The organism is Providencia alcalifaciens DSM 30120 (genome assembly GCF_000173415.1).
GTDB classification, from domain to species: Bacteria; Pseudomonadota; Gammaproteobacteria; order Enterobacterales; family Enterobacteriaceae; genus Providencia; species Providencia alcalifaciens.
In genome coordinates, this window is record NZ_ABXW01000014.1 from 172,647 (window position 1) to 264,404 (window position 91,758).

Consider the following 91,758-nt stretch of genomic DNA (forward strand, 5'->3'; position numbering starts at 1 on the left):
GACAGCTTTGTGCGTAAGTTGGACCAACGCCCTGATGTGGCTCGCCAAGAAGCCGATATTCGCATTAACGTTTATCTGAACAAAGAACGCGCGAGTGTTGCACTCGACTTGAGTGGCGATTCACTGCATATTCGTGGCTATCGTGATTTAGCCGGACAAGCCCCATTAAAAGAGACGTTAGCCGCCGCTATTATTAGTCGTTCCGGTTGGCAGAAAAATACCCCAATGGTCGACCCAATGTGTGGTTCGGGTACATTATTAATTGAAGCGGCAATGATTGCTGCAGATAGAGCGCCAGGTTTATACCGTCAGCATTGGGGATTTAATGCATGGTTGAAGCACAATCCTGAATTATGGCGTGAAGTGGTCACTGAAGCGCAAGTTCGTTTTCGTCAAGGTTTAAAAGACACGACTTCACGTTTTTATGGTTTTGATATCGATAAACGTGTGCTGGATATGGCGCGAGCGAATGCCCGTCGAGCAGGGTTACAAGATTTGATCACCTTTAATCATGGTGATGCCGCTGCATTGGAAAACCCAGTCAAAACCGATATCAAGGGCACTATTATTAGCAACCCGCCATACGGCGAACGTTTGGAAAGTGAGCCAGCATTAATCGCATTACATAGCCAATTCGGGCGGGTGGTTAAAGCACGTTTCCCTGGTTGGCGTTTATCTATTTTCAGCGCATCTCCTGAATTATTAAGCTGCTTACAATTACGTTCTGAACGTGAATTTAAAGCCAAAAATGGCCCATTGGACTGTGTACAGAAAAACTACCAATTAGCAGAAACTCCGTCAGAAACGGTGGCTGAGATTTCTCCTGATTTTGCTAACCGCTTGCGTAAGAATCAGAAAAAACTGGCAAAATGGGCGAAACAGCAGGGCGTGGATTGCTACCGTTTGTATGATGCAGATTTACCGGAATACAATGTGGCAGTGGATATCTACGGTGAGAAAGTTGTCGTCCAAGAATATGCACCACCAAAAACTGTTGATGAGCGCAAAGCGCGTCAGCGCTTATTTGATGTGATCACCGCGACGATGAACGTTCTTGGGTTGACCTCAAATCAATTAGTATTGAAAACCCGTCAGCGTCAAAAAGGTAAACAGCAGTACGAAAAATTAGCGCAAAAAGATGATTTCTTCTTAGTGCAGGAATATAACGCTAAATTGTTAGTGAATTTAACTGACTACCTAGATACAGGGTTATTCCTCGACCACCGTATTGCCCGCCGCATGTTAGGTGAAATGAGCCGTGGTAAGGATTTCTTAAATCTATTTTGTTATACCGGCACTGCGACTGTTCATGCGGGTCTGGGTGGCGCTAAGAGCACCACGTCTGTTGACATGTCTCGTACCTATTTAGAATGGGCAGAGAAAAACTTACAAGCAAACCAACTTACCGGTCGTCAACACCGCTTAATGCAAGCAGATTGCTTAAACTGGTTAGCTAATGCCGATGAGCAATTTGACTTAATTTTCATCGACCCACCGACGTTCTCAAACTCAAAACGTATGGATGGGACATTTGATGTTCAACGTGACCATGTGCAGCTGATTACACATCTGAAACGCATGCTGCGTCGTGGTGGAACAGTGATGTTCTCGAACAATAAGCGTGGATTCAAAATGGATCTTGAAGCACTGACTGAGCTTGGCTTAAAAGCACAAGAAATTACTGCTAAGACACTGTCAGAAGATTTCGCACGTAACCGTCAAATTCACAACTGCTGGTTGATTAGCCACGCAGAGTAAGGAATAGAATTAATGGCTTTAATTAATTTATCGGGCGCATATCTCGCGTTTAGTGATGCGCCGCTGTTAGACAACACTGAAATTCATATCGAAGACAATGAACGCGTCTGCCTTGTTGGACGAAACGGGGCAGGAAAATCGACCCTGATGCGTGTATTGACGAAAGAGCAACCGCTTGATGATGGCTCACTCACTTATGAACAAGATTTAATTGTTGCACGCTTACAGCAAGATCCTCCGCGTAACGTAGAGGGCACAATTTTTGACTTTGTGGCTGAAGGCGTAGCCGAACAAGCGCAATATTTAAAAGATTATCACCATGTTGCTAAGCTGGTGGAGTCTGACCCAAGCGAGAAAAATTTAAATAAACTCGCGGAGTTACAAGAGGTTCTGGATAACTTAAACCTCTGGTTACTAGACTCGCGCATTAATGATGTTCTGAAAAAACTGGGATTACCAGCTGATGCAGAGTTATCTTCACTATCCGGTGGTTGGTTACGTAAAGCAGCATTAGGGCGCGCACTAGTAAGTAACCCGCGCGTACTGTTTTTAGATGAGCCGACAAACCACTTGGATATTGAAACTATTTTGTGGTTAGAAACCTTTTTGAAAGATTTCCAAGGCAGCATTGTCTTTATTTCCCATGACCGTTCTTTCATTCGTAATATGGCAACCCGTATTATCGATTTAGACCGTGGTCAGCTCGCTTCTTGGCCAGGTAATTATGATGATTATCTAATCAATAAAGAAGAAGCGCTACGTGTTGAAGAGATGCAAAACGCGGAATTCGATCGCAAATTAGCGCAGGAAGAAGCGTGGATCCGCCAAGGGATCAAAGCGCGCCGTACTCGTAACGAAGGGCGTGTTCGCGCGCTGAAAGCATTGCGCGTGGAACGTTCAGAGCGTCGTGAAGTGATGGGCACTGCTCGTATGCAAGTGGGCGAAGCTGCGCGTTCCGGTAAAATTGTATTTGAGTTAGAAAACGTTAATTATCAAGTTGATAATAAAGTTTTAGTGAAGGATTTTTCTGCGCAAGTGATGCGTGGCGATAAAATTGCATTGGTGGGACCTAACGGTTGTGGTAAAACCACACTGTTACGTTTAATGCTGGGTGATTTGCAAGCAGATAGTGGACGCGTTCACTGTGGGACTAAACTTGAAGTTGCCTATTTTGACCAGCACCGTGCAGCACTTGACCCAGATAAAACCGTGATGGATAACCTTGCGGAAGGTAAGCAAGAGGTCATGGTTAATGGTAAACCTCGTCATGTATTAGGTTACCTGCAAGACTTTATGTTCCCGCCAAAACGTGCGATGACGCCTGTAAGAGCGTTATCCGGTGGTGAGCGTAACCGCTTATTATTAGCACGTTTATTCTTAAAGCCAAGTAACTTGCTGATCCTTGATGAACCAACCAACGACCTTGATGTTGAAACATTGGAGTTACTGGAAGAGCTGGTGGATGGGTATCAAGGTACCGTTTTATTAGTTAGCCATGATAGAGAATTCGTGGATAACAGCGTAACAGAGTGCTGGATTTTCGAAGGTAATGGCGAAATTAACCGCTTTGTAGGTGGCTATAAAGATGCTCAGCAGCAAAGAGCACAAACGGTACGTCTGAAATCGGAGCAAACCAGTAAAGTAGCTGCGCCAGAAAAAGAGGCTAAACCAAAAGAAGCCCCTAAACGTGTGAATAAACTTAGCTATAATTTATTACGTGAGTTAGAGCAATTACCAGCAAAATTAGAGCAACTTGAAGGGGAAATTGAAGTTCTTCAAGCAAAAATTGGCGATGCAGATTTCTTTAATCAGCCACATGATGTGACTGAAAGCACACTAACTGCACTTGCCGCTAAAGAACAAGAGTTAGAACAAGCGTTTGATCGTTGGCAGGAGCTAGAGCTGTTGAAAAACGGTTGATATGACGGTTTAAATCAAAAGGAGAGAAAACACTTTGTGTTCTCATGAGCCCCATGAACATGTGCTCTGTCCACAGTGCGACATGATGGTTGCTGTTCCTGAATTGGAACAAGGTAGTAAAGCCACATGTCCGCGTTGTGAAACAACACTCATATCCAAATGGCGTTATCCTTACAGGCAACCCGCAGCATATGCATTTAGTGCATTGATTATGCTGACTATTGCCTGTCTTTTCCCATTTGTAAAAATGAGTGCGGCAGGCATTGAAAATGAAATCTCCATGTTTCAAATCATCGAGATTATTATGGGGACGCGTTACAGCGGCTTAGCGCTGTTTTTTCTCCTCTTTTCTCTGATCATTCCTGCATTTTGTATGGTAACAATCATCCTACTTGGGCTGCGGGTTCACCTTCATAAATCAATTAAAATACTGATTACTCGAATTCTTTTTCAGATGAAATCGTGGTGTATGGCGGAAATTTTTCTCGCTGGAGTGCTAGTGAGTTTCGTGAAATTGATTGCGTATGGTGAAATTGGCATTGGGATGAGTTTTCTTCCTTATTGTGCGTTCTGTATGATGCAAGTGCGTGCATTCCAATGTTTGGATCGTCATTGGTTATGGAACAAAATTGAAGACGCTCCTAAGATAAATAAGCCTTTGATTGTTGGGCAAACAGGAATTAGCCAAAATGTACGCTTGTGTTTAGTTTGTACGGCGATTTTGCCAGCAGAACAACATGAATGCCCACGTTGCCACTCTTATGGCAGTGTACGTAAAAAGCAGAGTTTACAGTGGACGCTAGCGTTACTGTTAACATCAATTATGCTTTATATTCCTGCAAACGTTTTGCCAGTGATGACCACTAATGCGTTAGGTAGTGGGCTACCGTCTACGATCATGGATGGTGTCATTCTTCTTTGGGAAGATGGTTCGTTCCCCGTTGCTATGATTATTTTTATTGCCAGTATTATGGTTCCTACTCTGAAAATGATTGGCATAGCATGGCTATGTCTTGACTCTCAAGGTTTTGGAAACCGTGATCCACATAGAATGCATTTTATTTATGAGCTGGTGGAGTACGTTGGCCGCTGGTCAATGATTGACGTGTTTGTGATTACCATTTTGACTGCATTGGTTCAAATGGGGCAATTAATGAACATCGTCCCCGCACAGGGAGTTATTTTCTTTGGCGTGGTAGTGATTTTAACGATGTTTGCCGCAATGACATTTGATCCTCGTTTAACATGGGATCGTTGTAACAAGAGAGATGCAGTTAAGGCTGTTGAACAAGAAGGAGCCGCAGGGTGACAGAGCAAGAAACACCACAGGCCAACGCTAAAGTGAGTAAGTTAAAAAGCTGGTCACCGGTTTGGGTGATCCCGATTGTAACTTTACTCATCGGTGCTTGGATCATGTTTTACCATTTTAGTCATCAAGGCCCAGAAGTGACGTTAATCACTTACAGCGCTGAAGGGGTTGAAGCGGGTAAAACTAAAATTAAAAGTCGTAGTGTAGATATTGGGGTCGTTGAAAGCGTCACTTTGGATTCTAATTTTAGTCGAGTGATCATCAAAGCGCGTTTAAACCCAGATATGGAAGATTTACTACGCTCAGATTCTGCCTTTTGGATTGTTAAGCCAACCATTGGTCGTGATGGTGTGACTGGGTTAGGCACTCTGCTGTCAGGGGCTTATATCGAACTGCAACCTGGTCTAGCGGCAAAAGAGCATTTCGAATTTACACTATTAGATACGCCACCTTTGGCGTCCCCTGATGCTAAAGGTAAGCGAATTATTTTAACCAGTGATAAAGCGGGACAGCTTAATGCAGGGGATCCCGTTTTATTCCGCGGGTATCGCGTCGGATCTGTCGAAACGAGTAATTTCGATATGGACCAACGTGATATGCGTTACCAACTGTTTATCAATGCACCTTATGACAAGCTAGTCAGCAGTAATGTGCGTTTCTGGAAAGACAGCGGTATTGCGTTTGATATGTCTTCCCAAGGGGTACATGTATCAATGGGCTCAGTCGCGACATTGTTGACTGGCGGTGTGAGTTTTGATGTGCCAGAAGGGTGGGTTCCTGGGGAAGCTGTGAAAGAGAATGCACAGTTCAAACTATTTGATACTCAATCAAGTATCCAGGACTCGTTATATACCACATACCAAGACTTTGTACTGTTTTTCTCAGACTCTGTCCGTGGATTACAGCCTGGAGCCCCAGTAGAATTCCGTGGGATTCGTTTAGGGACTGTGGCGCAGGTGCCATTTTATACAGCGGGACTAGACCAGTCTTTGGATAATAATTTCCGTATTCCAGTGCTGATCCATATCGAACCAGAGCGTTTTTCTAAAGATGTCGGTAAAGACTTTAACCTGAAAAATGAATTGAATCTGGCGATGAAAAATGGGCTAAGAGCTTCATTAAAATCCGGTAATTTATTAACGGGGGCTTTATATATTGACCTCGACTTTATTCCGGATGTGCCTGAATATAAAGGTCCTTATGTGATTGCAGGTTATAAAATTATTCCAACGCACAGTGGTGGCTTAGCGCAGATCCAACAAAAAGTGATTGCGGTACTTGATAAAATCAACAATATGCCAATTGAGCCTATGTTGAAACAAACCACTCAGACCTTAGCTGAAGGTCAAAAATTGGTTCAAGAAGCGAATGTGATGTTCACGCAACTGAATAAGCTGATGTCGAGTAAAGAATTCCAAAGCCTGCCGACAGATATGCAAAAATCACTGAAAGAGATTAACAAAACAATGCAGGGTTTCCAGCCGGGCTCCCCAGCCTATAACAAGATGGTTGATGATATGCAGCGTTTAGATCAGGTACTTCGTGAAGTCCAACCGCTATTGCGTACGCTGAATAATAAGAGCAATGCATTAGTGTTTGAAGCTGAGCCGACTAAGGACGTAGTGCCTAAAGGAGTGAAAAAATAATGAAATATCTATTAGCAATAGGTGTTTTTCTACTGGCGGCTTGTAGCAGTAGCCCAGATAAAGTGTACTATCAATTACCGATGAAAGCGCCAGAAGTGCAATCAGCAACAGTGATGGGTAAAGGTCAGGTCTGGCTCCAACGCATTACGTTGGCAGATGTACTGACATCGAATGGGATCACTTATCAAACATCAGATGTGGCTTACTCAAATGCCAGCGCGCATTTATGGGCAAGTCCGCTAGAACAGCAATTAGGGCAATCGATGGTGCGTGAGCTCTCTTCAACGTTGCCTGATAGGTTTATCTCATTACAGCCATTGCAAAGCTCACCTGAGACGCTAGATATTACGTTGACAGCGTTCAATGGTCGTTATGATGGAAAAGTCTTAGTTCAGGGTTTTTGGACGCTGATGCGAGGTGACAACGTCATTCGCCGTAACTTTGACATTCAATTAGAGCAGCAAGAAGATGGTTATCCTGAATTAGTCAGAACACTGGCGAATGGTTGGCAGAAAGTGGCAGTGGATATAGCTCAAGAGATCAATAAGCCATAATTTGAATACTATTTTACCGTGAAATGAATGCACTACAGTAAAACGTAGTGCATTTTTTTGTTACTTTACAAATAAAAATAACCGACATTGAATCTCGTATTCCATTGATAAATAACAATTTGATTTTTAATTGTTTGAATATCAGTAGCTTGTGATTATCTCTAAATGTAGGTCACATTTATCATAATTATGACAATAATATGAAATTCTTTACTTGCATTTCTTATGGGTGGGCGCTATTTGTATAGTGTATCTATTAACAAAAATAGATGCTGTTTTCTTTTCCATTTAAATGATGAGGGAAGTAAGGCATGAAAAGACAGAAGAGAGACCGTTTAGAAAGAGCGTTATCAAGAGGTTATCAAGCAGGTTTAACCGGGCGTTCCAAAGAGTTATGTCCTTATCAGGCAGTAGATGCCCGTTCGCATTGGCTAGGTGGTTGGCGTCAAGCGATGGAGGACAGGGCGGCAGTTGCCGTTTAATGGGTCATTCACGAGGATAATTAGATTAATTTGCGAAAATTTATTTCACGCATAATTTAATACAATTCCTTAAAAATTATAAACCTCCGCATTTGCGGAGGTTTGCGTTTAAGGGCAAGGTTTGATTAGAACGCGCTTGTATCCTTAAATAAGCCGACTTTTAGGTCTGTAGCGGCATAAATGAGTTTGCCATCTACCAGCACTTCACCATCAGCTAATCCCATAATCAATTTACGGTTGATCACTCGTTTAAAATTGATACGGTAAGTGACTTTTTTTGCTGTCGGTAGTACTTGTCCAGTAAATTTCACTTCACCAACACCTAAAGCACGACCTTTGCCTTCACCGCCTAACCAGCCAAGGTAAAAACCAACCAGTTGCCACATGGCATCAAGACCTAAACAACCCGGCATAACTGGGTCATTCGTAAAGTGACAACCAAAGAACCATAAGTCTGGATTGATATCCAGCTCAGCTTCAACGTAGCCTTTATTGAATGTACCGCCATCTTCGGTCATTTTGATGATTCGATCCATCATCAACATATTACCTGATGGTAGTGGAGGACCATTTTCCCCAAATAATTCGCCTCTTCCAGAAGCCTCTAAATCTTCTTTCGTATAGGATTCGCGTTTATCAACCATGATCTTCAGATTGCCTTTATTATGTATAGGTTTACAGAATAGCTTACACTTGTACGCTGAACAACTCCGATCAGCTAATATTTACGCAATCTTTACTTAGCTCATCCACTTCAAAAACCAAGGTAATCTTGACTTATCTGGTGAATTGGCTTGATTTATGCGTTCTTGAATTAAAGCTAACAGGTGTACATTTTCACCTTCCACTTGCTGTTCAAAGTAGGGTTGCTTGGTCAAAAGACTAATGGCTTGAGCAACGTGTTCGACAGGCCAAATGTGGAATTTTTCTTCTTTAACCGCTTGGACGACTTCATCTTTTAAGCACAGATGACGCACATTAGACATTGGGATAATGACACCTTGATTACCTGTTAATTCTCGCTTATCACAGATATCAAAAAATCCTTCAATCTTTTGGTTAACACCGCCAATAGGTTGCACATAGCCAAATTGGTCAACGGCGCCCGTGACGGCAATTTGCTGATCGATAGGCTGTAATGACAATGCGCTAATCAAGGCGCAAAGCTCTGCCAAGGATGCACTATCGCCATCAACTTCGCCATATGACTGCTCAAATACAATAGAAGCAGAAAATGGCTGAGGTTGCTCTAATTTTAATTCATAGTTTAGGTAGGCTTGCATGATCATCATGCCTTTTGCATGGATATTGCCACCTAGCTCTGCTTTACGCTCGACATCCGTAAATTCCCCATCGCCAAGATGTGCTACACAAGTAATTCTGGACGGTTCACCAATAGCATCTGGATAACCAGGGTATTGTAAAACAGAGAGTCCATTAATTTGACCTACAACTTCACCTTCCGTTTTGATTAAAACTTGTTCTTGCAAAATGTCATCTTGGTTACGTTCTACAAGGAAGGCATGACGCCATACACGGTTTTCTTCTGCTTGGGAAAATGACTCTGCGGTTAAATGACCTTCGTTGGCGTAATTAGCTGCATTGGTTAATTGACGTGTTAACCAATTAATATCGAGAGGTAAGTTATACTTATCTTCGCAACAACGAGTGGCTTGTAAAATAAATTCGGACCAGCCGTCCACAGCAATTTCAGGAAGTTGATTGCTATTGATAATAAACTTAATGAAATTCATCCATAAGCTTAATTGTTCTTCATCCTCAAAGAACATCAGCGGCTCATACTCTGCGTATATTGCGCAATCAAATAGCTCAGGTGCGGCAAATTCAAACTCTTCTAGTATCAGTCTATCACCAACGACGATGACTTTGAGCTCAAGAGGATGAGGCTCAATTTCTATGGGTAGAGTTTGATTTTCACTGTGTGGTAGCCATTCTAATTGGCGACGGGTAACCATATTTTTTAAGCGAGTCCACATTAATGGCTGAGTCACCAGTGCGGTTGCTGAAATGATTAATACGCCACCATTAATTTGGTGCAGCAAACCCGGTACCAAATTTTGGTTTGGAGTGACATAACCGAACAGTTGTTCTGGCTCAATCCAGTGACGGTAGGCAATGTTCTCTTGTGTTGAAAAACGTCCCGTTGAGTCAGTTTTCCATTGATATCGTTGTTTATCTTCAGATAGCTGATAATCCCCATTAATAAATTGAGTTTCATTCAATAATGGCGTGATCGAATCAGTAAATAGTTTTAGATACTCTTCACTTTCGTCAGATTTAATGAACATAAACCGTGTTTGAGCATATTCGCGAATGAAATGCTGCATCCCATCGAATAATCTTGGTTGAATATCAGACAGTGTTGATGGGGTCAACGTCGCTGAAGAGACAAATTTTGTCTGAAAAGACGATAAGTTAGGAGTTAGGCCTTGCCATGTTAATTCTTGACTGATCACTATAATTATCTGCTATTAGTATGGTTATCAATAAATGCCTGCCAATAAGCAGGACGCATGTGCCTGAGTTTATTTCTGTGCTGTCTGTTTTATATACAATTTCAGGCTAATTCATTACCTTAAGCTATTTTTGACTCAAGATTGTTATATTAGCCTCTGAGCGCTAATCTTGCAGCAATATTTGTCGAAATATCGATTTAGAATAAAGAAAACATGAGAGCAACAGGTAAACTCAGCGGCCATGTTAAGCCAATTAAGAGTGCGCTCAAGAGTCTCATACAAAAACTAGGATCTTTGGTTACTAGCAGGGCGAATAACGCTGAACATACTCCTCCAATCCCATAGATAAGAAGTATGTGTTCAAAAGTGGACATGCGATTTTAGTGGTTTGTTAACGTGTGGATGCGAATTGTACACTATTTTTTTATTTACTGTTATTTTCTTTGTGTTAATCAAGGGATAATCGATTAAATGGAATCCAGCTTGAGCATTTTTCTTATAATATTGCTAATATAATGATAGGTACGATTTTCTTCGGGAAAAAATATGAAATATCAGCAGCTTGAAAATCTTGAATGTGGCTGGAAATGGGAATATCTGGTCAATAAAGCGAGAAGTGGGGAGCCGATTACCCGCTATATAGAGAGAAGTGCGGAACAAGAAGCCATTGAGTTGCTGCTAAAGCTAGAAAATACACCTGTTGATGTATTGAAATGGATTGCTGACCATATGTCTCCGCAATTAGATAACCGAATGAAGCAGAGTATTCGTGCTCGCCGTAAACGTCATTTTAATGCTGAGCATCCACATACTCGAAAGAAATCCATTGATTTAAATTATTCGGTTTGGCAACGGTTATCAAATTTAGCCGTTAATCGAAATAAAACGTTGTCAGAAACGATTATCCAGTTAATTGAAGATGCAGAGCATAAAGATAAGTATGAAAATCAGATGAGCTTATTGAAGCATGATCTTCAAGCGATCTTAGGTAAGTCAGAGAAAGAATAGTGATCTTATCGATGTGTGTCGTTGATCGAATATAGAATAGGCTAGCTTAGAATAGGATATCTATCTACAAATTGAATTTTTCATGACTTCCTCATTTAGACGATAAAAAAAACCCCAATAAATTGGGGTTTTTTATATTCATTTCGAAATTTAAACTAGGGCTATAAATTAAGCGCCTGGTTGAGTTACAACTTCAGTTGTACCTTGGATTTCGATTTCAACACGACGGTCTGGCGCTAAACACTCGATCAGAGCTGCACGGCCTTTAACTGCGTCACATTTGTTACCAGTTACTGGATCTTCTTTACCACGACCTTCTGCAGCGATTGCGCTTGCAGGAACGCCTTTAGCAACTAAGTAATCTACTACTGACTGAGCACGTTTTTGTGACAGTGGCAGGTTGTAGTTTTGTGAACCGATACGGTCTGTGAAACCAACTACCAGCACGCGACCTTGAGTTGGGTCGATGTTGCTCAGTTCGTTGTACAGTTCGTTCAGAGCTTGCTGACCTTCTGGTTTCAGAGTCGCTTTGTTGAAGTTAAACAGAACGTCTGAACGCAGAGTGAAGCGTTTGTTTTCAACAACTGGAGCTGCTGGCTCAGCAACTACTGCTGGAGCAACAACTGGAGCTGCTTCTTGACCGAAACGGTATGCAAGACCAACGCTCAGCATGCCGTTGTCTGGGCTAACACCGATGTTGTCTTTGTCACCCATGCGGCTAACCCACTGGTAGTCTAAACGAGTAGCTAATTCTGGAGTGATAGCATACTCAAGACCCAGTGCGTAAACTGGAGAAACGCCAGTGTCAGTTTCTTTACCAACGCCGTTAACTTTAGCTTCTGTACGGTAAACCATACCACCCAGACGAGTATAAACGTCTAAGTCTTCCATTACTGGATAGCTCAGTTTGGTAGTCAGAGAAACGCCCATAGAAGAAACGCTACCTGCGTTGTCACCTTTGTACTTCATTTTACCAAACCAGTCATAGCCCATTTCGAAGCCCATGTACTGGTTGTATTGGTAACCTGCGTACAGACCCGCACCTAATTGGTCACGAGTTTTTTTACCGGTACCAACAGAAGTTTCATCTCCTGCAGCATCTTCAAAAGTAAATTTAGCGTGCTCGTAGTGAGACCAACCTAATTTACCACCAGTATACCAAGTGTTATCTTTTGGAGCTGCTTGTGCAACAGTTGCGAATGCTGCTACTGCCACTGCTACCGCGATAGCTGTCTTTTTCATTTTTACGCCTCGTTATCATCCAATATTGGCTTGGCTTCGTGAGCCTTATTATTTGCCATTGGTTCAATTTACTTGCTAGGTTCAGCTGACATTATCCACAAAAATTTACGAAAAGTAAAAAAATAATGTCATACGCTTAACAGGCTAAAGTCTACAACGAACTCCAAAAGATACAAGTATGGTAAGCAATAAAGGTTAAAAAAAGTCTTTTTTTATCCCTGAAATCAGAGAGATAAATATATTGTACATTTTATCGCTAATTAATCTATCCTATTGTTTTTAATGTATTTTAGTGTTTTATTTAATAACGATATTACTCAACTTAAAATTTAGTAAGAAAAATCTTATTATTGATCAATGAATCTTATTGGAGTGAATCTTTAAAAGGTTTTGATGTCTAGTGGTCATCTGAATTGTATTATATGTTTTTTCTGGTCTCATAATGAATCCCATAGAATGACCTACTTCAGCGGCATTTTGTAAAAGAATAAAATCTTGCTCACTTATTTCTGGTAACCATCCTAATACGACACTGTAATTACCGCTTCTCAATGCTTTTTCCATTGCATCAATAGTTGTAATTGAGTCAACTTGGTTGAGTTGCATAATTTTATTTGCAGGAAGTCCCGCTTGTTCCACCCAATGTTTACTCAGTTTTTTCTCAGGACTCAACCATAATAACCAGCGTGATTGAATACCAAACTGGCGTAGCATTGGTAGCAATATGTAATCCATGACTGGGTGCTGTTCATTATAAACTAGCTCACTCACCATACCTTGTTGCATAGCGCCATTTACACTATTCATCGTTGAACTAGCACTAGTCACGTTACTATCTGTAAGGTGATCACGTGTGAAGTTATCATTAGTAAAACGATTAAGAGAATGTTCTGCTGTGTTGTTCCAAGAATAGATGCTCATAATTCACCTCGCTACAATGCTGTATAGGCATACAGTAACTGTATATTTATACAATATCAAGGCTATTTTTACAAAGCGCTTCGCAACTTTTCGGTTTTTATGTGAGTTCTACTTGGCATTTTTAACTGAAACTTTAAAATCGATTAAACATAATTATATGTAAAAACAATTGTTTTTAATTGTTTAGGCTTCAAGGACGATAGTACTTTTTTTATTCATAAGGAGATGAAAAAGTGTCATTACAAAACGAAAGAAGTTCCCTTTTGCAACAAATTTTGAGCAAATTTGGGGTACTAAAAAAGAAGAACCATTTTGGTGGATATTGTTTGTGTATTGATAGTGCACTTGTTGGATTGGTATTGGATGACCAGTTTTATGTACGAGGGTGTCTGTTTTCTCGCAGTTACTTTGAATCTGTGGGATTCGAACGGTTGGTCTACAGTAAAAGGGGTATACCTTTAGAGATGCGATATTATCGACTCCCTGAAGATGTTTGGTGTGATTCATCAATATTGAGTCATATTATCGAGCTTGCTTACCGTTCGGCGATAGAGGAAAACCAACAAAAAGAATCGGCGGCTGTTCGTATTAAAGATTTGCCTAATATGAATATGGCAATGGAAAGAGCATTAGGTAAAATTGGCATTTTCCATGCCGAGGAGCTGGCATTGATTGGCGCTAAAGCGTGTTTTTTGAAGTTAAAACAGCACGGTAAGCAAAGACCAAGTGTCAAGCAATTGATTGGATTGGCTGCGGCAATCGAAGGTTGTCACAGTGAAGTATTACCTTCTCAAACCCGGCAAGAGTTGATTAACTGGTTTAACAGCGTGAACTGATTTTCAGTTTACCTATGAAGATAATTGCGGGCATTGACTACTGGTTAGTTTTAATGCCCGCTCATCAGTTTATTTTATGACAAACTGATTTGTTTAATCATTGATTTTATCTCAGGAATTAATTCGATCAGTAACTTAGTTTGCTCCATGATTAAAACTGTTTTTTCATCGTCATCACTGGAGGCGTGGTCAATGCGTTGGAGTAAACTGACTCTTAATCGCTCTGATTTTTCATCAATAATTGCTGGATCTAACGATGTGACTTGAATGGATGATTCGATGTAGCAAATCGCATCGTTTAATAATGTTAAGTTTGCATCGTTTTGCATTTTTTCTCGGTGGGCACCGAGCGCTGAAATATAACCCAGTAATGTATGGTTCAGACACAATAAACGGAATGCCTGTTCTTGTGTAATTTGGTATGACTTAGGATCAGAAGCCATATTTGAGACAACGGAGGCAAACTCTGCATCAGAGTTGTGAGCATCTCGCCTCGCAATACGGTACTCCAAACTATTATCTTTGCCTTGATAATACTGTTGTAAAATAGCGTCTAAGTAACGGCAGTTACTATCCATCGTTTTTTGAATCACTTGGGGTAATTGTCGAAACTTCCAGTCAGGCCAAATGAAACTAACGGCAAGCAGTGCAATGAAGCAACCAATTAAGGTATCGATGATTCGAGGCAAGGCGACCTCAAACCCTTCACCCAGTAAATTGAAGCAAAAAAGCACAAGTAATGTAATAAATAGTGTGGCTTGAGCGTATTGGCTGCTACGGAACATGAAAAATAGCAATCCAGTGACCACGACTAAGGCGAGCTGCCCTTCAATAGATGGCACGATATTAAGTAGTGGTAAGCCAATCGCAATCCCTAATAGGGTACCAATAATTCGCAGTGCAAGGCGGCGCTTAGTGGCATTATAGTTGGGTTGGCAAACAAATAAGCTGGTCAGTAGGATCCAATAGCCTCTTTCTAAATCAAATAGTTGAATAATCAGGTAGCCAGTGCAGAGCAAAACAGACATTCTGACCGCATGACGAAAGAGGGCAGATTTAGGCGTCAAATGGTGTTTGAAGCGCGTAAATATATCGCGAAGACCTGAAATTGACTCATCTGCTAACTGTTCAATTTGCTTATTATTTTGTTGCCCTGTAGCTTGATTCAAACTCAAGCTTTTCAATTGAACATCAATACCTTTCAGGTTTTTCAGTAAATTTCGTAATGCTTTAATCTCGTGTAATTCAGGCGACTGTTGTTGTAACAGATGCAAGGAGCTTTCAATATAGGCGAATGTTCGTTCAAAATGAGGGTTGTGCTGATATTGTTTACGCCATATCACAGATTGAGCCACTTGTTGGCAAGCTCGCGCTTGCATGGTTAACAGGCGCTGAAAGCGAAATAAAATATCGCAGTGGCGTAAGCGGCGGCTAAGATGTTGATATTGAATGTGAGACGAACTTGCTCGTTCATGAATATCTTGGGCAACGAAGTAATACTGCAATGTATTGCGCGTACCTCGCTGTCCTCGGTCACCTTTCAATCTGCTGAGCAAGGCTATCTTTGCTTGATTCATCGTGCTGACTAACGTGCTGTTAACGAGTGCTAAGTCATAGATTGATTGCTGATAATCATCTTCGAGATCAGGGTCAAACAAGTTGGCTTTTGCGTCGAGATAGGCGGCAAGTTGCTGATAACATTGTGAAATGGCATCTTGCAGTGGGCGTACAGGGAAAAGGATATGCCCGATTAGCGTGAGAATGTTGTACCAAATTGCCCCCGTTAATAAAAGTGCAGGCTGTATGTACCAAGTATCAAAAATAGGGACACCAAGCATGGTGTAAATTGCGATAAGTAGGGCGCCAAAAGCGATGGTAGCATAACGTTGTCCTAAGGCCCCAAGCAAAATAAACCCGCAGGTTGAGATAGCTAACCCAAAAAAGAATAATACTGGGTAGGGAAAAAGTAGCTCAATAGAGACGGAGGCAATTAAAAAACAGAGTAAAGTAATAATTAAATTTTTTATTCTGCCCACCAATCTGTCATCTAAGTCGGTCAGTGCGGCAGCAACAACACCCAATGTTAAGGGGATTGTCACTTTTGGCTCTAAGCCTAAAATCCATGGGACCAAGGTTGTGCCTGTCAGCGCAATTAAGATTCGGATATAATATAAAATATGGCTGTTATATAGCACACGGCGATAACTGGTTAGCAGCGTTAGCACAAAATACCTCAGTGGTAAGACAAATCCTTATCTACATAGAATAACGTGTTTACGTAGAATAAAAAACTATTAGCAATTATGCTTTGATTATCTTCACGAATGATTTACACAGGTGCAGAACGTATGGAACTGAAATCGACACAGATTGGACAGCGCCTGGCTCAGCATCCCTATAATCGGGTTCGCTTACTTAATGCAGGCATTGAAGTTAGTGGTGAAAACCATCAATATCTTATTCCATTCAATGAATTAATTGATATTCGCTGCAAACGAGGGATCGTTTGGGGAGAGTTAGAGTTTGAGATTTTAGAGGAGCAAGTTGTTCGCTTACATGGCACGGAGTGGAAACAAACTCAGCGTTTCTACCATTTTTTAAATGAAAAATGGCAGCAATGGAGCGTAGAAATGAGTGAGGTTAGCGCTCAAGTCTTGACGTCATTAGCTCAGTCAATTTTACAACAAACTCAACAAGATGCTTGGTTAAGCTTACGTAGCCTTCACGCCATTAAGGAAAAAATCACTCAGCAATTTTCATCGCTTCCTTTACCATTAGCGCGAATCCCCTTATTTGAAAATTGTGCGACACAATATCAATTGTGCTGCCAATGGCTACATGATAGTGAGCAGTGCCGAAATCTAAATAATCAAAATTGGTGCCAGTCAGTTTTAAGTCGTTATCACGATTTTTTCCAAAATATAGAATCTTCTCCATTAAATTATTCTCAATCTTTATCTGTCATTAATGGTGAGGATAATGTTTTAGTGTTAGCTGGAGCGGGAAGCGGAAAAACATCTGTATTAGTCGCAAGGGCGGGATGGCTGTTATTAAGAGAGCTCGCGAAGCCTGAGCAGATATTGCTATTGGCGTTTGGACGTAAAGCCGCTGCAGAAATGAATGAGCGTATTCAATCTCGGTTACAGCAGCAAGAGATTGAGGCGAAGACATTCCATGCTCTTGCATTGCAGATTATCCGAGAGGGTAGCAATAAGTCACCAGTGATTAGTGAATTAGAATCCAACGCTGAAAAACGTCAGTCACTTTTATTAACGGAGTGGCGTGAACAATGCTCGAGTAAAAAGGCGCAGGCAAAAGGGTGGCGAGAGTGGCTTTCTGACGAGCTCCTTTGGGATATTCCAGATGGTGAATATTGGAATGATGAAAAAATTAGTCGTAAAGTCGTGATTCGATTAGAGCGATGGTTAAGTTTAATTCGCTCGCATGGCGGCAGCCAAAAAGAGATGGTTGAAAATACACCAGAAGAAATTCGAGATCGATTCCAAAAGCGCATTCGATTGATGGCACCACTATTAAAAGTATGGAAAAACGCATTAAAAGATGAGGGCGCGATTGATTTCTCAGGGTTGATTCATCAAGCTGTCAATATCATTGAAAAAGGGCGCTTTATAAGTCCTTGGAAGCATATTTTGGTGGATGAATTTCAAGACATTTCGCCACTGCGTGCTAGGTTATTGCAGGCATTACGTCAGCAGAATAAACAGACATGTTTATTTGCGGTTGGGGATGATTGGCAGGCTATTTATCGCTTTAGTGGTGCTGAATTGGGTCTAACAACTGCATTTAAAACGCATTTTGGTGACGGAGATTTATGCGCATTAGATACAACATATCGATTTAATGAGCGTATAGGCGATATAGCTAATCGTTTTGTTTTACAGAATCCTAGTCAGCTAGATAAACCTCTGAATAGCTTAATTAAAGGTAATAAAAAATCAGTTGTTCTATTGTATGAAGATGCATTGGAACGCTTGCTGGATAAAATGAGCGGCTATGTTTTAGAGGATGAAAACATCCTAATTTTAGCGCGTTATCATTATTTAAAGCCTGAGATTTTGAATAAAGCCGCCACTCGTTGGCCGAAGCTTAATATTCAATTTATGACGATGCATGCGTCAAAAGGTCAGCAAGCAGACCATGTTATTATTTGTGGTCTAAATGGGGGAAAAGAAGGGTTTCCCGCGCCGGCAAGAGAGTCAATCATTGAGGATGCGCTACTTCCTCAGCCTGAACAATTCGAGCATGCTGAAGAGCGTCGATTATTTTATGTTGCACTCACGCGTGCGAAACAGCAGGTATGGCTGCTCTATAATCCAGATAACCCTTCAGAATTTGTTGGGGAGTTGCGGCAGATGGGCGTTCCTCGCCAGAAAAAACCATAAGCGTGATGCTAAAAAACCTGCGTTATGAGATGAATAGCGCAGGTTTTTTTTATGTTCTTTGCAGATTAACTGGTGCGTTTATTTAAATAACTTTGATAGTCAGGGATCACAATATCAATTTCCTCGTCAAAGTAAGGAGACGTGATCAGAAAATCAGCGGTCGCTGGATTCGTTGCAACTGGAATATTCCACACAGTAGCGAGACGCAAAAGCGCTTTTACATCAGGATCATGAGGTACCGCATTGAGTGGGTCCCAAAAGAAAATGAGTAGGTCGATTTTCTGCTCTGCAATCATTGAACCAATCTGTTGGTCCCCGCCCATTGGACCACTCAACATGCCAGTAACAGGTAAGCCCGTTTCTTTACTCACTAAACTTCCGGTAGTGCCAGTCGCAAATAATTTATGTGAACTTAATTTTACTTTATTTTTGCTTACCCAACCGAGCAGCGATGATTTGCAGTGGTCATGGGCAACTAAAGCAATGTTCTTTGAAGCTGAGATTTTACGAGTGGTGGATTCCATGAGTTTCCCTTAAACAAGATAAGTGTCACGCATCTTAAAAATTGAGTGAACAAACAGGTACAACATATATCATAATGTATATGAATAGTTTACTGGTTTAGGAGATATTTTGATGAGAGATCAAGAAATTGCTGAAATTTTAAAGGGTGTAAAGACAATCGCTCTTGTTGGTGCAAGTGATCGTACAGACCGTCCAAGTTATGAGGTCATGGAGTATCTTCTTCACCAAGGGTATCAGGTTATTCCTGTTAGCCCTAAGTTAGCTGGGCAAATATTATTGGGACAACAAGTTTATGCTCAGCTGAAAGATATCCCCCTGTCTGTTGATATGGTTGATGTTTTTAGAAACTCAGAAGCTGCTGTCGGTGTTGCTCATGAAGCAGTAGCCATTAAAGCCAAAGTTTTATGGCTACAAAAAGGGGTGATTAGCGAAGAAGCGAAAAAAATCGCGACGGATGCTGGGCTGCAATTTGTCATGGATAGATGCCCAAAACAAGATATTCCTGCGCTAGGTTTAGAAAAATAAGTGTTGGCGTTGTAGAAAAAGGGACGTAAAAAAATAAAGCAGCTGGTGGGCTGCTTTACTGGATTGCGTTCATGATCAGTTACGTAGACGCGGAGCTTGCAATTGGGATCTTATAGATTCTGCTAACTCATCCATAGATGGTTGTTCCGGATGGTCATCAGTCATCTCATAAGTAATTTGTGCTTCTGCTAGATAAGTATGAACCGCTTCCCCATTGTCATCTTCCATGACAACATGATACCAAGGCAGATCGCGTAATGTACTGTTGGATGCAATGTCATCATCATGTGGTTGTTCGAGTGAGTATTCAGGATCAACATCAACAACTACCCCGAGGTAGCCGAGAAGTTTATGTCTGACTTGTTGCCCGATGCCATATTTACTGGTGATCATCATAGCGACCTCCTTAAAAGCCTTGCTTGTACTGTAAACTACATGTGGGCAGTGCTGTGCGTTTTCAAGCCAATGTTTGGACAATTACTTATAACGCAATACACTGTCTTTGAAGTCATAACGAAAAGCAGTGCCTCAATAATCAGATTATCTGCTGAATGAATAAAAAACAACTGTGCCAGAGGGTTTTAATTAATTAAGTCATGACATCGGAGGCTTATATGGCAGCAACAGGTCGTTATTTCTATATTTATGGACGAGTTCAAGGTGTTGGGTTTCGTTACCAAACGTATCATTGGGCGAATCAGAATGGGATAAAAGGATTCGTTTATAATCGGGATGATGGTAGCGTGAAACTGGCTATTTATGGTTCCGAGCAGGACATTCAATTTGTAGACGAATGGTTAAAAGCCGGCGGTCCGCCAGGTGCGAAAATTGATCATTATTTTAGTGAAAACTGGCATACAGATCCAATAGCGGATTTTTCGGTCCGCTATTAGTGATTAAATACATTTTACTGGTTTAGGAAGACCTGCAAGTTTTGTTGCTTGCTTGGCAGGTCCTTTTGGAAACAGTCGATATAAGTAGCGGCTGTTACCTTTTTCTTCGCCAAACTGCTGAGAAACGGCTTTAACCAGCATTCGGATCGCGGGTGAGGTATTAAATTCTAAATAGAATGCGCGAACGAAACGGATAATTTCGAGATGCTCATCAGTGATTTCAATCTCTTCTTGCTCAGCTAGCAAAGGAATAAGATCTTCACTCCATTGTTGGCTATCAAGTAGGTAGCCTTGTGCATCTGTTTCAATTTCTTGATTATTAAAAACCAACATACTTAATTTCTATCCAAACAAAAGTAGACCGCAAATTTAGCAAAAAAACAGCAATAACCCAAGTAAACCCTGCGAGGTTAGGAAAAAATGTTGATAATTTCATCCATTGAACTCATGTGCGCTTATTTTTAAAGCGAACGAACAAATTAGGGGTTTACATTGAAAGCGCAGATGATTATAGTGCTCGTCATTGCGGAGGGGTGGCCGAGCGGCTGAAGGCAGCGGTCTTGAAAACCGCCGATGGGAAACCATCCGAGAGTTCGAATCTCTCCTCCTCCGCCATCTTCACTTCTAGTAACGTCCTCCAAAATATTCCAATCCCAAGTAAATTCAAATTCGTCAATAAAATCCTATTATCTCAACGTCTACTGATATTTTTCTACACGTCTAAAACCTATTGCACCGTTTTTGTATATAAATTAAGTATTGGTGAGTACCTCATTAGGAGAATTATTGTTTAAATATGTGATTTCTCTAAGAATAAGAGTCATTCCGATAAAGTATACTTAAAAAAAAATTGGAGAAATACATGAAAAAAATATTAATAGCTGGGGTAATCTTGGGGTTTTCAACAGCGTCATGGGCAGTGCCTAATATATGGTCAAGTAGCTTTGCCCAAGGCTATTCCGAATACAGCCTCACCAACGAATCTAATGATGCCGTCATCATTGCATGCAATGTTGGCGCGGGAGAGGGATTTGATAACGGAGTGTCAGTTTATCATGATGGTCAACAGTTAACTGGGGATATATCATTTCTAATTGATGATGAAGCATACTACATACCTGAAAACACAACGACGAGGAATGGTGCCAATGCATGGGTGAGTTTTACTGATGCGATAAAAAAAACATCAACATTTGAAGTATACGTAAATAACAAACCAGTAGGCAAATTCACATCTTCACCTAAAAACCACAAGAAAACGTTTAGTGATTTTGAATGCGATCCAATGTGGTGATTAACCGTTATTATTTATAATCTATTTCAGGTTTAATGTGGGCGAGTTAATCAGTTAAGATCGCCCATGAGTACATTCATAATGTGCTAAATTTTTTTTGTTTAATCCAGCTTATCTGGAAGATCCTCGCCATGTTTCTATGCCGAATGTGTCTCGTTATAACCGCTTTATTCTGATGACTAGCCTGGTTAAATAGAGCTTGAGTTTCAAGTAGGTAGATGAAAGATAAACTTGAATGTATCCAGAGTTATACGCTTATTGGCTAAGTGAATGCGTATTGTATCAGTGCGTCAAAATACATTTTTAGGGGGATGTAATGCCAGATCTGATTGTGTTACGTGAGCTGTTAATCTCAAGTGTTAATTATTTACAGCTTTTTCTTGAGGCAATATCAGCAACGTGCGTTGCTATAGGGCTGGTGAAAACACTGTATATTCTAATTACAGTTAAGAATGGCAGAGTTGCTCGTTTTTATTTCGGTAACTGGCTGGCAATGGCTTTAGAATTTCAACTTGCAGCGGATATTTTACTCACGACCGTTGATCCTGATTTAGATAGTCTCATTAAGCTGGCAATTATCGCTGTGATTAGAACGTTCTTAAATTACTTTCTTGCCAAAGAGCTAGAGCACAACCCTTTAGTTGAAGAATCGAAGGGAAAAACAAGTAAGCATCAATAGCCTGATATGATGGATGTTAATGTGGCGAGTTTATTTGTTATGCAGTAGCGAAAATATAAATTTAAGTGATTGTACAAGGCTCAAAGAGTGAACTTTCACCTTGTACGATGGCTTACTTTAAATAGTCAATACTGAATGCCAGCCCTTTCATGATTTTGGTATTAATCATGCTTAATTATTCTTATGAGTAAAGTCGTCACTCACAATTTTTTGAGTATGGATTATCAATACCCTATTTAGCAATCATCACTTTAATTTAACCTGTTAATAAATAAATAGTTTTTAATTGAAGAAAATCCTATAAATATACAATTTTTTCCAAATCATTACCTTAATGCACTACTTTTTGACAGTTGAATAGGTTAAAACTAGATTCTAATTTAAGGAGAATATGATGAAAAAACGGTTATTTTCAAAACTATTTATCGTGATAGCATTGCTTACTAGCGCCTCAGTACTCGCTCAAACACTCGATATGAGTGGCGGATATCAGAGCACGAAAATCGAGTATTTACTGAAAAAAAATAAAATACAAGATAATGGTGATATTGAATCAATGAGAGAAGATACCGAAAATAATAGTATTTCGTTAATTGAAAAAAACTTAGATCGTCGGTTTAATAATCGCCAATTTAGAATTAATCATAAATAGCTAAAAATATGAATACTATATTCTTTATGATTATCAAACAGTATTTTTGATTCCAATTTCATAGTATTGATATTTTACAGCACTGCGGTTGTTCTTGATAAAATGACCCTCTAGCACTGTTTTTGTTTTATCACTGAATCAAGCATCGTGTCATATTGCACGGCTTAAGCCATATTATGGAAATTGAGCACTTATCTAATGCCGAGTGTTAATGCTATCCCATGAGCATTATCGCTTGATAAATAGCCGATTCCAGCTTGTACTTTTACTTTGCTGCCATAAATATTCATGGGAGTTTCTAATGCTAGCGAAGTATTATTAATAAAGCCGAATGATAGCTCTCTATAGTTATTTCCATAGAACCCACCGATGTCATTCGATAAGACTAGACTGAAATTCCTGCCATTTAAGTGGATTAGGTCAGTCATGACGTATTCACCACCAATAGACCATGTACCTGTACTGCTATTGACGTTAAGTTGTTTTTCATTTTTAAAACCGTTCGCAAACATATATGCCAAATGTCCGTATATATTTATTTCATCATTATTGTCCAGTTTATTGGTGTTTTTTAGTCCAACTTTAGGTGTTACGTGAAATGAGTTGAGATCCCAATCTAATAGACCTTCATCACGTAATATTTCTCTCATTTGCTGACTACCATGAAATGAGGATTTATTACTCATATTTGCATAACCGAATTCAAGCTCGTTTTCTACGCTAAATCTTTCATTTATTTGGTAGGTAACTTTGGGTGCTGCCGAGATACTAAAAATATCCCACCGAGCACGTAGGCTACCGACAGAATCCACATTGACGAGAGAAGATTTAACTTTGAGGTAATTACCTTTTAATTGCATAGAAAAGGAATAATCATCTTTTACATAAAGGTTTTTGAATTCATAGGGTAAAGAATATTTTTCATAGTTAAATCCGTCAGAATTCAGTTGGGAAGCACTAATGTCATCGGTTAACGAAAGCGCGAGCAGTTTTGCGTAACCTGAATTTAAGTTTTCATCACTATAAGCACTACTTGTAAAAATGATACAAAGCAAAAGTAATTGTCTAGAAGATAATAAATTCATTAGTCATGCCCCTTAAGTGAACAGTAAAATAACAAGTTTTTTATTTTTCATTTGATTTTCAAGTTGTTATTGTAACTCTTCATTGAAAAAACAAAATAATAACGGCGAATAAATTGAGATAGTCAAGAAACGCGCTAGTGCTATATTACATTAACTTGCAGTAAAACAAATTAAACTCAACATAGCTATGATAATTATTTATTATCAATGTTATAGATTGCCGGCATGATTTCCTGTTCCTCGAGATTAATTTGCAGGGTGTTTTTCTGTTTACGGTTATGTTGATATATAAATCAACTGGTTAGCTTCATTATTGACTTTTAAGCAAAAGATTATTGAGCGAATGACTATTTTTAAAATAGTCCTAATGTCCTATTCTTTTTAACATCAAGTTATCAAGAACATGATTAGTTCTGATAGTTAATATGAATAAACTTAAGAGAGATAACACAATGACTGTTCCTATGATGGGTGTTGGTACGTTTCGTTTAAAAGATGATGTTGTGATTGCGTCAGTAAAAAATGCATTAGATGTTGGGTATCGTGCGGTTGATACGGCTCAAATCTATGAAAACGAAGCTGCTGTTGGGCAGGCAATTGCTGAAAGTGGTATTGCACGCGATAAACTCTATATTACAACCAAAATTTGGATTGAGAATTTAAGCAAAGATAATCTGATTCCAAGCCTGAAAAAAAGCCTGAGCGACTTACAGACAGATTATGTCGATTTAACATTGGTCCACTGGCCATCTCCAAATGATGCGGTTTCTGTTGAAGAGTTTATGCTTGCGTTATTAGAAGCGAAAAAACAAGGTTTAACTCGTGAAATTGGTGTATCAAACTTTACCATTCCATTGATGGAAGAAGCGGTCGCAGTTGTTGGTGCGGAAAATATTGCCACCAACCAAATCGAATTATCACCTTATCTGCAAAACCGCAAAGTGGTTGAGCGAGCAAAAGAATTAGGTATCCATATTACATCTTATATGACACTGGCTTACGGCAAGGCATTAAAAGATGACGTTATCCAGTCTATTGCTCAAAAACATAACGCAACTCCCGCTCAGGTCATTCTGTCATGGGCGATGGGTGAAGGTTACTCTGTGATCCCATCATCAACCAAGCGTGAAAATTTAATCAGTAACCTAAAAGCCATAGAATTACAGCTTGACCAAGAAGATCGTGATGCAATTGCAAAACTGGATTGCAATGATCGTCTCGTGAGCCCTGAAGGCTTAGCGCCTAAGTGGGATTAACGATTATTCCCGTTGGAAAGCCATAATCATGGCTTTCCAATCTGGTCTAAATAGGTCGTCAGGCAGTCAATAAAAGCGCGAGTTCGTTGGCTGACAACCTTATCGCTGTAATAGACAGCATGAAATGGCAATGGAATAGGCAGAATCTCATCAGGCAATAATTCAATCAATTCTCCACGTTTAATCCCTTCGTTCACCATAAAGTCAGACAAACAGGCAATTCCTTCGCCATTAACACACAATTGCAATAATGTTTCGCCACTGTTTGATGATATTCCATCAGCAACATCAATTAATAGCCCATTTTCGGTGTTAACTGGCCAAGTATTGAGTGACGTTGGCTCTGTAAATGTTAGGCAAGTATGGTGGCGTAAATCGGCTACAGACGTGATTTTTTCGGCTGTTTCAATATATCGGGGTGAGGCCACTATTTTACGGTAACTATTAAATAAGGGGCGGGCACGCAAACTTGAGTCTGCTAACTGTCCAGCCCTGATTGCAATATCCACTTTACGTTCAATCAAATTAACAAATGTCTCAGAAGAGACGAGTGATAATTCAATGTTGGGATATTGCTGCCGAAAAATAGCAACAAACGGAATAAGGAGATGCAAAGTGACTGGCGTTGCTGCATCAATACGCAATAATCCTTTTGGCGAGCTTTGTGTATCAAGGAGTTCATCCTCAATGGTTTGCATTTCCTGCAACACATTTTTCATTCGTTGAAAATACAGTTCACCTTCCGCAGTAAGATCAATTTGTCGAGTTGTTCGTTTGAGTAAATTGACGCCCAATTTCTCTTCCAGCTTTTTGACCGTTCGGCTGACCGCAGAGTTGGCGATATTTAGCTTATCCGCGGCTTTTGTGAAACTTTTTTGTTCAACGACTTCAATAAATACATGTGCTTCGTCAGATGTAGCCTTCATTCAAAGTTCCTTTCAGATCTGAGGTGCTTAACGCGTGCCAGCTCATATGATCAATAAAAAATGCGTATTTCGAGAGGGATGATAATACAGTGAGGGTGTGCTTGTCGAAAAAACCAACGTATACGTTTGATGGTGTACGTTGGATGCGTTGTTTTATCGAATCTAACAACAAGTAAAACAATAGAAAGTAAAACGACAAGGTATTAAAAGGTCACTACCGTTTTAATGTGAGCGTTTTCACTGTGTAATAGCGCTTGAGGAAGTTGCTCTGATGAAAACGTATCGGGAATAGGACATATTAAGTCGCCCGTCATTATTTGTTTGATTAATGCTTCTCCTGCCAGCATTAATTGTGTTATTGCAAGTGGTTCGCCAAACTGATGAATGGCTGCCAGGGCAACTTCGTGATAAGAAATGGCGGTTGTAAATGCAGGATCAACAGGCGATTCAATTCGACCTAATATAGACACAATATGTCCATTCGCTTTGAGGTGCGGAACTAATAAAGAAGCATATTCGGGACCCGTGGCATCAAAGATAGCAAAATAGGTTTTATCAACCTTCGAATGTTGCTTAAATATTTGGTTAATTCCGAGTTTTGCCGCGGTGTCTTGTGTGGCACTCGCAGAGATAACATCGACAAGGAAACCTCGTTGTCGCAGGATCTGCACCAGAAATTGATTAACCGCACCAAGCCCTGAAACTAATACGCTTTCTCCGCTATTCACGGGAACTTTTTCAGCGGATTGCCAGGCCGTGAGTAATGGGCATGGCACCGCTGCCGCTAATGAAAATGACATTTCTTCCGGTATCATCATCACACTATTGGAATTGAGGATGGTATATTGGGCAAAACTACCGGGTTTTAACAAAGGGGCATGGTAGCAAACTCGGCAGCTAATCAGCTCAGGCGCTACATTATGTCCAACAGACACAATAATACCGGCTCCATCAACGCCTGGGATATGCCCCGAAGCCCAGTTGAGAGGGTTACTCTGGATAAATTTGTAGTCAACGGGGTTTATGCCTGCTGCAGCATTTTGTATTAAGATCTCATTATCCGCTAATTCTCTTGTTATCGAGGTACGTTGGATAACGGAATGCTGAGAGGCATCATATTGCCAGCTATCGTATTCTATGCTTTTTATCATAATATTCTGATTTATATTGGAAATAATAAAAAGCCCCTGTTTGATGAACAGAGGCTATTGTGAGTCACTTATTTGGCTGTCGGGTAATCGATATAACCCGCAGCACCACCACCAAAGAACAATTCTCTTATTGGTTCATTCAGCGGAAGGTTATGTTCTAATCGATAAGGTAAATCTGGATTGGCAATAAATGGACGCCCAAACCCTATCAAATCAGCTGAACCTGATGCTAATGCTTGCTCTGCACGCTCTACAGTATATTGCCCTGAGTAAATCATTGTGCCGTGGAAAACAATACGCAATGCTTCTTTAAAGGCCATTGGCATCACTGGCGCATCTTCCCAATCGGCTTCGGCGATATGAATGTAGGCAACACCTATCTCATTTAAGACGGCGGCAGCGGCAAGATAAGTTGCTTCTGGTGTCGCATCTTCAGAGCCCATCAGCGTGGTCAATGGTGCTAAACGAACGCCCACTTTTTCACTACCAATAGCATCGGAGACGCCTTGTGCCACTTCACGCAGAAAACGCAATCTGTTTTGCAATGAACCACCGTATTCGTCATCGCGTTGATTTTCTCGTGAATCAATAAACTGATTGATTAAATAACCATTCGCAGCGTGTAATTCGATACCATCAAAACCGGCTTCGATTGCATTACGAGCAGCTTGAACATAGTCTTGAACAATGCCTGCAATTTCTGCTGTTTCAAGGGCGCGAGGCATGGAGTGTTGAACCATCTCTCCAACGCCATCTTCAGGTCCACGACCTTCAGTATCCACAAAGACTTTAACCCCTTTAGCTTGAATAGCGGATGAGGAAACAGGGGCGGCATTATCAGGTTGTAAAATGGTGTGGGAAACGCGCCCAACGTGCCAAAGCTGTGCGAAGATTTTACCGTCCGCTTGATGAACGGCATCGGTGACTTTTTTCCAACCAGCAATCTGTGCTTGCGTGTAGATACCTGGCGTCCAAGCATAGCCTTGCCCTTGGCGACTAATTTGAGTACCTTCGCTAATGATTAGCCCAGCACTGGCACGCTGAGCATAATATTCAGCCATCATTTCAGTGGCGATATCGTCTTTACCGGCTCGTGAACGAGTCATTGGTGGCATAACAATGCGGTTTTTTAATGGTAAGCCACGTAAGTTATAATGCTCAAATAACATGATTCTGCTCCCGTATTTATCTCTTGTTAATCTGTCTTAAAACGTGATTAATTCATCACTACATGACAAAAATATAATCAATTGCAGATGTAAGATAAACATCACTCACTACAATACACTTTTGCGAAAAGTCGAATAATCACGATTCATCACTGCATTTTGAGGCGAAGGGCATCTGGGGTGGGATTCGCGTTCTAGCGTGCGCCCAAGTCTTTGTAGATACCCAGTATGTTCAAGTTGGAATATTAGAAAATTAGCCCCTCATTACGGAAGGGCTAATTGTGATAGGCGAATTAGTTCGTTTGTGTTTTTTGCTGATGTGCATTTATCAAAACGATAATTAATGCTAAGGCTGCAATAATTGCCCCCATGACCGGAACATAGGCATAAGATAATCCGCCCGAAATCACAGCGCCTCCCGCAACGGCACCAATGGCATTTCCAAGGTTGAATGCACCAATATTCACGGAAGAGGCTAACCCTGGAGCTTCACTTGCCACACGCATCACTCGCATTTGTAATGGCGGGACAACACCAAAGGTAGCGGCTCCCCATATGACCATAGCGAACGCAGCACCTATTGAGTTTTGTGCTATAAATGGCATTAGTAACATGATGGCGGCAAGTAATAGTAAAAATCCTTTTAACGTCCCATCGACAGAACGATCTGAGAATTTCCCACCTAAATAGTTCCCAATTGAGAAACCGACACCAATCAGAACTAACATGACCGTCATCACGCCTGTACTCGCATCTGCAAGATACTCAAGTACTGGGGCTATGTAGGTGTACAATGTGAACATGGCACCAGCGCCTAATGCGGTTGTTAAGAGTGCAAGTAACACTTGTGGACGCATCAACACAGATAGCTCTTGTTTAACATTAGGACGCACGCCAGCATTGCCTTTAGGAAGTGATATCCATAGGAAAATCATCGTGATGACCCCTAAACCGGCGGTGATTAAAAATGACGAACGCCAACCTATCGTATTCCCTATCCATGTCGCAGCGGGAACTCCCCCAATATTCGCGATAGTTAATCCCATAAACATCGTGGCAATTGCACTTGATTGTTTTTCTACAGGAACAACGCTTGCAGCAACGACGGCCCCTAACCCGAAAAATGCACCATGATTTAAACTGGTTAAAATTCGTGACAGCAATAAAAATTCATAATTGGGTGCAAGCGCAGATAAGACGTTTCCAAGCGTAAATATAGACATTAAAATAATTAGCGCTTTTCTTCTTGCCTGATGAGATAACAGTAATGTCATGACTGGGGCGCCCACCATCACACCAACGGCATAAGCGGTAATGAGCATCCCTGCTACAGGGATAGAAACTCCAGTGCTATTTGCGATAACAGGCAGTAGTCCCATTGGGGAAAACTCTGTCGTGCCGATACCGAATGCACCGAGCGCAAGGGCAAATAGAGGAAGATTAATTTTCATTATTGTCTCGATAATAAGTTAGAAATATATGACTAAATTTCGTTAAGTATGTCACAAAAAATTAAGGGGTTAATTATCCAAATCAGCAAATGATTTCTATTAAAATCGCAATAATCAATGGAAGGATTGTTAGCGGTGTTTAAATGTGACTCATTGAAAGAGGGAGATAAAATGGCGTATCGTCCCTCATTTTATGGTGACTATTGGTGAAATTCTGGCAAGACAGACAGACTAATGTCTTCTAATGTTTCTTCTATTGGGCGCTCATTACGGCGAAATTGTAAACCAATGTGGTTAACACCTGCGGCTTTCATGGCGGTTAACTCTTTGATCAATCCATTTCGACCTGTTTTTACACCAAAACGGTGGCGTTGGATTGGCGCGTTTATATCATCAATAAAATCAAGATGAATAAAGCTGACATACGGCTTACTCCCCGCAACATTGCGCCATAGTTTAACCCTTTCGGTGTGATCAATTGGGGTTCCTGGGTAGGCAAGCCAACCTTGCATATGTTGTCCAATCCATTCCGGCGATTGCTGAGCAAGTCCCGCGACAAATAATGGGATAGGCTGATGTTCCGGTAAAATTTGTACGCCAGTGGGTAACTGTGCGTCTTTTTTGCCAGTTAGAATATCAACATGTTGGCGGAATAATTTACCTCTATCAGGGTAGTTGACATCAAAAAGGGGATACTCAATCGGTCTATCTCCACTCGCGACACCCAGTAATAAGCGCTCATGACTTAATGTTTGTAGTGTTGCTGCTGATTTTCTAACTAGCCAAGGTTGGCGTAAAGGCAGAACAATCGCGGCGGTGCCAAGTAAGATGTTTTCAGTGATCCCTGCGAGGTAACCCAGATAGGAAAATGGCTCAAATACCTGAGCAGCATCACCAAAGTTAGGGTCATAGAAAGGGACATCTCGTACCCAAGCTGCACGATAACCTAACTTATCCGCCAACTTGATCCTAGATGCATGTTCTTTCATATCCGGTACGCCAAAAGGTCGATTTTCTTGTTGACGTTTTATTTGTCCTGTTGAAGACCAATCATTATCAAGGGGTAATTCGATACCAATAGAAAATGATTCATTTATAAATTGATGAGTATTCATAATTAACCTTAAATAAGAAATAGAGTTTAGATGTGATTATTTTCTGGATATGACATCTGAAGTAAATATGAATAATGACAATAATATTTTGCGATAAAAGCAAAGGTAGCGGCGTGGTACATGTTTGGGAGTTTTTTATTATAATTGATATGTCATTGTCTATTGTTTCTTTATAAAGAAAAGACTATTGCAAATAAAAGAACAATCATACATTAGTAACATACTATATTAAAAATAACAGCTGTTTTATTTTTAATGAGGTTAGTGATGACAGAAAAATATTATTTCTTGGGTAAGTCATTTGAAATTGAAATGGATAACGGATTGCAAGTGAAAAACACCTATACGACTGACGGTAAAACCGTGACTATTGAGTTTTTAAATGGTGATTTAAAAGGTTCTATAATGCATGTCCCATATACTGCCAAAGCAGTAGATGGAGATAATTTTTTGATTTCTTGGCAAGAAAGCGACAATTCAACTGTTGTGCATTGTGATAATTTTTTACTCGGTAAGTCATACGCTTATTATACGATGATGAATGGTCAGTTCTTTGTAATGGAAGGTGTTATTACAGAGTTGAAATAAGTTTTTATTTAATAAAAAGCCCTTTACAGGGCTTTTATTGTAATCGTATTTTTATTTAATTAATACTGCGCTGACTGTTGCATAATTTCCCATTCTTGCGCTTGTGATTTTATAACCCGAAGCACCTGCTTCTTGCGCTTTTTGCGCAATAATAGCTTCAGCAGAGGAAAGTGTATCACTCGTTGCGGTGACTGATTGAGCAAAAGCGCCGAATGAAAAAATAGACAAAGTCATAGCGGCTGCTAACATTTTTAATGTTTTCATTGAATAATATCCTTTAATTTAATTGACCTAATGATTTAGGCGATGAGTACAGTGTATTCTTTTTGTTGTTATTTAATAGCGTTAACTTCGCAATACTCTTTTCTTAAAAAGAGAATAATCGTTATTATTATTAAATATAGACAGATTAAATAAATTAAAAATTTGATTTTAATGCTTCTAAACCATCTTGATAAATACCCGTAAATAATTTTACTGCTTCTTCATCACTGACATTCACGGGTGTAAAACGTCCAGTCCATTCAACATGAGATACATGTTTATTTTCAGTTTCATGCACACTGATATTCGATAAATAATTAATGACAGGGAAGGGCGCTTGAATAATCGAATAACTATAATTTTTACCTGTGTGGTCAAACGCTTCTAACCGCTCAATGACAGTACCACCGTCTGAAGTGGTTAAGCTTCTCACGCGAGCGCCTTCACTCATCACACTTTTAGGTATAAACGGAAGCCAATCAGGAAGCGAATCAAAGCCTCCCATTAATTGCCAAACTTGTTCAGGCGAAGCAGGAATTTCGATAGAAACCGTTGTATTAGCCATAATAATTTCCTTTGATTTTAAAATTCGTTACATTGCAAGTGTATCTACAACACCACCATCGACACGCAATGCGGCGCCGGTTGTTGCAGATGAAAGGGGGGATGCTAAATACACAGCAAGATTAGCCACTTCATCAACATCTGCGGCTCTTTGGATTATGGAGCTTGGACGTGCGCTTCTGACAAACTCATCCGCTTGTTCTCGAGCCGATAATCCAGATTTCGCCATAGCATCCGTTAGCATCTCTTTTAATCCATCGGTAAAGGTTGGTCCTGGTAGGATTGCATTCACCGTCACACCTGTTCCAGCAAGGCGCTTAGCGAGACCATGCGATACTGCGAGGTTAGCGCTTTTCGTCACACCGTAATTGATCATGTCACTCGGTATTGCAACACCCGATTCAGAGGAAACAAAAATGATACGCCCCCAACCTTGTGAAGCCATGTGTTGTGCGTAGTGACGTGACAAGCGCACACCAGAAAGTACATTAATATTGTAAAAATCTAACCATTCAGTATCTGGAACAGTAAAAAAGTCATTGCTGTTAAAAATACCCAAATTATTAATTAAGATATCGGCAGTCGGCTCTTGGTTAAATAACACCTTAGCGCCTTCTTCTGTCCCTAAGTCAGCGATCACCGAACGTAATTTTGCTTCAGGTACGCCATCTTTAATAGAGTTCATGGCATTAGTGACACTGCTCTGGCTACGCCCGATGATCACGACCGTTGCACCTGTTTTTGCTAAGCCACGCGCAATACCAAGACCAATACCCGATGTTGAGCCGCTAACAATAGCGACGCGATTATTCAAATCTAATTTCATATCAATCCTTAAAGATGAGTAGGTTATGCGTACTTACTCATTGTTGCGCAATTAACGAATGGGTAACGGTGCGTTCGCGGCAATCAAACCTTGGCGCTGCATTTCCAACCAGAATTCAGCTGGGATTTTAGTGGCTAATGCGGCTAAATCATCCGCCATACGACCTGGACGGCTTGAGCCTGGAATCACAGCAGCAACGGCTGGGTTAGCTAATGAAAATTGCAATGCGGCAGCTTTAACATCAACATTAAATTGCTGAGCAATTTGATAAATTTTCGCCACTTGCTGATGAATAGCAGGAGAGGCTTTTTGATATTCAAAATGCTCGCCGCCGACCAATACACCGGAGCTGTATGGACCACCAACAACGATATCAACGTTGTGTTCTAATGCTTCGGGCATCAGTCGTTGAAGTGCACGACTGTGATCTAATAAGCTATAACGACCCGCTAATAAGAATGCATCTGGTTTTGGCTCATCTAGACCCAGCGTTAACTCACAAGGCTCGACGCGGTTAACCCCTAAGCCCCAAGCTTTAATCACACCTTCTTCGCGCAAACGAGTCAACGCTCGGAAAGCGCCTGTACGTGCTGTATTAAAATGTTCTAACCAGCTATCTCCGTAGAAATCTTGTGAAGGGTCATGGATCCAGACGATGTCAATACGGTCTGTTTTTAAACGTTTCAGACTATCTTCTATAGAGCGCAACGTTGCATCTTCAGAGTAGTCATTCAGAATTTTGTTTTTCAAACCATGTTCGAAAATACCGTCTTTTTCCCCGAAATCACGTTTTGCTGGATCTTCCATCTCATCTAGCATGATGCGACCCACTTTGGTGCTCAACACATAATCATCTCGTGAATATTGAGATAGTGCTTCCCCCATGCGGATCTCAGATAAACCGGAACCATACAGTGGTGCAGTATCGAAATAACGAATACCTAAATTCCATGCTTCATGTACCGCTGCCAGTGCTTCATCATCAGGGATAGCTCTGAACATGTTACCGAGTGGTGCACCACCGAAACCAATTTGGCTAGGCAGTAGTTTTTTAATACTCATATTGTTATTCCTTAATAAATTAGATTGTTATCAGCAACATAATATTTCAGGACAGCGTGCCATCCTGTCGTGGTAGAAATATTAGGTTGATTTGTTCTGACATGATAGGACATAATTTATCTAACTTGAGACATTAAAGGAATCAACTATGATTGACCTGCGCCAACTCAACTACTTCGTTGTTGTAGCAGAAGAGGAACATGTTGGGCGTGCAGCGGAGCGTCTGCATATCTCCCAATCCCCATTAAGCCGCCAAATTTCTCAATTAGAAGAAAGACTTGGCTTAATGCTTTTTGAAAGAAGTCAGCAACGGATCCGTTTAACGTCTGATGGACAAACGTTTTTAACGGAAGCTCGTTCACTTCTCACTCACGCCAATCGCCTAGAATCTTTAGGTCGTCGCTTAGGTCGAGGAGAAGATGGTGGGCTATGTGTGGGTTACATTGAAAATGCCATGCATTCAGGCGTTCTACCTAGTTCTCTGAGTGTGTTGAGGGATTCGCGCCCTGATGTGCATATTGCGCTTTATAGTCAAACTCCAGAACGCCAATTAGAAGGGCTACGTCAACGCAGCCTTGATTTTGCAATGGTTGATACACCGCCTGAAGGTAAAGAGAGTGAGTTAGAATATTTTCAAGTACTCAATGATCATATGCTCGTTGCGATACCTCATCATCATCCTCTTGCTGAAAAAGCGGAGATCACCCCTGAAGACCTCACCTCCCAGCAGTGGATTTCCGTCTTACACAACAACGATAATTCACATTCGAGGGATGATTTTGTTGCTGCTTGTGTGAAAGCTGGGTTTCGACCGGATATTCGGTTAGAGGCAGAAGAACCGTTAACTGCATTAGGTCTCGTCGCTGCGGGTCTTGGCGTCACATTGATACAAAATGGTTTGCGGTATAATTTACCGAAAGGGGCTATTGTACGAGAGGTGCCTTGGATGAATATGACGACTCAGATTTGGGCTGTGTGGCATAAGGCAAATTTACGCCCGTTGGTTATTCATTTTAGGGAGATCTTAAGTCAAATCCAACATGACTAAATTGATATGTTAAATCGAGAATATCAATAGCCACTTGGTATTGTGTGAAATGTGTTTTTCTATATACAAAATATGACGTCATCTATAGCCGCAGGTACCAATATGATTATTCAATGCTATAACGATAAAATAAATGAAAGCAAAATAGATGAATTGACTCGCTTATTATATGAATGTGTTCTTGGTGGTGCGAGCGTGGGGTATACCCATGCAGAGACACAGATTGATGACATGAAAAATTATTGGATTGGCGTTAATGGTGCATTAACAACACATGCTTTTAAGCTCGTGACGGTGGAAGTGAATAATCAAGTTGTCGCTACTGTAGGATTAGATTTATGCTCTAAATTAAATGGTAAGCACCGAGGTGAAATTTGCAAATTACTCGTGTTACCTCGCTATAGAGGCAACGGTTTTGCAAAACAATTGATGAGTAGAGTTGAACAAATTGCGTGGGAATCAGGGTTAACACTTCTCACACTGGATACGGTGACTAAGGGCATGACGGTCAATTTATATCGCTCTTTAGGATGGCAGGTCAGTGGTGAGATACCTCAGTTTGCATTATCAGTTAACGGCAATTTGGAATCGACGACACTGATGTTCAAGCTTAGGCCATAAAACTTAAATTCAATCTTATCCATTATTATTGATATGAAAATAGATATAAAACCCTACAAACCCAGCGATGCAGCAGAACTGCATAAAATATTTTATACCTCCATTCATTCTATAGCCGCTTCTTACTATACGAAGGAACAACTTGATGCTTGGGCACCAAAAATGTTCAAGGCTGAGGAATGGCAAAATAAAATGGATTTATTAATGCCATTTGTTGCTTATAGGGGGAATGAGATTGTTGGCTATGCGGACCTTCAAGATGATGGGTATATTGACCATTTTTTTGTTGCTCAGCCTTGTTGTGGCATTGGCACTGCACTGATTCATCAGATTATCAACGTAGCCCAATTTAAGAGGATTAATAAATTATGGGCTCATGTGAGCTTATCCGCTGAAATGTTTTTTAAAATCAACCAATTTGAAGTCATTAAGCGGCAGAAAGTGACTGTCAGGGGAATGGTGCTTCATAATGCGGTAATGGTGAGAATGTTATAACGATGGTGGTCTCTTTATGGTGATAAACAATATATGGCGATCAACAATGGCTAATAATAAATCCTAATAAAAGCGTATTTTTTCATTACATAACATTCTAAATAATGTGGCTTATTTTCAGCAACCATTAAGCCTTGGTAAATGTGAAAGGAAACATTGCTATATTGATAGCTACCTTTTTGTGAATACTCCACCTCTAACGTTTTTGTTTCGTGATCATCATGCACGGAATTCAATTCTGATTCTGCAGTATATAGCCTACCCATATGTCATTTCTCACGCCTAATAGAGGTATTTAATGCCAAGATTTAGAGGTTTCTAGGCACTAACCAATAATATTGATCTCTAAATTAGACTAATTCATAACAATAAGCATTAATTGCTAATGAATAATAATCTAAAAAAGATGATTTTTTATGTATTATTATTTTAAATCAAAAGGTTAAATATATCACAGTACTGCTGGATTAATTGCATGATTAAATTGGATTATTTTTAAAAGGTCAAAATTAACAAATAATATTTATAATTGTTTTTATGCAGTTTTAAAGATAAAAAAATGGAGTTGTGAATATAATAAACACTATTTACTATCAGTTTACGAATGATTAACAAATAATATAAAATAGAATAGTTTTTTATTAGTAATATTGGTCGTGTATAAGGAATCATGTCGAAATGGCAATAACTAGAAGAAAATTTATTATCGGTGGTTCTGTAGTCGCTGTGGCTGCAGGTGCTGGAATTTTAACACCGATGTTGACTCGCGAAGGGAGATTTGTTCCAGGAAAACCACGTTTTGGCTTTGTAGAAGGTACAGAAGGTGCGTTGCCACAACAATCTGATGTGGTTGTTATTGGTGCAGGTATTTTAGGTGTAATGACAGCAATCAACCTTGCTGAGCGTGGCTTATCTGTTGTTATCGTCGAAAAAGGTAATATTGCGGGAGAGCAATCTTCACGCTTCTATGGTCAGGCTATCACCTATAAAATGCCAGATGAAACCTTCTTATTGCACCATTTAGGTAAACATCGCTGGCGCGAAATGAATGCAAAAGTGGGGGTTGATACCACTTACCGTACTCAAGGTCGTGTAGAAGTTCCTCTGGATGAAGAAGATCTGGTTCACGTAAGAAGCTGGATTGACGAAAGAAGTAAAAATGTGGGTTCAGATATTCCATTCAAAACTAGAATCATTGAAGGTAGCGAGCTAAATCAGCGTCTTCGTGGGGCGAAGTCTGACTGGAAAATTGCTGGTTTCGAAGAAGATTCCGGTAGTTTCGATGCTGAAGTCACTGCATTCGTGATGGCTGAGTACGCGAAGAAAATTGGTATTAAAATTTATACCAACTGTGCAGCGCGCGGTTTAGAAACTCATGCTGGCGTTATCTCTGATGTTGTGACTGAAAAAGGTGCGATCAAAACGTCTCAGGTTGTTGTTGCTGGCGGTGTTTGGTCTCGTCTGTTCATGCAAAATCTTGGCGTAGATGTTCCAACATTACCGGCTTATCAATCACAGCAATTGATCAGCGCAGCACCAAATGCACCGGGTGGGAACGTCGCTCTTCCAGGGAATATTTTCTTCCGTGAGCAAGCAGATGGTACTTATGCAACGTCTCCTCGTGTGATCGTGGCGCCTGTGGTTAAAGAATCCTTCACTTATGGCTATAAGTATCTGCCACTGTTAGCGATGCCTGACTTCCCAGTACACATTTCATTAAATGAACAACTGATTAACTCGTTTACACAAGATACGAGCTGGAAGTTAGATGAAGTGTCTCCGTTTGAGAAAAACCGAGACATGACCGCTTTACCGGATCTGCCAGAATTGAATGCTTCTCTGGAAAAACTGAAAACTGAGTTCCCTGCATTTAAAGACTCTAAATTAGTTGACCAATGGAGTGGAGCAATGGCTATCGCACCTGATGAAAACCCAATTATTTCTGAAGTTAAGGAATATCCAGGTCTGGTTATCAATACAGCAACTGGCTGGGGGATGACTGAAAGCCCAGTTTCAGCAGAAATCACTGCGGACTTACTGTTAGGTAAAGAACCGGTTATCAATGCTAAACCTTTCAGCTTATATCGCTTCTAATCAGAGCATCGTATATTGCTGATGTGAAGATGAAAAAGCCCTCATTTATGAGGGCTTTTTGTATAAATAGCAGATGAAAACTAAATAAACACAGTGCAGCCTTGGTCCTGTAATTGGTCAATAATACGAGGCTTAACCAAAAAATTATTCCATCGCAAATCCAGCTTTTCGAGCTGAGGTAAGTTAAGTAGGCAATCTGGCAGGCTGCTGAGGCAGTTAGCACGCAAATCTAAATACTGTAAAGAGGCTAATTCACCAATCGCGTCAGGGAGCTGAGTGAGTGAATTAAACCGTAGATTGAGCGTGGTGATATTCTTCAGTTGGGCTATATTGGGAGAGATATGACGAATTTGGTTGTTATTCAGATCAAGTATTCTGATCTTTTTTAAATAAAAGATATCATCAGGAATTTCCTGAATTGCATTATTCATTAAATGAACTTCACTCACTTGAGTTAACCCACTTAATTTACCTGAAATATCTGTAATTTGATTATTGTATAGGCGTAGTTCCTGCAAATTAATGAGGTGCGATAAGCAATCAGGAAGTTGGTTGAGCTTATTATCAGTCGCATTGAAGTAGCGTAAATTTTTCAATTTTTTCAATGAATCGGGCAATTCTTCGAAGCCATTATCACTCAGATACAGAAACTGTAAATGAGTCAACTCACCAATAACATCCGGTATTTGCGTTATTTGATTGTGCCCAAGATCGAGCATTTTCAGCTGAGTCAGTTTTTGCAATGAAGTCGGAATATGGGTTAATTGATTACAAGATAAGTTGAGAACTTGTAAATCAACACATTCAGATAAAATGCAAGGATACTCAGTTAAAGCATTGTTATAAGCACTAATGACGTGGTAAGAGAATGGCGGAGTGACAAACGAATCGATGTTTTTATGATTGCTTGAATCCAGATTCAGATTCAAGCATGAGTTGGAATGTTGGTGTAACATCGAGAATCTCTCTGTTGAGGGGAGTATTGCAAGAACATTACCTATGAATTTACACACAGGCAATATTTTTGCAAAAAGAAATTCTTGAAAGGCAATCTTAGTCTAAGTCACCGAAATGCTTGGTAAATTGTGTTTCATATTGGCTAATAAAACGCTCGAGTTTTTCTGGGGCATCTCTAATGTTGGCTTCTGTAATCCCTGCTTTTGCCATTGCTGCTTTTAATTTGGCTTCAGTTCCTTCATTAATATCAATATTCGCAATAACAAGGAAAATGGTTTTTAAATCGTCACAGCCGCTCTTTGTTTCACAAATCTTCGCAATTTTCTGCTCATTAGACATATAAATAGAATAACTGAAGGCATCTTTGGTGCACACAACGTCATTTCTCTCTTCTGAGGTCATATCTTTAGCTATGGCACTGAAAACGCTATTAGTGACCTCGGTATAATTTGCAAAAGAGGTACTATTTTTAGGGGTTGGCAAACCGCTTTTCGTTAAACTTTGATTAGTTATAGGCAAACAGGTTGCGTTAGCCATAGCGCCAGAAACAACCGTACCGCTTAAAATAAGGGATAAAAGTAATTTTTTAAACATAACAAACCTTTCATTTTTGAACTGATAAAGCAACGTACAATTTAAGCGCAATAGAGGATATAGGATTAACGGTATTCTTTAGATTTTATTTAGACTTTGTAATTGATATCTAATTATTTTGCATGCTTTGGAATGTTGGGTGTTTATACTTGTTTTTTTAGGTATAAAAAAGCCATTAGAATTTTATGAGCAATAGTAAACTATGCTAGCGAAGTACATATTAAACACCCTAGAGAAACCGGCTACTTGCGAAGTTATTTTTGAGCAACTCCAGCAAGATGTTCAATCAGAAGTTATGCAAGTTATTCGGCGGTGGCGTTTTCATGATGCTGTTATTCTTCAATGCACTGAAGAAATCGAGCTTTCTATTCCAAATAATGATAGCCAATGTCCTGAACGCTGGATTATCTGGCAGGTGATTGATTCTGCTGGTCGTTCCGTTTTTCCTCAAAGAAAAGAGTTTTTTAGTTTATGCCAACAAGCATTTTGGTTAAAAATGCAAATGGAGAAAACGTTGAAAGATTGATATCTACCATCCGTACCTTCTTGAGAATATTCTGAGATACGCACGCTTTTATTAGATAAAACTGCGTAATTTTTCTTATATTTTAAATAAAATTTATAATTTATTAAATTAGTTTAACAAGACGATAGGCAATCGGTTTTTTATATCCCGAAAATGGATTTTAAAACAGTGACTTCCATTGGGTTGCATTCTAACTAATTGAAAATAAACTTTAAATTCAGTTTCTCCAAATTCCGCATTTAAGTTTCCTTTTTTCTGATTCCTTTAACAAAAAATGTGAATTTAGCTTATTGCCATTTGTAAGGATTAATATAAAGTTTTGTCGTTTTTTAATAAACTCGACATGGATGTAAAAAAATTAATGATTAAGACGCGCTCAATATTTGTTGGATTAGTGTTTTTTCCATTCTGTTTTCCTACACAAGCTACAGCTTCATTGTTAAAACCAGACAATACAGACAACTTATTTAACCATCAGAATCAACAGCAGCAGGCTCAGCAGCAACAGTTTGAGGCTAAAGCCCCTGATGTGAGCCTGTCGGCTCCAATAACCCAAACGCAACTGCAATTTCCACCGGAAGCTCCGTGTTTCGTCATTCAGCAGGTATCCATCACTGGACAAGAGGGATTGCCTCACTGGGTACCTGTTCAGCGCTTAGCCGATCAAGGTGTGGGTCATTGCCTTGGTGTTGAAGGGATCAACCTGTTGGTCACTGATATACAGAATCGCCTGATTGGTCATGGGTGGATCACCAGCCGTGTTCTTGTTCCTGAACAAGACTTATCAACGGGTACCCTTAAGTTGGTGGTGATGCCGGGACATGTTCAAAAAATGGTGTTTAAGGATGGCTCATCCAAATACAGTACCTTGTACACCGCCATGCCTGCACGTGAAGGAAACTTAGTGGATTTGCGGGATATCGAACAAGGACTTGAAAATCTGCAACGATTACCGACGGTGCAAGCCTCTATGGAAATGGTACCGGGGGATGGCCCGGGTGAGACCCAAATCGTGATTAATCGCCAACAATCCCGCTTTTGGCATGCAGGCGCATGGGTGGATAACACGGGGACTAAAAGTACCGGAAAATACCAATCGGGTGTGATGTTGGCACTGGATAACCCAACGTCACTCAGTGACTTGTTGTATGTGACAGCCACCCGTGATTTGAGCTTCACAGACAGCAAAAACACCACTAACTACAGTGCCCATTATTCGGTTCCGTTTGGTTATTGGCAATTTGCGGCGACGGGAAGTGATTATGAATACACCCAATCTATCGCTGGGTTGAATGGGGACATTAAATACCGCGGTAAGAGCAAGAGCCTTAATTTCCAGCTGAGTAATGTGCTGTATCGCGATGCCACAGCAAAAACCACGGCATCCTATGACCTGTTTATGCGAGAGACTCGCAACTTTGTCCGCGATACCGAAATAGAAGGGCAAAAGCGCCGTACAACCGCATGGAAAGTGGGACTAAATCACCGTCAGTATGTGGGGCAATCAACCTTAACGGCGGGGGCAAGTTATCAAAAAGGAACCCGTTGGTTTGGTGCGATGCCGGCATTTGAAGAAACTAACGATCCCAATTCATCCGATTATACGACTGCACTTGCTGAAATTATCCAATTCTCAGCCTCTGCTAGCGTGCCATTTAAAATCGCAGAGCAATCCCTGCGCTTTGACACACAATATCTACGCCAAATCAGTGACACGCCACTGACTCCACAAGACCAATTCAGCATTGGTAACCGCTGGACGGTACGTGGTTTTGATGGTGAACGAACACTCAGTGCCAACCGCGGATGGACGCTGAGAAACACGTTGTCATGGGTAACCCCAGTGCCTGAACAAGAACTCTATTTAGGCGCGGATTATGGGCAAATTGGTGGTCACGGTGCGCGTGACAGCTTAGGCACCATATTAGCAGGCGGTGTACTGGGGTTACGCGGCGCAATTTCGCCTGCCAACCTGAGTTATGACTTATCCGTGGGTACCCCGTTCTCAAAACCTGACGGGTTCAAAACGGATCCGGCGACATTGGCTTTTTCTGTTAATTGGAATTATTGAGGTCTATTACGATGAACAAATTATTTTATCGTTTAATTTTTAATGCGGCGCGCCAGATGGTGATGGTAGTTGCAGACATTACGCGTAGCCATCATGCGGGACCAGTATGCCAAACAGTTCATTCAGTCGCCGATGAAAGCCATTGTCGTATTCGTTGGGCTGTAAAACCTGTCGCTGTGACCTTATGGCTATCTCTGGGGATGGTGAATTTCCACGCACAAGCTTCGGAGATTAAAGCTGATGGCAGTGCGCCAGGAAATCAACAGCCGACGATTCTAAATACCCAAAACGGCTTGCCGCAGGTCAATATCCAAGCACCCAATCGTGATGGGGTATCGCGTAACCAATATAGCCAATTTGATGTGGACCAAAAAGGGGCGATCCTCAATAACAGCCGCAGTACCACCAATACACAATTAGGCGGGTTGGTTCAAGGTAACGAATGGCTGGCAAAAGGCGAGGCGTCCATCATTCTGAATGAAGTAAACAGCCGTAATCCAAGCCAACTTAATGGTTTCATTGAAGTGGCAGGAAAGCGTGCGGACGTCATCATTGCTAACCCTGCGGGGATCACTTGTAATGGCTGCGGGTTTATCAACGCGGATAAAGCTTTATTGTCAGCGGGTAAAACCCTGATTGAAAACGGTAAAGTGAAAGGCTTTGACGTTGATAAGGGCAACATCAATGTTGTTGGTAAAGGCTATAACAGCAACGGAACCAACTATACCGCGCTGATTGGGCGCTCGGTGAACATTAACGCCAAATTGCATGCAAAAGATTTAGCCATCACGACGGGGAAAAACACTGTCGGTGCAGACGGTCAAACCATCATCAAAACCGATAATAGCCAAACGGATGATGACCCGGCATTTGCGTTGGATGTCTCTGCACTTGGCGGTATGTACGCTAACACCATCAAAATGCGCGGAACTGAGCACGGCGTCGGTGTTTGTAACGCCGGGCATATTGGGGCTGAAGCGGGCAATATCACCTTATCGGTAGACGGTAAAATTGGAAATATAGGCGTGGTCACGGCGAGCCAAAACGTTGATATCCAAAGCCAACAAACAATTAATAACCAAGGTACCGTTCTAGCTAACCAACATGTCCAGCTAACCGCCAAACAGGCAATCACCAATACCGATAAAGGGCAAATTGTTGCTGGGCGTGATACTTCACTCAACGCGAAAGCGGTGACGAGCGATAACAGTGCACTACTGGCGGCTGGGGTGGATAGCAAAGGTAAACTCACATCATCCGGTCACTTAACGGTGACAGCGAATGAAAATGCCGCACTCAACGGCGAAATTGTGGCGAAAGATACGTTTACGGCTACCGCGGAACGTGTCGACCTCTCGAATTCCAATACCCAAGCGCACGATATTGTTGTGACGGCAACCCAATCGGATATTGCCACCAAAGCTGCGCATATTTTGGCGACGGACAATGCAACATTAACGGCCCAAAAAGGCCTGAATAATCAGTCCGGGGAAATTGTCGCGAATAATCTGACCATTACGGCACCCGATTTTATCAATAACCAGCAAGGTAAATTGGTTCAAAAAGGTCACTCCGCGAATCAGTTACACACGCAAACATTGAATAACCAGCAGGGTGAAATCAACCTTGCGGGTGACACCTCCATCAAAACCCAACAGCTTGATAATCAGTCGGGCAATGTGATTAGCCGTGATGGGAAGCTCACAGTACAGGGCCAAACGGTGAATAACCAACAAGGCACCGTGTTGGCATCGGGCAAGCAAGGGATTGAGATAGCGGCTCAAAAACTGGATGGGCAGAAAGGGGAAATTTTAACTAACGGCGGACTGAATATTACGTCGTCGTCATTAAACTTAGACAATGCCACGACGCAAGCAGCCCAAGTGACGATGAAAGCCGATGATTTTTCTCATCGTGGTGGAGATTTACTGCAAACAGGAAGCCAGAACACGCGAATCGATGTGGTAAATCATATTGATAACGCACAAGGTAAGATAGCGACGAAAGGAGATTTAACTCTTCAAGCGCAACAAATTGATAATTCAAAAGGTAAAATTTTTACCCATGATAATCATCAAATAAAAATCACCGCCAATAACAAGCTCGATAATACCCAAGGGACAATCCAAACGGATAAAAACCTTGCGATAAACACGCTCAACCTTATTAATAAACAAGGGACGTTAAATGTTTTATCGGGTAATAGCCAATTAACGGCGAACAATATTGTCGGGGATGAAGGGGTTATTGCTGCAAAAGGCAATTTACGTATTGAGAGTCACCAACTTGACCTAAGTCGTGGTTTAACCCAAGCCAGTCATATTACCGTGATGGCAGGGCAGCTTATTCATAACGGTGGTGTACTACTTCAAAGTGGTGAAGATAAAACAATCTTAAACGTTAAAGGTGCTCTGGAAAACAATAGCGGTGAAATTTCCACTCATGGTGAACTCGCGATTAACGCCAACAGCGTCAGCAACCAAGATGGCAAAATCATCGCCGCAAAATTAGGGAAACTGACTCTCAATATCCTACAAAAATTCGATAATACCCAAGGCACCTTATTGGGGAATCACGGTATTCAACTCACCACTCAGCAGCTCAATAATCAATCTGGGAAAATCATTGGTAGCGAAGGCGATAACGTCATCACAACGCAGCAACTTAACGGGCAAAAAGGTGAAATTTTATCTAACGGTAAGCTGGTACTCCGTGGTGAACAGCTTAACCTTGATAATGCAATAACACAGGCAAGCCAGATAAATATTGAAGGTAAAAGTTTATCTCATCAGCATGGTGAAATGCTGCAAACTGGCTCATCGCAAGGCGAAATTAGCTTGATGGAACCCCTTGATAACCAATTAGGAAATATTAGCAGTCAAGGTACGTTGGAGATTAATGCCGAGCAGATTAATAACCAAAAAGGAATACTGGTCGCCTCAAAAGTAGGGGAACTGATTCTTGCAGCAAAACGAGGGGTCGATAACCAACAAGGCACACTGTTTGGTGAAAAAGGGCTGGCTATTACATCGGCAACCCTAAATAACCTTGATGGTAAAGTGATTAGTAAGCAAGGTGATACGGCAATTACAACCCAATCGCTGGCAGGCAAGACAGGAGAAATTTTATCTCAAGGTCGCCTGACATTAACTGCAAGTGATGCCGATTTATCTCATGCCACCACTCAAGCGGATAATATCCAAATTACTGCAGAGACATTAAACCACCAAGATGGCACGCTGGTTCAATTGGGCGAGCAACAAGGCAACATTAATGTTAAACAAGGCTTGAATAACCAAGCAGGCGATATTAGCAGCAATGGAGCATTATCTATTTTTGCTCAGCAACTCGATAACCAAAGCGGTAAAATTTTTAGTGCCAAACAAGGGCGTCTAAACCTCGAAATTAAACAAGCGCTCAATAATACCGATGGCAGTTTGATTGGACGCCATGGCGTGTTTATCGAAACACAATCACTGATTAACCGTGCAGGTAAAATCATCAGTAATGTGGGAGATATAACCCTAAACAGTGAAACACTGGAAGGCGAAGATGGTGAGTTGCTGGCCGGGAAATCGCTGAATATTCAAGGTAATCAGCTGATTTTAAACCAAGGCATAACCCAAGCTGAGCGTATTCAAATCACAGCAAACTCGCTTGATCACCAAGGCGGAAAACTGTTACAGACAGGCAACCAATCTGGTGTGATTTCCTTGACTGGTAATCTAAATAACCAAGAGGGTGAAATCGGAAGCAATGGTGACTTGCACTTGAAAGGCGCTGTATTGGATAACCAACGTGGCCAAATTATAACAGCGCAGCAAGGTCAATTATCGATTGATGCCAAAAAGGAATTAAAAAACCAGCAGGGCGCAATTGTTGCAGAAAAGGAGATCAATCTCACGGCAAAACAGGTTGATAACCAACAAGGGAAAATTGTTTCTCGCCAAGGACTGGTTGATATCACGAGCGCACAAGCCGTGAATAACCAAGCTGGGTTAATTGCAGCGGCGCAGCTTTTACAGTTGAGTAATCAACAGATAAATAACCAAAAAGGTTATCTGCAAGGTGGACAGATTGATATCGACACCCACCAAGCGCATTTTGATAATACAGATGGATATGTGTTAGCGACTCAAAATCTCACACTGAATTCAGGTAAAATCGACAACCACCAAGGCACCATTCAATCTGGCGGAAATTCCGTCATAGATACACACGGTACTGCGCTGATAAATACACAAAGTGGTGAAGATAAAGGTATTTATGCCCAAGGTAGCCTGTCACTGAAAACCGCCAATCTTGATAACCAATCTGGTCGAGTAGTGGCGAAACAGCAATTAACGCTCAAGAGCCAGCAACTGAATAACCAAAATGGCTTAGTGGGCAGTCAGGCTGACCTGCGTTTAGACGTCACTCAATTAGATAACACTGAGGGCGTTATCAAAGGTAAAACCGTCTCCATTGATACTCAAGGTCATCGCTTAACCAACCAAGCTAAAAATGCGGGTCACGGTATTTTTGCGGGACAGCATTTGGCGCTGATGGTCGGAGATATCATTAACCGCCAAGGGCAAATTCACGCCAATACGATAAGTCTAGATACTCAGAAAAAACAGGTAGATAACACACAAGGGGAAATTCTTGCGGCAAATAGTTTATCTGTACAGTCGGGGGAGATAGATAACCAGCAAGGGCGCTTACAAGCGGGCAATCAACTCAGTTTAAATACCCATGGGCAGCAAATCCGTAACCAAAATACGCAAAAAAGTGGTGGTATTTTAAGTGCTGGAAGCCTGATGGTAAATTCGGGTGACTTACATAATCAGCACGGTCAAATCCAAAGTGCGGAGGCATCGCATCTCACGACGCTGCAATTTGATAACCAAAATGGGCAAGTTTCGGCTGGCAATATGGTTATCAATACACAGAACCAAAACTTACTCAATCAGCAGGGTGTGATTGCGGGAAATGATCGCGCTGAGTTAAAAACGGCGGGTCTCGAAAATACCCAAGGCGCGATTCAAGGGAAATCAGACCTCGCGATTACGGCAAAACAGGTGACTAACCAACAAGGCACCGTATTAAGCCAAGGAACATTAAGTCTTACAAGTCAATCACTGGATAACCAAAAAGGCGTTATTCAGTCGCAAGGTACTCATCAACTTAATCTTTCCCAGAGCCTGGACAACCAGAATGGACAGGTGTTATCAGGTGGCAAGCTGGCGATTAATGCGAATGAAATAGAAAACACGAGCGGTGTTTTGCAGAGCCTAAATGATGCAACGCTGGTGGCGAAACGCAATATTCTCAATCAACAAGGTTGGATCAAGGCGAACGAGTCTCTCGACATCACAGCAAACCTGGTTGATAACCAAAATACCCATCAATCAGCTAAGGGGATTGATGGGAAAAATGTTGATATACAAGCGAACTCACTGAATAGCCAAGCTGGTGCTATCCGTGCTGGACTTGCCATTCGCGCTATTGTCACTCAGCAGATAAACAACAACCAAGGTATGTTATCTGCGGGATCATTATTGGCGCTAAATGATAATGCTAAAGGCAAGCTGCTGGATTTAACCAATCAGCAAGGTGTGATTGTTAGTAATGGTTCTGCCGCGATTAATGCCAATCAATTGACAGGCGAAGGCAAAATCATTGCTCAGAAATCACTGGTATTAGATATCAATCAACAGGTTGAAAATACAGGTCGCATTCAAGCAGGTGAAAGCCTCACTGCTAATTTTAGACAAGGTTTTACGAACAAAGGGCTATTTTCCAGCTTAGGCGACCTCGCCTTAACCACCACAAATATCATCAATGCATTATCCGGTGAAATTAGTGGGCAAAAAACACACATTACCGCCAGCAGCAATACCCTCAACACTGGGCTAATTGACGGTGTTCAGACCTATATTCAATCACAATCGCTAAGTAACTTAGGGACTGGGCGCATTTACGGTGATGAATTGACGATTGCCACCAAGCAGTTAATCAATGACAAACAAGATGATAGAGCTGCGGTGATTGCGGGGCGTCAAAGTGTTAACTTGGCGGTTGATGACTTACTTAACCGAGACCATGCACTGATTTACAGTGATGGTGATTTAGTCATTGGTTATGCGCTTAACAACCAGCTACAAGCCTATGGTCACGCAAAAAGCGTGAAAAACCACAGTGCCAATATTGAAGCGGATGGCAATCTCACTCTACGTACCGATTTGTTGGAAAATAAAGATCTTTACTTGAAGCTGACAGAAAAGCCCGTTGAAGTGAGCCGTGAAAAATTTGATTGGTATGATTGGGGAAATGGGCGCCGTTATAAATTACAGCCACGTAACGGTAACCGCACTCGTTATGCTATTAATGAAGACGGTACAATCAATAAAAATGTGGGTATTCACTATGAGAAGTCAAACCGTTGGCGGATGTTTGAAAATGGTAATTGGACAAAAAATTTCTATGAGTACCAATATGACCGAATTATCTCTGAAACGCAGGTATTAGAGCGTGATGCTGCATTAATTACCAGCGGCAAGAATTTAAAGCTGGAAGGTCAACAGTTAAATAATGAAAACTCCCGGATTGTGGCTGGGCAAGATCTCATATTAACAGGGTATAAGCTGACTAATGATGAGGCTAAAGGGATCCGCCATACGCTTGATAAAGGCAATACAATCGAGCGTTATAAAGGGGGTAAAAAATGGAAGACGAAAACGCATACGTCTAAATACCAAGGACTTAACATAACTGAAGATCTGCCTTTATTTTTGTTAGAAGTCACCAAAAATGCAGGCAAGATTGCTAAAACTGAGATTGGTAAAATTAATCTTCAGCAATTGGGGGGCACTGCTTCCTCTGTTTCTGATTCCAATATTCAGAACAACCAAGGTGCTTCAGTCACACAACAAGGCCTCAAAAAGGGGACAAATGTTCCTTTAGAATTACAGGCTGGGCAACAAGCTGAAGTGGCGCAATTACCGAATATCAGCACAAAAGTGGATGTTAAAGACAATCAACATGTCGATAAATTAACCGATATTCAAGGTGCTAACGTTAGTGATGGTCAATCTATTGGAGCAAAAAACGATGCGGGGCAAATACAAACCATAACGCCAGAAACGGCGTCTGAAACCAAAGATAATCTCAATACGGTGATCAGAACGGTAGGCCCAAACATCAAGCTACCGGACAACAGTCTGTTTAACATCACACCTTCAAGTGATAGCAAGTATTTGATTGAAACCGATGCCCGTTTCACCAACTACAAAAAATGGTTATCCAGCATCGATATCGTCACTCATGAGCAGCTCCATAAGCGCCTAGGTGATGGCTTCTATGAGCAGCGTTTAGTGCGTGACCAACTCATTGCCACCACTGGACAGCGCTTGCTAGGAAACTACCAAAGCGATGAAGAACAATATCGCCACCTATTAACCAACGGCGTTGCGTATGGCGAGAAGTTTAACCTCACGCCGGGGGTTGCACTGACACCGGAACAGATGGCAAATCTGACAAGCGATATTGTCTGGATGGTGAACAAAGAAGTCACGCTTTCTGATGGGCGAGTCGAAAAAGTGAGTGTCCCACAAGTATACGTCAGAGCGCGCCAAGGGGACTTAAACGGTAATGGTGCTCTGTTGGCTGGACGCAATGTTAGCGTTGATATGGCAGGGGATATTCTCAACAGCGGAGAGCTCAGCAGCCGAGAATTCACTGATTTACGTGCAGAAAACATTCAAAATAGCGGTAGCATTCAAGGCAAAAATGTTCAATTGAATGCATTAAAAGATATCCACAATGTTGGCGGAGCCATTCGTGGGTTAGATAACGTTTCGCTTTCTGCGGGACGCGATATCATCAGTGAAACTGCGCAGCGTACAGAGGGGGATGCCAAATGGCTCGACCGCCCAGCCAGTATTTATGTAACGGGCGATAATGGTCAACTAACCCTAACAGCCATTCAAGATATTAACTTGATTGCCAGTGATTTGGGCAATTTAGGGGTAAATGGTAAAACTCAGCTTATTGCAGGGAAAGATATTAGCTTAACTACCCGTGAGGTCGCATCCTCTTTTGATTACACTCGAAATTCCAGTAATTATTATCGCGGAAAAACATCCGCGGAAGTCGGAAGTCATATCCAAACTCAAGGTGACTTGACGCTGAGCGCAGGCCAAGACTTATCTGCGAGAGCGGCTGATATTTCCAGCCAGCAGAATTTATCTGTCAATGTTGGGCGTGATATCAATATTACCGCTGGGGAGCAAACTGGGGATTTCGTCAAACACACGAAGAGTACTGAAAAAGGATTCTTATCGAGCAAAACGCAAGAAACTCATGATGCCGTGACGGATAACACCGCTATCAGCAGTACGTTGAGTGGGGATAAAGTCAATATCACAGCAGGGCATGATGTGATTGTGAGCGGCAGTAATGTACTGGGCACTCAAGATGTGGCCATCAATGCGGGTAATCAGCTGAATGTCACGACAGTGGACGAAACCCAAGATGAAACTCATATCTCGAAAACGACAAAATCGGGGATAATGGGCACCGGTGGTATTGGCTTCACGGTGGGGAAAACGTCAGAAAAAGTGACCCAAGAAAGTGAGAGTAACCAGCAAAAAGGCAGTGTGATAGGCAGCACTGCGGGGGATGTGATATTAACGGCGGGTAACACGGCGAATATTCACGGCAGTGATGTGATTGCGGCGAAAGATATCAAGGTGACCGCCAGTGATATTCATATCACAGCGGCGGAAAATAGCCGAACCGACCTGACCAAAGTGGAAACAAAGTCCAGCGGACTGACTGTTTCATTGGGCGGTACCGCAGGCGCGGCTCTCGATAGCATGGTGCAGACGGCACAGTCAGCCAAAAGTGAAGATGATAGCCAGTTAGCCGCACTCAAAGGCATGAAAGCTGGCTTACAAGGCGCACAAGCCGTACAAGGCGTTCGACTCTCTGAGGCTCAAAATAAGGCCCCCTCCATCGGCGTAAATGTTTCTTACGGCAGCAGTTCGTCTTCTTCAACCACCAAAACCGAGCAGCATACCGCTTCGGGTAGCAGCTTAAGTGCGGGGGACAATATCACCCTCACGGCCACAGGTAATCAATCCGGCAGCCAAGGTAATCTTGCCGTGCAAGGCAGCCAATTGGATGCAGGAAAAGATATCACGCTGATGGCAAAAAATGATATCGATTTAAACAGTGCGAAAAACACTCAAACCGTGGATGGCAAGAACAAAAGTTCTGGGATGTCTGTGGGGGTGGGTTATGGCACGGATGGATTTAGTGTTAACGCCAGTGTGAACCAAGGTAAAGGCTTTGAGAAAGGCAACAGCCAGTTCTATACCGACACCGAGGTGACGGCGGGTAAACAACTGACGTTAGAAAGTGGTAAAGACACCACACTGACAGGGGCGCACCTCAAAGGCGAAACCGTCAAAGCCACGGTCGGCGGCGACTTAACCCTGTCGAGCCAGCAAACCATCGACCAATACGATTCCAAACAGACCAGCATGAGTGCCGGCGGCAGCGTTAGCCAAGCGGGTGGTGTAAATGGCAGCATCAATGCCAGTAAAACCGAGATGCACAGCGATTATCAGTCCGTGGACAAACAAACGGGTATCCAGGCAGGCAAAGGCGGCTTTGATATCACCGTCGATAAACACACCCAACTGGATGGGGCGGTTATTGCCTCGACCGCAGACAAAGACAAAAACAAGCTCGACACGGGTACGCTGGGCTTTGGGGATATCAAGAACCAAGCCGACTACAAGGTTGACAGCCAAAGTGGTGGATTCAGCACGGGCAAAGTGCCTATCGGCGAGCAGTTTGTCACGAACGCAGCGGGCTCTTTATTGACCAATGTGAACGGCAGTGGCTCGGCGAGCAATACCACGCACTCGGCGGTGTCTGAGGGTGAAATTGTTATCCGCGACAAGGATAATCAGCAGCAAAATGTGGCGGATTTAAGCCGCGATACGGACAATGCCCATGAGAAACTCAATACGATTTTTGACAAGGAAAAAGAGCAAAAACGGATTGAGAAAGTGCAGCTTATCGGGGAGATAGGTCAGCAAATTACCGATATTGCGGTAACGCAAGCGACAATCGATGCGACAAATGATGTGAACAAAAAGCACCCTGAACTGACTGGACAAGCGCGTGAAGAGGCAATCCAAGCTGCGATTCAAGGTTCAGGCTGGGGTGTCGGAGGCGATAATCGTCGAATGGTGGAAGCGGGCACGGCACTGGTTCAAGGGCTTGCTAGCGGCGATGTTAACAAAGCCATTGCCAACGCTAGCGCGCCGTATATCGCCAATGAAATCGCCAAAAATATTGGGGAAGACAATAAAGCCGGTCGCCTTGCCGCCCATGCGATAGCGAACGTTGCATTAGCGCTAGCAAAAGGGGAGAATGCGGGAGCCCAATCGTTAGGTGCTTTTACGGGTGAAGCGGTTGGGATGTTATCCGAGAAGCTTTACGGTAAAGAGCCAAGCCAGCTGAGTGAAAGTGAAAAAGCGACCGTCAGCGCGTTCGCGAGTTTGGCTGCGGGCATTGCCGGTGGGTTAGTTGGTGGTGATACGTCGACGGCTGCCAATGCTGCGCAGGCTGGGAAAACGACGGTTGAGAATAACTTATTATCCAATAAATTTGGTGTTGATAAGTTAGATGAAAAAGGTAAAGCGCTTCATAAAAAATTAGAAGATGTAGGCATTGGTAATAGTGATGATTTACAAGCTCAATATGTTGGCTGTAAAGGTAATTCCGATTGTGAACGCAATGTTCGTAACGAATACCGAGCTCAAGAAAAAGCTGCAGGCGAAAAATTAGTTGCGTTATACCAGTCAGGCCAGTTAAGCAAAGAAGAATTTAACTACCTAGTCACAGAATATGCAACGGCGATGCTATCTGGGATTGAAAAAGGTGAAAAGCTAAGTGATACCGGCTTTGATTGGATTGGCGATATTTATCGTTTATCCGGTAGTGATTGGACAGTCGCAGGACAAATAAATAATCCTTATCTTAATGCAATAAGAAGTAGTGAGCTTATTGCGGAATGGAAAGCTCAAGGACTGAGCGATGAAAAGATCCAAGAAAAATTATTGAAAGACAGTACATTTGGTGGATTGATAGCTCCTGTTGATGTCAAAAATATTCTTAATCTAGTAGATAATGGGGCGAGTAGCGAGGATCTGGCGAAGGCTGCAACGGGAATTGCTCTTGCTAAAGTATTGCAAGGAAAGAAAAATAACACGAGTAAGCCTGATGTAGGCGAACACAAAGTTGTTGAAATCAAATCAGGTGGTAAAGGTGATTGGAATAAACAACTCAATAAACCAGAGCCAAATACGACTTATAAAGTTGATGGCAACAACACCTATAAGACGGATTCTCAAGGGCGAGTGCAGAGTGTAGAAGCAAAACTTTCATTAAATACCAATGATAGAAATAGTTATCAGCAATGTAAAGCTGGAAAATGTGGCGTTGCGGGTGATGAAGGTGGGCATTTAATTGGCACTCGATTCAATGGACCAGGAGAGAAACTTAACATTGTTCCAATGAACTCTAATTTAAACAGAGGTGAATGGAAAAAAATGGAAAACTTGTGGGCAGATGCATTGAAAAATAATAAGCAAGTGAATGTTAAGATTGAACCAGTATATTCAGGGACAAGTGGTCGACCAGATAAATTCAACGTAAGGTATACAATTGAAGGAGAAAGACCAGTGATCAAAAGCTTTACGAATACTCAAGGTGGAAAATAGACATGAACGTTCAAGTTATATACCAAAAAATTGGACAGTTACTTGTTGATTCCGGTCCATCTGATGCTAAAAAAATCATCGTTAGAGCTGAACTTTTTTGTGAACGAGATGGTTGTACTTATGAGTTTGATTATATAGATAAAAATAATGAGTTAAATTGGTACGATCCTGATGGTAAAGCTATAAGTGATTTGACTGATACATTAGAAGATTTGAGAAGTTTTTATATTGATAATATAAAATCGGAAGAAAGTTCATTTTGGCATGGATGTGAAATCACTTTAGACTTAGAAACAATGACAATCAATATAGATTTTAAGTACGAAGACTAAAGTAAAAGATCCCAGTCCCAAACTGGGATCATCCTTAGTCTACTTCGCTCACTCCTCAGTCAGCCGGATAATCAACTGTCCGGCTTGGCGGGTGAGGGTAAAGTGACTACCCACCTCAAATCTAATTTCCTTCAACCACTTACCGCTAATGGTCAGTTGGGGTTGGGGTTTGGGGGTAATCCACTGAATATCGTCTGGTTTTAATCGCTTCTTCTTTAGCTGCCTCAGTTTTTACACTACAATCGCGCGTAGCCATGGTGACTACTCCTTTAGTTGCACTGGTTAGCCATGTTGGGATGCCCGCACTCGAACATGGCGCTATCTAAATTTATTTAATCAAATTCTTAGTCTGATATTTTAAAATCAGTGCATCCAAAATCAACGTCACCGATTTTAACTCTTCTTCGTCCATCTGTTTGATGTCTTCAAACTTTAACTTTAACTTCAACTCGTCTTGTAGCTGACACTCTTCAAATATCAGCCAATCGGCGGACACGCTATTCAAATAGGCAAAGGCGGTTTCGATATCACCGTCGATAAACACACCCAACTGGATGGGGCGGTTATCGCCTCGACCGCAGACAAAGACAAAAACAAGCTCGACACCGGTACGCTGGGCTTTGGGGATATCAAAAACCAAGCCGACTACAACATTGACAGCCAAAGTGGCGGATTCAGTACGGGCAAAGTGCCTATCGGCGAGCAGTTTGTCACGAACGCAGCGGGCTCTTTATTGACCAATGTGAACGGCAGTGGCTCGGCGAGCAACACCACACACTCGGCGGTGTCTGAGGGTGAAATTGTTATTCGTGATAAGGGTAATCAGCAGCAAAATGTGGCGGATTTAAGCCGTGATACGGACAATGCCCATGAGAAAGTGCAGCTAATTGGATGGAAGTCAAAAAAACACCTATATTCAGAAAATAAGCTATCTACAGATTACTTTTTGCATATTTACCGATTGAGAATAATCTTCTGGTAAATTGAGGCGTGTTAATTAAATTAACTGCGTTTTTATAAGAAACTTAAAATACGATAGACAGTAAGATTGGTAAGTGAGAGTGCCACATGGCGATGGATAAAGTTAAAGAATTATTTGTAAATAATAGAGAATGGGCGACGTCCATTAAAGAGCAGGACCCTGATTTTTTTCGTCAGCTTTCAAAAGATCAACAACCTAAATTTTTATGGATTGGTTGCTCTGATAGCCGAGTTCCTTCTGAGAAACTCATAAAAGTGGGGCCTGGCGATCTCTTCGTTCATCGAAATATTGCGAATCTGGTTGTGCATACTGATCTTAATTGTTTATCAGCAATTCAATACGCCATCGATGTTCTTAAAGTCGAGCATATCATTGTGTGTGGGCATTATGGTTGTGGTGGGGTTGAAGCTGCTATTAATAATAAAGAATTGGGCTTAATTGATAATTGGTTACTGCATATTCGTGATATTTGGTTTAAACATAGCCGAATGTTAGGAGAGCTCAAACCCACTGAGCGAATTAATCGCTTATGTGAATTGAACGTGATTGAGCAAGTCTATAATTTAGGTCATTCCACAGTATTACAATCTGCTTGGAAACGAGGGCAGGATATTATGGTACACGGTTGGATATACGGTATTACCGACGGCTATTTAATCGATCTCGATATTACTGCGGATAGCCGAGCAAAACTTGAACTTTGTTACCGAGAAGCCATTGCAGCATTAACAACAAAAGCCCCGTTCACGACGGGCTGTTCTGCTAATTAATGGAATAAAAAAGCGCCGTTGAACAATACCGTTCCGCGGCGCTTTTTATGATGAATGATGTAGCAATCAAACGCGGGAAATTAAACGTTAACCACAACTCCAGCTCGGTATCTCACACTGTTTTATTTGTGTGTTTTCCGTTGAATTGATGGGCTTATGGTCAATGTGATTTGAAACTCATTTAGACAGTTTAAACATTTTGATTGTTTGTAAACAAATTTTAAAGAGACTAATATCCCTTTAAGTATATATTTATTTTCCTTTGAATGGAGCTTTCTATGTCAATTTCAGCGCGTAACCAACTTGTCGGAACCGTCCAGTCAGTTGTTGCTGGAGCGGTTAATGATGAAGTGGTACTAAGTTTAGGTAATGGTGAAACAATTTCCGCAGTGATCACAAAAAACAGTACTCAATTATTGGGGCTCGAGAAAGGTAAACAGGCTGTCGCAATTATTAAAGCGCCATGGGTTGTTTTAGTCTCTGATGAGCATGAATATGTGTTTTCAGCACGTAATCAGTTCAGCGGCCGTATTGATGAAATTGAAACTGGTAGTGTGAACGCCGTTGTTCATTTGACAACGAATGCCGGAACCAAGTTATCTGCTGTTGTGACGAATAATAGCGTCGAAGAGATGAAATTAGCGGCAGGAAGTAAAGTTACTGCTATTGTTAAAGCATCGAGTGTAATTTTAGCGACGAAAAAATAGATTAGACCGTCCTATATTATCAAGGTCGTAGTTCTTCTACGACCTATCTATTTTCCTATAACCTATCAATCAGAAAGTTGTTGCTTATAAAAAACAATTCGTTCAGTTTCAATAAATCCAAGAGATTGATGAAGTTTCTGTGAAATTTCGTTATCTAGATTGGTATCAGAAGCTAATTCTTTGCATGTATTCTTAATCGCCAATTGTTTGACATGGTTGATCAAGTCTTTAGCGTATCCTCGTTTTCTTGCATGAGGAGCGGTATAAATACCTTCTAAATAAGCGACTGGAGATGATGAGCAATCATTAACGTAATCCACTCGTATTGAGGTTTCTGCAAATGCGACGATCTGCTGATTATCATCAAAAGCAAAGAAGGCAGATAAATTCGGATTATTTAAAATATCTTTGATCTCAGATAAATGAGAACTTTCATCTGAAGTGGACCATAACGCTAAGCGTAATGCTAACCATTCAGTGATTAATTCAGACGTGCAAACTTTGGTCATAGTTTCTCATTCTAGATTCTAGTGCTAAAAATAAAAGTAAATTAAACAACGGTTAGATGCATAAATCCACCAGAAAAACGACCGCTTTCAGGAACAAAGCATAAGATTTTTTCGCCTTTATTTAAACGTCCTGAATGTAATAATTCATGGATCATGATATAGATTGAGGCAGAACCGGTATTTCCTCTTTCTGAGAGATTGGTAAACCAGCGTTCTTGAGGTATTGCAAAGTTGAGGTCAGTTAAACATTCAGATACTGGCTGACGAAAATATTCGGATGAAATATGAGGAAGGAACCAGTCTATATTATTCGCTGAAATTCCATATTTCTCGATGACTTTTTGTAGTGGTTTTTTTAATGCTAAAGCAATGATATTTTCATTAAGTAAACGCACATCTTGTTTAATGGAAAAAATTGAACGTGCAATCCATTCTTCTTGTTTCAGTTGTTTCCAACCAATTAATTTTCCATCACTGTCTTTTTCTGCCCCAGCATACATACATGTAGGAATTTCATTCGCGTACGAGGAGATATCAATCCAGTCGATGCGTAATGACAAGCTATGTAGATTGGGTTTATTTTTTAGCAAGAATGCACCTGCGCCGTCAGAAAGCATCCAACGTAGAAAATCTTTTTCAAATGCAATCTCTGGGCGCTGAACTAATTGTTCGACCAATGCCATATTTTCAGCTTGGAAATTACGGGCATGTAAAACGGGGGAGATAACTTCTGATGCGGCTGCAACTGCATTAGTAGTTGTCCCTGAACTGACTGACAAATAAGCATATTTCAACGAAGTTAAGCCAGCTAAGCAAATACCTGATGTTGAAACAACTTCACAAGGTGTATTTCCTAGTTCGCCATGAACCATAACGCCGTGACCTGGCATGAGTTGATCGGGCAGAGTTGTACCTGTGGCTAGGCATTCAATATCATTGAGGGAAAAATCATTATCAACTAATCCATGGATGGATTTTGCAGTAACTTGTGCATTGTTGAAATTAGCCACACCAGAGGAAGGGTTGAGGACATAATGGCGCTTTTTAATTCCATTGCTTTTCAGCACAATTCGAAGGGAACGAGATGCTTTTTCACCAATATAACCTAAAACATGTTCTATATCTTTGTTATCAACGGCTTCACCAGGGAGGAATATGGACGTTTTTGTAATATAAGTATCAAGTTTACTCATGTGTTCCCTATTTATTTAAATTAAATATTCTAAATGTTGATGTGAACAAAGGAATATACCTAAAAATAATAATTGGATAATAAATAAAATATTTAACCAACTAATAAATAATGTGTTTTAAATCGATTGGTTGGGTAATGAATTATATTGTTAAATATAGTCTTTATTTAAATTACGTAATAAAGCATCAATACCTTGGTGATAATAGTTTATGTCACTGATGTCATTATCCATATTTTGTCTATTTGATACAGCGAGCGCCGCGCCATGAGTAAAATCGACTAAAATATATACCCATAATGTGGCTTGTTCTGGGGAGAGGCTTAATTTCATTGCAAGGTTGATGAGCGTATCTGTGATCCGCTTTGCTTGTTCTGGAAATGTATTGGGATGATTAAATATTGATAATGTCAGCTCAGGGTAGCGTACAATATAGCCTCGATATTCAGTTAATAGCTGCTTTATTTGTTCAGACGGTGTATCCGATAAATTGGGTTTAATATCAGCATATAGATGATTGGCAATGGATTTGACTAAACATTCTTTATCTTCAAAGTAGTAATAAATTGTCATGGGATTGATCCCCATTTCTTTTGCGAGCGCTCGCATACTCAACGCTGAAAATCCATGATAATCGATAAACTTGATTGCCGCATTTATGATGATTTCAGCAGATATTTTTGGCTGTTTTTTACTGGGTCTTCCTACACTTCTTGTGGTCGCCATTTTATTTTGCATTGTCATTGTTGTATCTCATAGTGGGATTGTACAAATCCTGAGGCAAATGTTGTGGTCTGTATATGGCGTAAATGAATGTCGTTAGGAATTTCACCAAATAATGGGCGACCAGAACCTAACAAAATAGGAATTCTCGTGATAATGAGATCGTTAATTAAACCATCAGAAATAAAGGATTGGATGACTTTACCACCATCAATATAGGCACGATGATGACCTTCAGATTCTAGCTTGTTCATAATTTCTTTCGGGGATAAATCCAGAAAGTATACTTTACCGATTAATTCATCAGGGATGGTTTCTTGGGCGAGTGTTTTTGATAGCACAATAACAGGACGATGATAAAACCAAGGCTGGATATGTTTGATGGATTCGTAGGTACCTCGACCCATAATAATCACATCAATATTAGCCATAAATTCATCATAGCCATGATCTTCTCCCTTTGAATCTAATTGGAGTAACCAATGAATATCACCGTTATCACGGGCGATGAATCCATCAAGGCTAGTGGCAATAAAAACATGTCCGGTAGTCATTATCATTTTCCCCTTCAATTTATTATACGATGTATAATAAATTGAAGCGAAAATAATACAATAGAAACTGCGTGGAATTCATTGCTAAGATAAAATGCATAAAATTGAGTGAGAAAGAGATTGAAGGGTATATTGACAAAGCATGAACAAAGATTAGAATGATTCTCAATTGGTCTCTACGACTCGTAAGCGTTTACGTAAATCAACGCATATAACGTTGTTGTACCAACAGTTATATGCTGTTGTGTACTTGCTGATTTACGGAGATTTTATGTCGTATCAAGATCGTAATTTTGTATTAGGTATCCCTAAGCTTCCAATGCGAGCCTTATTTTTTTTGGTTCCTTTCTTCCTATCCCTAGTCATGAGTGGCATTGTTTCTCTTATTAGTACAATAAGAGCATTGGGTTTTACATCCGAAATTTATGCGCCTTGGATGAGCTCATGGGGACTTTCATGGATGATTGCATTTCCTACGGTGTTATTTATCTTGCCGATTGCAAGACGTATTTCGTTGCTGCTTGTTAAGCAAGTTTAATTTAATGTACCGCCCAATATTGGGCGGTATTGTTCATGACTTAATTTGGAAAGCCTATTGTTATGCCATTAAAAATTCTTGGGTTGTTTTTTTTAACCGCGATAGCGGAAATAGCGGGGTGCTATTTTCCATATTTATGGATGAAAAAGCAGGGAAGTCCGTGGTTGTTACTACCAGCAGTGCTCTGCTTAATGCTGTTTGTTTGGCTATTAACTTTGCATCCTGAAGCCAGCGGACGTATTTATGCCACTTATGGTGGGATTTATATTGTCACGGCATTGATCTGGCTAAAAGTGGTTGATGGTGTTTCCCTTGCTGTTACTGATTGGGTTGGCGCTTTCGTCGTATTACTGGGCGCTGGAATTATTATCAGTGGATGGAAATAGCCAGCGAGTAAAGTTATTTATCCTTTACTCGCTATGATTAATTAGCTTCGGATAAAAATTCTGCTTTGTCATATATTCCCCAATGACCTTCTAATCCAAGGGAAAAGGCGACGTGTTTATCATCGGTGATGATTCTGATAATTTTATGTGCAAATTGCTCCGAATGCTTATCTAAATGCCTTATCTCAGAAAAAGTAATTGGTTCAATATGACTTTGCCCATCAAATAGACGGTGATACCCTTGTTTGAAGGTCTTTTGACGAATATCTGCTAATGACAGCGGTGCATTTTTTGCATCATTCCAAGTCATAACAATAGAGAAGGCATTTTCATTAAAAAAATCTAATCCAAGTTTACTGGTATTTCTAAAGAAATGATTTTGGACTAATTCAAATAATCCGATAATGTAATTATCTAAATCGACGTTTTTATTATTTTTGAGTTCGGTTATTTTTTTCTTGAAATCAGTTAATGAAGTGCAATTTATAATGTTATTTTTAGTAATGAAATCGTATAACTCTTGACTGTCAACTGAGCTAGAGGTGTTTTTAATAATAAGTTTTTTAATAACTTTGTTTTTTTCTTCTATTGAGATTTCTTTGCTATGTATATATTTGAATAAATCGGTCTTATGGCTTGATTTATTTAGATACTCTTTCCATGCATGTAAATAAGGCGCTAGGTTTTTATTGCCAACGTATAAATAATGCTTGGGTTTATTTTCATATAATGCATCAATGAAATTATCGACTTGTCGGAATAAAAGTTGATAAATATAATTCCTATGGCTTAATTGATAATTAAAGGTCTCTTTAACTAAATCTAATTTAGTATTGAAGTTAGAAATTGTAGTAATGGCTTTCCTAGGTTTCGTTGAATAAAGATAATGGCAGTTATTTAGCTGCTGAGCAGCAAATCCATATACTGCAATGCCTTGAGCAGCAGACTCATCATGATGACTATGCAGCCTCTCCTTGATAGTATCTCTTAGTGCATTGAGGGATTGGGGCTTTGCTAATATAGGCTCGCCCATATCAAGGCTTAATAGGCATGTTGATGTGGATTTAATTGTATTAATACTTGGGGCTAAATTTTTAGCAACTCGCCAGCTTGCGGGAATTTTATGAATATTTCCTGCTTTTTTCGCTGGGAATTGGCCGGATGGTGTGGAATTAATATGAGTTAATGGCATAGTGAGTTCAGTGAATTTGTATTATTTTTGAATATTAAAGATTAATCATTTTAATTTAAAAATGCCTGCAAAAAATGATTATTTATATCTAAAAATATTAAATGAGGCTAAGGCATAGGTATAAACCACAATATAACGGCTAATATTGACATAAACTAAATATATTTTAGTCTCCTATAGAAATAATGATTTCTATAATCCAAATATTTTTCCTAATTGATCTGAATCAATTTAACAAAAATTACTCATTAAGTGGTAATTTTAATGGCTGATTAACTACCTAAATGACATTAATTAACCTTTATTTTCACTTTCATTGATTTTAGGCAATATATGATTACAAGTGACTGATATTCTCTCCCGCGAATATACAAAAATAAAAAGAGGTTAATAATGAACGTCAGTCGCAGAAAGTTTTTTAAAATCTGCGCCGGCGGGATGGCAGGTACAACTGTAGCTGCGTTAGGTTTTATGCCAGGAATGGCAATGGCTAATGTACGTGAAAATAAATTATTGCGTTCTAAAGAAACGCGTAATACTTGTACCTATTGTTCCGTGGGTTGTGGATTGCTGATTTATAGTATGGGTGATGGGGCCATGAATGCTCGCTCAGCCATCTTCCACGTTGAGGGCGATGCTGATCATCCTGTGAATCGTGGTGCTTTGTGTCCGAAAGGCGCAGGGTTGCTGGATTACATTCGTAGTGACAGTCGTTTACGTTATCCTGAATATCGTGCACCAGGCTCGAATAAATGGGAACGCATTAGCTGGGACGATGCCTTTACACGTATTGCCCGCTTAATGAAAGATGACCGTGATGCCAATTTCATTGAAAAAAATGAACAAGGTGCCACAGTCAATCGCTGGTTATCGACAGGGATGCTTTGTGCCTCTGCGGCTAGCAATGAAACGGGAATGTTAACCCAAAAATTCGCACGATCGCTCGGTATGCTAGCGGTCGACAACCAAGCGCGTGTCTGACACGGACCAACGGTAGCAAGTCTTGCTCCAACATTTGGTCGCGGTGCGATGACCAACCACTGGGTTGATATTAAAAATGCCAATGTGATTGTGGTGATGGGCGGTAATGCCGCTGAAGCTCACCCTGTCGGATTCCGTTGGGCGATTGAAGCGAAAAATAATAATGATGCAACCTTGATTGTGGTGGACCCGCGTTTCACGCGTACCGCATCGGTCGCGGATCATTACGTGCCAATTCGTTCAGGAACGGATATTACCTTCCTTTCAGGCGTACTACTTTATCTGATTGAAAATAATAAGATAAATGCAGAGTACGTTCAAAACTATACGAATGCATCTTTGATTGTCAGAGATGATTTTGACTTTAATGATGGGTTATTTAGCGGTTATGACGCTGAAAAAGGTCGTTACGATAAAACCAGCTGGAACTATAAATTCGATGAGAATGGTCATGCATTACGCGATGACACATTGCAAGATCCGCGCTGCGTTTGGAATCTGCTAAGAAAACACGTTTCTCGTTATACTCCTGATATGGTAGAGAAAATCTGTGGTACTCCACAGGCTGATTTCTTGAAAGTATGTGAAATTTTAGCCACAACAAGTGCAGCGGATAAAGCGGGTACTTTCCTCTACGCACTTGGCTGGACTCAACACACTGTTGGTGCACAAAACATTCGCACCATGGCAATGATCCAATTGCTGTTAGGCAATATGGGGATTTGTGGAGGTGGGGTGAATGCACTGCGCGGGCACTCAAATATTCAAGGCTTAACGGATTTAGGTCTTCTCTCCACGAGTTTACCGGGCTACTTAACGTTACCTTCTGAAAAACAGTTAGATGTTGATAGCTATTTAGCGGCGAATACACCAAAAGCTACATTGCCAAATCAGGTCAACTATTGGAGTAACTACCCTAAATTTTTCGTCAGTTTGATGAAGTCGTTCTATGGCGATGCTGCTCAACCTGAAAACCAATGGGGTTATGATTGGTTACCTAAATGGGATCAAGCTTATGATGTCATGAAGTATTTTGACATGATGAGCAAAGATAAAGTCACAGGCTATATCTGCCAAGGCTTTAACCCAGTTGCCTCGTTCCCAGATAAAAACAAAGTGGTTAGCTGCTTAAGTAAGCTGAAATATTTAATTGTGGTTGACCCATTAACCACAGAAACAGCGAACTTCTGGCAGAACCACGGTGAAATGAACGACGTTGATCCTGCCTCAATTCAAACAGAAGTTTTCCGCCTACCGTCTACGTGTTTTGCGGAAGAAGATGGCTCTATTGCTAACTCGGGTCGCTGGTTACAGTGGCACTGGAAAGCAGCGGATGCCCCGGGTGAGGCGCGCAATGATGGTCAGATTTTAACGGGTATTTTGCATAAAATCCGTGAAATGTATGAGCAAGAAGGTGGTAAAGGTAGTGAGCCATTACTGCAAATGCGTTGGGACTATAAACGCCAATTCCATCCAGAATCGGAAGAAGTGGCGAAAGAAAACAACGGAGTTGCACTGGTGGATTTATATGACGCTGATGGCAACTTACAAGCCAAGAAAGGCGAGCTTCTGAATTCATTCGCACTGCTACGCGCCGATGGTTCAACGGCGTCTTCTTGCTGGATCTACACCGGTAGCTGGACTGAGAAAGGTAACCAGATGGCGAATCGCGATAACAGCGACCCATCCGGTATTGGTAATACATTGGGTTGGGCATGGGCATGGCCATTAAACCGCCGTGTGATCTATAACCGCGCTTCCTGTGATACCAAAGGTAAACCGTGGAATAAAGATCTGGTTCTGATTGAGTGGAACGGTAAGAAGTGGGTTGGAAACGATGTGCCAGACTTTAACGCGTCGGCGCCAGAAGTAGGAACCGGTCCATTTATCATGCAACCAGAAGGTTTAGGCCGTCTGTTTGCGATTGATAAAATGGCAGAAGGTCCATTCCCTGAGCACTACGAGCCATTTGAAACGCCATTGGGAACTAACCCTCTGCATCCAAATGTGGTCTCTAACCCTGCTGCGCGAATTTTTGAAGATGACAAGAAGCGTCTTGGTAATCACAAAGAATTCCCTTACGTCGGCACGACATATCGCTTAACGGAGCATTTCCACACTTGGACGAAGCATGCGCGTTTGAACGCAATTGCACAACCAGAGCAGTTTGTGGAAATCAGCGAAACCTTAGCCAAAGCCAAAGGCATTGCTTTAGGGGACAAGGTGAAGGTGAGTAGCAAACGTGGCTTTATTAAAGCGATTGCCGTGGTTACACCACGCCTGCAAACCTTAATGGTTGATGGTAAACCGATTGAAACCGTCGGGCTTCCTATTCACTGGGGCTTTGAAGGTGCAACGCAAAAAGGCTTTATTACCAATACGTTGACGCCATCTGTGGGGGACGCTAACTCTCAGACTCCTGAGTATAAAGCGTTTTTAGTTAACATTGAGAAGGTGTAAGGGAGGGAACTATGTCCATGCAATCTCAAGACATTATTAAACGTTCCGCGACCAACAGTATTACGCCTCCACCACAGGCGCGTGACGATAAATTTGAAGTTTGTAAGCTCATTGATGTGTCATCCTGTATTGGCTGTAAAGCTTGTCAGGTGGCATGTTCTGAATGGAATGATATCCGCGATGAAGTCGGTCACTGTGTTGGGGTTTACGATAACCCAACAGATCTGAGTGCCAAATCTTGGACGGTAATGCGTTTTAGCGAAACCACTGAGCAAGGCAAGCTAGAATGGCTAATCCGCAAAGATGGTTGTATGCATTGCACGGATCCGGGCTGTTTGAAATCGTGTCCATCAGCGGGCGCAATCATTCAATATGCTAACGGTATTGTGGATTTCCAATCAGAGCACTGTATTGGTTGTGGCTACTGTATTGCGGGCTGCCCGTTTAATATTCCACGATTAAATCCAAAAGATAATCGTGTGTATAAATGTACGTTGTGTGTGGATCGTGTGGCAGTCGGACAAGAACCTGCTTGCGTGAAAACATGTCCAACGGGAGCCATTCGCTTCGGTACCAAAAACGAAATGTTGGAATACGGTGCTGAGCGCGTTGAAAAACTTCAAAAACGTGGCTACGCCCAAGCGGGCATTTATGATCCTGAAGGCGTGGGAGGAACCCATGTGGTGTATGTGTTACATCATGCGGATAAACCTGAGCTGTATCACGGGTTACCAAAAGATCCACAGATTGATACCCCAATTAATCTATGGCAAAGCATCCTGAAGCCATTATCGGTTGGAGGCTTTATCGCCACATTTGCGGGGCTGATTTTCCACTATGTGGGTATTGGTCCAAACAAAGAAGTGGATGATGAAGAGGAGAAAGATGACCATGAGTAAAAAGAGCAAAATGATCGTTCGGACGAAATTTATTGACCGAGCGTGCCACTGGACAGTGGTTATCAGCTTCTTCTTAGTTGCATTGTCAGGGATTGCGTTATTTTTCCCAACCTTAAAGTGGCTAACCGAAACATTCGGTACGCCACAAATGGGTCGAATTCTGCATCCTTTCTTCGGTGTGCTGATTTTTGTCGTACTGATGTTTATGTTTGTGCGCTTTGTGAAACATAATATTCCGGATAGAAAAGATATTCCTTGGATCCTGAATATTGTTCAAGTTCTCAAAGGCAATGAACATGAAGTTGCGGATGTGGGCAAATATAACGCGGGTCAAAAGATGATGTTCTGGAGCATCATGAGTATGATTTTTGTACTCTTGGTCACCGGTATTATCATGTGGCGCCCTTATTTTGCGCATTTATTCCCAATTTGGATGGTGCGTTGGAGTATTTTGGTTCACGCATTAGCAGCGATTATTCTGATCCATGCCATTTTAATCCACATGTATATGGCATTCTGGGTTAAAGGATCTATCAACGGCATGATTGAAGGTAAAGTTAGTCGTCGCTGGGCGAAGAAACATCACCCACGTTGGTATCGTGATGTTGAGGCGAAAGAAGACGCAGCGGAAGCGAAAAAAGGTCAATAATTTCGATATTATTAAGTAATATAGAGCCACTGTTATTTCATGATAACAGTGGCTTTTTTTATTCGCAAAATGACTTATTTTGAACCCAATACAGGGTTAATTTCAGGAGGGAAAATGGTTCAATTGGTAAGAGTATCTGCAAGTAATCAACATGATATTGCGTTAATTAATGAGTTATATGACATTTCTTTTCCTGACCATGAAAAGCGCTCTATCCGAGGACGGGAGTCATTATTGCCTTTGGAACAGTTTTATTTGTATAAAATTGTCGATAACAATCAATTCGTTGGATTCATTGGTGGATGGCTTATTGAGACTTTTTTCTATATAGAGCATTTTGCGATTGCTCAACATATTCGTGGTGCAGGCTATGGTCAAAAATCCCTGAGTGCCCTGTGTCAGTTATACCCTAGGATTGTCTTAGAAATTGATCCGTTGGTAGATGAAGTGGCAAGAAAGCGCCTTCATTTTTATGAGAAAAATGGGTTTATCAAAAATGATTATTCCCACCATCATCCGAGCTATAACGACAAGTACACGCCTCATAAATTAGAAATTTTAAGTTTGCATTCACCTTTTACACAGGATGAATATCAAACATTTAACCAATTTCTCGTGAATACCGTGATGAACCGCAACTTTTTATAAGTATGTACCTGCCTTGATGCAAAGCCAGTGACGATGCTAACTTAGTATTGAATCTGGATTATTTTGCTAAGCGCATATGCAACAAAGGAAATGGATTTCCTTCACCATCGGTATCTGAACGAGCATATTGAACAAACCCCATGTGTTGGTAAAAGCCAACGGCTTGAGGGTTTTGTTCATTCACATCAACTTCATTAACACCTAGCTGCTCAATAGCATAATTCAGCAATTGTTTACCGATGCCAGTTCCTCTCGCTTGCGGGGAAATAAACAGCATTTCGAGTCGATTTTCCCCAGCCCCTAAAAATCCAGCGACTTCACCTTGTGGATTTAAAGCGACAAAAACAGATAAGTTAGGTAAATATTGCTCTCTAATTGGTTTTTTTAACAGTTCGATGTTTTTTTCGGGTAGAAAATCATGAGTTGCTCTCACTGAGGCTTCCCAAACACGCATGATTTGATCGTAATGATTAACGGTAGCTGGTTGAATATTCATTGCATTTTATCCTTATATAGAGAATTTATCTTAGATAGTCAGGTTAGAAAGTCAATATCTGATGGCTATTTTGGTTATGGGGCGTTTTTGGGATATTACTCTCAGAAAAAAAAGATAACTTATTCATTATTAGAGGATATGTTTTCGAAATTAATATAAGCACTATACTCATATTTTATCGTAGCGCTTATTACCCGATTTTGTTAACCCATTTAAAAACCATGGTAGGAGTATGTTAATGAAATATAAAATGCTAACAGTGTGTTTATCGGCGGCATTATTAACACCAATGGCCCCCGTTTTTGCAAGCACAGATAATGCTCAAAATATGGAATTGAATCAAGTATTCGTATTAAGTCGCCATAATTTACGCACTCCTATTGTTAACACAGGAATTCTCACTGAAATAACAGACAAAAAATGGCCTGCATGGGATGCGGAAAGTGGCTATTTAACGACAAAAGGAGGTGCTCTGGAAGTGTATATGGGGCATTACTTTAGAGAGTGGCTCGACAGCAATAAGCTCTTTGCTAATGAATTATGCCCAACCAGTAGCGATGACGTTTATGTTTACACCAACAGCCTACAAAGAACCATTGCAACAGCCCAGTTCTTTACTGCGGGAGCATTCCCAGGGTGTAAAGTGAATATCCATCATAAGCCAGAAATTGGCACGATGGACCCTGTATTTAATCCAATTATTACTAACAGTTCTCCTGAGTTTAAAAAGCAAGCGATCGATGCGATGGAATCCCATCTTAAAGGGCTTAATTTAAAACCCGGCTATGATGAATTAGACAATGTTCTGAATATTAAAGATTCGAAAAAGTGCGCCACCGATAAGTTGTGTAATTTAGCCACACCGAAAAATAGTTTTATCATAGAAGCTGAAAAAGAACCTGGTGTGAGTGGACCGTTAAAAATGGCTAACTCAGCGGTTGATGCTATTGATTTACAATATTATGAAGGTTTCCCAGAGAAAGATGTGGCATGGGGAATGGTGAATAGTGATGAAAAATGGAAAAAGCTCAATACACTAAAAAATGGTTATCAAGAAACATTATTCACACCAAAAATCATCGCAAAAAATGTGGCACATCCAATTCTGAGTTACATGGATAAGGGTTTTGTTTCTGTGAATAAAGGCGAAACTGCCAAGTTTATTTTCTTAGTGGGGCATGACTCAAATATTGCATCAGTCTTGTCAGCCATGGATTTCAAACCCTATCAATTACCGCAGCAATACGAACATACACCAATTGGTGGGAAATTAGTCTTCCAACGTTGGACCGATAAAAAAGAGACTAAGGATTACGTGAAGATCGAATACGTTTATCAAACTGCCGATCAGCTACGTGATAGCGCGTATCTTTCATTAGATACACCACCAAAACATGTGACTTTAGAGTTGAAAAATTGCCCAATTGATAAAAATGGTTATTGTTCATGGGAAGATTTTGAAAACGTCATGAAAGCAGCATTAAAACAGTAATATCAAAGAGATAATATGTAAAAAACCCTGCTCTTTGGAGCAGGGTGTGAAAGAGTCACGAAAATGTTTATGAGTGTCTAATTTACCCCAAATGCCGAAGGAAAGGGCTTATAAATTGTATGGAATTACCTTTTAGTGTAACAAACTTTAAGCCTAGCCATTCGGCGAGTTAAAATAGCGTTTTACTCTGACATTGACCCTTTTGATGGATTAGCGAACCACTAGAACGCTCGTTTTCGCATAACGTACAACTGAGGCTGCATTCGAGCCTAATAAGTAAGTAGACATACTAGGACGACGTGAGCCAAGCAATATCACATCTGCTTTAATATCTTCTGCCGTTGCGAGAATTTCATCTTTAACGGATCCAACAACTGCTTTTACTTGCACTTTATCTGCTGGGACAGAGAATAGTTTTACTTTCTCTTTCAGCTCATTAAGAATGATATCTGCTTGTTTTTGATCATCAGGAAAATCACTTGGCAGGATGGTACCGCCATAGCGTAAATAATTGGAGATAGGTGCAGTTACAGCGAGAAAGTGGACGGTTGAGTTGTGCATCTTTTGCAATGCATTGACATGTGGAACTAACATTTCGGTGAGTGAGTCTTCGGTAACATCAATAGGAACTAAAATTGTATTGTACATAACATCTCCTTTTTTCTTTTATATTATAAGTTTAGATCAATTTAATCAGTTTTGATATTGATTGTTAATAAATTAATATTAATCAAATTCGATTAAAAATGCTGTGAGCGAAGGTACGTAATTGATGGGAATAAACACGATAGGATAGAAAAACGGTAATTGGAGAGCGATATATTACCGTTCTTAATAGTCAGTACTATTTTTTGGTGACTTTAGGTTTTACGGGTTCTTTTTCCGAGCAAGCCTGCTTTAAACCACCTTTACAGGCTTTATCAAGATATTCAGCACCGAGTTTGTCATTGAATTCCGTCCCTTCACCATTTTGTAGCATTTTTCCTACTTGATATTGGGCTGGTGGGAATTTTTTATCAGCGGCTTTTTGGAACCATTCAAAGGCGATAAGGTAGTTTTGCTTTACACCTGCCCCTTGGTAATAGAATTGTCCCATATAATTCAGTGCTTCAGGGTTACCCTTATTTGCGGATTTTTCAATCCAGCTATAGGCGGTTTCAAAATCACTAGGAACACCATTGCCATTAAGGTACATATCCCCAAGAAACAGTTGAGCATCCGCATTACCTTTATTGGCCGCCATTGTTAGCCATTTCTTTGCCTTCGGATAATCTTGCTTAATTTCGTTACCGACATAGTAACCAATACCGAGCATAACTTGGGCTTTAACATCCCCTTTTTGTGCTTGTTGCTCGATTTGTTTAATAACTTCAGGAGGAACCGGGGCTGCAATACTTAAATTTAGTGAAAATATAAATAAAGAGACGAACGCTAATAATCGTAACATGGTGCTTTTCCGCATCTTAAGTTGGCTATGAATATCCTTATTTCAAGATAAACTCGAAACGGTGTTGACAGTTATTGGTAAGAAAAGATAACCATCAAAGTATCAATTACTCTACTTCTATACTCTGTAAATATCAACGTTCCAGCAAAAATACAGTTTAGGCGAGTTTTTTACGCATTATAAGTGAATGTTAAAAGTGTTTTCTTTGTTAATGGTTATTAAAATTACCGTATTGAATAACTATAAAATTGAATTGATGAAAATAAAATATCATTCGAAATAAAGAACTAGTTTTTTATTTTGAAATTTAACAAGAGAAATACAAACTACGGAATTATTGCAAAGAATAATAGCAATTATCATGAGCTCTTGTGATGTTTCGCACGAAATAAATGGTGAATTGTTGAAATTGTTAAGACGAGTTTTTTTATTGTAAAAAGACTAACGCTTTTAAAAACAATAGGTTATACCCATTCTTGTTGAAAACAACGAATTGGGATTATTTCTGTCGATGGATAGAGATATTTACGTCGGTTTGCTCTTTTTGTAGAAAAAATTTCTCTTTATTGGGGGTTTTATAGGGAAATAAAGAGATAATTTTTCTCTCTCATATCCTCTATGATGGAGTCATCATAATAGCCTGCAAATAATTAAGGTTATTGAAAGAAATAACCACTTAAGTCGCATCTAAAACAAAAAATTTCTCTTTTAAGCGTTCAACAATATTAAGTGAGTAACTATGGCTACGATCCCTACAATAGATAATGTTGATGACAGAAAAGCTTCTACGGCTGCTTCCCGTGCAGGAATGACACAAGAACAATGGCGTGCTGCCATTAAGTTTGACGGTACAGATGTCGGCTGGGTGATCATGAGTATCGGGATGGCAATTGGGGCGGGGATAGTTTTCCTCCCAGTGCAAGTTGGATTGATGGGGCTATGGGTATTTTTGCTTTCATCCGTTGTCGGTTATCCTGCAATGTATTTATTTCAGCGTTTATTTATTAACACCTTAGCTGAGTCACCAGAATGTAAAGATTACCCAAGTGTCATTAGTGGGTATTTAGGTAAAAACTGGGGCATGTTTCTCGGGGCGTTATATTTCGTTATGTTGGTGATTTGGATGTTTGTTTATTCGACAGCAATTACTAATGACAGCGCATCTTATTTTCAAACTTTTGGTGTAACGGATGGGTTATTATCTGAAAGTCCTTGGTATGGTTTAGTTCTGATTTGTATTTTAGTTGCAATTTCGTCTCGCGGTGAAAAGCTGTTATTTAAACTGTCTAGTTTTATGGTGCTGACTAAATTATTCGTGGTTGCAGCATTAGGTATTTCAATGGTGGGGATGTGGCACCTGTATAATATAGGTTCATTGCCACCAGTTGGGCGTTTATTTAAAGAAGCCGTTATAACGTTACCTTTTACGTTAACCTCTATTCTGTTCATTCAAACATTAAGTCCGATGGTCATTTCATTCCGTAGCCAAAACGTAAATCGTGAAGTTGCACGCTATAAAGCGCTACGAGCTATGAATATCGCTTTTGTTGTTTTATTTTGTACCGTCTTTTTCTATGCAGTGTCATTTACGTTAGCCATGGGACATGATGAAGCGGTTAAAGCGTATGAGCAAAATATTTCTGCATTAGCGATTGCAGCAAAATTCTTCCCTGGCGGTTGGGTGACTGTGGTCAGTGTTATGTTGAATATTTTTGCGGTAATGACGGCATTCTTTGGGGTTTACTTAGGGTTTCGCGAAGCCACGCAGGGTATTGTGATGAATATTTTGCAACGCATGATGCCGGTAGAGCGCATTAATGAGAACTGGGTGAAAAATGGCATTATGATATTTGCGGTACTACTGGCATGGGGAGCGATTATTCTCAATGCACCGGTGCTTAGTTTTACCTCAATTTGTAGCCCAATTTTCGGGATGGTGGGTTGTTTAATTCCAGCGTATTTAGTTTATAAAGTTCCTATGTTGCATAAATATAAAGGTATCTCTTTATACCTCATTATTTTCACAGGGATTTTATTGTGTATCTCTCCATTCTTAGCATTCGCTTAATGTTAAATACGTAAATAATGTGCGCTCTATCTGAATGATCGGGCGCACATTTTTTATTGTACTTAAGCGTAATAAAGAAAAGTGATTATTGCTCAAATAACGGGGTTGGCTTGCCGTTGTCATCGATAGCCACGAAATTAAATTGTCCGTGGATTACCTCTTCGCGTCCTTCCGCGTACATATCTTCTAAAAAGATAGAGACATTAACGGTAAGGCTAGTTCTACCGACACGGATCACTTTACCAACTAATTCAACAATGGTGCCTGATGGAATCGGGTGCGTAAAATTGATTTTTTCTGTCGAAACGGTTACCAGTCTTTTACGGCAAAAACGGGTAGCGGTAATAAAGGACACTTCGTCCATCCACGCTAATGCGGTGCCACCAAACAATGTGCTGTGATGGTTAGTGGTGGTTGGGAAAACCACTTTAGAGACATGAGTAACAGATTGTTCAATTTTTTGTTTGATTACATCATCAACGTTGGAACACATATTTAAGCCTTACTTTGAATTCTCACTATTTAAATGTCGAACCAGCAAACTAATTACTTGCTGCAACATTAATGTGCGTATCATTAATGTTGCGAATAAGTGTAATCCTGATCACAAATAAATACAGTGATTAATCAAACATGAATCGTTCCGGCTAGAAAGAGTGTCGCTTTTCCCGTCAATTTGACGCGATTTTGTTCAATCAAACAGTGTATTTTTCCACCACGCTCAGAAATTTGATGACCTAATAACGAATTTTTCTGCAAGCGCTTAGCCCAAAGTGGGGCAATCGCACAGTGGGAAGTTCCTGTGACGGGATCTTCATCGACGCCTTTGGCAGGGGCAAAATAGCGAGAAACAAAGTCACATTGATCATCAGTGCTTTTTGCTGTGATGGTTAGACCCTGTAAGGGAAGCTTAGCGAGTCTCAACATATCTGGGTGGCAATGTTGCACTTGCTCTGATGAATCGACAAAACAGATGTAGCGGTCTTTGGCTAAATAGAGTTCAGAAATGGTTGTGCCGAGAATGTCATTTAATTGAGGATATTGGCTTAGATTCGCTGGCTCACACGCTAAAATTGGAAAGTCTAATGTGAAGCCGTTTTGGTTTTTGTAGACGGTCAGCTCCCCAGATAAGGATTGGAACACAATTGGGTTGATAGGGTGCTGTTTAAATCGGTTTAGAATATAGGATGCCGCAAGGGTGGCATGACCACACAGTTTGACTTCCATTAGTGGTGTAAACCAGCGGATGTGCTCACCAACTAAAAAGGCTGTTTCAGATAAATTAATCTCGGCGGCAATGGCGATAAGTTTGTCATCTGGCAGCCATTCATCGAGCAGGACAATGGCGGCAGGGTTGCCATGAAATAGGGTATCAGTGAACGCATCGACATAATAAATCGGAAAAGATTGTGAGCTCATGGTAAAAATCCTTGAGAGGAAATAACTCATTATGGTTAGAAAAGTAGAAGGAGAGTATCACGAGATTGGCGATATAGAGGAGAGGTTGGCGCAATAATTTTTGTGATTATTACGCCAACAGAATCATGTCTAATTATAGGGAATATTACTTCGCGTTAGCTTCGTTTCTATCCGCGTTTTTCAGCATTTTTCTCACAGGTATAATCAGAGCGGCTAACACAATGGCGCAGATCACCAGTGCGATAGAAACGTGAGAGAATAGCTCAGGCATAGAATCCAATTGGTCTTTACGGATATTACCACCCATGATACCTGCCGCTAAGTTACCTAGCGCGCTTGCACAGAACCATAATCCCATGACTTGTCCACGCATTTTTTGCGGAGCCAGTAATGTCATGGTTGCCAGTCCAATTGGGCTTAAACATAGCTCACCTAAGGTCAGTAATAAGATACTGCCCACTAACCAGAATGGGGATACACCGGATTGTGTCGCAAGAACTTGGTTAGCTGCCACCATCATGATAGCAAAACCACCCGCAGCAAACAGGATACCAATGACAAACTTGGTCATGCTGCTTGGGTTCAGATTACGCTTGGCTAATGATGGCCAGAACCAGCTGAAAATAGGAGCTAACAGGATGATAAACAAGGCGTTGATTGACTGGAACCAAATCGTTGGGATTTCAAAATTACCCCATTGGCGATCAGTGTAGTCGCGCGCAAAGATGTTAAATGATGTTGGCTTTTGCTCAAACGCAGACCAGAAGAATGCCGCAGCAATTAACAGAATCAAGCAAGCGAGTAAACGGGAGCGTTCGCTACTGTTTAAACCTGCGCAGAAGAACATAAAAATAAAGTAGATGCCCACACAAGTAGAGATAATGTAAGCAGAACTTTTTGCAATCACCGTAGGGTTGAATGGAATCGTCCCGTTATTGATTAATACGACTAGTACTGCCAGTGCCGCCATTGCAACCGTAACCCATTTACCAACATTTTTACGTTGCACAGTAGGGTGGTTCCAAGTGGAATCTAAGCCAACTTCTTTGTCATAACGACGCATTTGTGGAATCGCGTAGAAACGGAAGATAAGCAGGGCGACTAACATACCCAAGCCACCCAAGCCAAAGCCTAAGTGCCAACCGTATTTCTCATGTAATGGGCCAATAATTAATGGGGCAATAAATGAGCCCATATTGATACCCATATAGAACAGAGAGAAGCCGCCATCACGACGGGTATCTTCTTTCTTATATAAAGTACCGACCATGACAGTGATACAGGTTTTAAATAGACCCGTACCGAGGACAATCAGCAGTAAACCGATAAAGAAGAAGGTATTGGTGAAGAGTGCAGACAGCGCAATAGATAAGTGACCTAATGCAATGATTAAGGAACCATACCAAACCGCACGGCGTTGACCTAACCAGTTATCTGCTAACCAACCACCCGGTAATGAGGTGATATAAACACCACCTGCAAAGATACCGACAATTGCAGAAGCTTGCTCAATCGGAAGCCCCATCCCACCTTGCAACAAAGTTGCACTCATGAAGAGGATCAGAAGGGGACGAACACCATAGAAAGAAAAACGTTCCCACATTTCTGTGAGGAAAAGTGAACTTAATGGGTAAGGATGCCCAAAAAAAGTTTTAGTTTTAGTCGCAGAATGACTCATCTGTGAACTCCAATACGTTATGACTTAAGAGGTTGTGCCGAATTGTGAATGTGGAGCAAAACCCCACCACTATTTTTTATTGATATGTTAATGCTGTGTTGCAAACATATTTTCGGCATACATTATTATAAAATTGCTAATAAGCAGAATGAATTTATCGTAAGAAAGTTAGTTTTAAGATGAAAATTCGATGTAACTCTCATTCTTACGATAAGAGGGCACAGAATAACGGATTTTTATTGACAATAAAAGAATGTTTTTTGAATCGATTAAGTTCATTAAAAACATATGGTTACAAGTTGATTTCTGCACTTATAAACTTTTCATGGAAAAGATAATAAAAAGTTATGTTTTGGCGTGGAAATCACACATTACCATTACTTTTGGGAGGGAGATGCTCTTAGACCATCAGATTGTTTTCTGATTATTATCCACGAATAAATCAGGTTTATGAGTACTAATACAGAGGTGAAGAAGAAGACGGCTCTAAAGCCGTAAGTGGCTGCCACAAAGGAACCCATCAAAGGACCCGTGACATTACCTACATCGCGTAATGCTTGGTTGTAGCTAAATATTCGCCCAGTAATTTGGTGGGAGATATTATAAATTATTAAAGTTTGTACTGCGGGTAATAATGCGGCATTAAGGGCACCAAGCAAAAAGCGTAAAGCGCCTAACTCCCAATAGCTACTGACTAATCCCATCGGGAATAAGACAAAAATGGATGCGCCAAGCACTGCCAATAAAACGCGGTCGGGTCCAATTCGGTCACTCAGTTTTCCAAGCATGGGTGCGCTAATCAGGGCAGCAACACCAGGAATAGAGGCAATCACGCCGCTAATAAAAGCAAGGTTATCCATCGAGTTAGACAATTCCCTCACGTATAACGTGATCACGGGATTAATTGAACCCATAGACGCTTGGATGATCATGGTGGTGAAAAACAAGCTGATTACTAAGTTTTTATTACGTAAAGAGGCAAAAACTTGTTTCCCCGTGAGGGCATCTTTACGAGAAACAGGAGTAAAGCGCTCACGCACATAGAAAAGAGTGACAAAAAAGCAGATAAATAACACACTTGCGGTAATGAAAAACACGGGACGCAAGCCATATTGATCAGCTAAAAAACCACCAATGAGTGGACCAATCAATGCGCCGCTAACTGCGCCAGTCGCCAAAACGCCCATCGCCCAGCCGCTTTTATTAACGGGCACCTGTGTTGCAATTAGCGCATTAGCATTCGGGACAAACCCGCCAAGTAAGCCTAAAAGTGCTCGCAAAGCCAAAAGCTGCCAAATATTCTGCGCAAAGCCAATCAACACCATCACAATCGCCATACCAAGGGCAGAACGCAGCAACATTAATTTACGACCGCGGCGGTCAGAAAGGCGCCCCCAAAAAGGTGCGGCAATAGCGGAAAAGAGAAAAGTAATACTGAAAACAGCACCGGTCCATAAATTCAATGAAGTATGGTCAGTAACGCCAAGCTCTTCAATATAAAGAGGGAGGAAGGGCATGATCAGGCTGAAGGCTGCGCCCGTTAGAAAGCAACCGAACCAGACGATGTAGAGGTTTTTTTTCCAGTAAGTACTTTTCTTCATGTGCTCCCTTCATATTTCGCGCCGCAGCGTTGTTGGCTTCATTCGCGCACCCCAGTCACATACTTGTGTATGCTCCTGGGGATCCACTCATTTGCCGCCTAGCTGCAACACGAACTATTTTGGGATAACCGCCTGTTCTAATGCGAATAATTTCGGGAATAGGCAGCCTAGCGGTGGTGGATTTTATCTAAATCGCCATACAGAGAAGGTTCTCCCTTTGGACGCGTTTTAAAACGGCGGTGCATCCACATATATTGCTCTGGTGCCCGTAAAATTTCTTTCTCAATGACCTGATTCATCATTGTCGCGGTGGCGACATTATCGTCCACAGGGAAATTGTCCACCGCTGGCTGAATCAGCAATTTATAGCCCTTACCATCGGGTAAGCGGATAGCTGAAAACGGCACAACGAGTGGATTGCCAAGAGATAATAAGATCTGTGAGCCATTGGTGGTTGCCGCTTTTTCCACCGCAAATAATGGCGCGAATGAACTGTTTCGAGGACCGTAATCATGGTCAGGGGCATACCATAAAATTTCCCCTTCTTTTAATGCGCGGATCATGCCTTTAACGTCTTTACGGTCGAGCATGTATTTATTAGATTTCAAACGTCCACGAGTTTGTAGCCAATCCATCAGTTTATTATCGTTAGCGCGATAAACACCAATGCCGGGGTTCAACATACCAAATGCGCGACCGCCGATTTCCAACGTTAAGAAATGGACGCCTAACACAATAATGCCACGACCGGTTTCTTGGGCGGTGAGCATATTTTCACGACCTTCAACTTTAAGCCAACGGCGCACTCGCCAATCAGGCCAGAACCACGCCATTCCTGTTTCAAAAACGCCCATACCAACGGATTCAAAGTTTTGATCAACTAGTTTTTTACGCTCTTCTTGGCTCATTTCGGGAAAGCACAGTTGTAAATTGCGATCGGCAATGAGAACGCGTTTCTTTAAAAAGCGCTTGGAGAAACGCCCCAAACGGGTGCCTATCCAATAAATGACTGGATAAGGAAGTAGGACTAGCAGGTATAGCACGCTAATGCCAAACCAAACTAACCAATAACGGGGATGTAATAAACTTTTCTCAAATTTTGGTGCTGGGATCATTGTTTTTTCGGTTTCTACTTTAGTGGATTTCAATTAAAAATAGCTTGTTAATCTGAATGATATCAAATTAATCAGCAAAAAGTTGCGCGGCTTGCATCGTGCTCATTAATTCCGCAAGGTTTCTAACTGCCATTTTTTCCATCACTCGAGAGCGGTGGACTTCGACGGTACGTACAGAAACACAAGCAACCTCTGCAATTTCACGGTTTATCAGCCCCTGAAGCACATAGCCACACACATCTTTTTCTTTGGGGGTTAACGTTTCATAGCGCTGTTGAATAAGAAAACGCTCAGTCGCTTTAATAGTTTGCAGCCGAGCTTGCTCAAGAGTTTCAGCAAGTTGCTGGCTATCAATAGGTTTCTGTAAAAAATCGATAGCGCCTAGTTTCACTTGCTCTACTGCCATTGGGATATCGCCATGCCCAGAAAGAAAAATGACGGCAAGTGTACTCTGTTGCTCTTTGAGATATTGGTGAACTTGGCGTCCATCCAGTTTTGGCATCCGCATATCCAGCAATACCACACCTTCTTCATGTAAAGGAGCTTGTTGAACAAACTGTTCACTGTCGTTCCAGACAGTGACGCTATAACCTAGCGTTTCAAGTAAAAACTGACAGGAATCGGTGACATCGCTGTCATCGTCGACAAGGTGAATGACAGGCATTAACTCATTCCTCGTAGCTTATTTCTTATTCATATAAATGGTTTTGAAAGCATTGTCACATATAGTTATTGGGAATGTTATCTTTTGTGTGGCAAAACATGCGCTATTTCTGATTATCCCGAATAATTAAAAATCAAAGTAACGCGCAGACCATCTTTCCCATCTTCATTACGTTGATTTTCAATATGAATATCGCCACCTTGGCTTTGAATTAATCGCTGGCAAATCACCAAGCCTAGCCCCAATCCCTCTGGTTTCGTCGTAGCAAACGGTGTTATTCCTTGACTGAGTTGTTCGTCGGGCATTCCACCAGCATCATCTTGTAATACGAGCAAAAATCGGTTTTCAGCAAAGTGGAAGCTAAACGTTAATGTGTTGGCTCCTGCTTGGAGGCTATTACTAATTAGATTAGATAATAGTTGGTCGAGTAGGGTATCTGGCAACAAGAGATGCACATCAGGGCTATCAGGTAGCTGTAAACGAGCCATTGGGAAGTGTTGCTCAACTTGCAACAGTTGCCAAATGTGGTTGATGGTTTGTTTGACGGAGTGCTGGCGAAGTGTCAGAGGAGACTCTTGCCCTGGCTTCCCAGCCCATAAACGGAGGTTTTGAATAATATCAGCACCCCGTTGAGCCTGTTCATCAATCTTACTGATCGCACCAAGAAGCGGGTGGCTTTCAGACTCTTTTTTTAATCGTAAAATGGAGCCTTGGGCATAGTTACGGATTGCCGATAGGGGCTGGTTAAGTTCATGGGCAAATCCAGATGCCATTTCACCTAATATATTGAGTCGTTGCGCTTTTTGTAGGTTAGTTTCTTGCTGTCGCAAGCGGTTATGCGCGACTTCCAATTGTTGACTGCGGCGGCGAACTAAGAAAGCAATCCAGACGTGATTAATGCCCAGTAGCACAAAAACTAAGGCGATAATTCCAATGGTAATTTGGTGTTGGATGGTCCAACTGACGATATCTTGCCAAATTTCTCTTTGCTGTGGGTGTTGGTTGACGTCGCGCAGTAAGTTTTCAACTTGTGTGATGGATGCGGGAGCTCCCCAGCGCATACTTGGCGCATCGCCAGATAATAAAACCTTGGTGACTTTATCCACCAAATTATCGGGCACTTCACTTAACGCGGCAAATGACCAGTTAGGGTACAGCTCAGTGCTCGTTAAGCAGGGCAATGCACTCTTTTTTTGAATCAGTGGTCGGAATTGGTGTTTATCAATCAGTCCTTCGCTATCCATGTTTTCTAATAAACAAACAGGGACAATTGCCGCAGTCAATGATTTATCCCGTAAGGCGTATAATAATGCGTCGGCAGGAAAGCCTAAAAATTGCATTCGAAAATCTTTTTCCGCGTCATATCCCAAGTCTCGTAGCACTTTATAACCTAACAAATATCCCCCAAAAGCATCCGTCGAAATGGCACCGACCTTTTTACCAATGAGTTGGTTTGCATCGTGAATATCGCTGTCACTGCGTACCAAGATAAGGCTACCAATCACGTTGCGGGTTGTACTGTTCGGCTCAACATCAGAACGCAAAGAGAGCAACCAGCGAAGATGGTACCGATTATCAAGCTGAATAAATTGTGCAGGATTGGTCAGCAAAAAATCGATTTTGCGATTGGAAATCGCCTCTTTCATTTCTTCAAGATTCAGGGGCTTTAGGATAAAGCGTTCACCGGGAATGGACTGATTAAGCGTATCGACCAAAGGCTGCCAGTGCAACTGTGTGAAATTCGGTCCACGTAAGGCGAGAACACCAATGGTCCATTGTGCCGCGCCCGCGGGTATGCACCATAGCAGCAAGGTTATTAAAAGTATGTGATACAACGGCATAGACGATTTTTTTAACATTTGGGGTTTATTCGTTGCGTTAGATCAATATCCCTTCGGGTATGTGGTAAACCACAATAGGGGTACAAGGCTTTTATTCTTACTATGGCATCAGAATCATTCGAGTAGCACAAAGATAACACACCGATTTTAAAGAGAAATAAGAATTTAGTGGTTATCAGACATCGGTAACACGGTGTTACCCAAACGTAAGATAAACCAATAATAGATTGATTATTAACTTTTATTTTCGCATTAGCAATGTCAATACTGGAGCCGATTATGGATCTGAGTAAACGAAAATTCCTACAACAGATTGGAGCCGTCACTGCGGGTGCATCGCTGATCCCAATCGCTGAGGCGGGTTTGAGTTTTTCCCCAACTCGACGTGAAGGCAACCCTGAAAAACGTTATGGAATGCTGATTGATTTACGCCGTTGTGTAGGGTGTCAATCCTGTACGGTCAGCTGTTCCGTTGAAAACCAAACACCACAAGGTCAATTTAGAACCACTGTTAACCAATATCAAGTTTCCTTAAAAGGGGAAGATGGTTTGACTAACGTTCTATTGCCCCGCTTGTGTAACCATTGTGATAACCCTCCTTGCGTGCCTGTTTGCCCAGTGCAAGCAACTTTCCAGCGTGAAGATGGCATTGTCGTTATTGATAATGAACGTTGTGTGGGTTGTGCCTATTGTGTACAAGCTTGCCCGTATGATGCGCGTTTTATTAACCACTCAACACAAACTGCAGACAAATGTACGTTCTGCGCACATCGCTTAGAAGTCGGCTTATTACCTGCTTGCGTGGAATCGTGTGTCGGTGGCGCGCGTATTATTGGCGATTTAAAAGATCCCAATAGCACCATCCGTAAGATGCTGACAGAGCATGAAGCGCAAATCAAAGTATTGAAACCAGAAAGTGGCACGTTGCCACAGGTGTTTTATTTAGGGCTGGATGATGCGTTTGTGGAGCCGTTGCAAGGTAAAGGGCAACCGGCATTATGGCAGGAGGTGTTCTGATGAGCGAACAAGTGACCTATATTTCTGAAATTATGGCGCAGCCACAAGAGTTTTTCTGGCTTCCTTGGGCGGTGCAATACTTTTTCTTTATTGGTATTGCTGCCTGTGCGGTGCTGTATGCCTGCTATCTTCATTGGCAAAATCGCAGTGAGAATGGTCGCCTCGAAATGATTGCTGTCTTTATTGCGATTACGATGGGGATCACTGCTCCATTGGCATTGACGGCTGACCTGCACCAAACCGCGCGTGTATGGCACTTTTATGCACATCCAACAATGTGGTCTTGGATGTGGTGGGGCTCTGTGTTGCTACCGCTATTTACCACGTTTGTTGGGTTGTACTTTGTAGCGCTATTGGTCAAATTGATTTGGAAGAAAGAGTATAAAGCGACCCGTTGGGTTGCACTGTTAGGTGCTCTGTCTGCGATGGGATTACTACTGTATACCGGTCGTGAAGCGTCTGTTTTAGTTGCTCGTCCAATTTGGTTTAGCTGGTGGATACCTGCCTTGATGTTCTTAAGTGCACTACAAGTGTTACCTGCTCTGATGAGTTTAGGCGCACGTCGTGAGCCGCAATATCAAAATCGTTTGGCTCGTTTCCAAGTGATTAGCTTGTTGCTGTTTGCGGTCTGTTTTGCCCTGTGGATCTCCGGTGATACCACATCAGGTATTGCTGTTCGCCAACAATTAGATGTGGCAAGCCCGGGCTGGTGGATGTTGATGGGCGTATGTGCGCTGTGGGCTATCACCTTTGTGATGGCAGTGAGTAATGTAAAAGCTGTTCGTTCAGTGCCTTACATCACCGTTTTAGCGTTAGTGTCTATGGCGTTAGCGTGGGTATTACGCTGGATTTTCCTGATGGAAGTCCAAGCGGTGCCAAAATACAACATGATTACCAATCCATATCATTTCCCATTAGGGAATGATGGATTACTGGCAATAGTCGGTACGTTTGGATTGTGGATTGCATTAACAATTATTGTTCGCGAAGGTGTTCGCTGGTTTGCGGGGAGAGTGCAACATGGCTAAATTCTCAAGACGTCAATGGCTTAAAGGTGGTTTAGTTGTCGGTGGTCTTGCCTTATTTGGTGCAAGCTACCGTGAAGTTGCCAAGCGTGCTGTGGATGGTTTAGTGGATGGCACTTCTGGGAAAGTGACGCTGAATCGCATTAATGGTAATTCACTTATTCCTGAAGGAACGGCGATTGGTGGTTGGAAGGAAAATCCGGAGCAAGTTGTCTCGATGACACAATGCTTTGGTTGTTGGACCCAATGTGGGATCCGTGCCCGTGTAGATAGCGCAAAAAATGAAGTGCTGCGCATCGCCGGTAACCCTTATCATCCATTATCCCACGAAAAACATTTCCCTTATGGTATGCCGTTATCGACAGCATTTGCCAAAATGGGGGGCGAAAGTGGCTTAGAGCATCGTTCGACAGCTTGTGCCCGTGGTGCAACGTTAATGGAAGGGCTAACCAGCCCATTACGTATTCTCGAACCAATGAAACGTGTAGGTAAACGCGGTGAAGGTAAATGGGAACGTATTAGCTTCGAGCAATTAATTAAAGAAGTTGTTGAAGGTGGAGATTTATTTGGCGAAGGGCACGTGGATGGCTTACGTGCTATTCGGGACCTAGAAACGCCATTAGATCCATCTCAACCAAAGTTAGGACCAAAAGCGAATCAGTTATTGGTGACGAATGCCGGAGATGATGGTCGTGATGGGTTTATTCGTCGCTTTGCTCAAAATGCGTTTGGGAGTAAAAACTTTGGTGCTCACGGGGCTTATTGTGGTCTTGCCTATCGTGCGGGCTCCGGTGCGTTGATGGATGACTTGGACAAAAACGCCCACGTTAAGCCTGATTGGGACAATACGCGCTTTGCGCTGTTTATTGGAACCTCTCCGGCACAATCAGGAAACCCATTTAAACGTCAAGGTCGCCAGTTGGCGAGTGCTCGTCTGCGAGATTCTTTTAATTATGTTGTTGTTTCTCCTGCATTACCATTAACCACAACGCTAGCGAATGATCATGGTCACTGGGTGCCAGTTCAGCCGGGAACGGATGCGGCATTAGTGATGGGAATGATCCGCTGGATTATTGAAAATAATCGCTATAACGCAGCGTATCTCAGCGTACCAAGTGAAAAATCGATGGAAGCGGCAGGCGAAAAAAGCTGGACGAATGCAACCCATTTGGTGATCACCGATGATGCGCATCCGCTGGCAGGTAATTTACTACAAGAATTCCATTTGACGGGTGTGGCGCCAGAAGTCGCTGAAAATGGCAAGGATGAAGAGAAAAAAGCGTATTTAGTACAGGATGCGAATGGTGAGCTGAAGCTCGCGGATGATGTGACCAATGCGGAGTTGTTCGTCACTCGTCAAGTGACTTTGCATGATGGTAGCGAAGTCACTGTAAAATCCAGTTTCCAATGTTTAAAAGAAGCTGCGGATCGCATGACGCTAGAAGAATATAGCCAGCGCTGCCAAGTTCCAGTAAAAACCATTGAATCACTGGGTAAAGCCTTAACTTCTTACGATAGAAAAGCGGCGGTGATTTCTCACGGCGGTATGATGAGTGGGAATGGTTTCTATACGGCTTGGGCTGTGATTATGCTTAATGCTCTCATTGGTAATTTAAACCTGAAAGGCGGCGTGTCTGTAGGTGGCGGCAAATTTAACGGTGAAAATGATGGTCCCCGTTACAATATCGCTGGCTATAAAGGCAAAGTGAAGCCTAAAGGGGTGGTGTTATCACGCAGTAATGAAGTTTATGAAAAATCGGATGAATTCAAAGCAAGAGTGGCGGCGGGTGAAAAACCGTATCCAGCTAAAGCTCCTTGGTATCCGTTTGCAAAAGGTCAGTTAACCGAGCAGCTTGCATCTGCATTATTGGGCTATCCATATTCGCTGAAAGCGTGGATCACCAATATGACTAATCCTGTGTATGGTATTGCGGGTATTCGTCAGGTGATGGAAGAAAAACTGAAAGACCCGAAACATCTGCCTTTGATTATTGGTATTGATGCTTTCATGAATGAAACCACGGCGTTGGCGGACTACATTGTGCCAGATACCCATAACTTTGAAAGTTGGGGGTTCAGTGCCCCATGGTCTGGTGTTCAAGTGAAAGCGAGTACGGCGCGTTGGCCAATTGTTGAATCTCGTACTGCAAAAACGGTGGATGGTCAGCCAATTTCAATGGAAGCATTCTGTATTGCCGTCGCAAAAGAACTGAAATTACCCGGCTTCGGCGATAATGTCATCGCGGATATGGATGGCAACATGTATCCACTCAACACTGCCGAGGATTATTATCTTCGAGTCGCGGCGAACATGGCTTGGCTGGGTGAGAAACCAGTTCCAGAAGCAGCAACGGAAGACATCAAAATCAGTGGAGTGGAACGCATCATGCCTGATATTACTCGGACATTGAAACCGGAAGAAGTTCGCCGTGTAGCGTATATCTTTACTCGTGGTGGTCGGTTTGCTCCTTATGAAAAAGCGTGGGATGGCGATGCGACAGGTCCACAATGGAATAAAGGGTTACAAATTTGGAATCCAACCGTAGCCATTAACCGTCATGCTATTACGGGTGAGCGTTTTAGTGGTTGCCCGACTTACTATCCGCCACGTATGTCAAATGGTGAAGATGTTAATGCGGTATTCCCAGAGAAAGAGTGGCCATTAAAAATGATGTCCTTTAAATCCCATGTCATGAGCAGCTCTACGACGATGATCGAGCGTCTACGCCATGTGAAGCCAACAAACCTAGTTGCGATTCATCCCGATGATGCGGCGAAGATGGGGGTAAAACACGGGGATTGGATCAAAATTACCACACCGGGTGGTCATGCGGAGGCTCAGATTAGTGTGCTTGATGGGGTTATGCCGGGAGTTTTGGCGGTTGAGCATGGCTATGGGCACACTGAAATGGGTGCAAAACAGCACTATTTAGACGGTGCGCCAATGCCAATGAATGCGGCAAATGGTTCAGGTATTAACTTGAATGACTTGGGGTTTGCGGACCCGACGCGTGAGGTCGCCAATACTTGGCTTGATTGGGTTTCTGGTGCCTCCGTGAGACAAGGTTTACCAGCCCGTATTGAATTACTTGGCTAAAGGTGAAGTTTGCCTATAAGTTAAAAGTTGTACGGTAGTAAAGTGTAGTAAGGGGCTTCTGACCTACTCTGTTCTGCATAGCGGAGTAGGGAAGAGCCTTTGCAGTTGACATTGCGCTCTACGATGCGGTTTACCCATCGTAACTTCGGCAAATGCCAGGGAGGGGGAGCCCTCCCTTTTTTCTTATTAAGCATACAATCAACATGCTGACTCTTTTTCTCACCAATGGTTTTAATCAGTGGGTCTACCATTTCAAATGTATCCACAATAATCGAGTATGATGCTTTTTGAATTCGTTCCCGCTATAAATGAATATTGAGGGCGATTTGTTTATCACTGGCTAAATTATGTAATTATCGTTCAACAACACCATAAAAATTTGATAGTAAATGTAATATCCACTAAAAATAAATGGTTTTTTATTAACATAATAAAGGGGATAATAACTCACAATTAACTAGCAATTCACGGTTAGTAATTGAAATTTATTTTATATCAAAGCATTACGAAGGAAAGCGAACACCATGCCAGTGTTACATAACCAAGTTTCAAATAAAATTCTAAAAGAACGTATGTTGGCGGAAGTCGAGCCACGTACCACTATTTCTTTTTATAAATACTTTAATATTCAAGATCCCATTGCATTCCGTAATGAATGGTACCAACAATTCAAAGCGTTGAGTGTATTTGGTCGTGTCTATATTGCAAAAGAAGGGATAAACGCTCAAATTAGCGTCCCTGCATCTAATGTGGATGCATTGCGTGAACTTATTTATACGACAGAGCCAGCTTTAAATGGTCTGCGTTTAAATATCGCTATTGATGATGACGGCAAATCATTTTGGGTACTACGCATGAAAGTGCGTGATCGAGTTGTTGCTGATGGTATTGATGATGAAACGTTTAATCCTGCGAATACAGGGCAGTATCTAAAGGCTGAACAAGTCAATGAAATGATTGACGACCCAAACACAATTTTTGTCGATATGCGTAACCACTATGAATATGAAGTGGGTCACTTTGATAATGCGATAGAAGTCCCTTCTGATACGTTTAGAGAGCAACTGCCAATGGCGGTTGAAATGCTACAAGATCAGAAAGATAAAAATGTGGTGATGTATTGTACTGGTGGTATTCGCTGTGAAAAAGCGAGTGCTTACATGCTACATAACGGCTTCCCAAATGTTTATCATGTGGAAGGTGGGATCATTGAATATGCGCGCAAAGCAAAAGAACAAGGTTTGCCATTGCGCTTCAAAGGTAAAAACTTTGTGTTCGATAACCGCATGGGTGAACGTATCACTGATGATACATTAGCACACTGCCACCAATGTGGTGATGAGTGTGATACCCACACAAACTGCAAAAATGATGGCTGTCACTTATTATTTATTCAATGCCCAAGTTGCGCTGAAAAATATGAAGGATGCTGTAGCCATGCATGTACTGAAGAGATGAAATTACCTGAAGAAGAGCAGCGTGCTCGCCGTGCAGGTCGAGAAGTAAGTAATAAAATATTTAATAAATCTCGTCACCGTTTAGCGGATGGGTTATTAAATAGCGAAAAATAATCACTCTAACTTCTAATAGGAAAAGCCCTTTAATAAGGGCTTTTTTATTAATAAAGATATTTAAAAACATTATAAATAAAAAATAACTCAATCCTATTCTTAACAAATACTTTTGACGTGATATGCCGTTTTTGTGAGTAAACAGTGCTGTTACTGATTCCTAATTTTCTGGAAATAATATGATTGGGTGTTTCATTCATCCAGTTATTAATTATGCTCTGTTCTTTTATGGTGAAAATAGATGAATCATTATTATTAGCAAGTTTGGTTATTTTCTCTATTTGTTCAGAATCGATAATTACTTTATCTAATGTTTGAGTCATAATATTCTTTGACATTATAAAGAAATTATCCTTCAATAACAAAGGTTTGTCGGTTAGTGGGTATGCGGCATTGATGTAAATATAGAATCGAACGCTATTAGAGCTATTTAGTAATGCCTTTAAAACTGGGCAATAACTTGAATAGTGACAATAGTAAGTTAAATTTACCAATACAATACTAGGTGAGTAATTAATTATATATTGAATACCTTCTTCAATGCACCCTGTACTAATAAATTTTAATTTTCTATTAGACGATAAATATTCGGTAATACCAAGTCGGGTATAATAACACTCATCAATAACTAATATTCTCATAGGGAACATCCTTGTCCAGAAAAGAGTGTTACAATAAATTGGAATTGATATTGAAGTCAATAAAGTAATAATAAAAATAATAAATTAGTGCTTGTATTTGCAATTAATTCATAATTGATAGTTTTTATTTAATTGCTAAAAATAAATATAAAATAATCATTTATTAATAATGGGAATGTGAATGGCGAGATGATAACGAATGGATATTTGTTGTTAGACAAATATCCATTCTTTTGCCTGCTACGGTATTAATGCGTTTTGAAATCAGATTCAAGATATTCGCCAGACTCAATCTTATCAATTCCAGCCTGAAGAATATTAATCAGCTGTTTGGCTACATCAGTCGTCAGCCACATGGTTTTATCCACAATAGCGCTATCTGGACTATTGTTTTGTTCGGGGAGGTAATGTAAGCGTAGCATCATCGCGTCATAGGCATCGACAGTACTGATATCCCAGCCAACAACAGGGTGAGTTTGGATTACATCATTTTTTCTATTCATTTAGACCTCCTAATCAAACATCGTGATAAATAATGAATATCTATTACTGACTAAGAGCAGGTAACTCAGAACGAGCTATATCTAGTATAAGAAGATTTTTTTAATATGATAGTAATAAATCTATTTTTTCTATGAATTTTAATAAAAATTAAAAAAATAGTCGAAGATTCGTTCAAAAAAAGATGTGAAAAGGATAAAACCTTTCCACATCAAAATGTTATTAGCTTACTTTGATTGTCCAACCGCAATCTTCACCCGCTAAGAATGGGATTAATTTATCTGTTCCACAAGCAATAGATTCACACATTATATTTTCAGCTTTGGTCAATGTAATGTGCCCTTCATTAACAGGCAATCCGTAAAATTTAGGTCCATTCAGTGAGCAGAATGCTTCAAAATGAGCCAAGGCATCTAACTCTTCGAATACAGTAGCGTATGCCGCTAGTGCGGTTGGGGCATTAAATACGCCAGCGCAACCACACGAGGTTTCCTTACGTGACTGAACATGAGGAGCGGTATCAGTACCTAAGAAGAAGCGATCACAACCGGATGCGACGGCAGCCCGTAACGCTTCTTGGTGAACATTTCGTTTTAGAATAGGTAAGCAGTACAGGTGTGGTCGAACGCCGCCCACTAGCATGTGGTTACGGTTAAACATTAAATGTTGGGGCGTTAATGTTGCCGCAGTAAATTCGTTCGCATCTAACACATATTGCGCGGCTTCTTTTGTGGTGATGTGTTCAAAAACGACTTTTAACTGAGGGAATTGAGCACGTAATGGGAGCATGACTTGTTCAATAAATAGCGCTTCACGATCAAAGATATCAATATGGCTAGCGGTCACTTCACCATGAATGAGCAGTGGCATCCCAGCCTGTTCCATCGCAGCTAAAACAGGATAAATTTTCTTAATATCGGATACACCATGGCTAGAGTTAGTTGTGGCATTTGCTGGGTATAATTTACAGGCGGTAAATACACCTTCATTAAAGCCACGGATTAATTCATTAGCATCGGTTGTATCTGTTAAATAGCATGTCATCAGCGGGGTAAATTGATGTCCTGCTGGAACTGCTTGCTTGATACGCTCGCGATAAGCTTTTGCGGCTTCCACTGTGGTAACGGGTGGTACGAGGTTAGGCATGACAATGGCACGACCAAAAAATTGGCTAGTGAACGGCACGACTGTATTTAACATTTCATTATCGCGAAAATGAACATGCCAATCATCAGGGCGGCGGATCGTTAGGGTAGTTACAGTTGTCATTAAACCGGCTCCATAAAGGGGGGATGAGTGATGAGCAGATGCTCAAGCCGGGAAAGAATGATAAAACGAAAACGATTAAATAGCTATGATCAAGGACAAGATAAATGGAAATTATTTTGCTAGAGGATTTTTTAACGTATTGGAAAATAAAGAAATTAAATAAGAATAGGACAAAGAAAGGAAATATTAAGTTGGCTCCTCCAGCTGGACTCGAACCAGCGACATACGGATTAACAGTCCGCCGTTCTACCGACTGAACTATGGAGGAACTCCCTTAACACGCAGAGGATATTAGCGTTCTGAATCACTAATGTCAAAGGGGAAAATGACAAAATAAGTTCGTTTGCCTGTTATCTGCACGAATCGATAGTATTTTGATCTAATAAGGTGCTAAGGAAAGAGGAATGATAGAAAACTGTTGAAAAAAGAATCGGTTAAAAAGGTTAGGTTTAAGAATGGCTAAGTGAAAATGGTAGGAAATAGAAAGTAGTGAAAGATAGAAAGCAAGAAGCCCGCTAGGATAACC

Annotated in this window: 80 protein-coding genes, 2 tRNA genes and 1 pseudogene (1 of these 83 cut by a window edge); 40 read left to right on the top strand and 43 right to left on the bottom strand. The window is 41.2% G+C overall.

The features are described from left to right. The 6 genes from rlmKL to rmf form a co-directional block, all read left to right on the top strand. On the top strand, positions 1-1,758 hold the 3' portion of the coding sequence (rlmKL, locus tag PROVALCAL_RS04015) for a bifunctional 23S rRNA (guanine(2069)-N(7))-methyltransferase RlmK/23S rRNA (guanine(2445)-N(2))-methyltransferase RlmL (RefSeq protein WP_006657839.1). Its footprint begins 351 nt before the window's first position; the window shows 1,758 of its 2,109 coding nt (coding positions 352-2,109); the start codon falls outside the window, past its left edge; it ends in the stop codon at positions 1,756-1,758. 12 nt (positions 1,759-1,770) lie between these two features. Continuing rightward, the gene (locus PROVALCAL_RS04020; protein ID WP_006657840.1) at positions 1,771-3,678 is read left to right on the top strand and encodes an ABC transporter ATP-binding protein; all 1,908 of its coding nucleotides are present in this window, start codon (positions 1,771-1,773) and stop codon (positions 3,676-3,678) included. A 34-nt stretch (positions 3,679-3,712) separates the two neighbouring features. After that, positions 3,713-4,987: a membrane integrity-associated transporter subunit PqiA gene (gene pqiA / locus PROVALCAL_RS04025; RefSeq protein WP_036972618.1), complete on the top strand. Its 1,275-nt coding sequence runs from the start codon at positions 3,713-3,715 to the stop codon at positions 4,985-4,987. Next, entirely contained in the window at positions 4,984-6,633 is a 1,650-nt protein-coding gene (gene pqiB / locus PROVALCAL_RS04030; protein ID WP_006657842.1) for an intermembrane transport protein PqiB, read from the top strand. Before pqiA ends, pqiB begins: the two co-directional genes overlap by 4 nt. Beyond that, positions 6,633-7,187 carry a membrane integrity-associated transporter subunit PqiC gene (pqiC, locus tag PROVALCAL_RS04035; protein WP_006657843.1) on the top strand — a complete coding sequence of 185 codons (555 nt, stop codon included), beginning with the start codon at positions 6,633-6,635 and terminating at the stop codon, positions 7,185-7,187. The genes pqiB and pqiC overlap by 1 nt, the downstream gene beginning before the upstream one ends. A 311-nt stretch (positions 7,188-7,498) precedes the next feature. After that, positions 7,499-7,669: a ribosome modulation factor gene (gene rmf, locus PROVALCAL_RS04040; protein WP_006657844.1), complete on the top strand. Its 171-nt coding sequence runs from the start codon at positions 7,499-7,501 to the stop codon at positions 7,667-7,669. Positions 7,670-7,794: 125 nt separating this feature from the next. Here the strand turns inward: rmf and fabA are convergent, their stop codons facing one another. The 3 genes from fabA to PROVALCAL_RS19205 form a co-directional block, all read right to left on the bottom strand. Beyond that, complete coding sequence (gene fabA / locus PROVALCAL_RS04045; protein WP_006657845.1) at positions 7,795-8,313, bottom strand: bifunctional 3-hydroxydecanoyl-ACP dehydratase/trans-2-decenoyl-ACP isomerase; 519 nt, start codon at positions 8,311-8,313, stop codon at positions 7,795-7,797. A gap of 96 nt (positions 8,314-8,409) precedes the next feature. Next, entirely contained in the window at positions 8,410-10,146 is a 1,737-nt protein-coding gene (locus PROVALCAL_RS04050; protein WP_039861577.1) for an AAA family ATPase, read from the bottom strand. 197 nt (positions 10,147-10,343) lie between these two features. Next, on the bottom strand, positions 10,344-10,520 hold the full coding sequence (locus PROVALCAL_RS19205; protein ID WP_006662138.1) for a GhoT/OrtT family toxin: 177 nt from the start codon (positions 10,518-10,520) through the stop codon (positions 10,344-10,346). A gap of 172 nt (positions 10,521-10,692) precedes the next feature. Between PROVALCAL_RS19205 and matP the strand changes: the two genes are divergently transcribed. Then, positions 10,693-11,154, top strand: a complete 462-nt coding sequence (gene matP / locus PROVALCAL_RS04055; RefSeq protein WP_006657847.1) for a macrodomain Ter protein MatP — start codon at positions 10,693-10,695, stop codon at positions 11,152-11,154. 168 nt (positions 11,155-11,322) lie between these two features. Here the strand turns inward: matP and ompA are convergent, their stop codons facing one another. Together ompA and sulA are read right to left on the bottom strand one after the other, a co-directional pair. Continuing rightward, complete coding sequence (gene ompA / locus PROVALCAL_RS04060; RefSeq protein ID WP_006657848.1) at positions 11,323-12,396, bottom strand: porin OmpA; 1,074 nt, start codon at positions 12,394-12,396, stop codon at positions 11,323-11,325. A gap of 354 nt (positions 12,397-12,750) precedes the next feature. Further along, positions 12,751-13,317 carry an SOS-induced cell division inhibitor SulA gene (gene sulA / locus PROVALCAL_RS04065; RefSeq protein ID WP_006657849.1) on the bottom strand — a complete coding sequence of 189 codons (567 nt, stop codon included), beginning with the start codon at positions 13,315-13,317 and terminating at the stop codon, positions 12,751-12,753. Positions 13,318-13,550: 233 nt separating this feature from the next. On the opposite strand from sulA, the gene PROVALCAL_RS04070 reads away from it, so the two are divergent. Further along, on the top strand, positions 13,551-14,153 hold the full coding sequence (locus PROVALCAL_RS04070) for a TfoX/Sxy family DNA transformation protein (protein ID WP_006657850.1): 603 nt from the start codon (positions 13,551-13,553) through the stop codon (positions 14,151-14,153). A gap of 74 nt (positions 14,154-14,227) precedes the next feature. On the opposite strand, the gene yccS is transcribed toward PROVALCAL_RS04070, so the two are convergent. Continuing rightward, positions 14,228-16,378, bottom strand: coding sequence for a YccS family putative transporter (gene yccS / locus PROVALCAL_RS04075; RefSeq protein WP_131657913.1), 2,151 nt, complete (start codon positions 16,376-16,378; stop codon positions 14,228-14,230). 123 nt (positions 16,379-16,501) lie between these two features. On the opposite strand from yccS, the gene helD reads away from it, so the two are divergent. Further along, entirely contained in the window at positions 16,502-18,556 is a 2,055-nt protein-coding gene (helD, locus tag PROVALCAL_RS04080; protein ID WP_039861578.1) for a DNA helicase IV, read from the top strand. 65 nt (positions 18,557-18,621) lie between these two features. On the opposite strand, the gene PROVALCAL_RS04085 is transcribed toward helD, so the two are convergent. Further along, on the bottom strand, positions 18,622-19,080 hold the full coding sequence (locus PROVALCAL_RS04085) for a methylglyoxal synthase (RefSeq protein WP_006657853.1): 459 nt from the start codon (positions 19,078-19,080) through the stop codon (positions 18,622-18,624). Positions 19,081-19,192: 112 nt separating this feature from the next. On the opposite strand from PROVALCAL_RS04085, the gene PROVALCAL_RS04090 reads away from it, so the two are divergent. After that, on the top strand, positions 19,193-19,606 hold the full coding sequence (locus PROVALCAL_RS04090; RefSeq protein ID WP_006657854.1) for a CoA-binding protein: 414 nt from the start codon (positions 19,193-19,195) through the stop codon (positions 19,604-19,606). A gap of 75 nt (positions 19,607-19,681) precedes the next feature. On the opposite strand, the gene hspQ is transcribed toward PROVALCAL_RS04090, so the two are convergent. Then, positions 19,682-20,002, bottom strand: a complete 321-nt coding sequence (gene hspQ, locus PROVALCAL_RS04095) for a heat shock protein HspQ (protein WP_006657855.1) — start codon at positions 20,000-20,002, stop codon at positions 19,682-19,684. Positions 20,003-20,220: 218 nt separating this feature from the next. Between hspQ and PROVALCAL_RS04100 the strand changes: the two genes are divergently transcribed. Next, positions 20,221-20,499: an acylphosphatase gene (locus tag PROVALCAL_RS04100; RefSeq protein WP_036960421.1), complete on the top strand. Its 279-nt coding sequence runs from the start codon at positions 20,221-20,223 to the stop codon at positions 20,497-20,499. Positions 20,500-20,502: 3 nt separating this feature from the next. On the opposite strand, the gene PROVALCAL_RS04105 is transcribed toward PROVALCAL_RS04100, so the two are convergent. Further along, a complete protein-coding gene (locus PROVALCAL_RS04105) occupies positions 20,503-20,832 on the bottom strand; it encodes a TusE/DsrC/DsvC family sulfur relay protein (RefSeq protein ID WP_006657858.1) in 330 nt (109 codons plus the stop codon). Between the two features lie 194 nt (positions 20,833-21,026). Between PROVALCAL_RS04105 and PROVALCAL_RS04110 the strand changes: the two genes are divergently transcribed. The 4 genes from PROVALCAL_RS04110 (at position 21,027) to PROVALCAL_RS04125 (ending at position 23,124) form a co-directional block, all read left to right on the top strand. After that, positions 21,027-21,114: transfer RNA gene (locus PROVALCAL_RS04110), tRNA-Ser, on the top strand. A 247-nt stretch (positions 21,115-21,361) separates the two neighbouring features. Then, positions 21,362-21,793, top strand: a complete 432-nt coding sequence (locus tag PROVALCAL_RS04115) for a hypothetical protein (RefSeq protein ID WP_006657859.1) — start codon at positions 21,362-21,364, stop codon at positions 21,791-21,793. A gap of 316 nt (positions 21,794-22,109) precedes the next feature. Further along, a complete protein-coding gene (locus PROVALCAL_RS04120; protein ID WP_006657860.1) occupies positions 22,110-22,472 on the top strand; it encodes a DUF1622 domain-containing protein in 363 nt (120 codons plus the stop codon). Positions 22,473-22,866: 394 nt separating this feature from the next. Beyond that, on the top strand, positions 22,867-23,124 hold the full coding sequence (locus PROVALCAL_RS04125) for a hypothetical protein (RefSeq protein ID WP_006662104.1): 258 nt from the start codon (positions 22,867-22,869) through the stop codon (positions 23,122-23,124). A 191-nt stretch (positions 23,125-23,315) separates the two neighbouring features. Here PROVALCAL_RS04125 and PROVALCAL_RS04130 read toward each other — a convergent pair whose 3' ends face one another. Then, complete coding sequence (locus tag PROVALCAL_RS04130; RefSeq protein WP_006657862.1) at positions 23,316-24,209, bottom strand: hypothetical protein; 894 nt, start codon at positions 24,207-24,209, stop codon at positions 23,316-23,318. A 452-nt stretch (positions 24,210-24,661) separates the two neighbouring features. Here PROVALCAL_RS04130 and dkgB point away from each other — a divergent pair, with 452 nt between their 5' ends. Beyond that, on the top strand, positions 24,662-25,465 hold the full coding sequence (gene dkgB, locus PROVALCAL_RS04135; RefSeq protein WP_036965217.1) for a 2,5-didehydrogluconate reductase DkgB: 804 nt from the start codon (positions 24,662-24,664) through the stop codon (positions 25,463-25,465). A gap of 26 nt (positions 25,466-25,491) precedes the next feature. Here dkgB and PROVALCAL_RS04140 read toward each other — a convergent pair whose 3' ends face one another. From PROVALCAL_RS04140 to PROVALCAL_RS04160, 5 genes are all read right to left on the bottom strand, one after another. After that, positions 25,492-26,391 carry a LysR substrate-binding domain-containing protein gene (locus tag PROVALCAL_RS04140; protein ID WP_006657864.1) on the bottom strand — a complete coding sequence of 300 codons (900 nt, stop codon included), beginning with the start codon at positions 26,389-26,391 and terminating at the stop codon, positions 25,492-25,494. Between the two features lie 203 nt (positions 26,392-26,594). Beyond that, positions 26,595-27,542 carry an alcohol dehydrogenase catalytic domain-containing protein gene (locus PROVALCAL_RS04145; RefSeq protein ID WP_006657865.1) on the bottom strand — a complete coding sequence of 316 codons (948 nt, stop codon included), beginning with the start codon at positions 27,540-27,542 and terminating at the stop codon, positions 26,595-26,597. Between the two features lie 68 nt (positions 27,543-27,610). Beyond that, positions 27,611-28,711 (bottom strand): alkene reductase, encoded by a 1,101-nt coding sequence (locus PROVALCAL_RS04150; RefSeq protein ID WP_006657866.1) that lies wholly within the window; start codon positions 28,709-28,711, stop codon positions 27,611-27,613. Positions 28,712-29,004: 293 nt separating this feature from the next. Further along, a complete protein-coding gene (locus tag PROVALCAL_RS04155; protein WP_006657867.1) occupies positions 29,005-30,162 on the bottom strand; it encodes an MFS transporter in 1,158 nt (385 codons plus the stop codon). A 200-nt stretch (positions 30,163-30,362) separates the two neighbouring features. Continuing rightward, positions 30,363-31,277 (bottom strand): TIGR03571 family LLM class oxidoreductase, encoded by a 915-nt coding sequence (locus PROVALCAL_RS04160; RefSeq protein WP_006657868.1) that lies wholly within the window; start codon positions 31,275-31,277, stop codon positions 30,363-30,365. A gap of 267 nt (positions 31,278-31,544) precedes the next feature. Here PROVALCAL_RS04160 and PROVALCAL_RS04165 point away from each other — a divergent pair, with 267 nt between their 5' ends. Beyond that, complete coding sequence (locus PROVALCAL_RS04165; RefSeq protein WP_036965210.1) at positions 31,545-31,865, top strand: MoaF-related domain-containing protein; 321 nt, start codon at positions 31,545-31,547, stop codon at positions 31,863-31,865. Between the two features lie 51 nt (positions 31,866-31,916). Here the strand turns inward: PROVALCAL_RS04165 and PROVALCAL_RS04170 are convergent, their stop codons facing one another. The 4 genes from PROVALCAL_RS04170 to PROVALCAL_RS04185 all read right to left on the bottom strand — a co-directional run bounded on the left by PROVALCAL_RS04170 (position 31,917) and on the right by PROVALCAL_RS04185 (position 34,581). After that, positions 31,917-32,129, bottom strand: coding sequence for a YdgH/BhsA/McbA family protein (locus PROVALCAL_RS04170; protein ID WP_006657870.1), 213 nt, complete (start codon positions 32,127-32,129; stop codon positions 31,917-31,919). Between the two features lie 154 nt (positions 32,130-32,283). Further along, entirely contained in the window at positions 32,284-32,694 is a 411-nt protein-coding gene (locus PROVALCAL_RS04175) for an SRPBCC family protein (RefSeq protein ID WP_006657871.1), read from the bottom strand. Between the two features lie 27 nt (positions 32,695-32,721). Beyond that, positions 32,722-33,519: an SDR family NAD(P)-dependent oxidoreductase gene (locus PROVALCAL_RS04180; protein WP_006657872.1), complete on the bottom strand. Its 798-nt coding sequence runs from the start codon at positions 33,517-33,519 to the stop codon at positions 32,722-32,724. A 51-nt stretch (positions 33,520-33,570) separates the two neighbouring features. Next, complete coding sequence (locus tag PROVALCAL_RS04185; RefSeq protein ID WP_006657873.1) at positions 33,571-34,581, bottom strand: aldo/keto reductase; 1,011 nt, start codon at positions 34,579-34,581, stop codon at positions 33,571-33,573. 148 nt (positions 34,582-34,729) lie between these two features. Here PROVALCAL_RS04185 and PROVALCAL_RS04190 point away from each other — a divergent pair, with 148 nt between their 5' ends. From PROVALCAL_RS04190 to PROVALCAL_RS04200, 3 genes are all read left to right on the top strand, one after another. Beyond that, on the top strand, positions 34,730-35,629 hold the full coding sequence (locus tag PROVALCAL_RS04190; protein WP_006657874.1) for a LysR substrate-binding domain-containing protein: 900 nt from the start codon (positions 34,730-34,732) through the stop codon (positions 35,627-35,629). 102 nt (positions 35,630-35,731) lie between these two features. Beyond that, the gene (locus tag PROVALCAL_RS04195) at positions 35,732-36,250 is read left to right on the top strand and encodes a GNAT family N-acetyltransferase (RefSeq protein ID WP_039861579.1); all 519 of its coding nucleotides are present in this window, start codon (positions 35,732-35,734) and stop codon (positions 36,248-36,250) included. Positions 36,251-36,283: 33 nt separating this feature from the next. Further along, the gene (locus tag PROVALCAL_RS04200) at positions 36,284-36,745 is read left to right on the top strand and encodes a GNAT family N-acetyltransferase (RefSeq protein WP_006657876.1); all 462 of its coding nucleotides are present in this window, start codon (positions 36,284-36,286) and stop codon (positions 36,743-36,745) included. 50 nt (positions 36,746-36,795) lie between these two features. Here PROVALCAL_RS04200 and PROVALCAL_RS04205 read toward each other — a convergent pair whose 3' ends face one another. Then, positions 36,796-37,011 carry a KTSC domain-containing protein gene (locus PROVALCAL_RS04205; RefSeq protein ID WP_006657877.1) on the bottom strand — a complete coding sequence of 72 codons (216 nt, stop codon included), beginning with the start codon at positions 37,009-37,011 and terminating at the stop codon, positions 36,796-36,798. Positions 37,012-37,423: 412 nt separating this feature from the next. Between PROVALCAL_RS04205 and PROVALCAL_RS04210 the strand changes: the two genes are divergently transcribed. Next, positions 37,424-38,839: an NAD(P)/FAD-dependent oxidoreductase gene (locus PROVALCAL_RS04210; protein WP_006657878.1), complete on the top strand. Its 1,416-nt coding sequence runs from the start codon at positions 37,424-37,426 to the stop codon at positions 38,837-38,839. A gap of 80 nt (positions 38,840-38,919) precedes the next feature. Here the strand turns inward: PROVALCAL_RS04210 and PROVALCAL_RS04215 are convergent, their stop codons facing one another. Continuing rightward, on the bottom strand, positions 38,920-39,795 hold the full coding sequence (locus tag PROVALCAL_RS04215) for a leucine-rich repeat domain-containing protein (protein ID WP_036960491.1): 876 nt from the start codon (positions 39,793-39,795) through the stop codon (positions 38,920-38,922). Between the two features lie 97 nt (positions 39,796-39,892). Beyond that, a complete protein-coding gene (locus PROVALCAL_RS04220; RefSeq protein WP_006657880.1) occupies positions 39,893-40,390 on the bottom strand; it encodes a hypothetical protein in 498 nt (165 codons plus the stop codon). A gap of 202 nt (positions 40,391-40,592) precedes the next feature. Between PROVALCAL_RS04220 and PROVALCAL_RS04225 the strand changes: the two genes are divergently transcribed. From PROVALCAL_RS04225 to PROVALCAL_RS04240, 4 genes are all read left to right on the top strand, one after another. Beyond that, positions 40,593-40,916 (top strand): hypothetical protein, encoded by a 324-nt coding sequence (locus PROVALCAL_RS04225; protein ID WP_006657881.1) that lies wholly within the window; start codon positions 40,593-40,595, stop codon positions 40,914-40,916. Between the two features lie 361 nt (positions 40,917-41,277). Beyond that, positions 41,278-42,987, top strand: a complete 1,710-nt coding sequence (locus PROVALCAL_RS04230; RefSeq protein ID WP_117584502.1) for a ShlB/FhaC/HecB family hemolysin secretion/activation protein — start codon at positions 41,278-41,280, stop codon at positions 42,985-42,987. 11 nt (positions 42,988-42,998) lie between these two features. Continuing rightward, the gene (locus PROVALCAL_RS04235; protein WP_006657883.1) at positions 42,999-54,767 is read left to right on the top strand and encodes a two-partner secretion domain-containing protein; all 11,769 of its coding nucleotides are present in this window, start codon (positions 42,999-43,001) and stop codon (positions 54,765-54,767) included. Between the two features lie 2 nt (positions 54,768-54,769). After that, entirely contained in the window at positions 54,770-55,099 is a 330-nt protein-coding gene (locus tag PROVALCAL_RS04240; protein WP_006657884.1) for a hypothetical protein, read from the top strand. Positions 55,100-55,147: 48 nt separating this feature from the next. On the opposite strand, the gene PROVALCAL_RS20240 is transcribed toward PROVALCAL_RS04240, so the two are convergent. Further along, positions 55,148-55,234, bottom strand: a complete 87-nt coding sequence (locus PROVALCAL_RS20240) for a hypothetical protein (protein WP_226890358.1) — start codon at positions 55,232-55,234, stop codon at positions 55,148-55,150. A 193-nt stretch (positions 55,235-55,427) separates the two neighbouring features. Next, on the bottom strand, positions 55,428-55,727 hold the full coding sequence (locus tag PROVALCAL_RS19945; RefSeq protein WP_243441089.1) for an XRE family transcriptional regulator: 300 nt from the start codon (positions 55,725-55,727) through the stop codon (positions 55,428-55,430). Here PROVALCAL_RS19945 and PROVALCAL_RS20245 point away from each other — a divergent pair. From PROVALCAL_RS20245 to PROVALCAL_RS04260, 3 genes and pseudogenes are all read left to right on the top strand, one after another. Continuing rightward, a pseudogene (locus PROVALCAL_RS20245) lies at positions 55,608-56,006 on the top strand (hemolysin); the annotation flags it as partial. The gene PROVALCAL_RS19945 and the pseudogene PROVALCAL_RS20245 overlap by 120 nt on opposite strands. A 161-nt stretch (positions 56,007-56,167) precedes the next feature. Further along, positions 56,168-56,851 (top strand): carbonate dehydratase, encoded by a 684-nt coding sequence (gene can / locus PROVALCAL_RS04255; RefSeq protein WP_006657887.1) that lies wholly within the window; start codon positions 56,168-56,170, stop codon positions 56,849-56,851. Positions 56,852-57,129: 278 nt separating this feature from the next. Next, entirely contained in the window at positions 57,130-57,558 is a 429-nt protein-coding gene (locus PROVALCAL_RS04260; RefSeq protein ID WP_039861583.1) for a TOBE domain-containing protein, read from the top strand. A gap of 65 nt (positions 57,559-57,623) precedes the next feature. On the opposite strand, the gene aac(6') is transcribed toward PROVALCAL_RS04260, so the two are convergent. From aac(6') to PROVALCAL_RS04280, 4 genes are all read right to left on the bottom strand, one after another. Beyond that, positions 57,624-58,067 carry an aminoglycoside 6'-N-acetyltransferase gene (gene aac(6') / locus PROVALCAL_RS04265; RefSeq protein WP_006657889.1) on the bottom strand — a complete coding sequence of 148 codons (444 nt, stop codon included), beginning with the start codon at positions 58,065-58,067 and terminating at the stop codon, positions 57,624-57,626. 41 nt (positions 58,068-58,108) lie between these two features. Beyond that, positions 58,109-59,260: a beta-ketoacyl-ACP synthase III gene (locus tag PROVALCAL_RS04270; protein ID WP_006657890.1), complete on the bottom strand. Its 1,152-nt coding sequence runs from the start codon at positions 59,258-59,260 to the stop codon at positions 58,109-58,111. Between the two features lie 150 nt (positions 59,261-59,410). Further along, the gene (locus PROVALCAL_RS04275) at positions 59,411-60,004 is read right to left on the bottom strand and encodes a TetR/AcrR family transcriptional regulator (RefSeq protein WP_006657891.1); all 594 of its coding nucleotides are present in this window, start codon (positions 60,002-60,004) and stop codon (positions 59,411-59,413) included. Next, the gene (locus tag PROVALCAL_RS04280) at positions 60,001-60,537 is read right to left on the bottom strand and encodes a dihydrofolate reductase family protein (RefSeq protein WP_036960502.1); all 537 of its coding nucleotides are present in this window, start codon (positions 60,535-60,537) and stop codon (positions 60,001-60,003) included. Before PROVALCAL_RS04280 ends, PROVALCAL_RS04275 begins: the two co-directional genes overlap by 4 nt. Before the next feature lie 271 nt (positions 60,538-60,808). On the opposite strand from PROVALCAL_RS04280, the gene PROVALCAL_RS04285 reads away from it, so the two are divergent. Together PROVALCAL_RS04285 and PROVALCAL_RS04290 are read left to right on the top strand one after the other, a co-directional pair. Further along, positions 60,809-61,075 carry a DUF2798 domain-containing protein gene (locus PROVALCAL_RS04285; protein ID WP_006657893.1) on the top strand — a complete coding sequence of 89 codons (267 nt, stop codon included), beginning with the start codon at positions 60,809-60,811 and terminating at the stop codon, positions 61,073-61,075. A gap of 62 nt (positions 61,076-61,137) precedes the next feature. Further along, complete coding sequence (locus PROVALCAL_RS04290; protein ID WP_006657894.1) at positions 61,138-61,461, top strand: YnfA family protein; 324 nt, start codon at positions 61,138-61,140, stop codon at positions 61,459-61,461. A 37-nt stretch (positions 61,462-61,498) separates the two neighbouring features. On the opposite strand, the gene PROVALCAL_RS04295 is transcribed toward PROVALCAL_RS04290, so the two are convergent. Continuing rightward, positions 61,499-62,653 carry a hypothetical protein gene (locus PROVALCAL_RS04295; RefSeq protein WP_006657895.1) on the bottom strand — a complete coding sequence of 385 codons (1,155 nt, stop codon included), beginning with the start codon at positions 62,651-62,653 and terminating at the stop codon, positions 61,499-61,501. Between the two features lie 393 nt (positions 62,654-63,046). On the opposite strand from PROVALCAL_RS04295, the gene fdnG reads away from it, so the two are divergent. The 4 genes from fdnG (at position 63,047) to PROVALCAL_RS04320 (ending at position 68,290) form a co-directional block, all read left to right on the top strand. Next, positions 63,047-66,094: a formate dehydrogenase-N subunit alpha gene (gene fdnG, locus PROVALCAL_RS04305; RefSeq protein WP_096759658.1), complete on the top strand. Its 3,048-nt coding sequence runs from the start codon at positions 63,047-63,049 to the stop codon at positions 66,092-66,094. Positions 66,095-66,105: 11 nt separating this feature from the next. Further along, complete coding sequence (fdxH, locus tag PROVALCAL_RS04310; RefSeq protein WP_165480217.1) at positions 66,106-66,993, top strand: formate dehydrogenase subunit beta; 888 nt, start codon at positions 66,106-66,108, stop codon at positions 66,991-66,993. After that, the gene (gene fdnI, locus PROVALCAL_RS04315) at positions 66,986-67,642 is read left to right on the top strand and encodes a formate dehydrogenase-N subunit gamma (protein ID WP_006657899.1); all 657 of its coding nucleotides are present in this window, start codon (positions 66,986-66,988) and stop codon (positions 67,640-67,642) included. The genes fdxH and fdnI overlap by 8 nt, the downstream gene beginning before the upstream one ends. Positions 67,643-67,756: 114 nt before the next feature. Then, positions 67,757-68,290 (top strand): GNAT family N-acetyltransferase, encoded by a 534-nt coding sequence (locus PROVALCAL_RS04320; protein ID WP_224063783.1) that lies wholly within the window; start codon positions 67,757-67,759, stop codon positions 68,288-68,290. 58 nt (positions 68,291-68,348) lie between these two features. Here the strand turns inward: PROVALCAL_RS04320 and PROVALCAL_RS04325 are convergent, their stop codons facing one another. Further along, positions 68,349-68,786 carry a GNAT family N-acetyltransferase gene (locus PROVALCAL_RS04325; RefSeq protein WP_006657901.1) on the bottom strand — a complete coding sequence of 146 codons (438 nt, stop codon included), beginning with the start codon at positions 68,784-68,786 and terminating at the stop codon, positions 68,349-68,351. A gap of 238 nt (positions 68,787-69,024) precedes the next feature. Between PROVALCAL_RS04325 and agp the strand changes: the two genes are divergently transcribed. Next, positions 69,025-70,278, top strand: a complete 1,254-nt coding sequence (gene agp, locus PROVALCAL_RS04330; protein ID WP_036974779.1) for a bifunctional glucose-1-phosphatase/inositol phosphatase — start codon at positions 69,025-69,027, stop codon at positions 70,276-70,278. 210 nt (positions 70,279-70,488) lie between these two features. Here agp and PROVALCAL_RS04335 read toward each other — a convergent pair whose 3' ends face one another. Both PROVALCAL_RS04335 and PROVALCAL_RS04340 read right to left on the bottom strand, forming a co-directional pair. Beyond that, positions 70,489-70,926 carry a universal stress protein gene (locus PROVALCAL_RS04335; protein ID WP_006657903.1) on the bottom strand — a complete coding sequence of 146 codons (438 nt, stop codon included), beginning with the start codon at positions 70,924-70,926 and terminating at the stop codon, positions 70,489-70,491. Positions 70,927-71,122: 196 nt separating this feature from the next. Then, positions 71,123-71,725: a tetratricopeptide repeat protein gene (locus tag PROVALCAL_RS04340; RefSeq protein WP_006657904.1), complete on the bottom strand. Its 603-nt coding sequence runs from the start codon at positions 71,723-71,725 to the stop codon at positions 71,123-71,125. A 739-nt stretch (positions 71,726-72,464) separates the two neighbouring features. On the opposite strand from PROVALCAL_RS04340, the gene PROVALCAL_RS04345 reads away from it, so the two are divergent. Then, positions 72,465-73,793, top strand: a complete 1,329-nt coding sequence (locus tag PROVALCAL_RS04345; protein WP_006657905.1) for an SLC5/6 family protein — start codon at positions 72,465-72,467, stop codon at positions 73,791-73,793. A gap of 85 nt (positions 73,794-73,878) precedes the next feature. Here PROVALCAL_RS04345 and PROVALCAL_RS04350 read toward each other — a convergent pair whose 3' ends face one another. The 7 genes from PROVALCAL_RS04350 to ttrS form a co-directional block, all read right to left on the bottom strand. Continuing rightward, a complete protein-coding gene (locus PROVALCAL_RS04350; protein WP_006657906.1) occupies positions 73,879-74,286 on the bottom strand; it encodes an acyl-CoA thioesterase in 408 nt (135 codons plus the stop codon). Between the two features lie 134 nt (positions 74,287-74,420). Then, positions 74,421-75,212: a PhzF family phenazine biosynthesis protein gene (locus tag PROVALCAL_RS04355; protein WP_006657907.1), complete on the bottom strand. Its 792-nt coding sequence runs from the start codon at positions 75,210-75,212 to the stop codon at positions 74,421-74,423. A 145-nt stretch (positions 75,213-75,357) separates the two neighbouring features. Then, positions 75,358-76,890 (bottom strand): peptide MFS transporter, encoded by a 1,533-nt coding sequence (locus PROVALCAL_RS04360; protein ID WP_006657908.1) that lies wholly within the window; start codon positions 76,888-76,890, stop codon positions 75,358-75,360. 377 nt (positions 76,891-77,267) lie between these two features. Beyond that, entirely contained in the window at positions 77,268-78,491 is a 1,224-nt protein-coding gene (mdtG, locus tag PROVALCAL_RS04365) for a multidrug efflux MFS transporter MdtG (protein ID WP_006657909.1), read from the bottom strand. Between the two features lie 167 nt (positions 78,492-78,658). Then, positions 78,659-79,606 carry a Kdo(2)-lipid IV(A) acyltransferase gene (locus PROVALCAL_RS04370; protein WP_006657910.1) on the bottom strand — a complete coding sequence of 316 codons (948 nt, stop codon included), beginning with the start codon at positions 79,604-79,606 and terminating at the stop codon, positions 78,659-78,661. Positions 79,607-79,673: 67 nt separating this feature from the next. Beyond that, positions 79,674-80,270, bottom strand: coding sequence for a tetrathionate respiration response regulator TtrR (gene ttrR / locus PROVALCAL_RS04375; protein ID WP_006657911.1), 597 nt, complete (start codon positions 80,268-80,270; stop codon positions 79,674-79,676). Positions 80,271-80,383: 113 nt separating this feature from the next. Next, positions 80,384-82,129, bottom strand: coding sequence for a tetrathionate respiration histidine kinase TtrS (ttrS, locus tag PROVALCAL_RS04380; protein WP_006657912.1), 1,746 nt, complete (start codon positions 82,127-82,129; stop codon positions 80,384-80,386). 261 nt (positions 82,130-82,390) lie between these two features. Between ttrS and ttrB the strand changes: the two genes are divergently transcribed. The 4 genes from ttrB (at position 82,391) to trhO (ending at position 88,821) form a co-directional block, all read left to right on the top strand. After that, on the top strand, positions 82,391-83,128 hold the full coding sequence (gene ttrB / locus PROVALCAL_RS04385) for a tetrathionate reductase subunit TtrB (protein WP_036960530.1): 738 nt from the start codon (positions 82,391-82,393) through the stop codon (positions 83,126-83,128). Continuing rightward, the gene (gene ttrC, locus PROVALCAL_RS04390) at positions 83,128-84,156 is read left to right on the top strand and encodes a tetrathionate reductase subunit TtrC (protein ID WP_039861589.1); all 1,029 of its coding nucleotides are present in this window, start codon (positions 83,128-83,130) and stop codon (positions 84,154-84,156) included. The genes ttrB and ttrC overlap by 1 nt, the downstream gene beginning before the upstream one ends. Then, on the top strand, positions 84,149-87,250 hold the full coding sequence (gene ttrA / locus PROVALCAL_RS04395; protein ID WP_006657915.1) for a tetrathionate reductase subunit TtrA: 3,102 nt from the start codon (positions 84,149-84,151) through the stop codon (positions 87,248-87,250). The genes ttrC and ttrA overlap by 8 nt, the downstream gene beginning before the upstream one ends. 524 nt (positions 87,251-87,774) lie before the next feature. Continuing rightward, positions 87,775-88,821 carry an oxygen-dependent tRNA uridine(34) hydroxylase TrhO gene (gene trhO, locus PROVALCAL_RS04400; RefSeq protein ID WP_006657916.1) on the top strand — a complete coding sequence of 349 codons (1,047 nt, stop codon included), beginning with the start codon at positions 87,775-87,777 and terminating at the stop codon, positions 88,819-88,821. A 47-nt stretch (positions 88,822-88,868) separates the two neighbouring features. Here trhO and PROVALCAL_RS19955 read toward each other — a convergent pair whose 3' ends face one another. From PROVALCAL_RS19955 to PROVALCAL_RS04420, 4 genes are all read right to left on the bottom strand, one after another. Continuing rightward, positions 88,869-89,462 carry a LuxR C-terminal-related transcriptional regulator gene (locus PROVALCAL_RS19955; RefSeq protein WP_036965170.1) on the bottom strand — a complete coding sequence of 198 codons (594 nt, stop codon included), beginning with the start codon at positions 89,460-89,462 and terminating at the stop codon, positions 88,869-88,871. Between the two features lie 248 nt (positions 89,463-89,710). After that, positions 89,711-89,965, bottom strand: a complete 255-nt coding sequence (gene bssS / locus PROVALCAL_RS04410) for a biofilm formation regulator BssS (RefSeq protein WP_006657918.1) — start codon at positions 89,963-89,965, stop codon at positions 89,711-89,713. A 220-nt stretch (positions 89,966-90,185) separates the two neighbouring features. Further along, positions 90,186-91,232, bottom strand: a complete 1,047-nt coding sequence (gene pyrC, locus PROVALCAL_RS04415; RefSeq protein ID WP_006657919.1) for a dihydroorotase — start codon at positions 91,230-91,232, stop codon at positions 90,186-90,188. Between the two features lie 192 nt (positions 91,233-91,424). Then, positions 91,425-91,500 (bottom strand) — tRNA-Asn (locus PROVALCAL_RS04420). Between the last annotated feature and the right edge of the window lie 258 nt (positions 91,501-91,758).

Bases quoted from the DNA above. Each gene is read 5' to 3' on its own strand.
- PROVALCAL_RS04230 (WP_117584502.1), top strand. From the start codon at position 41,278: ATGATTAAGACGCGCTCAATATTTGTTGGATTAGTGTTTTTTCCATTC.
- PROVALCAL_RS04200 (WP_006657876.1), top strand. From the start codon at position 36,284: ATGAAAATAGATATAAAACCCTACAAACCCAGCGATGCAGCAGAACTG.
- PROVALCAL_RS04165 (WP_036965210.1), top strand. From the start codon at position 31,545: ATGACAGAAAAATATTATTTCTTGGGTAAGTCATTTGAAATTGAAATG.
- PROVALCAL_RS04120 (WP_006657860.1), top strand. From the start codon at position 22,110: ATGCCAGATCTGATTGTGTTACGTGAGCTGTTAATCTCAAGTGTTAAT.
- PROVALCAL_RS04290 (WP_006657894.1), top strand. From the start codon at position 61,138: ATGCCATTAAAAATTCTTGGGTTGTTTTTTTTAACCGCGATAGCGGAA.
- matP (WP_006657847.1), top strand. From the start codon at position 10,693: ATGAAATATCAGCAGCTTGAAAATCTTGAATGTGGCTGGAAATGGGAA.
- ttrS (WP_006657912.1), bottom strand. From the start codon at position 82,129: ATGTTAAAAAAATCGTCTATGCCGTTGTATCACATACTTTTAATAACC.
- ttrR (WP_006657911.1), bottom strand. From the start codon at position 80,270: ATGCCTGTCATTCACCTTGTCGACGATGACAGCGATGTCACCGATTCC.
- PROVALCAL_RS04170 (WP_006657870.1), bottom strand. From the start codon at position 32,129: ATGAAAACATTAAAAATGTTAGCAGCCGCTATGACTTTGTCTATTTTT.
- hspQ (WP_006657855.1), bottom strand. From the start codon at position 20,002: ATGATGATCACCAGTAAATATGGCATCGGGCAACAAGTCAGACATAAA.
- PROVALCAL_RS04275 (WP_006657891.1), bottom strand. From the start codon at position 60,004: ATGACAATGCAAAATAAAATGGCGACCACAAGAAGTGTAGGAAGACCC.
- pqiC (WP_006657843.1), top strand. From the start codon at position 6,633: ATGAAATATCTATTAGCAATAGGTGTTTTTCTACTGGCGGCTTGTAGC.
- PROVALCAL_RS04210 (WP_006657878.1), top strand. From the start codon at position 37,424: ATGGCAATAACTAGAAGAAAATTTATTATCGGTGGTTCTGTAGTCGCT.
- PROVALCAL_RS04195 (WP_039861579.1), top strand. From the start codon at position 35,732: ATGATTATTCAATGCTATAACGATAAAATAAATGAAAGCAAAATAGAT.
- PROVALCAL_RS04090 (WP_006657854.1), top strand. From the start codon at position 19,193: ATGAGAGATCAAGAAATTGCTGAAATTTTAAAGGGTGTAAAGACAATC.
- ttrC (WP_039861589.1), top strand. From the start codon at position 83,128: ATGAGCGAACAAGTGACCTATATTTCTGAAATTATGGCGCAGCCACAA.
- ttrB (WP_036960530.1), top strand. From the start codon at position 82,391: ATGGATCTGAGTAAACGAAAATTCCTACAACAGATTGGAGCCGTCACT.
- ompA (WP_006657848.1), bottom strand. From the start codon at position 12,396: ATGAAAAAGACAGCTATCGCGGTAGCAGTGGCAGTAGCAGCATTCGCA.
- can (WP_006657887.1), top strand. From the start codon at position 56,168: ATGGCGATGGATAAAGTTAAAGAATTATTTGTAAATAATAGAGAATGG.
- sulA (WP_006657849.1), bottom strand. From the start codon at position 13,317: ATGAGCATCTATTCTTGGAACAACACAGCAGAACATTCTCTTAATCGT.
- PROVALCAL_RS04155 (WP_006657867.1), bottom strand. From the start codon at position 30,162: ATGAAAATTAATCTTCCTCTATTTGCCCTTGCGCTCGGTGCATTCGGT.
- dkgB (WP_036965217.1), top strand. From the start codon at position 24,662: ATGACTGTTCCTATGATGGGTGTTGGTACGTTTCGTTTAAAAGATGAT.
- PROVALCAL_RS04280 (WP_036960502.1), bottom strand. From the start codon at position 60,537: ATGACTACCGGACATGTTTTTATTGCCACTAGCCTTGATGGATTCATC.
- agp (WP_036974779.1), top strand. From the start codon at position 69,025: ATGAAATATAAAATGCTAACAGTGTGTTTATCGGCGGCATTATTAACA.
- PROVALCAL_RS04355 (WP_006657907.1), bottom strand. From the start codon at position 75,212: ATGAGCTCACAATCTTTTCCGATTTATTATGTCGATGCGTTCACTGAT.
- PROVALCAL_RS04180 (WP_006657872.1), bottom strand. From the start codon at position 33,519: ATGAAATTAGATTTGAATAATCGCGTCGCTATTGTTAGCGGCTCAACA.
- fdnI (WP_006657899.1), top strand. From the start codon at position 66,986: ATGAGTAAAAAGAGCAAAATGATCGTTCGGACGAAATTTATTGACCGA.
- mdtG (WP_006657909.1), bottom strand. From the start codon at position 78,491: ATGAAGAAAAGTACTTACTGGAAAAAAAACCTCTACATCGTCTGGTTC.
- PROVALCAL_RS04240 (WP_006657884.1), top strand. From the start codon at position 54,770: ATGAACGTTCAAGTTATATACCAAAAAATTGGACAGTTACTTGTTGAT.
- PROVALCAL_RS04115 (WP_006657859.1), top strand. From the start codon at position 21,362: ATGAAAAAAATATTAATAGCTGGGGTAATCTTGGGGTTTTCAACAGCG.
- pyrC (WP_006657919.1), bottom strand. From the start codon at position 91,232: ATGACAACTGTAACTACCCTAACGATCCGCCGCCCTGATGATTGGCAT.
- PROVALCAL_RS04100 (WP_036960421.1), top strand. From the start codon at position 20,221: ATGGCAGCAACAGGTCGTTATTTCTATATTTATGGACGAGTTCAAGGT.
- PROVALCAL_RS04215 (WP_036960491.1), bottom strand. From the start codon at position 39,795: ATGTTACACCAACATTCCAACTCATGCTTGAATCTGAATCTGGATTCA.
- PROVALCAL_RS04020 (WP_006657840.1), top strand. From the start codon at position 1,771: ATGGCTTTAATTAATTTATCGGGCGCATATCTCGCGTTTAGTGATGCG.
- PROVALCAL_RS04360 (WP_006657908.1), bottom strand. From the start codon at position 76,890: ATGAGTCATTCTGCGACTAAAACTAAAACTTTTTTTGGGCATCCTTAC.
- PROVALCAL_RS04370 (WP_006657910.1), bottom strand. From the start codon at position 79,606: ATGATCCCAGCACCAAAATTTGAGAAAAGTTTATTACATCCCCGTTAT.
- PROVALCAL_RS04225 (WP_006657881.1), top strand. From the start codon at position 40,593: ATGCTAGCGAAGTACATATTAAACACCCTAGAGAAACCGGCTACTTGC.
- PROVALCAL_RS04145 (WP_006657865.1), bottom strand. From the start codon at position 27,542: ATGATAAAAAGCATAGAATACGATAGCTGGCAATATGATGCCTCTCAG.
- PROVALCAL_RS04260 (WP_039861583.1), top strand. From the start codon at position 57,130: ATGTCAATTTCAGCGCGTAACCAACTTGTCGGAACCGTCCAGTCAGTT.
- PROVALCAL_RS04340 (WP_006657904.1), bottom strand. From the start codon at position 71,725: ATGTTACGATTATTAGCGTTCGTCTCTTTATTTATATTTTCACTAAAT.
- PROVALCAL_RS04150 (WP_006657866.1), bottom strand. From the start codon at position 28,711: ATGTTATTTGAGCATTATAACTTACGTGGCTTACCATTAAAAAACCGC.
- PROVALCAL_RS04320 (WP_224063783.1), top strand. From the start codon at position 67,757: ATGGTTCAATTGGTAAGAGTATCTGCAAGTAATCAACATGATATTGCG.
- PROVALCAL_RS04345 (WP_006657905.1), top strand. From the start codon at position 72,465: ATGGCTACGATCCCTACAATAGATAATGTTGATGACAGAAAAGCTTCT.
- PROVALCAL_RS04335 (WP_006657903.1), bottom strand. From the start codon at position 70,926: ATGTACAATACAATTTTAGTTCCTATTGATGTTACCGAAGACTCACTC.
- PROVALCAL_RS04325 (WP_006657901.1), bottom strand. From the start codon at position 68,786: ATGAATATTCAACCAGCTACCGTTAATCATTACGATCAAATCATGCGT.
- rmf (WP_006657844.1), top strand. From the start codon at position 7,499: ATGAAAAGACAGAAGAGAGACCGTTTAGAAAGAGCGTTATCAAGAGGT.
- PROVALCAL_RS04285 (WP_006657893.1), top strand. From the start codon at position 60,809: ATGTCGTATCAAGATCGTAATTTTGTATTAGGTATCCCTAAGCTTCCA.
- PROVALCAL_RS04295 (WP_006657895.1), bottom strand. From the start codon at position 62,653: ATGCCATTAACTCATATTAATTCCACACCATCCGGCCAATTCCCAGCG.
- fdxH (WP_165480217.1), top strand. From the start codon at position 66,106: ATGTCCATGCAATCTCAAGACATTATTAAACGTTCCGCGACCAACAGT.
- PROVALCAL_RS04175 (WP_006657871.1), bottom strand. From the start codon at position 32,694: ATGGCTAATACAACGGTTTCTATCGAAATTCCTGCTTCGCCTGAACAA.
- helD (WP_039861578.1), top strand. From the start codon at position 16,502: ATGGAACTGAAATCGACACAGATTGGACAGCGCCTGGCTCAGCATCCC.
- PROVALCAL_RS04185 (WP_006657873.1), bottom strand. From the start codon at position 34,581: ATGAGTATTAAAAAACTACTGCCTAGCCAAATTGGTTTCGGTGGTGCA.
- PROVALCAL_RS04160 (WP_006657868.1), bottom strand. From the start codon at position 31,277: ATGAATACTCATCAATTTATAAATGAATCATTTTCTATTGGTATCGAA.
- PROVALCAL_RS04350 (WP_006657906.1), bottom strand. From the start codon at position 74,286: ATGTGTTCCAACGTTGATGATGTAATCAAACAAAAAATTGAACAATCT.
- ttrA (WP_006657915.1), top strand. From the start codon at position 84,149: ATGGCTAAATTCTCAAGACGTCAATGGCTTAAAGGTGGTTTAGTTGTC.
- trhO (WP_006657916.1), top strand. From the start codon at position 87,775: ATGCCAGTGTTACATAACCAAGTTTCAAATAAAATTCTAAAAGAACGT.
- PROVALCAL_RS19955 (WP_036965170.1), bottom strand. From the start codon at position 89,462: ATGAGAATATTAGTTATTGATGAGTGTTATTATACCCGACTTGGTATT.
- PROVALCAL_RS04105 (WP_006657858.1), bottom strand. From the start codon at position 20,832: ATGTTGGTTTTTAATAATCAAGAAATTGAAACAGATGCACAAGGCTAC.
- PROVALCAL_RS04235 (WP_006657883.1), top strand. From the start codon at position 42,999: ATGAACAAATTATTTTATCGTTTAATTTTTAATGCGGCGCGCCAGATG.
- fabA (WP_006657845.1), bottom strand. From the start codon at position 8,313: ATGGTTGATAAACGCGAATCCTATACGAAAGAAGATTTAGAGGCTTCT.
- PROVALCAL_RS04220 (WP_006657880.1), bottom strand. From the start codon at position 40,390: ATGTTTAAAAAATTACTTTTATCCCTTATTTTAAGCGGTACGGTTGTT.
- PROVALCAL_RS04130 (WP_006657862.1), bottom strand. From the start codon at position 24,209: ATGAATTTATTATCTTCTAGACAATTACTTTTGCTTTGTATCATTTTT.
- PROVALCAL_RS04140 (WP_006657864.1), bottom strand. From the start codon at position 26,391: ATGAAGGCTACATCTGACGAAGCACATGTATTTATTGAAGTCGTTGAA.
- PROVALCAL_RS04085 (WP_006657853.1), bottom strand. From the start codon at position 19,080: ATGGAATCCACCACTCGTAAAATCTCAGCTTCAAAGAACATTGCTTTA.
- PROVALCAL_RS04270 (WP_006657890.1), bottom strand. From the start codon at position 59,260: ATGAGTAAACTTGATACTTATATTACAAAAACGTCCATATTCCTCCCT.
- PROVALCAL_RS19205 (WP_006662138.1), bottom strand. From the start codon at position 10,520: ATGTCCACTTTTGAACACATACTTCTTATCTATGGGATTGGAGGAGTA.
- PROVALCAL_RS04190 (WP_006657874.1), top strand. From the start codon at position 34,730: ATGATTGACCTGCGCCAACTCAACTACTTCGTTGTTGTAGCAGAAGAG.
- PROVALCAL_RS04125 (WP_006662104.1), top strand. From the start codon at position 22,867: ATGAAAAAACGGTTATTTTCAAAACTATTTATCGTGATAGCATTGCTT.
- bssS (WP_006657918.1), bottom strand. From the start codon at position 89,965: ATGAATAGAAAAAATGATGTAATCCAAACTCACCCTGTTGTTGGCTGG.
- PROVALCAL_RS04205 (WP_006657877.1), bottom strand. From the start codon at position 37,011: ATGGGTAGGCTATATACTGCAGAATCAGAATTGAATTCCGTGCATGAT.